Origin of the sequence: Demequina sp. NBRC 110055, from assembly GCF_002090135.1 — a bacterium.
Lineage (GTDB): Bacteria > Actinomycetota > Actinomycetes > Actinomycetales > Demequinaceae > Demequina.
Genome location: NZ_BBRL01000004.1, coordinates 1,196,782 through 1,282,242, shown reverse-complemented (window position 1 = coordinate 1,282,242; position 85,461 = coordinate 1,196,782). Strand labels below are relative to the sequence as shown.

General features: G+C 69.1%; 78 protein-coding genes and 1 riboswitch (1 of these 79 only partly in view). Of the genes, 23 read left to right on the top strand and 55 right to left on the bottom strand.

The genetic code is table 11. The features are described 5' to 3' along the window. Nucleotides 1-105: 105 nt before the first annotated feature. Nucleotides 106-930, bottom strand: a complete 825-nt coding sequence (locus B7K24_RS05935; protein WP_234986569.1) for an aldo/keto reductase — start codon at nucleotides 928-930, stop codon at nucleotides 106-108. A 111-nt stretch (nucleotides 931-1,041) separates the two neighbouring features. Here B7K24_RS05935 and B7K24_RS05930 point away from each other — a divergent pair, with 111 nt between their 5' ends. Beyond that, nucleotides 1,042-1,932 (top strand): ABC transporter ATP-binding protein, encoded by an 891-nt coding sequence (locus B7K24_RS05930; protein ID WP_084129173.1) that lies wholly within the window; start codon nucleotides 1,042-1,044, stop codon nucleotides 1,930-1,932. Further along, nucleotides 1,929-3,563 (top strand): ABC transporter permease, encoded by a 1,635-nt coding sequence (locus B7K24_RS05925; RefSeq protein WP_084129172.1) that lies wholly within the window; start codon nucleotides 1,929-1,931, stop codon nucleotides 3,561-3,563. The genes B7K24_RS05930 and B7K24_RS05925 overlap by 4 nt, the downstream gene beginning before the upstream one ends. Before the next feature lie 33 nt (nucleotides 3,564-3,596). On the opposite strand, the gene uraH is transcribed toward B7K24_RS05925, so the two are convergent. Together uraH and uraD are read right to left on the bottom strand one after the other, a co-directional pair. Next, a complete protein-coding gene (gene uraH / locus B7K24_RS05920; protein WP_200808281.1) occupies nucleotides 3,597-3,929 on the bottom strand; it encodes a hydroxyisourate hydrolase in 333 nt (110 codons plus the stop codon). Next, nucleotides 3,926-4,393 (bottom strand): 2-oxo-4-hydroxy-4-carboxy-5-ureidoimidazoline decarboxylase, encoded by a 468-nt coding sequence (gene uraD, locus B7K24_RS05915; RefSeq protein WP_084129171.1) that lies wholly within the window; start codon nucleotides 4,391-4,393, stop codon nucleotides 3,926-3,928. The genes uraH and uraD overlap by 4 nt, the downstream gene beginning before the upstream one ends. Nucleotides 4,394-4,407: 14 nt before the next feature. Here uraD and B7K24_RS05910 point away from each other — a divergent pair, with 14 nt between their 5' ends. Further along, the gene (locus B7K24_RS05910; protein ID WP_200808280.1) at nucleotides 4,408-4,974 is read left to right on the top strand and encodes an NTP transferase domain-containing protein; all 567 of its coding nucleotides are present in this window, start codon (nucleotides 4,408-4,410) and stop codon (nucleotides 4,972-4,974) included. Here the strand turns inward: B7K24_RS05910 and B7K24_RS05905 are convergent. Genes B7K24_RS05905 through B7K24_RS05895 form a run of 3 tightly spaced genes read right to left on the bottom strand, consistent with a single transcriptional unit; the run spans nucleotide 4,971 to nucleotide 7,634 of the window. After that, entirely contained in the window at nucleotides 4,971-6,392 is a 1,422-nt protein-coding gene (locus B7K24_RS05905; RefSeq protein WP_084129169.1) for a glycosyltransferase, read from the bottom strand. The two genes, B7K24_RS05910 and B7K24_RS05905, sit on opposite strands and share 4 nt — an antisense overlap. Next, nucleotides 6,389-7,276: a HEAT repeat domain-containing protein gene (locus B7K24_RS05900; protein ID WP_084129168.1), complete on the bottom strand. Its 888-nt coding sequence runs from the start codon at nucleotides 7,274-7,276 to the stop codon at nucleotides 6,389-6,391. The genes B7K24_RS05905 and B7K24_RS05900 overlap by 4 nt, the downstream gene beginning before the upstream one ends. Continuing rightward, a complete protein-coding gene (locus tag B7K24_RS05895; RefSeq protein ID WP_084129167.1) occupies nucleotides 7,269-7,634 on the bottom strand; it encodes a response regulator transcription factor in 366 nt (121 codons plus the stop codon). Before B7K24_RS05895 ends, B7K24_RS05900 begins: the two co-directional genes overlap by 8 nt. A gap of 94 nt (nucleotides 7,635-7,728) precedes the next feature. On the opposite strand from B7K24_RS05895, the gene B7K24_RS05890 reads away from it, so the two are divergent. Beyond that, nucleotides 7,729-9,732 carry an ATP-binding protein gene (locus tag B7K24_RS05890; RefSeq protein WP_084129166.1) on the top strand — a complete coding sequence of 668 codons (2,004 nt, stop codon included), beginning with the start codon at nucleotides 7,729-7,731 and terminating at the stop codon, nucleotides 9,730-9,732. A gap of 23 nt (nucleotides 9,733-9,755) precedes the next feature. Further along, nucleotides 9,756-10,214 (top strand): VOC family protein, encoded by a 459-nt coding sequence (locus tag B7K24_RS05885; RefSeq protein WP_084129165.1) that lies wholly within the window; start codon nucleotides 9,756-9,758, stop codon nucleotides 10,212-10,214. Here B7K24_RS05885 and B7K24_RS05880 read toward each other — a convergent pair. After that, complete coding sequence (locus B7K24_RS05880; RefSeq protein WP_084129164.1) at nucleotides 10,190-10,465, bottom strand: helix-turn-helix domain-containing protein; 276 nt, start codon at nucleotides 10,463-10,465, stop codon at nucleotides 10,190-10,192. The two genes, B7K24_RS05885 and B7K24_RS05880, sit on opposite strands and share 25 nt — an antisense overlap. A gap of 65 nt (nucleotides 10,466-10,530) precedes the next feature. On the opposite strand from B7K24_RS05880, the gene map reads away from it, so the two are divergent. Beyond that, nucleotides 10,531-11,310 (top strand): type I methionyl aminopeptidase, encoded by a 780-nt coding sequence (map, locus tag B7K24_RS05875; RefSeq protein ID WP_084129163.1) that lies wholly within the window; start codon nucleotides 10,531-10,533, stop codon nucleotides 11,308-11,310. Between the two features lie 13 nt (nucleotides 11,311-11,323). Here the strand turns inward: map and B7K24_RS05870 are convergent, their stop codons facing one another. The 4 genes from B7K24_RS05870 to B7K24_RS13265 form a co-directional block, all read right to left on the bottom strand. Beyond that, on the bottom strand, nucleotides 11,324-12,277 hold the full coding sequence (locus tag B7K24_RS05870) for a diacylglycerol kinase family protein (RefSeq protein WP_084129162.1): 954 nt from the start codon (nucleotides 12,275-12,277) through the stop codon (nucleotides 11,324-11,326). Nucleotides 12,278-12,350: 73 nt separating this feature from the next. Further along, nucleotides 12,351-13,214: a PhzF family phenazine biosynthesis protein gene (locus tag B7K24_RS05865; RefSeq protein WP_084129161.1), complete on the bottom strand. Its 864-nt coding sequence runs from the start codon at nucleotides 13,212-13,214 to the stop codon at nucleotides 12,351-12,353. An 84-nt stretch (nucleotides 13,215-13,298) separates the two neighbouring features. Then, nucleotides 13,299-14,972 (bottom strand): allantoate amidohydrolase, encoded by a 1,674-nt coding sequence (locus B7K24_RS05860; protein ID WP_144268144.1) that lies wholly within the window; start codon nucleotides 14,970-14,972, stop codon nucleotides 13,299-13,301. Beyond that, nucleotides 14,969-16,195, bottom strand: coding sequence for an alanine--glyoxylate aminotransferase family protein (locus B7K24_RS13265; RefSeq protein ID WP_307181973.1), 1,227 nt, complete (start codon nucleotides 16,193-16,195; stop codon nucleotides 14,969-14,971). Before B7K24_RS13265 ends, B7K24_RS05860 begins: the two co-directional genes overlap by 4 nt. A gap of 112 nt (nucleotides 16,196-16,307) precedes the next feature. Further along, nucleotides 16,308-16,420, top strand: a riboswitch (TPP riboswitch). 123 nt (nucleotides 16,421-16,543) lie between these two features. Here B7K24_RS13265 and B7K24_RS05850 point away from each other — a divergent pair. Genes B7K24_RS05850 through B7K24_RS05835 form a run of 4 tightly spaced genes read left to right on the top strand, consistent with a single transcriptional unit; the run spans nucleotide 16,544 to nucleotide 19,439 of the window. Continuing rightward, nucleotides 16,544-16,837: a thiamine-binding protein gene (locus B7K24_RS05850; RefSeq protein ID WP_084129158.1), complete on the top strand. Its 294-nt coding sequence runs from the start codon at nucleotides 16,544-16,546 to the stop codon at nucleotides 16,835-16,837. Beyond that, nucleotides 16,834-17,634, top strand: a complete 801-nt coding sequence (locus tag B7K24_RS05845; protein ID WP_234986568.1) for an ABC transporter permease — start codon at nucleotides 16,834-16,836, stop codon at nucleotides 17,632-17,634. The genes B7K24_RS05850 and B7K24_RS05845 overlap by 4 nt, the downstream gene beginning before the upstream one ends. 18 nt (nucleotides 17,635-17,652) lie before the next feature. After that, nucleotides 17,653-18,678, top strand: coding sequence for an ABC transporter substrate-binding protein (locus tag B7K24_RS05840; RefSeq protein WP_084129157.1), 1,026 nt, complete (start codon nucleotides 17,653-17,655; stop codon nucleotides 18,676-18,678). Between the two features lie 32 nt (nucleotides 18,679-18,710). After that, nucleotides 18,711-19,439, top strand: a complete 729-nt coding sequence (locus tag B7K24_RS05835) for an ATP-binding cassette domain-containing protein (RefSeq protein WP_234986567.1) — start codon at nucleotides 18,711-18,713, stop codon at nucleotides 19,437-19,439. 2 nt (nucleotides 19,440-19,441) lie between these two features. Here the strand turns inward: B7K24_RS05835 and B7K24_RS05830 are convergent, their stop codons facing one another. Together B7K24_RS05830 and B7K24_RS05825 are read right to left on the bottom strand one after the other, a co-directional pair. Further along, on the bottom strand, nucleotides 19,442-21,016 hold the full coding sequence (locus B7K24_RS05830; protein ID WP_084129155.1) for an AtzH-like domain-containing protein: 1,575 nt from the start codon (nucleotides 21,014-21,016) through the stop codon (nucleotides 19,442-19,444). Further along, nucleotides 21,013-22,113, bottom strand: a complete 1,101-nt coding sequence (locus B7K24_RS05825) for an acetamidase/formamidase family protein (protein WP_084129154.1) — start codon at nucleotides 22,111-22,113, stop codon at nucleotides 21,013-21,015. The genes B7K24_RS05830 and B7K24_RS05825 overlap by 4 nt, the downstream gene beginning before the upstream one ends. A 100-nt stretch (nucleotides 22,114-22,213) precedes the next feature. On the opposite strand from B7K24_RS05825, the gene B7K24_RS05820 reads away from it, so the two are divergent. Continuing rightward, the gene (locus B7K24_RS05820) at nucleotides 22,214-22,894 is read left to right on the top strand and encodes a YoaK family protein (protein ID WP_084129153.1); all 681 of its coding nucleotides are present in this window, start codon (nucleotides 22,214-22,216) and stop codon (nucleotides 22,892-22,894) included. A gap of 79 nt (nucleotides 22,895-22,973) precedes the next feature. Here B7K24_RS05820 and B7K24_RS05815 read toward each other — a convergent pair whose 3' ends face one another. Both B7K24_RS05815 and B7K24_RS05810 read right to left on the bottom strand, forming a co-directional pair. Next, a complete protein-coding gene (locus B7K24_RS05815) occupies nucleotides 22,974-24,098 on the bottom strand; it encodes an SDR family NAD(P)-dependent oxidoreductase (protein ID WP_084129152.1) in 1,125 nt (374 codons plus the stop codon). Between the two features lie 9 nt (nucleotides 24,099-24,107). Next, a complete protein-coding gene (locus B7K24_RS05810; RefSeq protein ID WP_084129151.1) occupies nucleotides 24,108-25,763 on the bottom strand; it encodes an FAD-binding protein in 1,656 nt (551 codons plus the stop codon). A 59-nt stretch (nucleotides 25,764-25,822) separates the two neighbouring features. Here B7K24_RS05810 and B7K24_RS05805 point away from each other — a divergent pair, with 59 nt between their 5' ends. Continuing rightward, the gene (locus B7K24_RS05805; protein WP_084129150.1) at nucleotides 25,823-26,398 is read left to right on the top strand and encodes a TetR/AcrR family transcriptional regulator; all 576 of its coding nucleotides are present in this window, start codon (nucleotides 25,823-25,825) and stop codon (nucleotides 26,396-26,398) included. Here the strand turns inward: B7K24_RS05805 and B7K24_RS05800 are convergent. The 4 genes from B7K24_RS05800 to B7K24_RS05785 all read right to left on the bottom strand — a co-directional run bounded on the left by B7K24_RS05800 (nucleotide 26,395) and on the right by B7K24_RS05785 (nucleotide 30,744). After that, complete coding sequence (locus B7K24_RS05800; protein WP_084129149.1) at nucleotides 26,395-27,486, bottom strand: LacI family DNA-binding transcriptional regulator; 1,092 nt, start codon at nucleotides 27,484-27,486, stop codon at nucleotides 26,395-26,397. The two genes, B7K24_RS05805 and B7K24_RS05800, sit on opposite strands and share 4 nt — an antisense overlap. A gap of 2 nt (nucleotides 27,487-27,488) precedes the next feature. Further along, on the bottom strand, nucleotides 27,489-28,340 hold the full coding sequence (locus B7K24_RS05795) for a carbohydrate ABC transporter permease (RefSeq protein WP_084129148.1): 852 nt from the start codon (nucleotides 28,338-28,340) through the stop codon (nucleotides 27,489-27,491). After that, nucleotides 28,340-29,293 carry a carbohydrate ABC transporter permease gene (locus B7K24_RS05790; protein WP_084129147.1) on the bottom strand — a complete coding sequence of 318 codons (954 nt, stop codon included), beginning with the start codon at nucleotides 29,291-29,293 and terminating at the stop codon, nucleotides 28,340-28,342. Before B7K24_RS05790 ends, B7K24_RS05795 begins: the two co-directional genes overlap by 1 nt. Nucleotides 29,294-29,388: 95 nt before the next feature. Continuing rightward, nucleotides 29,389-30,744: an ABC transporter substrate-binding protein gene (locus B7K24_RS05785; protein ID WP_234986565.1), complete on the bottom strand. Its 1,356-nt coding sequence runs from the start codon at nucleotides 30,742-30,744 to the stop codon at nucleotides 29,389-29,391. Between the two features lie 236 nt (nucleotides 30,745-30,980). Between B7K24_RS05785 and B7K24_RS05780 the strand changes: the two genes are divergently transcribed. Continuing rightward, nucleotides 30,981-31,907, top strand: coding sequence for an NADP-dependent oxidoreductase (locus tag B7K24_RS05780; protein ID WP_084129146.1), 927 nt, complete (start codon nucleotides 30,981-30,983; stop codon nucleotides 31,905-31,907). 18 nt (nucleotides 31,908-31,925) lie between these two features. On the opposite strand, the gene mnmA is transcribed toward B7K24_RS05780, so the two are convergent. Then, a complete protein-coding gene (mnmA, locus tag B7K24_RS05775) occupies nucleotides 31,926-33,011 on the bottom strand; it encodes a tRNA 2-thiouridine(34) synthase MnmA (RefSeq protein WP_084129145.1) in 1,086 nt (361 codons plus the stop codon). 63 nt (nucleotides 33,012-33,074) lie between these two features. After that, on the bottom strand, nucleotides 33,075-33,794 hold the full coding sequence (locus tag B7K24_RS05770; RefSeq protein WP_159449162.1) for a tyrosine-protein phosphatase: 720 nt from the start codon (nucleotides 33,792-33,794) through the stop codon (nucleotides 33,075-33,077). 94 nt (nucleotides 33,795-33,888) lie between these two features. Here B7K24_RS05770 and B7K24_RS05765 point away from each other — a divergent pair, with 94 nt between their 5' ends. Beyond that, nucleotides 33,889-34,869 (top strand): S8 family serine peptidase, encoded by a 981-nt coding sequence (locus B7K24_RS05765; RefSeq protein WP_144268143.1) that lies wholly within the window; start codon nucleotides 33,889-33,891, stop codon nucleotides 34,867-34,869. On the opposite strand, the gene B7K24_RS05760 is transcribed toward B7K24_RS05765, so the two are convergent. Together B7K24_RS05760 and B7K24_RS05755 are read right to left on the bottom strand one after the other, a co-directional pair. Next, nucleotides 34,853-35,449, bottom strand: coding sequence for an NAD-dependent epimerase/dehydratase family protein (locus tag B7K24_RS05760; RefSeq protein ID WP_084129143.1), 597 nt, complete (start codon nucleotides 35,447-35,449; stop codon nucleotides 34,853-34,855). The two genes, B7K24_RS05765 and B7K24_RS05760, sit on opposite strands and share 17 nt — an antisense overlap. Before the next feature lie 50 nt (nucleotides 35,450-35,499). Beyond that, nucleotides 35,500-36,669 (bottom strand): cysteine desulfurase family protein, encoded by a 1,170-nt coding sequence (locus tag B7K24_RS05755; RefSeq protein ID WP_084129142.1) that lies wholly within the window; start codon nucleotides 36,667-36,669, stop codon nucleotides 35,500-35,502. A gap of 38 nt (nucleotides 36,670-36,707) precedes the next feature. Here B7K24_RS05755 and B7K24_RS05750 point away from each other — a divergent pair, with 38 nt between their 5' ends. Next, entirely contained in the window at nucleotides 36,708-37,127 is a 420-nt protein-coding gene (locus B7K24_RS05750) for a hypothetical protein (protein ID WP_084129141.1), read from the top strand. A gap of 48 nt (nucleotides 37,128-37,175) precedes the next feature. Here B7K24_RS05750 and B7K24_RS13260 read toward each other — a convergent pair whose 3' ends face one another. After that, nucleotides 37,176-40,412: an ExeM/NucH family extracellular endonuclease gene (locus B7K24_RS13260; protein ID WP_159449161.1), complete on the bottom strand. Its 3,237-nt coding sequence runs from the start codon at nucleotides 40,410-40,412 to the stop codon at nucleotides 37,176-37,178. 173 nt (nucleotides 40,413-40,585) lie between these two features. Between B7K24_RS13260 and B7K24_RS05725 the strand changes: the two genes are divergently transcribed. After that, on the top strand, nucleotides 40,586-41,410 hold the full coding sequence (locus tag B7K24_RS05725; protein ID WP_084129140.1) for an oxidoreductase: 825 nt from the start codon (nucleotides 40,586-40,588) through the stop codon (nucleotides 41,408-41,410). Nucleotides 41,411-41,540: 130 nt separating this feature from the next. On the opposite strand, the gene B7K24_RS05720 is transcribed toward B7K24_RS05725, so the two are convergent. The 3 genes from B7K24_RS05720 to B7K24_RS05710 all read right to left on the bottom strand — a co-directional run bounded on the left by B7K24_RS05720 (nucleotide 41,541) and on the right by B7K24_RS05710 (nucleotide 44,045). Continuing rightward, nucleotides 41,541-42,488: an electron transfer flavoprotein subunit alpha/FixB family protein gene (locus B7K24_RS05720; protein ID WP_084129139.1), complete on the bottom strand. Its 948-nt coding sequence runs from the start codon at nucleotides 42,486-42,488 to the stop codon at nucleotides 41,541-41,543. After that, nucleotides 42,485-43,273 carry an electron transfer flavoprotein subunit beta/FixA family protein gene (locus B7K24_RS05715; RefSeq protein ID WP_084129138.1) on the bottom strand — a complete coding sequence of 263 codons (789 nt, stop codon included), beginning with the start codon at nucleotides 43,271-43,273 and terminating at the stop codon, nucleotides 42,485-42,487. The genes B7K24_RS05720 and B7K24_RS05715 overlap by 4 nt, the downstream gene beginning before the upstream one ends. Before the next feature lie 70 nt (nucleotides 43,274-43,343). Then, nucleotides 43,344-44,045 (bottom strand): hypothetical protein, encoded by a 702-nt coding sequence (locus B7K24_RS05710; protein WP_144268141.1) that lies wholly within the window; start codon nucleotides 44,043-44,045, stop codon nucleotides 43,344-43,346. 109 nt (nucleotides 44,046-44,154) lie between these two features. Here B7K24_RS05710 and glgX point away from each other — a divergent pair, with 109 nt between their 5' ends. Beyond that, complete coding sequence (gene glgX / locus B7K24_RS05705) at nucleotides 44,155-46,296, top strand: glycogen debranching protein GlgX (RefSeq protein ID WP_084129136.1); 2,142 nt, start codon at nucleotides 44,155-44,157, stop codon at nucleotides 46,294-46,296. Between the two features lie 65 nt (nucleotides 46,297-46,361). Here the strand turns inward: glgX and B7K24_RS05700 are convergent, their stop codons facing one another. The 5 genes from B7K24_RS05700 to B7K24_RS05680 form a co-directional block, all read right to left on the bottom strand. Next, nucleotides 46,362-49,754, bottom strand: a complete 3,393-nt coding sequence (locus tag B7K24_RS05700) for a glycosyl hydrolase 53 family protein (protein WP_144268140.1) — start codon at nucleotides 49,752-49,754, stop codon at nucleotides 46,362-46,364. A 209-nt stretch (nucleotides 49,755-49,963) separates the two neighbouring features. Further along, nucleotides 49,964-50,854, bottom strand: a complete 891-nt coding sequence (locus B7K24_RS05695) for a sugar ABC transporter permease (protein ID WP_084129134.1) — start codon at nucleotides 50,852-50,854, stop codon at nucleotides 49,964-49,966. 2 nt (nucleotides 50,855-50,856) lie between these two features. Next, the gene (locus B7K24_RS05690; RefSeq protein WP_084129133.1) at nucleotides 50,857-52,464 is read right to left on the bottom strand and encodes an ABC transporter permease subunit; all 1,608 of its coding nucleotides are present in this window, start codon (nucleotides 52,462-52,464) and stop codon (nucleotides 50,857-50,859) included. A 95-nt stretch (nucleotides 52,465-52,559) separates the two neighbouring features. Further along, nucleotides 52,560-53,834 carry an extracellular solute-binding protein gene (locus B7K24_RS05685; protein WP_084129132.1) on the bottom strand — a complete coding sequence of 425 codons (1,275 nt, stop codon included), beginning with the start codon at nucleotides 53,832-53,834 and terminating at the stop codon, nucleotides 52,560-52,562. Between the two features lie 159 nt (nucleotides 53,835-53,993). Next, nucleotides 53,994-56,015 (bottom strand): beta-galactosidase, encoded by a 2,022-nt coding sequence (locus B7K24_RS05680; protein WP_084129131.1) that lies wholly within the window; start codon nucleotides 56,013-56,015, stop codon nucleotides 53,994-53,996. A gap of 293 nt (nucleotides 56,016-56,308) precedes the next feature. Between B7K24_RS05680 and B7K24_RS05675 the strand changes: the two genes are divergently transcribed. From B7K24_RS05675 to glgB, 3 genes are all read left to right on the top strand, one after another. Further along, nucleotides 56,309-57,340, top strand: coding sequence for a LacI family DNA-binding transcriptional regulator (locus tag B7K24_RS05675; protein ID WP_084129130.1), 1,032 nt, complete (start codon nucleotides 56,309-56,311; stop codon nucleotides 57,338-57,340). Between the two features lie 132 nt (nucleotides 57,341-57,472). Next, the gene (locus B7K24_RS05670; protein ID WP_084129129.1) at nucleotides 57,473-59,473 is read left to right on the top strand and encodes an alpha-1,4-glucan--maltose-1-phosphate maltosyltransferase; all 2,001 of its coding nucleotides are present in this window, start codon (nucleotides 57,473-57,475) and stop codon (nucleotides 59,471-59,473) included. Between the two features lie 44 nt (nucleotides 59,474-59,517). Further along, on the top strand, nucleotides 59,518-61,689 hold the full coding sequence (gene glgB / locus B7K24_RS05665) for a 1,4-alpha-glucan branching protein GlgB (protein WP_084129128.1): 2,172 nt from the start codon (nucleotides 59,518-59,520) through the stop codon (nucleotides 61,687-61,689). Nucleotides 61,690-61,764: 75 nt separating this feature from the next. Here glgB and B7K24_RS05660 read toward each other — a convergent pair whose 3' ends face one another. The 3 genes from B7K24_RS05660 to B7K24_RS13535 are packed head-to-tail and all read right to left on the bottom strand — an operon-like array spanning nucleotide 61,765 to nucleotide 64,613. Further along, complete coding sequence (locus B7K24_RS05660; protein WP_084129127.1) at nucleotides 61,765-62,682, bottom strand: tetratricopeptide repeat protein; 918 nt, start codon at nucleotides 62,680-62,682, stop codon at nucleotides 61,765-61,767. 6 nt (nucleotides 62,683-62,688) lie between these two features. After that, complete coding sequence (locus B7K24_RS05655) at nucleotides 62,689-63,669, bottom strand: hypothetical protein (protein WP_084129126.1); 981 nt, start codon at nucleotides 63,667-63,669, stop codon at nucleotides 62,689-62,691. After that, nucleotides 63,666-64,613, bottom strand: a complete 948-nt coding sequence (locus tag B7K24_RS13535) for a hypothetical protein (RefSeq protein WP_084129125.1) — start codon at nucleotides 64,611-64,613, stop codon at nucleotides 63,666-63,668. Before B7K24_RS13535 ends, B7K24_RS05655 begins: the two co-directional genes overlap by 4 nt. 141 nt (nucleotides 64,614-64,754) lie before the next feature. Here B7K24_RS13535 and B7K24_RS13420 point away from each other — a divergent pair, with 141 nt between their 5' ends. Further along, the gene (locus tag B7K24_RS13420) at nucleotides 64,755-67,595 is read left to right on the top strand and encodes a hypothetical protein (protein WP_084129124.1); all 2,841 of its coding nucleotides are present in this window, start codon (nucleotides 64,755-64,757) and stop codon (nucleotides 67,593-67,595) included. A gap of 5 nt (nucleotides 67,596-67,600) precedes the next feature. Continuing rightward, on the top strand, nucleotides 67,601-68,020 hold the full coding sequence (locus B7K24_RS05640) for a hypothetical protein (protein ID WP_234986564.1): 420 nt from the start codon (nucleotides 67,601-67,603) through the stop codon (nucleotides 68,018-68,020). 6 nt (nucleotides 68,021-68,026) lie between these two features. Here B7K24_RS05640 and B7K24_RS05635 read toward each other — a convergent pair whose 3' ends face one another. The 4 genes from B7K24_RS05635 to B7K24_RS05620 all read right to left on the bottom strand — a co-directional run bounded on the left by B7K24_RS05635 (nucleotide 68,027) and on the right by B7K24_RS05620 (nucleotide 71,535). After that, nucleotides 68,027-68,767 (bottom strand): alpha/beta fold hydrolase, encoded by a 741-nt coding sequence (locus B7K24_RS05635; protein ID WP_084129123.1) that lies wholly within the window; start codon nucleotides 68,765-68,767, stop codon nucleotides 68,027-68,029. Further along, nucleotides 68,764-69,492 carry an alpha/beta hydrolase gene (locus B7K24_RS05630; RefSeq protein WP_084129274.1) on the bottom strand — a complete coding sequence of 243 codons (729 nt, stop codon included), beginning with the start codon at nucleotides 69,490-69,492 and terminating at the stop codon, nucleotides 68,764-68,766. The genes B7K24_RS05635 and B7K24_RS05630 overlap by 4 nt, the downstream gene beginning before the upstream one ends. Nucleotides 69,493-69,541: 49 nt before the next feature. Beyond that, nucleotides 69,542-69,853 (bottom strand): hypothetical protein, encoded by a 312-nt coding sequence (locus tag B7K24_RS05625; RefSeq protein ID WP_084129122.1) that lies wholly within the window; start codon nucleotides 69,851-69,853, stop codon nucleotides 69,542-69,544. Nucleotides 69,854-70,068: 215 nt separating this feature from the next. Further along, nucleotides 70,069-71,535, bottom strand: a complete 1,467-nt coding sequence (locus B7K24_RS05620) for a glycoside hydrolase family 1 protein (protein ID WP_084129121.1) — start codon at nucleotides 71,533-71,535, stop codon at nucleotides 70,069-70,071. Nucleotides 71,536-71,733: 198 nt separating this feature from the next. Here B7K24_RS05620 and B7K24_RS05615 point away from each other — a divergent pair, with 198 nt between their 5' ends. Then, complete coding sequence (locus B7K24_RS05615; RefSeq protein WP_084129120.1) at nucleotides 71,734-72,507, top strand: alpha/beta hydrolase family protein; 774 nt, start codon at nucleotides 71,734-71,736, stop codon at nucleotides 72,505-72,507. Here B7K24_RS05615 and nucS read toward each other — a convergent pair. From nucS to B7K24_RS05535, 16 genes are all read right to left on the bottom strand, one after another. Further along, nucleotides 72,504-73,199, bottom strand: coding sequence for an endonuclease NucS (nucS, locus tag B7K24_RS05610; protein WP_084129273.1), 696 nt, complete (start codon nucleotides 73,197-73,199; stop codon nucleotides 72,504-72,506). The two genes, B7K24_RS05615 and nucS, sit on opposite strands and share 4 nt — an antisense overlap. Nucleotides 73,200-73,310: 111 nt before the next feature. Then, a complete protein-coding gene (locus B7K24_RS05605; RefSeq protein ID WP_084129119.1) occupies nucleotides 73,311-73,577 on the bottom strand; it encodes a F0F1 ATP synthase subunit epsilon in 267 nt (88 codons plus the stop codon). Between the two features lie 2 nt (nucleotides 73,578-73,579). After that, on the bottom strand, nucleotides 73,580-75,067 hold the full coding sequence (atpD, locus tag B7K24_RS05600) for a F0F1 ATP synthase subunit beta (RefSeq protein ID WP_084129118.1): 1,488 nt from the start codon (nucleotides 75,065-75,067) through the stop codon (nucleotides 73,580-73,582). Nucleotides 75,068-75,082: 15 nt separating this feature from the next. After that, on the bottom strand, nucleotides 75,083-75,976 hold the full coding sequence (locus tag B7K24_RS05595) for a F0F1 ATP synthase subunit gamma (protein WP_084129117.1): 894 nt from the start codon (nucleotides 75,974-75,976) through the stop codon (nucleotides 75,083-75,085). A gap of 3 nt (nucleotides 75,977-75,979) precedes the next feature. Next, entirely contained in the window at nucleotides 75,980-77,614 is a 1,635-nt protein-coding gene (gene atpA, locus B7K24_RS05590; protein WP_084129116.1) for a F0F1 ATP synthase subunit alpha, read from the bottom strand. A gap of 46 nt (nucleotides 77,615-77,660) precedes the next feature. Then, nucleotides 77,661-78,473 carry a F0F1 ATP synthase subunit delta gene (locus B7K24_RS05585; RefSeq protein ID WP_084129115.1) on the bottom strand — a complete coding sequence of 271 codons (813 nt, stop codon included), beginning with the start codon at nucleotides 78,471-78,473 and terminating at the stop codon, nucleotides 77,661-77,663. 5 nt (nucleotides 78,474-78,478) lie between these two features. Beyond that, nucleotides 78,479-79,057, bottom strand: a complete 579-nt coding sequence (locus B7K24_RS05580) for a F0F1 ATP synthase subunit B (protein WP_084129114.1) — start codon at nucleotides 79,055-79,057, stop codon at nucleotides 78,479-78,481. 3 nt (nucleotides 79,058-79,060) lie between these two features. Then, nucleotides 79,061-79,291 carry an ATP synthase F0 subunit C gene (gene atpE / locus B7K24_RS05575; protein WP_084101823.1) on the bottom strand — a complete coding sequence of 77 codons (231 nt, stop codon included), beginning with the start codon at nucleotides 79,289-79,291 and terminating at the stop codon, nucleotides 79,061-79,063. Nucleotides 79,292-79,355: 64 nt separating this feature from the next. Beyond that, nucleotides 79,356-80,222, bottom strand: coding sequence for a F0F1 ATP synthase subunit A (gene atpB / locus B7K24_RS05570; protein WP_234986563.1), 867 nt, complete (start codon nucleotides 80,220-80,222; stop codon nucleotides 79,356-79,358). Between the two features lie 94 nt (nucleotides 80,223-80,316). Further along, nucleotides 80,317-80,727, bottom strand: a complete 411-nt coding sequence (locus tag B7K24_RS05565; protein ID WP_084129112.1) for a hypothetical protein — start codon at nucleotides 80,725-80,727, stop codon at nucleotides 80,317-80,319. Next, nucleotides 80,727-81,989 carry an MraY family glycosyltransferase gene (locus tag B7K24_RS05560; protein ID WP_084129111.1) on the bottom strand — a complete coding sequence of 421 codons (1,263 nt, stop codon included), beginning with the start codon at nucleotides 81,987-81,989 and terminating at the stop codon, nucleotides 80,727-80,729. Before B7K24_RS05560 ends, B7K24_RS05565 begins: the two co-directional genes overlap by 1 nt. Next, a complete protein-coding gene (locus B7K24_RS05555; protein ID WP_084129272.1) occupies nucleotides 81,986-82,663 on the bottom strand; it encodes an L-threonylcarbamoyladenylate synthase in 678 nt (225 codons plus the stop codon). Before B7K24_RS05555 ends, B7K24_RS05560 begins: the two co-directional genes overlap by 4 nt. A 16-nt stretch (nucleotides 82,664-82,679) precedes the next feature. Then, the gene (gene prmC / locus B7K24_RS05550; RefSeq protein WP_084129110.1) at nucleotides 82,680-83,576 is read right to left on the bottom strand and encodes a peptide chain release factor N(5)-glutamine methyltransferase; all 897 of its coding nucleotides are present in this window, start codon (nucleotides 83,574-83,576) and stop codon (nucleotides 82,680-82,682) included. Further along, entirely contained in the window at nucleotides 83,577-84,662 is a 1,086-nt protein-coding gene (gene prfA, locus B7K24_RS05545; protein ID WP_084129109.1) for a peptide chain release factor 1, read from the bottom strand. 24 nt (nucleotides 84,663-84,686) lie between these two features. Next, entirely contained in the window at nucleotides 84,687-84,896 is a 210-nt protein-coding gene (rpmE, locus tag B7K24_RS05540; protein WP_084077040.1) for a 50S ribosomal protein L31, read from the bottom strand. Nucleotides 84,897-85,131: 235 nt separating this feature from the next. Next, nucleotides 85,132-85,461, bottom strand: the final stretch of a protein-coding gene (locus B7K24_RS05535) for an immune inhibitor A domain-containing protein (RefSeq protein WP_144268138.1). Its footprint extends 1,968 nt past the window's final position; 330 of the gene's 2,298 nt are visible here — the last part of the coding sequence; the start codon falls outside the window, past its right edge; the stop codon is at nucleotides 85,132-85,134.

Below are 85,461 nucleotides of genomic sequence, written 5' to 3'. Positions count from 1 at the left end.
GTCGGACTCTGCGCGGACAACAACGCTCAGCGCCCCATAGGACGCACCGATCGGTTCAAAGCAACGGTGGTTGTCCCATGGGGCGCTGTGGCGTGCGAGTGAGGCTCAGACCATGTCGAAGGTGTCAGGGTTGGGGCCCTGACGGCCGGACTCCCCCTGGTCGAGCGCGTCGATGCGGGTCATCTGCTCGGGCGTGAGCGTGAAGTCGAAGATCGCGAAGTTCTCCTCCATGCGTTCGCGCTTCATCGACTTGGGGAAGATGATGTCGCCGCGTTGCAGGTGCCAGCGCAGGATCACCTGGGACGGGGCGCGTCCGGTCTCGGCGGCGATCTCGGCCACCGTCGCGTCGTCAAGCACCGCTCCCTGACCCAGCGGGCCCCACGCCTCGACAGCGATTGCGTGGTCGTGCGACGCCTGGCGAGCGGCCTCGTTGCGGAAGTAGGGGTGCACCTCGATCTGGTTGACCGCCGGCGCGAGCCCGGTCGCGTCGACAATCTGGTTGAGGTGATCGGGCTGGAAGTTGGACACGCCAACCGACGTGAGCCTGCCGTCTGCGGTGAGCTCCAGCATCGCCTTCCACGTCGACACGAAGTCGCCGTCGTAGCGCGTGGGCAGCGGCCAGTGAATAAGGAACAGGTCGAGCCTGTCGACGCGTAGCTTCTCCAGCGTCTCCTCGAACGTGCGGATCACGTCGTCGCGACGGTGGTTGCCGTTCTGGAGCTTGGAGGTGAGATAGATCTCGTCACGCGGGATGCCGGAGTCCGCGACGGCCTCGCCGACCTCGGCCTCGTTCTTGTAACCCTGCGCCGTGTCGATGTGGCGGTACCCGACCTCGAGTGCGGCACCGACGGTGGCCGCCGTCTCCTCGGGAGGCACCAGGTACGTGCCGAATCCCAGCTGGGGGATCGTCGTGGAATCGTTGAGCTTCACTGAATCAACCATGGTGAGGCCAACCACGTGGACGGCGCGGCGATTCCCGCACCGCGCGCCACGCCGGGTCTAGGGTCGCTCGTAGGAGCAAGTTACGCGAGGGAGCCGCCCATGCCTGACGCCGTCATCGAGGTCAGTGGCCTCACCAAGCACTTCGGCAAGTTTCGGGCGCTCGATGGGCTCGATCTCACGGTGACGAAGGGCGAGGTGCACGGATTCCTCGGCCCCAATGGCGCGGGCAAGTCCACCACCATCCGGGTGTTGCTGGGCCTGCTCAAGGCAGATGCCGGCAATGTCGCCTTGCTCGGTGGCGACCCGTGGAAGGACGTCGTCGCGCTCCACCGGCGCCTCGCCTACGTGCCCGGGGATGTCTCCCTGTGGCCTGGCATGACGGGCGGCGAGGCCATCGACCTGCTCGGGGCGCTGCGCGGCAGCCTCGACGAGGCCCGGCGCAAAGAACTAGTGGAGCGGTTCGAGCTCGACACCACCAAGCGTGGACGCCAGTACTCCAAGGGCAACAAGCAGAAGGTCGCCCTCGTCGCCGCCCTCGCCTCCGATGCCGAGCTGCTCATTCTGGACGAGCCCACCTCCGGCCTCGACCCCCTCATGGAACAGGTGTTTCAGGACACCATCCAGGAGGCCAAGGACCGCGGCGTCACGGTGCTGCTGTCGAGCCACATCATGTCCGAGGTCGAAACCCTGACGGACCGCATCAGCATCATCCGCGAGGGAGCCATCGTCCGCACCGGCACCCTGGACGACCTGCGCACCGACACCCGCTCCACCATCACCGCGAGCCTCGCGCGCACGCCCGACGCCGCCCTCCTCGCGGCGCTCGACGACGTCACCCTCAGCGGTCACGACCTCACCGCCACCGTCGAGCCCAGCCAGATAGGCGAGGCCATGGCCCTGCTCACCCAGTACGGGCTGAGCGACCTCACCGTCCAGCCCGCGAGCCTCGAGAAGCTCTTCCTCGAGCTGTACGACAAGGCGACGCGATGACCGCCCAGCCCGCCACGGCATCGGCCACACCCAAGGCCGCCCCCAAGGCCACCGGCACTCGGCTGCTGCTCACCACGTCACTTCACCACGACGGGCGGCGCATGGCGCCGTGGCTCGCGCTCGTGACGCTGCTGTCCGTGTCGTCGGTGCTGGTCTACCCCTGGGTGTTTCCCGACCGGTCCGACCGGGAGGCATTGCAGCAGGCGATCGACTCGAATCCAGCGGTGGGTCTCATCTTCGGCCCCGCGAACGACCTGCTCACCACCGACGGATTCAATGCGTGGCGCACGCTTGCGCTGGGCGGCTTCCTCGCGGCCATGGGGGCGATCTTCACCGTCGTTCGCGCCACCCGCGGCCAGGAGGACTCGGGGCAAGCGGAACTGCTCGCCTCGGGCGTGATGGGCCGCTCCACGCGGCTGCTGACGGGCGTCATCATGGCCCTCACCGGCGCGGTCGCGACCGGCGTCATCGCGGGCAGCCTGACCATCCTCTGCGGCGGTGGCACCGAGAACTCGCTGCTCCTCGCCAGCACCTGGACCGTGACCGGCTGGATGTTCGCGGGGGTCGCGGCGGTCGCAGCGCAGATCGGCGCCGACGCGCGCACCTCCACAGCCATCTCCGTGGGGACGCTCGGCACGCTGTTCATCCTGCGGGGCTTCGTCTACTCCGTCGAAGGCCCGGCGTGGGCCATCTGGATGAACCCCCTGGGCTGGATGCAGGAGACCGCGCCCGCCGGCGACAATCGGTGGTGGCCGCTGTCACTCGGCATCGGCCTGGCCGCGGTCCTGCTGGTGATCGCCTTCGCGCTCGAGGGCGGCCGCGACTTTGGCCAGGGCCTCATCAAGCCCGGACCCGGACCCGAGCGCGGGCGGGCGCGCGGGCCGTGGGGTCTCGCGTGGCGCCTCGCCAGGGGCTCGGTGATCACGTGGACCATCGCGTTTGTGCTGCTGGGATTCGTGTTCGGCTACTTCGCGATGTCCATCACGGACCTCATTAAGGAGGGCAGCCCCCTCGCCGCCGCGCTCGCCTCGGGCGCCGTGAACCCCGACGACCTGGTGGGCGAGTTCCTTGTCTCCGTGCTCTCCCTGGTGTCGATCTTCGCGGCCATCCCGAGCGTGCAGGTCCTACTGCGGGTCCGGGGCGAGGAGATGGAGGACCGAGTCGAGCCCATCATGGCGACGGCGACCGCACGGCCTCGGTACTACGCGGCGAATGTGGCGCTCGCGCTAGCGCTTCCCCTGGTCTACATGGGCATCGCAGGAGCCGTCATCGCGGCGCTCGCCTCGGGCGCGGACCTCGGCGTCGAGTTCGGCGAGGTGTGGCTCCAGGCCTTCATGATGGGGCCGGCCATCTGGACCATCATCGCGGTGTCCGTGGCGATCGTGGGCGCCCGGCCCAAGGTAGCCGTCGCGGCGTGGGCGGGCGTCGCTGCGACCTTCGTCATCACCCTGTTGGGGCCGTCGTTCAAGTTTCCCGACTGGGCGCTCGGGATCAGCCCCTTGTGGCACGCGCCCAACGTCGTCGTCACGGAGACCGATTGGACCGGGCTGGCGTGGGTCACGCTGGTCGCACTTGGCTTCACTCTCGTGGGGTTCGCCGGCTTCCGCCGTCGCGACCTGGCCGTCGAGTAGGGCCGATGCCGCGGCGGGCGGCCGTACTGGGGCTCAGCTCCCGCGATACGTCGAGTACGCGAACGGGCTGAGCAGGAGTGGCACGTGATAGTGATCGCCGTCGCCCACGGTGAACGTGATGATGACCTCGGGATAGAACGCGTCCACGCCCTGACGCTCGAAGTACATGCCGGTGTCGAAGCGCACCTGATAGTCCCCGGGCGCGAGGCGGTCGGGACCCAACTCGCCGATGCGGCCGTCGTCATTGGTGACACCCGAGGCGACCGGCTCCCAGCCGCCTTCCTCGCGCGCGGACAAGGTGACGGCGACACCCGCGGCGGGCGTCCCCGTGACGGCGTCGAGGACGTGCGTCGTCAGGTGGCTCATGCGTTCTCCCAGGTGGCCTTGAGGCGCAGCGCGGCGATCTGCCGCAACTGCTCAGACGTCTCGTTCAGTTCGGTGAGCGGATCGTTGGCGAGGCGGCGCTCGAGCTCGGCGAGGATCTCCTCGCGCGTGCGGCCGGCGGCGCGGATGAGGAACACGCGTCCAAAACGCTCCTCGTAGGCGCGGTTGCCCGCCTCGAGACGGTCGGCGAGGACCTCATCGGGGCTTTGGCTGGCCGACTGCTCTGCGGCCGAGAAGCGCGCCTCCGCGCCGTCGCCCTCGTGACTCTCCCCGATACGAGGGTGGGCGCCGAGCGCCTCGTCGACCTCGGCCTCACTGAGGTCGGCCGCGGCGCGTTCCGAAGCCTCCAGCAGCGCCTCAAGGGTGTCGAACTTCTGCTCGACAAGTTCGTCAGCCCACCGGCGAATCCGCAGGCACGACAACAGTTGGTCACGATCCACACTCATCACACCATCCTAGGATGGCAGGCATGGATGTCACGGGAGTGGTGCTAGCCGCGGGGGCGGGAACACGCGCCGGAGGCCCCAAGGCGCTGCGCAAGCGCGAGGACGGCACGCCGTGGCTCACCGTCGCCGTCGAGGCTCTGCGTGGCGCGGGATGCCGCGAGGTCATCGTGGTGCTCGGGCCTGAGGCCGATGCGGCGGCTGGGTTGGTGCCACGCGGCACCTTGCCCGTGGTCGCGTCCGATTGGGCCGAGGGCCAGTCGGCCTCCCTCAAGGTGGGGCTGGCAGCTGCATCCACGTCGAGCGCGGACGCCGTCCTGCTGACCCTCGTGGACCTGCCGCACCAGAGCGCGGCGGCGGCGCGACGTGTGGTCGCGGCCGGCGCGGACGACCCGCGTGGCAGCCTCGCGCGCGCTCAGTACTCGGGCGTCCCGGGGCACCCGGTGTATCTGGGCCGTGACCACTGGGGCGAGATTGGTGGGAGCGTCAGCGGAGACGTGGGGGCGCGCGAGTATCTCGACACGCACCTGACAATCGCGGTGGACTGCACCGATCTGGGCGGCGGCGAGGACGCCGACGCTTAAGGCGTCTCGGAGAAGCCGCGCCGGGTCATCACGCCCCAGGCGGCCTTCTCGCCACGCAGCGACGCGATGAGGCCACGCACTCGCCACCACAGGTGCAGTGGACGGAACCAGAACGGCTCAAGCACCGCGGCGAGGGAAAGCCCCGCCATGTCGGACAGGCGGCGGTAGCGTCCGAACGCGACGACCTCGACAAGAAGCGCCGCAAGCGATACCGCGATGGACAGCAGGAACGACACGGCGACGAACACCACGAACACCCAGGGCGCGATCCACCCGAACGCGATACCCACGATCGCGGCGGCGAAGCCCACCAGCTCGATGACCGGCCCCCACAGTTCGAAGAGCCAGAAGTACGGCATGGTGAGCATGCCGAGTCGCCCGTAGCGTGGCCTGCCGATCATGTCGCGGAACTTGCCGAGCAACTCCCCGAGCCCGTGGGACCATCGTCGGCGCTGACGCGAGATCACGGCGAGGGTCGAGGGGGTCTCGGACCAGCACACGGGCTCCGCGACGAACACCACGCGATAGTCCTGGCGGCGTTCCTTGAGGAGCCGATGCGTCGCGACCACGAGGTCCGCGTCCTCGGCCAGCGACGTCTCGTCAAGCCCGCCCACCTCCGCCATGACGTCGCGGCGGAAGACTCCGAAGGCTCCGGAGATGATCATGAGGCCGTTGGCGGCCGACCACCCGGCACGGCCCACCAGGAACGCACGCATGTATTCGAGTACCTGGGTGCGCTCCAGCATGGTGCCGGGAGCCTTGACATCGACCACGCGGCCGCGTTCCACGGTCGAGCCGTTCGACGGCAACACCACTCCCCCGGCGGCGACGACCGTCGGGTCGTCCACGAAGGGCTGGGCGACCCGCAACAGAGCATCGGGCTCGAGGATCGAGTCCCCATCGATCATGCACACGAGCGGCTTGGAGCAGAGGCGAAACGCGGCGTTGACGGCGTCGGATCGGCGCCCCACCGACGCCTTGCGCAGCAACACCAGGCCAGGGTGGCGGCGGGAGCGATACGTCGCGATGGTGCGCCCCACCTGCTGGACGCCGTCCTCGACCACCGGCACGTACCGCTCCTCAAGGTCGAACGTGTCGATCAGGCGCTGGGCGGTGGCGTCGGAGGAGCCGTCGTCGACCACGATGATCTCCAGGCTCGGGTAGCGCGCCTCGAGCAGCGACTGCACCGACTGCAGGATGCCCGCCTCCTCGTTGTGCGCGGGCACGATGACGGACACCCCTGGCGCGAGCGGGTTCGAGAACGTGAGCGCCTGCGTGTTCTCGTCCTCCCACCGTTGTTCGCGTGCCACGTGCACCGTGGCGCCGATGATGACCGAGCCGAAGATGACGTGGTGCACCAGGTAATACAGGGTGAGCGCGAGGGTGACGACCGTGAACACCCACTCCACCGGGCTCATGGCTCAAGCCTCACGTGGTGGAGTTCGGCGTATGCGCCATGAAGCGAGCGCTGCACCAATGGAGGCAGGTCGTGGCGACGCAGGCGCGCGTCGATGGGCGTCGCCGAGCGCGGGTCTCCCAGGCGCGCCAGGGACCAGGCCGCGGCATCGACAACGGCAGGATTGTCGTGGGCGACCGCATGCTCGAGCGCGACGCGGGCATCCGTAAGATGCAAAAAGCCCGCGACCTCGGCGGCCATCGCGGTGACCTCGGGGCGATCGGACTGCCACGCGAGGCCAAGGGAACGAGCCGAACGCGGCGCGGTGTGGACGATCGACATCGCGGCGACCGACACGGGCAGGGGCGTCGCATCTGACTGCGCGGCCCGCACCAGGAACGGCACTGCGGTGTCGATGCCGCACTCGCCGAGCGCGCGGGCGGCGGCCGAGCGCACCCTCACGTCGCGGTCGCTCAGCAGGTCCAGCAATGGACGGGTCTCGCGATCCGCGAGGCATGCCACGAACATGCGTGCGCCACGGGCACGTGTAAGAGAGACGGGGCTGTGCATCATCTCCACCGCATGCCGGCGAAAGCCCTCGGCGGTGAGCCAGGCCGCGAGCGTCGCGCGATCCGCTCCGCGCAGTTTGGTCGAGAGCCTCGCGGCTGTCTTCGCGAGCGCGCGCCTGCGTGCCGATCCCCACGGCGCCCGCACGTTCTCGGACTCAAGGACGCGGAACAGCACCTCGCGGGCCCACGTCGCGCGGCGCGCATCGGCGGCATCGGCCCCCCATCGCCACACCCGGATCACCAACACGGCGACGACGAGCACCGCCACGAGCGCTGCCGAGCCGAGCAGGAGCCACGCCGCGAGCGACTCCGCGCCCGCCGTGGAGAGGTCAGGCATGCAGCAGCCGGGCGACGCGAACCATGAGCTCTCGGGTGGAGAAGGGCTTCTGAATGTATTCGTCGACACCTACCGCGTAGGCCCTCTCGAGGTCCACCTCAAGCGCCTTCGCGGTCAGCATGAGTACCGGGATGGTCGCGAGCGCGAGGTCCGCACGCATGGCCTCACAGACCTCGATGCCGTTCATGCGCGGCATCATCCAGTCGAGGATCACCAGGTCGGGTGTCGACGCCACGACGGCAGCGAGTCCCGCCCGCCCGTCAGACTCGACCTCGACCTCGTGACCACCCGCGCGGAGCTTGTGCGCCACCAGCAAGGAGATGTCAGGGTCGTCCTCGATCACGACGACACGTGCCACGCGGTGCTCCCTTCGTTGCGGCGCGCCGATCTCACGCCAGGCTGCTTGGGGTCCACCCTAAACTGTCAGGCACGACACGCTCGGAGGTGACGTAGTGCACGTCTTGACGGCCGCACGGCCCGCGCGGTTGGCCCTCACCGTGGCCGGCCTCGTCGTTCTCACGTTCACACTCGGCGTGCTCGCCGTAGAGCTCGCTGCCTACGGGGAATCCACCTCGGCGTGGTGGCCGGCCGCGGGCACCGCCGTCATTGCGGTCATGGTGTCACCACGGCGATGGTGGCCGTGGGTGGCGCTCGCCCTCGTGGTTTTCACCGGGGCGTCTAACGTCGCTGCGGGGCGTGACCTCAATCTCTCCCTCGCCTACGGCTTGGTGAACGCTGCCGAAGCGACCGCAGTTGCTTGGCTCCTCACGCGCGGCGGAAGCCCCCCACGACTGGTGAACGTGAAGGAAGTCTCAACCCTCCTGGTTGCCGCCGCGGTCGGCTCCGCAGTTGCCGGCGTGGGTGCGGCCACTTCCGTCACGCTCATCCAGGGTGGGATGTGGTGGCCTACGGCGTTCTCCGTCTTTCCCAGCCATCTTTCCGCCATCCTCACGATCCTGCCGATCGCACTGGCGCGTCGGGGCGAGTCTCGTTCGGCGGGCTCGCCCCTGCGCTGGCTCCAACCATGGGCGCTGGCGGTGGCAATCATCATCGTGTTCAGCACTCGATCCCAGTTGCCCATCACCTTCATCATCTTCCCCCTGCTCATGTGGGGCGCCTTCGCACTGTCCATGCGGGCGCTCGCGGTGGAACTGGTCATCACCGCAACGGCGGTCACGACGTTCACGATGCTGGGCAATGGACCGTTCGCTATCTCGGACTGGAGCACCCTTGAGCAGCGGATCGTGGTGCAAGGGTTCCTGTGGACCTTTGTCGCTTCCACGCTGTACGTATCTGCAGCGCGCATCGAACAGCTCACCGCCGTGACGCGCGTGCGACGTCGAGAGGAACTCTTGCGGTCGGGCATCGTCGGAGCCCCCATCGGCATGCTGCTCCTACGCGAGGACAACGACGGCAGGCTTTGGACTATCGAGAGCAACGCGCGGGCCCGCAGATCACTGGGCCTGGGCAGCCTGAGTGATCACGACGGTGAGGAGCCGATTCCGGTCCAGGCAGAGGACGACGGTACCCGCGCCCTTGTGGAGGCCGCCCGTTCGTCCACAGGCACGGATGGCGACGACACGACCGCCGTTGACGTCACCGTCGCCGGACGATCACTCGAGCTCACGGCCACACGCATGGACCCGGAAGACGAGGACACCCTCGTCATCGTCCAGGTCGGCGATGTCACGGAACAGCGCCAGCATCTCCGGGCCGTGCGCCAGGCGCTGGCTGCGGAAAAGGAGGCAGTGGCGACGCTGCGCGCCGCGGACCGCGAGCGCGAAGAGTTCGTCGCATCGGTCAGTCACGAACTGCGGACACCCATCACGAGCATCGTCGGCTTCGTCGAGGTCCTCCTCGACGAGGAAGACGTGGACCCGGTGCAGCGCCGTCATCTCGAAATCATCGAACGCAACGCGCGGCGACTGGGCGGCCTCGTGGAAGACATCCTCGCGCTCACCGTTGCCACGACGGCCCGCCGCGCCGCCTGCGACGTCTCACGCCTCGCCGCCGACGCCGTGCAGGACGTGAGTACCGGCGCCGACCAGCGCCGCGTGTCGATCGTGATGCGCGACAGCCCCGCCACCTTCGTCGTCGGAGTGCGCGCGGACCTCGAGCGCATCCTCATCAATCTGCTCAGCAACGCGGCCAAATTCAGCCCACCGGGCTCGACGGTGCACGTCGCCATCGACCGCCAGGGCGACCCGGTGCGGCTGACGATCACGGACGAGGGGCCAGGCATACCGCCCGACCAGATCGAACAGGTCTTTGGCCGCTTTCAGCGCGGGACATTCGCCACCGAGAACCAGGTCCCTGGCGTGGGACTAGGACTCGCCATGGTGCGCGAACTCGCCCACCGCAACGACTTCACCGTGCGGCTCGTCTCCGACGGCGAGCACGGCACCACGGCCGTCGTCGAGATGCCCCGCTCGCCCTCGCCGGACTTCACGACGTAGCGCACCCGCAGTAGCGTCCTTCCATGGCGATCTCGCTCAACAACGTCGGCATCGCGGTGAGGGACCTCGACGCCGCCGTGGCGTTCTTCACCGACCTCGGGCTGACGGTCGAGGGCACCGACACCATCAGCGGCGAATGGGCCGACACGGCCGTCGGCCTCGACGGCAACCACGCACGCATTGCGCTGCTAGCCACCCCCGACGGCCACGGCCGCGTGGAGCTCTTCGAGTACCTGCACCCCGCAGCCATCGAGACCGGGCCGACCGAGCCGAACACCATCGGCATGCACCGGATCGCGTTCCAGGTCGACGACATCGACGTCTCGCTCGAGGTCGCGGCCCGTCACGGCTGTCACCCTCTGCGCGGCGTCGCGAACTACCGCGACGTGTACAAGCTCACCTATCTGCGCGGCCCCAGCGGCATCCTCGTCATGCTCGCCCAGGACCTCCGTGAGGCTCAGGACGCCGAGCCGACCGCCTGAGCGTCGCTCTCGTCACTCACCTGCGCCCACAACTCGTCGAGGGAAATGCCCAGGACGCACGCGATCGCGGCAATCGTGGGAAAGGACGGTGTCGCTACCCTGCCCGACTCGATCTTGCGCAGCGTCTCCGGCGAGATGCCTGCCGTCAGCGCGGTGGCGAGGAGGGGGCGCTCGCCGCGCGCACGGCGTAGCGCCACACCCAGGCGCTGCCCGCGCTGGAGCTCGTCGACGGTCAGGGGAAGGCGCACCATGAAGCCAATACTAATACCGGGATAGTATTCTGGGATAGTTATTCGCCTCACCGAAGGACGACCCAATGATCGAGCTGTTCACCACCGCCGAAATCGCCCGTGCCCGCCGCACCGGCGCCCTCGTCGGAGACATCCTTGCCTCTGCGCGTGAGCGCACGGTGGCGGGCACTAACCTGCTCGAGATCGACGCGTGGGCGCGGGAGATGATGACGGACGCGGGCGCTCAGTCCTGCTACGTCGACTATGCCCCGTCGTTCGGCGACGGACCCTTCGGCCACTACATCTGCACCTCGGTGAACGACGCCGTGCTGCACGGCCGCCCGCGCGATCAGGTGGTCCAGGCCGGCGACCTCGTCACGCTGGACCTCGCCGTATCGCTCGACGGGATCGTCGCGGACGCAGCGGCCAGCTTCGTGGTGGGGCCAACGGCCGATGCCGCAAGCACCGCGCTCATTGACGCCACCGAGCGTGCACTCGCCGCGGGCATCGAGGCCGCGGGGCCCGGCGCACGCATCGGCGACATCTCGCATGCCATCGGCGACGTCCTCACCGCAGCGGGCTACAGCGTTAACACCGAGTTCGGCGGCCACGGGGTGGGATCGACCATGCACCAGGACCCCCACATCCCGAACCTCGACCGGGCGGGCCGCGGCTACCGGCTGCGCGAGGGCCTGCTGCTCGCGATCGAGCCATGGGTCATGGAGGATACCGATGAGCTCGTCACGGATACCGATGGGTGGACGCTGCGCTCCGCGACGGGCTGCCGCACCGCGCACAGCGAGCACACGGTCGCCATCACCGAGGACGGGGCGGAGATCCTGACGCTCCCGAGCGCGACTCGGTAGCGGCGCCGGGGGGCTACGTCCGCGGCACGCGCACCGCGAGCGCTCCTGGCTGCACCGAGAACGTGATGCGGGCCGTCTCGCCGACCTCGTCCCCGTCCAGTTCCAGCATGCGGGGCTGCTCGAGGTCCACCACCAGGTCCTTCACGCGACGGTGATCCACCGACTCGGAGCTCTCGGCCCTGTCACTCGCGCCCACCAGGCGCTTGAGTCCGTTGTCCCACACCATGGAACGCAGCGTGTCGAGCCAGCCGGAGACGCCGTCGGCGCTGAGTACGAGCATGTCGAGCTCGCCATCGTCGGGCAGCGCATCGGGCAGGAGCGTCACTCCCCCGGTCAGGAGCCCGCAGTTGCCGACGATCAGGGTGTGCGCCTCGTACCGCTCGGTGTCGCCATCGTCCACACCCAGCCCCATCGCGATCACGTCGCTGGCCGAGACGGCCCGACCCAGCGACTCCACATAGGCGAGCCAGCCCACCTTGCCCTTGAGGTCCTCGTCGGTCTCGGTGATCATGTGCGCGTCGATGCCGATGCCCGCCATGACGGTGAAGGCCAGTCGCACGTCGCCATCGCCGCAGTCGGCCTCCGCCCAGGCGAGATCCACGGTACGGTCCTCGCCGCTGAGCGCGGCGGCGAAGGCATCCGGCAGCGAGTTCAGCGGGATATCGAGGTTACGCGACAGCAGATTGCCGGTGCCCATGGGGACGATGCCGAGGGCCGCATTCGTGTCCGCATCGGCAAGCGTCTGCGCCACCGCACGCACGGTGCCGTCGCCGCCCGCGGCCACCACGACATCGGCCCCCGCCTCCAGCGCCTCGCGGGCCTGCCCGAAACCGGGATCCTCGACCGTGGTCTCCCACCACGAGACCTCGGTATCGGCACCCTCGAGCGCCCTGTCGAGCGCCTCCTGGAGATCGTCCTTGCTGGTCTTGGCCGGGTTCCACACAATGCCAACGTGCGCTGCGTTCACGGCGTGCCTCCTCAGTTCGCTTCCGTGCCTGACGTGCGCGCGCCGCCCCCGCGCCGTCGGGGACAACGCCGCGTTACGCCTGGATAGTCCCGGCGACGGCCACGCGAGTGAAGCCCCCTACCCAGATCTCCTCGGCATCGGCCGTCACCGAGACGCGTCCGTCGCGTCCCATCGCCGTCCCCTGACGGGCGACGTACGGAGCCTCGATGCGCCCGGACTCCGTGAGCCACTGTGCGAGGGACGCGTTGAGCGAGCCGGTGACCGGGTCCTCCCACACGGGCGCGCCGGCGTCGTAGACGAACGCGCGCACCTCCAGGTCCACGCCCTCGGGATGGCCGATGCCGTGGCCGGCTCCGTACAGACCCACAAGCCCGTAGAACCCGCGTTCCGAGCGAGGGCTCGCATCGGGTTCGCATTCCAGGACGCGCGAGGCGTCGGCGAGCAGCAGACCCAGCCAGCCCGGGCCGTTGTCGACCCAGGCCGCGTCGACGACCTCGTCGCGCGCGATGCGTAGGCGGTCACAGGCGACCGCGAGGTCGGTCTCCTCGACCGCGCCTTGACGGATGCGCGGCGGCGCGGCGAAGGCGAGCGACTCGCCGTCGACCCGTACCGGCACGAGCCCGGCACCGCACTCTTGGACCACGTTGCCAGGCTGGTGCGGCGTGCGCCCCGCGTCGAGCCACGCCCGCGCCGTGCCGAGCGTGGGGTGCCCGGCGAAGGGGAGTTCCTCGGTGACAGTGAAGATGCGTACGCGGTAGTCCGCGTCGGGCGTCGTCGGCGACAGAACGAACGTGGTTTCGGACAGGTTCGTCCACGTCGCGATGCGCTGCATCTGGGCGTCACTCAGGCCGTCTGCGTCGAGGATCACCGCGACAGGGTTGCCTCGGTAGGGGCCGGAGCCGAAAACATCAACCTGACGGAAGGGGCGCGCACTCATGTCCGTCAGCGTAGGGCGCGCGACGGGTGCCGCGCGGGTGGCCGGTGGCACCCCGTTGTGCCCCGGCCCGTGCGGCAACGAGCCTTAGCGTGCCTCGAGGACGTCGACGGTGAACACCAGCGTCGAGCCGCCGGGGATGGGGCCCATGGTCTGGAATCCGTAGCCGGACTCCGGTGGGACGACCAGCAGCAGCTTGGAACCCACGGGCTGACCGACGATGCCGTCGACCCAGCCGTCGATGAGCGCGCCGTAGGCGATGGGGAAGGAGATGGCCTCGCCGCGGTCCCACGACGAGTCGAACTTGGCGCCGTCCCACAGCCAGCCGCTGTAGTGCACGGTGATGTGCTGGCCCTCCTTGACCGGCTCACCGGAGCCGGCCTCGTGGACCTCGACGACGAGTTCGTCGGGCTTCGCGGCCCCGGCGAAGTCGATGCTGGGCGCGCCGTTGGCGTCGCGGGTGATGGTGGGCAAAGTCATAGTCGCTCCTTGGGGTGGGGTGACGTCCACAGTAGCGGCCGCGGCCGGGTCCGCCTCCCTCGCGAGGGTGAGCACGGCGGCCTCGAAGGCATCGAGGGCCACGGCGACGTCGTCGGCGCGCACAGCCTCGTCCTTGTGGTGCGAGATGCCGTCCTTGCAGCGGATGAACAGCATCGCGTAGTCACACAGGTCCGCGATCGCCATGGCGTCGTGGCCGGCCTTCGACAGCAGCGTCATCGGGGCGCCGTCGCCCGTGGCACGAATGCCCTCCTCGATCGCGGCGGCGAGGCGCGCACCCACCACCGTGGCCTTCGCCTGGTGCTTCTCGTCGATGCGGAAGTCAAGGCGGCGAGCAGCCGCAGACTTGAGCGCCTTCTCCTCGATATCGAGCCACACCCGGTCGCGTAGCGCGTCGGTCTCGGCGCGCAGATCGAGGCTGAACTCCGCGCGGCCGGGGATGACGTTCTGCGCGCCGGGGAAGGCTTGCATACGGCCGACGGTACCGACGGCGCCGGCGTCGCGCGCCAGCTCCTCGACGGCGACGGCAACCTCGGCCGCGCCCAGCAGCGCGTCGCGACGACGCCCGTAGGGCACGCCGCCGGCATGCCCCGCCTCACCGATCATGGTGAGCTCGAAGCGCCTGGCACCCATGATGCCGGTGACGACACCCAGGGCCTTGTCGGCATCTTGCAGCAACGGGCCCTGCTCGATGTGGGCTTCGAGGTAGCCGATGACCCGGCGCGGATCCATGGCCGCTTCGCCGATGCGCTCGGGGTCGAGCCCGAACGCCACGAAGGCGTCCCGCAGGCTCGTGCCGTGCGGGTCGGTGAGGTCCCACCATGACTCGTCCCAAGTTCCCGCGACGGCGCAGGAGCCGAGCAGGGTGCGACCAAAGCGCGTGCCCTCCTCATCCGCGAAGCCCAGCACCTCGATGGCGAAGGGAAGGCGCTCGCCCCTGGCGGCCACGCGGCCCACCACGGCGATCGCCATCAGCGTGCCGAGGATGCCGTCGTAGCGCCCGGCGCCGGGCACGGTGTCGAGGTGGGAGCCCAGCAGGAGCACCGGGGCGTCCTCGGTCAACCCCGGGTAGGTGCCCCGCTGATTGCCGGCGGCGTCCTGCCAGGGGGTGAGGCCGGCATCGGCCATCCACTCCCCCACGGTCCAATTGGTGCGGGCGTGCTCGGGCGTGAGGTAGGCGCGGTCGATGCCGTCGTTGGCGGCCGTATGTGTCGCGAGGATGTCACAGCGGGCGAGGATCTCGGCGGCGTCGTGGGCGCTCACAGCGCCGCCTCGTACACGTCGTACGCGGCCTCGACGCCGGCACCCGATTCCATGCGGTGGCCCGCGCGGCGCAGCACCGCTTCGAGCGCCGCCACGGTCGTCAGCACGGCATCGGTCCTCGCGTTGAATCCCATGGTGCCGAGGCGCCAGATGCGGCCATGCAGGGGCCCGAAGCTGGTACCGATCTCGATGCCGAAGTCCGCGAGCATCGCCGCACGGGCCGCGTCGCCGTCGACACCCGCGGGGATCTCGACGCCCACCACGTTGGTCATCTTGTACGCGAGGTGGCCAAACGGGGTCAGCCCCAGGGCCGATGCTCCCGCAAGCATGGCGCGTCCGTGGAGGTCGTGCCGGCGCCACGAGGCGTCGAGCCCTTCCTCCAACAGGATCCTGGCGCACTCGCGGGCGCCGTAGAGCATGGTCGTCGCCTCGGTGTGGTGGTTGAGCCGGCGCTCGGACCAGTAGTCGAAGATCTGCGCCATGTCGAGGTAGTTGGAGCGGATGGGGGCGTCGAGGACGGGGTCGTCGGCGTCGCGGATGCCCTCCTCGACGCTCTTGCGCCCCTCGATCACCGCTGCCGCCTTGGCGGAGAACGTCACCGGGGCCGAGCCCGAGGGCCCGCCCAGGCACTTCTGCAACCCGGCGGTGACGACGTCGAGTCCCCATTCGTCGGTGCGCAGCTCGTTGCCGCCGATGGTCGCGGTCGCGTCGACGTACAGCAGCGCGCCGTGGCGCTCGCACAGCTCGCCCAGTCCCTCGAGGGGCTGCGCCATGGTCGTCGAGGTGTCCCCGTGCACCACCGCGAGCACCTTGGGCTGCACCTCGATGAGCGCCGCCTCGATGGCCTCGTCGGTGAAGACCTCTCCCCACTCGGCCTCGATGGTGTGCACCTCTGCGCCCACCCGGCGGGAGATCTCGGCGAGCAGGTGGCCGAAGCGGCCGAAGATCGGTACCAGCACTCGGTCGCCGGGCTCCAGGAGCGATACGAGCGCGGCCTCGATGCCCGCGCGGGACGTGCCGTCGACCAGCATCGTCTGGCGGTTTTCGGTGATGAAGACCTGGCGGTAGAGGTCCATGACCTCGTTCATCGCGCCGGTCATCGCGGGGTCATACTGGCCCACCAGCTGGGCGCTCATGGCGCGCAGGACGCGCGGGTCGGCGTTGATGGGGCCGGGGCCCATCAGCAGGCGGGGCGGCATGTTCACGGGACCGGGGATGCTCACGAGCCCATTCTGGCCTGCCGTGGTTACGCAGGCATTTCGTGGTCATGGCGCGTGTCGCCGGCAGCACGGGCTCGGGCCCTGGACCCCGGCGCCACGGTGTGGCTACGATGCAAGGGCCAACGCGGGGAGCTCGGGACAGCCGAGCTGAGAGGACGGCCACATGCGCCGTCGACCCGAGAACTTGACCTGGGTAATGCCAGCGTAAGGACGTGCCAGACGGCGCGGGCGTGGGCACGGCAGGTCAGGCGCGCTCCGGCGCGCCAGGGTCCCTGCCGTACGCACCCGCGTCTGTCGGCGACGGCGTGCTGCGTCGCGTGTTCCTTGGGTCATCAACCGCAGGAGACACGCATGATCGCTGAAATCCAAGTCCTCCCCCGCCCCGTGGGCACCCCCGAGGACCGCTACGCCCACGTCGACGCCGCCATCGCCGCCATCACCCGCTCCGGGCTCGCCTACGAGGTGGGCGCGATGGGCACGACCATCGAGGGCACGCCCGACGAGATCTGGCCGCTGCTGCGCACCATTCACGAGGCCACGCTCGCCGCGGGCGCGGAGGGCTGCATGTCGATGATCAAGGTCTCGGGCTCCGCGGCCGACGACGGCCCAAGCGTCCAGGACCTCGTGGGTAAGCACCGCGCGTGACGGCCGATGCCGTGGGCGCCGCGCGCCCGCGCGGCGGCTCGCGTGCGCGTGCGGTGGCCGTGGGCGGCGTCACCGTCGTCGTGCTCGTCGCGCTGTGGGAGGGCGCCGTGCGCCTGGGCGGCCTGCCGCCGTTCATCCTGCCCGCGCCCTCTCAGGTAGCCGCCGCGGCCGTCGATCAGGCGCCGCAGCTCGGCGAGCACGTCACGACGACGCTGACGGAGGCCGCGCTGGGGCTCGCCCTCGGCGCGACCATCGGGTGGCTGCTTGCGGTCGTGACCGCGACCGTACCGACCGCTGGGCATGTCGCCCAACCCCTCGTGTTGCTCAGCCAGACCATCCCCACGGTGGTCCTGGCCCCGCTGCTGATCCTGTGGGCGGGGTTCGGGCTGACCTCCAAGGTGATCGTCGTGGCGCTCACGGTGTTCTTCCCGGTACTGATCTCCGCGGCGGCCGCGATCCGTGACGTGGACGCGGAGCACGCCGACATGGTGGCAGGGCTCGGCGGCACCAGGCGCCACCAGTTGAGGCTGGTACGCCTGCCCGCCTCCGTTCCCGGCGCCCTGGCGGGACTGCGCATCGCCGCCACCTACGCCGTCGGCGCCGCCGTGGTGTCCGAATACCTCGCCGGCGAGTCCGGCATCGGCGTCTTTATTCAGCGCTCGCGCAAGGCCTACGCGGTCGACCAGATCTTCGTCGGGATCGCGCTCATCGCACTCCTGTCCGGCCTATTCGTCCTCGTGTTCCTTGGCCTCAGCCGCGCCCTCACTCCGTGGCAGCCCCCGGCTGCTCGCCTCTAACTCCTTAAGGACCCCCTCATGAACATCCTTCGCTTCGCTCCCCTCGCCGCCGCGGCGACCTTCCTCGCCGGCTGCTCCGGCGCATCGGCCGACGACACCACCTCGGCTGACGCTGAGGCCTCCGCGAGTGTCCTTACTGAGGTGTCGGTGGTGCTCGACTGGACACCCAACACCAACCACGCGGGCCTCTACCTCGCCCTCGCGAACGGCTGGTATGAGGACGCGGGGCTCGACGTCACCGTGATCGAGCCCGGCGAGACCTCCGGCACGCAGCTAGTGGCCACCGGCCAGGCGGACTTCGCCTACTCCGTCGCCGAGGGCCTCCTACCCGCCCGCGCCGCCGGGGCGGACGTGGTCTCGGTGGCCACGATCATCGAGCACAACACGTCCTCGTTGCTGTCGCTCGCCTCCGACGAGATCACTCGCCCGCGCGACCTCGAGGGCAAGCGCTACGGCAGCTATGGCTCGGACCTCGAGACGGCGATCATCTCCGCGCTCGTCGCGTGCGACGGCGGCGACCCCGACCTCGTGGAGCACACCCCGCTCGTGAGCGACGACTTCCGCATCGGCCTCACCGAGGACCAGTTCGACGCCGCGTGGGTGTTCGACGCCTGGGACACGGTGCGGCTCGGTGAGGTTGACGGGCTCGACGTCACCACGATGGCGTTCCGCGACTGGTTCGACTGTGTCCCCGACTGGTACACGCCACTGCTGGCGACGTCCGCTGACCTGATCGAGGCCGACCCGGCCACGGTGCGCTCTTTCGTCGAGACCACCGCACGGGGCTACGAGGCGGCCATGAAGGATCCGCAGGCCGCCGCTGACGCACTCATGGAGGCCGCACCCGAGTTGGACCGCGAGCTGGTCAATGCGAGCGCGCTGTGGCTCTCCGACCAGTACGCCTCCTCTCCCGACGCATGGGGCGTGCAGGAGGCCGACACCTGGGAGGAGTTCTCGACCTGGCTCACCGCCGGCGGCATGCTCGACGGCGACCCCCGCGTGGACGAGGCGTGGGCCAACGAGTTCCTGACCGGTGAGCAGTGACCGCTCCCGTGCTCGCGGCGAGGGGCCTTGCGGTGACCTTCGCCGGCGCGGGGCGCGCGGCCCGGGACATCGCCGTCCTCGATGACGTGACGCTCGAGGTCGCCGCCGGCGAGTTCGTGGCCGTGCTCGGACCGTCGGGGTGCGGCAAGTCCACGTTGTTGCGCGTACTCGGCGGGCTGCTGGGCCCCGACGCCGTGGTGCGCGGCGAGGTCGACGTTCCTCGCTTCGCCGACGGACGCGGTGCCACCGCGTGGATGCCGCAGCGCGACGGATTGCTGCCGTGGCGGCGGGCGTTGCCCAACGCAATGGTCGGGGCGGTGGCCGCGGGCGTGCCGCGCCAGAGGGCCGAGCCGCGAGCGCGGGCACTGTTCGAGGAGTTCGGACTCGCCGGCTTCGAGCGCGCCTGGCCACACGAGCTCTCGGGAGGCATGCGTCAGCGGCTCGCGCTGCTGCGCACGTGCCTCGCCGACAGGCCGGTGCTGCTCCTCGACGAGCCGTTCGGCGCGCTCGATCCAGTCACCAGGCGCCGCATGAACGCGTGGCTGGCAGGCATCGGCCTGGCCGACCGAGCGGGGTCCGCGGTGGTGCTCGTCACCCACGACATCGACGAGGCCGTCGCGCTGGCCGACCGGGTGGTCGTGATGTCGGAGCGTCCCGGCCGGGTCGTGCTGGAGGCCCGGGCCACCGACGGCTACGACCGGGACGCCCTGCTCGCGGCGCTGGACGCACCGTCGCCGACGACGAGAATCGCGGTCGAGTAGGCCTAGCCCTTGAGCGCCGCGAGCCACTCCATCGCGGTCTCGATCAGCGCGAGGTCCGAGCCACGGGGCCCCACCAGGCACAGTCCCACAGGGCCGCCGTCGGTCTCGAGCACCGGCACCGACAGCGCGGGGCGGCCCGTGATGCCGGCGACGGCGGTGAGGCCGAGCGTCGCCTCCCGTACCGCCTGCAGCCGCTCAGCACTCGCGTCGCGCGAGGGCGCCGTGGACGAGGCCGACGGCAGCAGCAGAATGTCGTCGCCTAGGGCGAGGTCGATCGCCTTGCGCGCCTCTCGCTTGGCCTCGAGCGCGGACGACTCCTCGTCCTTGGTCACCGACGCGGCCCACGCGAAGCGTGCGGTGACGTCCGGCGCGAGCGCGAGGGGATGGGCCGAGATCCACTCCTGCCAGTGGCGCGACGCCTCGGCGGACTGCGTGTAACGGAAGATGCGGAACAGGTCGACGGGATCGGGCAGATTGACGGGCTCGAGGCTCGCGAACACCCCGGCGCCAGAGAACGCGTCAATCACCTCGCCCAGCGACAGGGCGACGTCGTCGTCCGCGGCGAGAAATGTGGGCCCCGAGACCACGGCCGCGTCACGCGCCACGTCGCGCTGGCTCTCGGAAGGGAGCGAAGCGCGGGCCGCCGCCAAGAGCGTCTCTCCGTCCCGGGTCAACCACCCCGCCGTGTCGTACTGCGGAGCGAGAGGCAGTGCGCCGTTGAGGGACACCAGGCCGTGCGTGGGACGCAGGCCCCACAGCCCCTGGTACGACGCGGGCACGCGAATGGATCCGGCAGTGTCCGTGCCGAGGCCGATGCTCGCCTGGCCCTGGGCGACGGCGCTTGCGGGACCCGAGGACGATCCTCCGGGGATGCCCCCGGGGACCGCGGGATTCGGGGGCGTGCCGTAGGCCTCGTTCATCCCTGCGATCGAGTAGGCGAACTGGTCGGTCTGGGCGATTCCCACGACCGAGGCGCCGGCGCGGGTGAGGGCGGCCACGGCATCGGCCGACTCCTCCTCGACCTCGGACTCCGCGAGAAAGGCGGGCACTCCCGCCCCCAGGTGCTGGCCCACGACGGCGAAGACATCCTTCACGGCGACCGTGTGGCCCGCGAGCGGCCCGGTGGGTGCACCGGGGGCGAGCGGGTTACCGACGATGCGCCAGACGCGGGTGTCGATCGCGGGAGTCGGCGCGCTCACGTGTGCGGCCTCGATGACCCAGCCACCGGGGGTGGCGTCGGACTCGGTGCGCCGCCACAGCTGCGTCACCATGCCTCGCCCACCCTTCGCGGGGGCGTTCACCGACGTGAGGTACGCGTGCCTGTCGCTCAGCACGCTGATGTGGGTATCCGTCACCTCGCGGGTGGGGACGCCGCCGCGGGCGCCGCGGAAGCGGTCGATCTGCTCGCGCCCCACCAGGAGGCCGCCCGCATCACCGCGGAGGGCATCCGCGCCGTCGACGAAGTAGTGGCCGAGCGCGTCGATGTCGTTGTCCGCGAGCGCGACCTCATAGCCGATGAAGGCCTCCATCAGGCCGGCGGGGACCTCGACCCCCTCGGGGACGTGGACCCGGGTCATGCGCGCGTGGCCGTGAAGTCGGACTTGCGGATCATCGCGTGCACTCCTTGGACGAGATCGACCACCTGCGAGATGCGGAAGTCGGTGGCGGCAGAAAGATAGGCGTAGGCGAGGTGCGGCTCCATACCGTGGCGGGCGCCGAGGATGGCGACTGCCTGACGCACACATGCGCGCATTGCCTCGTCAAGGTCCGCGTCCATACCGGTAGGGATGAGGAAATCGGCGGTCTCTCCGAGCGGCCCGGCGAGCTCACCGAAGGCACGCAGCGCCTGGCGCTCGCCGATGAGCTCGAGCGTGACCGTCGCGCGCAGCGAGGCCTCAAGCGCGGTCAGCGCCACCTCGCCGTCGCCCTGCGCAAAGTGCGGATCGCCCGCGTAGAACAGGGCGTCGGCCACCTGCACAGGCAGGTACACCGTGGAGCCCACCGCCAGTTCCTTGACGTCGATGTTGCCGCCGTGCGGGCCGGGCGGGACCGAGTGGGCGCGCTCGTCGGTCGCGGTCGCGACGCCCATGATCCCTAGGAAGGGGGCGAGCGGGAAGCCTGCCACGGCAGGCCCGCCGTCACGGCCGGGGAGCCAGCCTCGCCAGGTGCCCGCGGCATCGGCCGCAATGGGGGTAAAGACCGAGACGTTGCCGTCCGAGGCCGGCATCTCCCCTGGCAGCGCGCCGCGTCCATGGCGGTTGGAGATCACGCCGTACGGCACGCGCGGCGTGAGGTCCTCGATGGTGACGGCGAGCAGGTCCCCGGGCCGGGCGCCGGAAACGGCGATGGGGCCCGTGACGACGTGCGGACCGTCGCGCTCGGGGTCGCGGGCGGCCGATGCCGTGGTTTCCCTGGCCTCGTCCAGCACCTCGTGTGCGGGGACGCCGTGGGCGCCAAAGAACGCCTCGGGGTCCGAGCCCTGGTCGGGCAGAAGGCCCTCGTGGGAGAGGGTGTCGATGACGATGGTCGCACCAGGTTCGACGGTGAGAACGGGGGCATCGGCCCGGCAGGGAAGGCGTCCCCAGGTGACCGTGTCAGTCGTGACGGGCACATAGGTGGCTCCGTCGACGCCCTCCCCGCGGCGCAGCACTCCCGCAAAGTCGCCCACGTGCATCCTCCCCGGTACCCCGCCCGGGGTGCCCTACTCTTGGTCGAGACTACCGGCGGTCTTCGACCTGCGAGGTCGACCACCACGGCCCTGCGAGAGGATCCCCATGAGCGAGCGCCTGCGCGCCAACCCCGCCGCCACCCACCTGGGATTGATGCTGGCACTCACGTTTTCGACCGGCGTCATCGACGCGGTCGGGTACCTGGGCCTCGACCGCGTGTTCACGGGCAACATGACCGGCAACGTCGTCATTCTCGGCATGGGTCTCACCGGCGTCGACGACCTGCCCGTCGTCGGCCCGATCATCGCGCTCGTCGCCTTCATGTGCGGCGCGGCGGTGGGCGGACGCACGCTGCGCACCTTCGATGCTGGCTGGTCCCACAAGACCACGGTGCTGTTCTCCGTCGTGGCCACCGTCCTCACCGCGGCAGCCATCGTGGTCATCGTGGATGAGGAGCCGGTCGAGTGGCTCGCGCTGACGGTGACGGGTGCCCTGGGAGCGGCGATGGGGCTCCAGGCCGCCGTCGCGCGTCACATCGCCGTGAAGGACGTGACCACTGTCGTGGTGACGTCGACCATCACCGGGCTGGCCGCGGATTCGGCCGCGGGCGGCGAGGGCCTGAACTTTTGGAAGCGACGCATGGGCGCGATCCTGCTCATCGGTGCCGGCGCGTGTGTGGGGGCGCTGCTGCTGCAGTGGCACCTGGGCGCCGGCATGCTGCTGAGCGCGCTCATCACGACGGTGGTGGTGCTCGTGGGGCACCGGTCGCGACCGGTCGCGGCGTAACCCACAACGGTCAGCGTCCCATGGGGCGCACCGATTCGCTCAGAGCGACGGTGGTGGTCCCATGGGACGCTGCCGTGGATCAGACCGCGGACCAGCCTCCGTCGGAGGGCAGGATGACGCCGTTGACGTTGTGACCGTCGTCCGACAGCAGGAACGAGATCGAGGCCGCGAGCGACTCGGGGCCCACGGGCGTGGGCAACACCGCCATGGCCGTCTGGATCCGCTTGGCCGCCATGGGCGAGTCGAACGATGCCTGGATGCCCGTGATCACCGGGCCGGGAGCGACGGCGTTGATGCGCAGGCCCTGCGGACCGTAGATGAAAGCGGCCGACTTGGTGATGCCCACCACCGCGTGCTTCGAGGCGGTGTAGGCCAGACCCGCGGCGGAGCCACGCAGGCCCGCCTCGGAGGTGATGTTCACGATCGAACCCGTGTGGCGCTCGAGCATGTTCGGGATCACCGCGCGCGAGAGCTTGAACAGGCCCGTGGCGTTGACCGCCATGACCCTGTCCCACATCTCATCGGTGACCTCGTGCAAAGGGGTCATGTTGTCCATGATTCCGGCGATGTTGGCCAGGCCATCGATGACGTCACCCGCGGCCGCGACGACGGCGTCGACATCCTCCTGCTTGGTGATGTTTGCCACGACCTTCACGAGGTCCAGCCCCGCGTGCTCACCGATGAAGTCATCGAGGCCCGCCTCGTTGAGGTCGACGGCGATGACACGGCCGCCTTCGCGCGCGACGCGGCTCGCGGTCGCACGGCCGATGCCGGAGCCGGCGCCCGTGACGATGATCGTCTTCCCAGTGAAGCGACCCTCGGTCACCTTTTCCTCGAAATCGGGCAGCTCGATGGCGTCGTCCTCATCCGCAGGAGCGGCCTGGGCCGCCTGCGCCGGCTCGGCGCCCTCGGCGGCGGGGTCGTAAGCCTCTGCCATGGCGACCAGTTCCGCGATCTTCTCCTCGGAGAACTGGCCCTTGCTCATGGGGATGAGTCGCTTCATGGCGAAGCCCTGCACGGGCTTCAGCTGCGACGCGTCCTGGCCCGCCTCGGCGAGCATCTTGCGCAGGATCGGCCCGCCCTGCGGGTGCGCCAGCCAGTCCTTGATCTTGGTGTCGCCACTGAGGCCCGTCGAGCCTGCGCCGGCGGCGGTCGCGCCTGCGGCGACCGGAGCATCGGCCGCCTTGTCCTTCTTGCCGAACATGTCTCTCCCCTACTTGGTGATGCTGGTGAGTCGCCCCGCCGCGTGCTTCGCGCCGAGGTAGCCGAAGACCGTCGCCGGTCCGATGGTGGAGCCGGCACCTGGGTAGGTGCGGCCCATGACCGATGCGGTCGTGTTGCCCGCCGCGTACAGCCCCTCGATGGGGGCGCCGTCGGTGTCGAGCACGCGGGCGTGCTCGTCGGTGAGCAGGCCGCCCTTGGTTCCCAGGTCACCCGGCACGATCTTGAAGGCCCGGAAGGGGCCCTTCTCGATGGGGCCCAGGTTGGGGTTCTTCAGGCTCGGGTCGCCGTAATAGTTGTCGTACGCCGTGCGGCCACGCTCAAAGTCCTCGTCGACGCCGGTGGCGCAGAAGCCGTTGAAGCGGGTCACCGTCGCCTGGAGGACATCCCAGTCCATCCCGAGCTTGGCCGCGAGCTCCTCGAGGGTGTCGGCCTCGACGACGGAGCCGGCCTTCTTGAGCTTGCCGAGGCCTTGCAGCGCGGCATTGTTGAGGAAGCGCTTGGCGTGACGGCGCTCGGTGATCATCCACGAGTGGATGGCGGGCACCGTCTTGTCGCGCTCGAGGATGGCGTGGCCCACGTCGATGTAGCTCGCGGACTCGTTGCAGAAGCGTTGGCCCGACTGGTCCACGATGATCGAGTACGGGTCGGAGCGTTCGTTGACGCTGAACTGCGCCTCACCGTTGGGCATGAGGATCGAGGCACCCCACCAGGCATCGTCCATGAGCGCCACGTCGGCGCCCGCGTCGATGCCCACCTGAATACCGGTGCCGAGGTCACCCTCGGGTGCCGACGAGTAGCCCTCGATGCCGTGATGCTCGCGACGCCATTCCTTGTTGCGTGCAAAACCACCGGTGCCGAGCATCACGCCTGCGCGAGTGCCGATGCGCTTGACACCACCGGGCGTCGTCACTTCGGCGCCGATCACCGCACCGGAGTCGTCCTTCACGACTGCCGTGATGGGTGTGCGGAGGCGTACTTCGACACCCAACTCCTTCGCGGTCGCCATGAGGTGCCCTGTGTAGGCGCCGCCGAGCCCGTAGAGCTTCTTGCCGGTCGCCACGCCCTTGAGCGTTCGGCCCACGAACTGGGCGCCGCGGGCGAAGCCGTCGCGGCTGGACCATGCGCGGGTCAGGAGCCACACGTCGTCGGTCTTGAGCGGCGCGGGCATCATGGCGCGCGAGGACGAGAACCACGAGCCTAGGCGCTTGGCGTCGAAAGGCTCGGTCTCGATCGCGCGACCACCATCCATGCCGCCGGGCTTGTCGGGGTAGTAATCCGGGTAGTCGGCGCTCAGCGCCCATCGGATACCCAATCGCTTCCAGTCGTCATAGACCTTCGGCACGGTGGCGATAAACGCGTCGCGGCGCTCGTCCGAGCTCGCCGGGCCAACATCGCCAATGGTGACGTCCATGTACTCGCGTGCCTTGTGCGGCGAGTCCTGCTTGCCGAGTTTTCCCATGTCGGGATGGTTAGGCATCCACAACCCGCCACCGGAGATAGCGGTGGTGCCACCCCACTTGTCCGTGCTTTCCACGACGAGGACGCTCAGCCCCTCGTCCGCTGCGGCGATCGCCGCGCTGAGCGCGGCTGCTCCGCTGCCCGCGACCAGCAGGTCGACCTCTTCGTCCCACGTCTGCCGTGCCATCTGTGCCTCTCTCTCGCGCGCACTACCGGACAACTATGTCCGGTCTCTAGTCTAGGCACATGACCAAGGGCCCACGCGCGAATCGCGGAGGTGTCGCGGCGGGGCGCGAAAACCGCGCCGCGCTCATCGCTGCCGCGCGCGTGGAGTTCGAGGCGAATGGCATCGACGCTCCCCTGTCAGCCATCGCGCGGCGCGCCGGCGTGGGCCAAGGAAGCCTCTACCGCCACTTCCCCGACCGAGTGTCGCTCGCCGTCGCGGTGTTCGAGGAGAACATCGAGGAGATCGAGGCCCTTGCCGCAGACGGCGCGCCGTCGCTGCGTGCCGTCACCGACCTCGTCACGCACCAAATCGAGGGCGCGAGCGCGCTCATTCAGCTGATTGCGACGGAACGGGCCGACGCCAGGGTCGATCACATTGCGGCACGCCTTCGCGCGGTGGTCGCCGCCGCGTGGGCCGAGCATGCCGCGGACACCCCCGCAGGCATCACCGACGAGGACATCATGCTGGCCATCAGCATGGTCGCCGCCGCCGTCAGCCTGGCGCCGGCCAGCGAACGTCACTACCTCGCGAGGCGGGCGTGGCGCCTGCTGGGCCCGGGCATCGGCCGCGCGGTCGCTCCGGGCGATGAACCCTAAGCCGACTCGCGCTCGACGAGTCGAGTCGTCAGGACGGTAGTCCGCTCACGGTCCGTATGGCCCGCGAGTACATCGAGGAGGATGTCCGCCATCTCGCGGCCCATCTCGACCGACGGCTGGCGCACGGTCGTCAGCGGGACCTCACAGGTCTGCGCCGCGGGACTGTCGTCGTAGCCGACGATCTTGAGGTCCTCGGGGATGCGCCGGCCGCGGTCGAGCAACACGGGCATGGCGCCGCTGGCCATGAGGTCGGACGCGATAAACACACCGTCGACCTCCGGGTAGCGATCGAGAAGTGTGCGCGCAGCTCGGGCGCCTCCCACGACGGAATAGTCCCCATCCACGACGGGTCCGGGGGTGAGGCCGGCGCTCTCCAGGGTCGAGCGCCAGCCCTCCACGCGGTCGAGCGCGCTCTGCATCGACAGCGAGCCCGAGATCGTCGCGATGTTCGTGCAGCCGCGGTCGACGAGGCGCTGCGTCGCGGTGACGGCGCCGCCCACGTTGTCGACGTCCACGACCCAGCAGTCCACACCGGCCAGGCCCGAGCGACCGCCAAAGACGACGGGAAGCATCTGGCCCACCTGGGTCAGCGAGGTGTCGGACGTGTGATGCGAGACCACCACCACCCCGTCGACGGCGCCGCCCGCGAGGTAGCGCAGCATCTTCCCCTGGGGCGCGTGGTCCGCGATCATCAGTGTCAGCACATAATCCGACTGCTCGAGCCGATCATTGATACCGGCAACGATCGACGCAAAGTAGACATCCCCGAAGAAGCGGGTGGTGTCCTCAGGCACCACGAGCGCGATCGCGTGACTTTGCTGGCTCACCAGCGAGCGCGCCGCCCTGTTGGGCACGTAGCCGAGCGCGGCGATCGCCTTGCGCACCGCATCGGCCGAGTCGGGGTGCACCTTGGGTGAACCGTTGACGACCCGTGAGACCGTGGCCCTGGACACACCCGCCAGGGCGGCGACCGCCTCAAGCGTGGGCGCGGTGTGGCGGGTGAAGGAGCGCTCGCCCGAGCGGGGGGCGGCAGTGGTGCCGCCCCCTCGCTCAGCGTCGAGCGCGGGTGCGTCGGGGGCCTGGGCCATGATCAGCCCTTAACGGCTCCCGCCATGATGCCCGAGACCAGCTGGCGACCCGTGAAGATGAACAGGATCAGCAGCGGCACGGTGGCGAGCAACACGCCCGCCAGCACCAGCGAGTAGTCCACGAAGTAGCTGGCCTGCAGGATCGACAGCGCGACCGGCAGGGTCGGGTTCGACTGGTCCAGCACGATGAAGGGCCAGAAGAAGTTGTTCCACGACTGCACGAACGTAAACAGGAACAGCATGGCCGCCGCGGGCCGCACTGCCGGCACGGCCACGTGCCAGAAGGTGCGGATCATGTTGCAGCCGTCGACGCGGGCGGCCTCGATGAGTTCCGTCGGCAGCGACTGCTGCATGTACTGGGTCATCCAGAACACGCCGAACGCGGTCACCAACGCAGGGATGATGACGGCCCACAGCGACCCCGTCCAGCCGTAGCGAGACATGATGATGTACAGCGGCACCACACCGAGCTGAACCGGAACGGCCATGGTCGCGATCACTGCCACAAACAGCCAGTTGCTGCCCTTGAAGCGCAGCTTCGCGAAGGCGTAGCCGGCGAGGGTGGACAGCACCACGGTGGTCACGGACACGGTCGTGGAGACGATCAGCGAGTTGCCCAACGCCTTCCAGAAGTTCACCGCATCCGCGTTGATCACCGTCGAGGCGTTGGCGAAGAAGTTGCCGCCGGGCAGCCAGGACATGTTGGGATCGCGGATGGTCGTGGCATCACCCGAACCGATCAGGAACGACCAGTAGAAGGGGAAGAGCGAGGCGATCATGACCGCCGCGAGCGAGCCGTAGACGAAGAATCCCGGTCGGTTGAGGTTGACCATTCCCTTGCGCTTGGTCGCCATCACTTGCTCCCGGACGTGTCAGAGGAGATGAGCCGTCGCGTCAGCCAGAAGTTGAGCAGGCCGAAGGCGAGGATGATCAGGAACAGGAGCCACGCAATCGCGGCGGCTCGACCGAAGTTCAACTGACCCCATCCCGTGTTGTACATGTACATCGTGATCGTGAGCCACTGCTTGTCCGCGCCTCCTGTACCGGTGGTGTCGAACATGCGCGGCTCGTCGAAGATCTGCAGGCCGCCGATGGTCGACGTGATGATCACGAAGATGGCGGTGGGGCGGATCTGGGGCAGCGTGACGGAGAAGAAGCGGCGAGTCTTGCCCGCGCCGTCGATGGCGGCGGCCTCGTACAGCTCGCGCGGGATGGCCTGCATGGCGGCCAACAGGATCAAGGCGTTGTAGCCGATCCAGCGGAAGTTCACCATCGAGGCGATCGCGAGATGGCTGGGGATGACGTCGACGTGCCACTGGATCGGATTGATGCCGATGAAGCCGAGCCAGTGGTTAATCAGGCCATACGTGTCCGCGAACAGCTGCGAGAAGATGAGCGCGACGGCGACAGGCATCATGACGTAAGGCACCAGGACGCCCATACGCCAGAACGTGCGCGCGCGCAGGTTGTGGTCCAGCATCGCCGCGATGAAGGTCGCGATGATGACCTGCGGTACCGACGACAGCAGGAAGATCGAGAAGGTGTTGCGCAGCGCGATCCAGAACTGGCGGTCGTTCAGGACGAACTGGAAGTTGTCCCACCCGAGGTACTCACCCGTGTTGCGGATGGTGTCCCAGTCCATGAACGAAATCACGGCGGTATAGATGATCGGGAACAGACCTGTCAGTCCGAACACGATGAAGAACGGTGCGATGTAGAGGTACGGGGATGCCTTGACATCCCAGTGCCCGAGCTTGTCGCGCCACGTGTACTGCGAGCGGCGCGGCTCGACTTCGGTGGTGGCCATGATTTTCCTTCGGACTGTCGCGGCGGATGGCTAACGGGAGCGGATCCGGGGCGCCCCGCGAACGGGACGCCCCGGACTTCAAGGAGTCGGCTGGCTTAGCCGAGCGCCTCGATCTCGCTCACTGCCTTGTCCCACGACGCGGTGGGGTCATCGGTACCACCGTCCACGCGGGTCAGGGCGTCCGTGATCGCCGTGTTGACCTGGAAGTAGAACTCGCCCTTGAACGGCGCCGACGGAACGGCCTGCGCGCGGTCAGCGAACAGGGTGCCGATGGGGGCGTCGTTGAAGAACGCGTTCGTGGCGTCGGCCACTGCCGGGTCCTCGTACGCAGCCGGCTGGCTGGGGTAGGTGCCCGCGTTCGCGAACGCCTTGGCCTGCTGCTCGGGGGCCGTCAGCCACAGGGCCAGCTTCTTGGCCTCGTCGACGTTGGCGCCGTTCGAGGGGACCGTGAGCCACGAGCCACCCCAGTTGCCGCCGCCGTTCGGGAACACGTTGGCGATGTTCCAGTCGTCGGCCGCGTCGCCCACGTTGCCCTCGATCACGCCGAGCATCCACGGCGGGCACAGCATGGTCGCGTAGTCGCCGTTCGACATACCGGCGTTCCAGTCCTCGGTCCACTGCTGGAATCCGGTCGACTGCGTCTCCGCAGCGGCCGTGAGCTGGTCATATGCAGCCTTCACGTCCGCGTTGTCGGTGGCGATGATCTCGCCCGTGTCCGCGTCCTCGTAGGCCGGGTTGATCTGGCCGATCATGCCCTGCCAGATGCCGGAGGTCGAGTCGAAGAACGCGTTACCGGTCGCGTCCGTGTACTCCTGGCCCACCTCGAAGAAGTTGGCCCAGTCACCGTCGAGGAGCGTCGCCACCTCGTCGGGGGTACTCGGCAGGCCGGCCTCCTCGAACAGCGAGGCGCGGTAGCAGATGGCCTCGGGGCCCACGTCGGTGCCGGCGCCGATGAGGCGGCCGTCGGCGTCGGTGGCGTCCGCGACCTTGGACTCGAGCCAGCGGCCCTCGGTGTCAGCGGAGGTGAGGTCCTCGAGGAGGTCCGAGTACTGCATCACCTCGGGCATCCAGTCGACCTCGATCATCTCGACGTCGGCCAGGCCGCCGGGGCCCAGCTTGGTGAAGAAGTTGGTGCGAGCGTCACCGGACTCGGCCTTGCGGTCGTAGGTGATCGTGACGTTCGGGTTGAGGTCCATGTACTCCTGGATCAGGTCGTACTCGTAGTCCGCGTTGGGCTGCTCGACACTGTTGTAGCCAGGGGTGTTGAAGGTCGCCAGCGTGAGGGTGACGGGCTCGCCACCGGTCTCCGCGGGGGTCTCTTCGGTCGTAGCCGAGTCGGTGGCCTCCGGCTCGGTGTCATCGCCGTCCGACGAACAGCCGGCGATGGTCATAGCGAAGATCGCGGCACCTGCGGTGAGGGCCAGCGTCTTCTTGCGTCGCGTGAAGCTCACGTTCACTCCTTTGTGAGTCCTAGTAGTAGTGACCTAACCCGGGAGAGCGCTCTCTCGTGCGTGAGAGCGCTCCCACGAATCGTTACGACCGTACCGCCGGTCGGAATGCTGTGTCCACGAAAACGGGCCTCTCAAAACGTTTCGATACCGATTTGTGACCTACCGAGATCGAAACGTTGCGATCACGCCGTCGTGGTCGTCCGGAATGTCCCGGCACGACACGCGGTTCCGCCTGTGTGAAAGCCATCGCATACTCGTCCTTCGGCGACACCGACGTCCTTAACCTCACCGAGCTTCCCGAGCCGCACCCCGGGCCGGATACGGTCGTCGTGGAGGTCCACGCGGCGGCCATCAACCCCGTCGACTCCTACATCCGGGGCGGCCACCTTGCCGGTGTACTCGACGCGCACTTTCCGGTGGTGCCCGGTTGGGACGTCGCCGGTGTCGTCGTGCAGGTCGGTCTCGACACGCCGGAGTTCTCCGTGGGCGACGAGGTCTATGCCTATGCCCGCAAGGACGTCGTGAGCGGCGGCACCCTCGCCGAGCGCGTCGCCGTGCCGGCCCGTACCGCGGCTCTCAAGCCGCGGTCGCTCTCCTTCACCCAGGCCGCCGCCGTACCCCTGACGGGACTCACCGCGCTCCAGACTCTGCGCCGGGCGGGCGTCGAGGCCGGAGACCAGGTGCTCATCCACGGCGCTGCGGGCGGCGTGGGAACCTTCGGCGTTCAAATCGCGACGCACCTGGGCGCGCACGTGGTGGGCACGGCATCGGCCGCCAATCATGACTACCTGTGCGATCTGGGAGCCGAACCGGTCGAGTACGGCGAGCACCTCGTCGAGCATGCATCGGTCTACGCCCCCGAAGGGTTTGACCGAATCATCGACTTCGCCGGTGGCGCCTCGCTCGACTCCGCGGCGGCGCTCCTGTCCCCCACCGGCACGGTCGCATCCATCGCCGACCCTCGCGCGGCGACCGAGTTGGGTGGCCATTACGTATGGGTGAGGCCCGACGCCGAAGACCTGAGGACGCTGGCGCAGTGGATCGACGACGGCCGTATCCATGTGGAGATCGCCGCGGAGTATCCGCTCGAGCGGACGGCCGAGGCGTACCGAACCCTCGCCGGCGGTCACACGCGCGGCAAGATTGTCGTGACGGTGCACTAAGCGGCGCCGTCCCGGCGGTCAGCCGCGCCGCGCGGTCAGGGTTGCCTGCCCCAGCACCCGTGTGCCCTGGTAGATCACCAGGGACTGGCCCGCGGCGACGCCACGCATGGGCTCGTCGAGCGTGACAGTCAGCGTGTCGCCCTCGCGCACTACGGTGCCAGCCGTAGGCGCGCCGTGAGCGCGCACCTGCGCCTCGCATCGCACGGGCGAGGCGGCGGTGACGTCGGGTGCGAGCCACACCGTCTGCTCGCCCTCGAGAGTCGTGACGGACAAGAGCGTCTCGGGGCCGACGGTGACGACGTTGCGCGCCGTGTCGACGCCCGTGACGTAGCGCGGGGCACCGTCCGCTGCGGGCCTGCCGATGCCGAGACCCTTGCGCTGACCCACGGTGAACGCGTACGCGCCCTCGTGCGCGCCCACCACGGCACCGTCCTGGTCCACGATCTCGCCGGGGCGCTCACCGAGGGAGCGCTGCAGGAAGCCCTTCGTGTCGCCGTCGGCGACAAAGCAGATGTCGTAGGAGTCGGGCTTGTTGCTGACCCCGAGGCCGCGCGCGGCGGCCTCCGCCCGCACCTCTGCCTTCGAGGCCATGTCGCCGAGCGGGAACATCGACCGTGCCACCTTTTCCGGCCCCATCACCGCCAACACATACGACTGATCCTTGGCGGCGTCGCGCGCGCGGTGAAGCTCGCGAGTGCCGTCGTCGCGGATCTCGATTCGCGCGTAGTGGCCGGTGGCCACCGCATCGAAGCCCAGCACCTCGGCGCGCTCCAGCAGGGTGTCGAACTTGATGTGCTCGTTGCAGCGCACGCAGGGGTTCGGCGTGCGACCGGCCGCGTACTCGTCGAGGAAGTCCTGCACCACCAGGTCGTGAAACTCGTCGGACAGGTCCCACACGTAGTACGGGATGCCCAGCTTGTCCGCCGCGCGGCGCGCGTCGTTGCTGTCCTCGATCGAGCAGCAGCCGCGCGAGCCCGAACGAAACTCGTCACGGTTGCGGCTGAGAGCCATGTGGACGCCGACGACGTCATGACCGGCATCGACCGCCCGCGCCGCGGCAACGGCAGAGTCGACTCCGCCGGACAGGGCGGCGAGCACGCGCATGGGGACCTCCAGGGAAGACTGCCCGTCCATGGTACGCGTGCTCTACGACCGCGCGAAGCGCGATCAGTCGGCGAGGAGCCGTCCGCGCAGCGCGGCCACGGTGTCCTCGTCGCCGCCGTGAGCGCGGTACCAGGCTGCGACGCCACCCTCGGCGTCCCACCTGTCGAGGACGGCCTCGATGGCATGGGCGGGAGCGTCGAAGACCTCGGCGGGCATCTGCGACAGTGCCGCCTCGCGGAACTCGTCGCTCACGCCGCGCATCATGCGCGCCATCACGCCGTGCATCTGCGCCGCGGTCGCGACGTAGTCACCGACGATGCGCTCGCGCGACACCCCCACGAGCGCCTCGATCACGGCGGCGAGCACGCCGGTGCGGTCCTTACCTGCGGAACAGTGGATCAACACCGGCGCGTCGGCCGTGGCCACCTCCGCGACGGCCCTCACCAGGGCTGCCGCCGCGGGACCCTCGGTTATGTGCGTGTACAGCGCACTCAGGGACGTCAGCGTCTCGCGCGCCTGCGCGCCGGTGAGGGCGGCGTCGTCGAGTACGGGAATGTTCACGACGCGAGCATGGGTCGCCAACGGATGGTCGTGACCCTTCTCTGCCACCCCGCGCATGTCGATGACGGTGCGCGGCGGCCAGGGTTCCAGGCCATCAGGGGCCTGGTCCCCCGGCGCCGGCGCGTCGGATCGGTAGAGCACGCCGGCGCGAAGGCCGGGCGCCGCCGTCGCGATATCGCGGGCATTGGCGAGACAGGAGTCGGCGGCGGGCGATGCGGACACGAGGCAACTCCTTGAGGGTCGTGAGGTGTGTTCAGCCTGGCAGAGATGTCTGGGGCAGGCGCCGTCCGGCACGCTACGTGGAAGAATGACGGCCATGCGCCTTGCCCTGCCCACCCTCGCCGCCGTCGCCGTCGTCACGCTGGCGGCGTGCTCGACTCATGTGGATCCCGTGAACGCCGCCGATCCCCGGGTCGACGAACAGTGGGGTCTGGATGCCGTGAACTCACGGTCGTCGTGGGAGTACGCGACGGGCAAAGACGTGGTGATCGCGATCGTCGACACAGGAGTCGACGACGGCCACCGCGACCTACGCGCGCAGATGGTCGGCGGCTACGACTTCGTCGACGACGACCGCAACCCCAAGGACGAGAACGGCCACGGCACGCACGTGGCCGGCATCGCGGCGGCGGCGGCCAACGACTACGGCATCATCGGCGCGGCTCCAGAAGCCAAGATCATGCCCGTTCGTGCTCTCGACGCCGAAGGGTCGGGCTCCAACGAGACCATTGCGGAGGCGATCGACTGGGCCGTCGACCACGGCGCCAATGTCATCAACCTCTCACTCGACGAGACAGGCCTGCTGGGCCGCATCGAGAAGGGCGGCCCTGTCAACGCCGCCATTACCCGCGCCGACGAGGCGGGCGTGGTCGTGGTCGCCGCCTCTGGCAACGCCGGCGAGGTGGGCCAGCAGTACCAGTTCGGCGTTCACGTCCTCGTGGTCAACGCGTCGAACAAGGTGGGCACCGCAACCTACTTCTCGAACGTAGGGGACGCGCGCGCCGTCGCCGCACCCGGTATGGACATCCTTTCCACGGTGCCCACGTACTCCACGACCCTCTTCCCCGACGGCTCGGACGGCTACGCGACGCTCGCCGGCACGTCGATGGCGGCTCCGCTCGTGGCGGGCGTCGCCGCTCAGTTGATCTCGGCCGGCGTACCAAGCGAGGAGGTCATCGACCTGCTCACGGAGACGGCGTCGAACCCCGACGACCGTCCGGGTCTGGGCAACGGCATCATCGACGCGCGCGCGGCGCTGGTCGAGGCCGTCGACCGCGGTTTCATCGCAGTCGACTGACCCCGGAGTCGCGCACCTCCACCACGCCGGCGGGCTCGCCCAGCAGGTCCATCGTGGCCCTCGCTGCCGTGTCGATGTGAACACGGTCCTCGGACCTGGGCGCCTGCTCGTCCCACGTGCCAGGGCCATAGAAGAGCCCATAGCGGATCGACAACCCCCCGACCGAGTCGACGGCGTCCTCGAGATATGCGACGGCCCGCTGCGCGGCGCCCGGCAGAGAGAAGGCGACCGATTGGGCGATCAGGTGGGCATCGACGGCCGATGCGGCCGCGACCAGAGCGTCGGTTCCGACCGTCCGGATACGGCCCAGACCGCGCACCTTGAACAACAGCGCCGAGCGACGGTCGGGAAGGTCCGTCGCCTGATGCATGACGAGGTCGGGCCGGTGCTCGTGCGCGACCGTGAGCATCGCGGCGGCGTCCATCACGTCGGCGACCACGGGAGTCGCCCCCGCCGCGGTCAGCAGCGCCGCCTTCGACGGCGTGCGCGTGATGCCGACCACGTCGTGTCCGGCCTCGAGCATCAGCGGCACCAGCCGGGCGCCGATCACGCCCGTCGCGCCCGCCAGCAGGATCCTCATGGGCCCACGATAGGGCGGGAGCGCGCCGACCGCGCGAGAAAGCAGGGGTGTCAGCGCTGGCGTACCCGCAGGGCGCGCTGGACCGCATCGGGCAGGACTGCCATCAGGGCGTCGAGGTCGTCCGTGGTCGTGGTGTGGCCCATCGAGATACGTAACGTGGCGGAGGCGTCCTCGTGCGAACGCCCCATCGCCTCCAGCACGTGACTCGCCTGCACGACGCCCGCCACGCACGCGGAGCCGTTCGAGACCTCGATGCCGTGGCTGTCGAGCACATACAGCAGGGCCTCCCCCGGCGCTCCGGGCACGACGAGGTGCACGATGCCCGGCAAGGCTCGGGTACCGTCCTCGGGCCCTGAGACGACGGCCATGGGCACCTCGGTGCGCAGCCGCGCGATCAGACCGTCTCTGAGCGCCGTCAGTCGCGCGTGTTCCGTGTCGAGGTCCGCGACGGCGGCCTCGACGGCCACTGCAGCCGCGATCGCGCCCGCGGGGTCGAGAGTGCCCGAACGCACCGAGCGTTCCTGTCCCCCGCCATGGGTGAGGGGCGTGAGGCGTGCGCCGCGCGCGAGGAGGAGCGCACCGATGCCCACTGGTCCGCCCACCTTGTGCGCGCTCAGGGCGAGCGACGTCAGCCCCGAGGCGGCGAAGTCGACGGGCACATGCCCCACTGCCTGGACCGCGTCCGAATGCACAGGCACCCCGGCATCGGCCACGAGCGCGACCACGTCGGCGAGGGGCTGGAGCGTGCCTACCTCGTTATTGGCCCACATCGCCGAGATCACCGCGACGTCGTCTCGGTGGGCAGCGAGCTCGTCGCGCAACGCCGCGATGTCCAAGGTGCCGACCGCGTCGACGGGAAGTTCGACGGCGGTGGCGCCCTCATGCGAGGCGAGCCAGCGCACGGGGTCGAGCCCGGCGTGGTGCTCGATGGCGGTCGTCACGATCCTGGTGCGGGCGGCATCGTCCCCCCGCCGCTGCCAGTAGTGGCCCTTGATCGCGAGGTTGTCGGCCTCCGTGCCGCCGGAGGTCCAGATCACCTCTGTCGGGTGCGCGCCGAGCGCCGCGGCGAGGCGTTCGCGCGCCTCCTCGACGATGGCGCGCGCGCGCCGCCCCGCGCCGTGCAAGGCCGAGGCGTTGCCGACCTCCACGCTGGCCTTGAGCCACGCCTCGCGCGCCTCGGCCCGCAGGGGCGTCGTGGCGGCATGGTCGAGGTAGGTCACGGCGTCCAGTCTAGAAAGCGACGCGCTACGGTGGCGCCATGACGGAGATTCCCGGCAGCCAGCGCCTGCACCAGCTCGCCCTCCTCACGCTCGACCATGGCGTCGCCTCGGCCGCCGACGGCCCCGTGATCGCCTTCACCGTCGAGGAGGACGCCGAGGGGAAACGGTCGCTGCACCGCTTCGCGTCGGAGACCCTCGAGGAGGGCCTCATTCATGCCCGTGCGAGCCTGCGCGAGTCGCCCGCGGACCTCATCGCGGTGTGCTTCGACGGCTTCGTGACGCTCGAGGAGGGCAAATTCGATGCCGTCTGGGTGATGGCCCAGGAGCGCGGCGACCTGCGCTCTCAGTCGTTCTTCCAGCGCTACCAGCCGGCCGATGCCGAGGGCGGCTTCTCCCCCATCGGCAACGCCGGGTGGGGAGGCTCGGCCGATCCGCTGTACCGGCCCGAGAACGACTGATAGCCGATGCGGTGGTTGCCCACCGCATCGGCCATCCGTTGTCGCGCGCTACGCGACGCGCACGCGGCTGCGGCGACCGGCAACGGCCGCGAAGCCGGCACCGACCGTCAGGAGCAGGAGCGCTGCGGTGATCGAGGCAACCACCTCGGGACCGGTGCCCGACAAGGAGCCGGAGCCTGCGTCGGTCGCGGCTGCGGTCACCGTGATCTCGTAGCGGGCGAGCTCGTTGCCTGCCTGGTCGAGCGCGACCAGGTGATGCGTGCCGGGCTCGAGATCGACGGGAATCGTCACGGTCGCCGTCGCGGTGCCGTCCTGCACCATGACGACCGCGAGGCGCTGGTAGACGCTCTCGACCCCGAACTCGACGCCCAGGACCTCCTCGGGCAGATCGTTCAACGCGATCGTCACGCTAGCGCCTGGCGTGAACGTGCCCGACGGCACCGTCCAGCGCGGACCGTTGCCTTGGCCGTTGCCGCCGGCGTTGCCGTTGCCGTTGCCTCCGGCGTTGCCGTTCTGGCCGGCGTTGCCGCCCGCGCTCCCGTTGCCGTTGCCCCCGGCATTGCCGTTGCCGTTGCCGCCGGTGTCGCCGTCACCATCTCCATCACCGCCGCCATCGCCATCGCCATCGCCCGGCTCGACCGGAGCGTCGCCGAGGCTCAGGCCAATGAGCACGGGGTCGTGGTCGGACGTGCGGTACATGTCGGGCGCATAGAGCGACTCGATCTGCTCATTAGTTTGGAACTCGGTGTTGTAGTCCAGCACACCGGGCTCATCGGCATTGATGTGGAGGTGGGCCGAGTCGGTCACCTGCTCTACCAGCGACGACGAGCCAAACGCGTAGTCGAGCGATCCCCACTGTCCGTCGTAGACGTACGAGTAGTCGTCGGCCAGGTCCACGTAGCCGGCGTCACGGAGGACGTCGATGGGGTCCTCCTGGGCGTACGAATTGAGGTCACCCATGATGATGACGTCGTCGTCCTCGACGCCCGTGGGGTAGGTGGCGATCCAGTCGACGAGCGCCTCGGCGCCCAAGCGACGGGTCTCGTTCCAGCAGCTCGCGCCGTCGCCCTGGTCGGCGTCGAGCCCGCTGTCCGCGCAGCTGCCCTTCGACTTCCAGTGGTTCGTGACGACCGTGAAGGTCTCGCCGGACGCCGTCTCCTCGAAGGTCTGGGCGAGCGACGGACGATTACGGTCGTCGTCGAATCGATCGTCGACGCTGGAGTCGAGTACCGCGAAGGTACCGGCCTCGGTGACGACATCGGCGTTGTAGAGCACACCCACACGGATAGTGTCGGTGCCGATGACGCCGGTGTCGACGTAGGTCCACGCGTCGCCGCCGGTCGCGGTGTTCAGCGCGTCGGCGAGCACCGCGAGCGGTTCGGCGCCGGGGGTGTTCTCCATCTCCATGATGCCGATCACGTCGGCGTCAAGCTCGGTGAGTGCGGCGACCAGCTTGTCGGTCTGTCGCTCGAGCTCCTCAACGCTGTCGGCTCCGCGGCAGTACTGCTTGAAGCCCTCGGGTCCACAGATCATGCCCGAACCATCGATGGTCGTGAAGAAGTTCAGCACGTTAAAACTCGCGACCTGGAGCGTGCCACCCACCTCGGGAGCCTCGGTGGGACGCGGGTTAGCTGGCTGGAAGTCGGGGGTCGGAGCGTCGGCCGAGACCGGGCGCACACGCCACGCATTCCCGGAGGCGGAGTTGCCCGCCCACGTGTACGTCATCACGCCAGTCAGGCCGGTCACGGTGTCGCCGCCGCGAAGCGTGTTGGCCGCGCTGAGCGGCTGTCCCCCGCGACCCATCGGGTCGACGTTCTGCAGGTTGATCGCGTCATCGATCTTGATAGTGGCGAGATCGTTCGATGCCTGGAGAGCGTTGGCGGCCTCGCCGGGCTCGACGATGGCGGTCGGCTGGTCGAGCTTGCCGATGCCCGACACGGTCACCTCATTGAAGCGACCCAGCTGGTAGATCTCCGTCACAGTCAACTCGCCTGGGAAGGTGACGAGCATTCCCTCGTAGCGCTCGGCCTGCGCGGCGTCGGCAAACGGAAGCGTCACCTCGGCGGGGGTCACGGACTCACCCTCACCGAGCAGCGTCACCTCCGCGTAGCTCATCTGCGTCTGTCCCTGGTATTCCGACACCGCGCCGGTCACGGTAACCAGATCGCCCAGATCAACGTCGTCCGCTCCCGCGTTGAAGACGAAAATTCCGTCCGACGTTGCAGCGTCTCCATCGGTCTCACCGTCGGGCGACTGCAGGTAGTAGCCGCGTAGCGAGCCCTCGGCGGACGTGCCTGGGTAGTTCGCCACGACCACGCCGGTCGTGGTCACGGTGGTGCCCGCGTAAGGCGACGTGTCGGTGCTGCCCTGGATCTCACCGATGGTGATGGGGCCCGGCGTCACCGTGAAGGTGGTGGCGAGGTCCTCGACCATCGGGTCTGCGGTCTCGCCATCGCGATCGGTGACGGCCGATGCGTCGACGGTCAGGTAGCACTCCTCACCGTTCGCGAGGGTCGCCTGAGGGGTAAAGGTGTAGGACGCGGCGCCGCCAGCTTGTTCAAGGGCGACGTCTCCCGTCTCCACACAGGTGAGGGTGACTGCGCCCTCGGCGAGGTCCACGTCCTCGGAGAATGCCACCTCGATGATGGGGTCGGTGCTCACGCCCATCGCGCCGTCCGCCGGCGTGATCGACGAGACCGTGGGGGCCACGTCCACCACCTCGCCGCTGCAGTTCATGGTGTGGGTGCCGAGGCCGTCAAGGACATCCTTGCCAGCGTCGGCCCACTGGCCGGCGTCGTAGGTCGTCGCCCCCTCACACACGGTGGCGTTGCGTTGAAGCGAGACATCGGCGCCCCAACTGGGTCGTTCGCCGATGACACCGAGCACGTCAAGGATCGTCTCGCCCTTCACCAGCGCGACGGCATCGTCGCCATTCCACTGAATGGAGCCCGTGGTGAGGTCCGCGAGTGCGGCGACGTCGTTAGTGCCGCTGGTGTTGTTGCTCGCCACCACATACACGTCGCCCTGCGCGAGGAAGCCGTCGAGTTCTATCACCGATGACGCCGTAGTGGCGCCGTTCTGATAGGGCTGAATCGAGTAGCCCGCGAGATTCACCGCGGCTCCCGTGCCGTTGTATACCTCGATAGCTTTGTTGTAGCCCGATCCCTCGACGTACTCACTGATGATGAGGTCGCTGGCGTAGACGGTCTCCTCGGCGGCAGTCGCGGGGAGGGCTGCTGCGCCCACCCCCAATGCTGTCACGGCCGCGACCGTTGTGGCGCGCATGCGCATGGATTCTCCCTGCTAGTAGGTGCCCCGCCACGCTAACTGGACACAGCAAAGGGGCCGTTGCGAGCCGGAAAACACTACGTAAACACTGCGTGACATGCGGGACTACGGGGTCCGACTCCTGAGTCGCGCGCCACCTAGGCTGAGGTGAGGACAGCGAAAGGATTCCCATGGCCACCTGGTTTATCTCCGGCTGCTCGACGGGCATTGGTCACGCGCTCGCCGCCGCGGCCGCCGACGCGGGCCATACCGTGATCGCGACCGCACGCCGGCCCGAGACGCTCGATGAGCTGGTCGCCGCACACCCGGACACGGTGACGGCGCTCGCGCTCGACGTCACGGATCCCGACAGCATCGCCGCCGCCGTCGCGCAGGCCACTGAGGCCGGGCCCATCGACGTGCTCGTCAACAACGCGGGCATCGGCTACTTCTCCACCATCGAAGAGTCCGACCCCGTCGAGGCACGCCGGGTCCTCGACACCAACTTCTGGGGCGCCGCGGACCTCACCACGGCACTGTTGCCGCACCTGCGCGAGCAGCGCTCCGGCCACGTCATCACCATCTCCTCGATCGCCGGCGTCCGCGGATCGGCAGGCATGGGCTACTACTGCGCGTCCAAGTGGGCCGTGTCGGGCTTCATGGAGTCGCTCGCCAAGGAGGTCGCGCACCTGGGGATCAAGGTGTCGATCATCGAGCCCGGCCCCATCGTGTCCCAGTGGATCCCTTCGGGCGCGAAGGTGCGAGACATTCACCCCGACTACGCCGAGGTCATGGAACCCTATTGGGAGCGCATCGACCGCCTTCCGGGCAACCAGCCCGGCGACCCGCACGCGCTGGCTCGCGTCATGCTCCAGATCGCCACCATGGACGCTCCCCCACTGCACCTGCTCGCCGGCCGCCACGCCCTCACACAGGGTGCGGCCAAGGCGCAGGCACTCGCCGATGAGGCCGCGCGCTGGGAGGACCTGGGCCTCTCCGTCGACACGCGCGGCTGACCGCACACAGCGGGCGCTCCCGCCCGTCGTCTCGCCGATCGACGGGTCGGTGCGGAGAGTTCCGCGGTGCAGCCCGTCATATCGCACATTGACGGGCGTCAGTGCAGGCGCGGGCGAGCGCCGCGAGCGATCAGCCGGCGCGGTGCTCCCTGATCCGCGCGATGGCCTGCGGGATGACGTCGAAAAGCGAGCCCACCACTCCGAAGTCGGAGATCTCGAAGATGGGCGCATCGGGATCCAGGTTGATGCACACAATGGTGCCGGACGCCTGCATCCCTCCGCGATGGTGCACGGCGCCGGAGATGCCCGCCGCCACGTACAGCGCTGGGGTCACCGTCGTGCCGGTCTGACCCACCATGTGCTCGTGGCTGATCCAGCCTTCGTCGGTCGCGTCACGCGAGGCACCTACCGCGCCGCCCAGCAGCTCGGCGAGCTCGGTCACGAGCGCATAGTCTCCGCCGGTGCCTCGCCCGCCGGAGACCACGACGGGCGCCTCCGCGAGCGGCACGCCCGCGCCCCGCTCGACCGGCTCGACCGCCACTACGCGCTCGCGTGTGGCGGGACGATCCACCGTGACGGGAACGATCACCGCGTCGCCGGGAGTGTCGGCAGGCACCGCCTGCGTGGTGTTGGGCCGGATGCCCACGATGGCGCGTTCCGTGTGGATGCGCGTGCGCACGTTCCACGTCGCCGCAAACACGGTCTGCACCGTCTCGACCCGACCGTCGACGATCTCGGCGCCCGCCGCGTCGACGACGACGCCAGCGCCCGTGGCCATCGCCAGGCGCGTGACGATCTCCTTGGTGACGAATGTCGAGATGACGACCACCACGTCCGCGTCCTCCAACGCGGCCCCCAACGCGGCCGCCGCATGGCCCGCGAGCCGCATCTCCGCGTCGACGACCCGCACCTCGGTGGCGCCGTAGTCCCCTACGAGGGCCACGGCATCGGCCGACGGCACGCTCCCGAGCCACACCGCCACGGGAGTGCCGAGCGAGCGGGCGAGTGTGAGCGCCTCAAGGGCCGGGCGCGTCACCTCACCGTCGCGGTGATCGATGAGGACGGCGACGGTGGTCATGCGAGCCCCTTTTCGATGAGGAAGTCGGCCAGCTGTGTGCCGCCGTCCCCCGTGTCCGTGACGGTCACGCGGTTCTCGCGCGGCGGCGCAGGCGACGCGTCCACGACGACGGTGCGCGCACCCTCCCTGCCCACGCTCGCGGGATCCACGCCCAGATCCGCGAGTGACCACAGGGCCACCGGCGCCTTGCGCGCCGCCATGATGAGCTTGAAGTTGGGATAGCGCGGCTTGTTCGCCTCATCGGTCACCGAGACGACCGCGGGTAGCGGCGCGACAACGGTCTCGTGCGCGTCGGCGAGGTGGCGCTCGACAGTCACCTCGCCGCCAGCCACGGAGACGGCCGATGCCAGGGTCGCCTGGGACCAGTCGAGCTCGGCCGCGAGCGCCGTGGGCAGCATCGACGTGAGACCGTCGAGGGCCGCCATGCCCGTGATCACGAGGTCGAGGGGCGCCTCGTCCTGCACCTTGCGAACAGCAGCAGCCATCACCTTCGCGGTGCCGAAGACGTCCGAGTCCGCGATGGCGTCGTCCGAGACGTGGATCGCGTGTTGCACTCCCAACTGAAGGGCCTTACGGACGGCGACCACCGCATCGGCCCCACCCACGGTGAGGGCGTAGACCTCACCCTCGCCCGCGGCCTCCACGAGCTGGAGGGCGGCCTCAACGGCATGCTCGTCGAGCTCGTTCATGGTGCCGTCGTCCGCCGTGCGCGTCACACGGCCGCCGGTGAAGGACCGCTGCGACTGCAGGTCGGGGACGTGCTTGACCGTGACCAGAATGCGCATGCCACGAGCCTAACCAACGTCCCTCGCGGCGTCAGCGGGACGGGTGTCCCGGTCTTGGCGGCGGGACGGTTCACCCCGAACTGAGCCTGCCGTCGTGGGGGCCGTCGGCCGCCTTTCGCTTCTGCTCCGGCCTTTCGTCGCGCCGTTGAGCGGCCTCGGAGGCGTGCGAGGCGAGGGTGGCGGCGATAAACGCCACCGCACCAGTCATCGTGGCCGCGGCGATCCCGCCCGCGAGGGGCCGCTGCTCGCCCGGCGGTAGCGCGTAGTCGATCACCGAGGCCGCTGCGAACGAGAGCGACCCGAGCATGGTCAGCCACGTGGTCGCCGGCGTGCGGGCGCGCGGGTCCCACAGCTGTTCGCGCTTGGACACGGCGACGAGGGCGAGGGTAGCGGCGGCGACGTAGGCGGCCGAGCCCCAGGGCGCGCTGGTCCACACCACATCCCCGGCGTCGATGTCGGTCAGGGACGCGATCAGCGAACCCAGGATCGACACATTGAAGAGCACCCCACCGAGCAGCCGTGTCGCCGCCGCCCACCAATCCGCAAGATTGCCTGGGGTCGACCCACGGTGGGGGACGCGGCGCCCGTCGAGCCGCAACTGTTCGATGGCGGCCCAGGTAAATAGCGCAGAGCCGCACAGGTAGACGAGGTTGGTCGCGACGGTGCCGATGACCGCCATGGTGTGCGTGTACGCGGCGACGATGAACAGCACCGATCCGGCCGCGAAGCCCCACGCCTCGCGCCGCATCCACAGCAGACTCCTTGCGCGCATCGGTCCACCGTAGGCACAGGTGCTTCCTCAGACGCAAGCGATGGTGTGGTGACGGATCCGACACGCGGGCATAGGTGGCGCTGTCACACCTTCCAGGCACAATGAGGGCATGAGCATCGAGGGAGTCACCCCGTCCCCCACCCCACACCGCCTGGGCGTCCACCTCGTGGACGACGGCGCAGTCGTCGGCGTCTACGCCGGACACGCCACGGCCGTGGAGCTGTGCCTGTTCGATGCGAGCGGCGCCGAGACCCGCGTGGAGTTGTTCGGCCCTAAGGCCGGCGTGTGGCACGCCTTCGTCCCCGGCATGGCCGAGGGGCAGCACTACGGCTTCCGCGCTCACGGACCGTGGGCGCCTAAGAAGGGCCACCGCTACAACCCCGCGAAACTCCTGCTGGATCCCTACGCGCGAGGCATCGAGGGCCACCTCACGCCGATGAATGACCCGCGTGCGCAGGCCCTGCTGTCGAACAAGGACGACACGGATACCGCACCGCTGGTGCCGCGCTCGGTGGTGACGGCGGAGCCCGGCGGCTCCTGGCAGACCCCCCGCCCCCAGATCCCCTGGGAAGACACCGTGGTCTACGAGCTGCACGTCAAGGGTTTCACCCAGCAGATGTCGGATGTGCCCGAGCACCTGCGCGGCACGTACGCGGGCCTCGCCCACCCGGCATCGATCGAGTACCTCGTGTCGCTGGGGATCACCACTGTCGAACTCCTGCCCGTGCACGCATTCGCGTCCGAGCCGCATCTCGAGAACATGGACCTCACCAACTACTGGGGCTACTCGACCATGGGCTTCTTCGCCCCGCACGCCGCCTACGCGACCGAGGATGCACGCGCGAAGGGCGCCCAGGGGGTGCTCGACGAGTTCGTGGGCATGGTGGACCTACTCCACCAGGCCGGGCTCGAGGTCATCCTCGACGTCGTCTACAACCACACCGCCGAAGCCGGCTGGGGTGACCGAACGCTGTCATGGCGCGGGCTCGACAACCACGCCTACTACCGTCATCAGCCACACTCCCCCGGCCACTACGACGACACCACGGGGACCGGCAACACCCTGGATTTCTCGCACTCGCGCGTGGTGCAGATGACGCTGGACTCCTTGCGCTACTGGGTCGAGGAGGTGGGTGTCGACGGCTTCCGCTTCGATCTCGCGGCGACGCTGGGGCGCACCGGGCACGGCTTTTCTACTCGCCACCCCTTCCTGGTGGCCCTCACCATGGACCCGCTGCTGGGCGGTTCGAAGCTCATCGCGGAGCCCTGGGACACCGGCATGGGCGGCTGGCAGGTGGGCAACTTCCCCGCGCCCATGGCCGAATGGAACGACCGCTTCCGCGACAAGGTGCGCTCGTTCTGGCTGGGAGACATGGCCAAGGGCGCCCGCAGCCACCCCACGGCTCCCGAGCTCGCGACACGGCTCGCGGGCTCGTCGGACCTGTTCGGCCACTCCGAGCCGCCCCTCATGCGCGGGCCCATGGCCTCGGTGAACTTCGTCGCCTGCCACGACGGCTTCACGACGTACGACCTCACCACCTACAACGGCAAGCACAACGAGGCCAATGGCGAGGACAACCGGGACGGTACGGACAATAACCGCTCGTGGAACCACGGATTCGAGGGTGAGACCAGCGACGCGGACATCAACGCGATGCGTCGGCGCGCCATGCGTAACCTCCTGGGCACCACGCTCCTGAGCGCGGGGACGCCGATGCTGCTGGCCGGCGACGAAATCGGCAACACCCAGGGCGGCAACAACAACGCGTACTGCCAGGACAATGAAATCTCGTGGCTTGATTGGGGACTCCACCCGTGGCAGGCGGACCTGCGCGCCACCGTGCAGCACGTGGTCGCCCTACGTCGCGAGAACCGCGTGCTGCGCCCCGCCGAGTTCTATGAAGGGCGCGATCCTCACCCCGACGACGACAACCCGCGTGCCGACTCCGCGTGGTTTGCCGCGAGCGGCGAACCCGAAAGCGAGGACTGGTGGGAGGACCCGGCCACGCGCGTCCTGCAGTTCATGCGCTCCCTGTCCGACCGCGACGAGCCCGATGCCCTGCTCATCGTCAACGGCTCCAACGATGCCGCGACGGTGGTGACTCCGCCCGACGACGGCCCCGACTGGGAGATTGTGTGGGACTCGGCGTGGGAGTCCCCTGTTGGCGTTCCCAGCGAGATTGTCAAGCCCGGCGAGGAGCAGGTGCTTGAGCCCCGCACGCTGCGCGTGCTGCTCTCGCGGCGGTCCTAAGCCACGCATGGCCGATGCCGTGGCGAGGCCCGTACGGGGCTCGCCACGGCATCGGCCGAGTGGGGTTACGGGGTCGCAGCGCAGGCCGAGTGGTTCAGGACGAACTCCTCGATGCTCCGCGCATCATCGGCGGCTCCGATGAACCCGAAGGTCAGCTTCTTGCCGGGTCGTATCACCGAGTTCCACGGCATCGCTTCCACGGTGACGTCGCCGCCACTTTGCTGCTCGGTTCCGCTCCACAGGTTCGTGATCGTCTCGCCGCCCGCGAAGCTCCACGAGAGGTCCCAGCCGTCGATATTCTCGTCCGAGACGTTGGCGATCCATACCTGAGCGTTGAAGCCGCCGGGCCAGCGTCCATTGACCTTGTACGAGATCTCACAGATCGGCTCGGCGTCATACGCGAGCGTGGTGGTCGCGAAGGCGAGATCGTGCACCGCAGACTCGACCTGGTCCTGGGTGGAGCGCTGCGACACCATCAGGAGGGCTCCACGCTCGGCTGCCAGGTCGAGGCGCGCGAGGCTGTCCTCGGTGTAGGCCGCGCGGTCCACGTCGGCCGCCGCCGCCAGCGCCTCGGCGAGCACGCCGGTGTCGCCAACCGACTGCTCGACGCGCACCAGCCTCACGTCGTCGACGTACGACCAGTCACCGGGGACGAGGTCCGCCGAGACCCACACGTCGGCCGTGGACGGCTCGGCGAGGGTGAACGTCACGCTCGCCTCGTCGTGGTCGGGCCAGCCCGGCAGCGCGAGGGTGTCGGTGTGCGTGGAGGTGCCATCCCAGGCACCCAGTTCGTAGGTCGTGTCCGAGGCGCCGTCGGCGCCGCCGCCCGCCGAGCGCGCGCTGAGCGCATAGGTACCCGCGGGAAGCGTCGCGGTGCTCTGCTTCGCTGAGATCCAGAAGCCGGAGGCGGCGGCACCGTTGGACCAGCCGTTGAGGGCGTAGGAGCCTTCGAGGTCGCCATAGGCCGCGACCCACGCGGTACCGTCGTCGGCGCTAGGCCAGGTGTCACCGGCCTCGATGACCCACGGCGACGGGTCGTCGACGCCTGCCTCGAAGCCGCCGTTGACGATCCAGTTGCGGGCCGTCACCGTGACGGTCGCGGTGGCGGGCCAACCGTTCTCACTCTCGCCGTACACGGTGTACTCGCCGGGTCCGTCGATGAGGTCCAGCACGTCGTGCCATGTCACCGCTTCGATGCTCGTCGAGTCGTCGTACGCCACCACCGTGACGGTCGCGGGCAGGCCGATCTCGTCGCCGTCGACGACGCTCACGGTGACGGGCCGCACGGAAGGATCGGGAATGGAGCTGTCACCCTCGGTGAGGCCGTCGACCGCGTCGGCGAGCGCCGCCGTGGCGGCGTCCGCCGAGGCCTGGCTGGGCTCGGGTGAGCCCAGAATGAGGTCCGCACGGTCGAGCCCGCGGCGCACGGCGAGGGCCGAGACGGCGGTGTAACCGTCGAGATCGATCGCGGCCGCCTGCTCGGCGGCCTCGGAAAGCGCGGCGGTGTCGACCGGCTCGCTGTCGACCACCTCGGCGAGAATCACCTCGTCCACGGTGCCCCACGCGCCCGCGGCGGCGTCAACGGCGATGGAAACCACCGCGGTGCCGTCGGCGGCGACGCTCAGCGGCGCCGTGGTGGGGTTCTGCCAGTTCGTCCAGGCGTCGAGCGTGGCCGTCGCGGACACGGTTGAGATCCCCGATGAGGCGGAGATGACGACCTGGTCGCCGGCGCGTCCCTGCGCCTGCGCGGACATCCGGTATTGGCCCGGCGCGAGGCCGGAGACGGTCTGCTGGACCGTGAACTTCACCGGGTTGGCGCTGTAGAAGTGGAGCGAGCGCTTCGAGTTGTCGTAGGGATCGTCGGCGGCGGAGATGGTGTAGCCGTTGCCGCTTCCGGTCCACGGCGCGACCCCGTCCTCAAAGCCACCGTTAACCACCACGTTGGTGCCGGCGCCGCCCTCGGGAAGCACCGTGACCGTGGCGGTGGCATCGACACCCGCTGAGGTGACGCCGCGCACGGTGTAGGTGCCGGGACCTTGGATCCAGCCGTCGCGGTAGGTCCAGGTCACGTCCTGGGTCTCGGTGACGCCATCGGTGTAGCGCACCTTGACGGACGAGGGAAGGGTGATGGTGTCGCCGTCCGCGACGGAGAGTTCGGGCGCGATGACGCCGTCGAGCTCGCGCGGACCCACGGTGCCGTTGACGGCGTACTGGTAGACGTTGAGCGACTCGAGGGGCGTACCGTCGAACGCGAACATGGCCTGGTTGTCCCAGGCCGAGCCGCCGTAGTACTCGTCGTGGATGTACTCGTAGGAGGCTGAGGTCGCCCAGCCGGAACCGTACTGCTCCCACAGCACGGCGTTGGCGTCAACCTGGTCGGCCGGACCCACGGGCAGCCATGCGGGCTCCCAGTAGAACGTGCCGATGCCTCGACCCTCGTCGACGTTCGCGACTGCCTGCATCACATCACGGACCGCGAGCGCCTGCCCCTGCACGGACGTGGAGTACTGGTCATAGTCGCTATAGATCACGTTCGTGTGACCGTCGCCGTCCTCGAGCGTGTGCGCCCACGAGACCTCGGCGACGGCGACCTCCTTGTCGAAGGTGGTCGCCACCTCCGACAGAGTGCTCGTCAGGTTCTCGAGCGTGCCGTGCCAGTACGGGTAGTACGAGCTGAGGAACACGTCGTAGTCGACGCCGTTGTCCGCGAGCCGCTGCGCATAGCCGGGGTAGGCGCCGCGCTCGGGGTTCGTGAAGTGCACCGCAACCTTCGCGTCCGGGTACACCTCACGCACTGCGGTCGAACCGGCCTGGAAGATCTGCGACGTGTCGGACCAGGAAGAGTTCGAGGTGGTGCCGGCGATCTGGCCACCGGTGGTCTCGTTTCCCACCTGCACCATGCCGACGTCGACTCCCGCGTCCGCCATCTGCGTGAGGGTCGCGGCGGTGTAGTCGTGGACGTCGGTCACGATCTCGTCGAGCGTGTCCCCCGACCACGCCTTGGGAAGGATCTGCTGGCCCGGGTGGGCCCAGAAGTCCGAGTAATGGAAGTTCACGAGCACCTGCATGCCCGCATCGGTGGCGCGCTCGGCGATCTCGGTGGCCCGGTCGGCGTCGACGTTTCCGGCGCCATAGCCCTGGCCCTCGGCGTTGTAGGGGTCGTTCCACACGCGCACGCGCACCCAGTTCACGCCGTGGTCGGCGAGAATCTCGAAGAGGTCTCCTGGGTCACCGGCGTCGTCGCGGAACACCACGCCGGACTCCTCGAGCGACAGCACCGAGGAGACGTCGACGCCGTTGATCCAGTCCTCCCCCATCCCTTCGACCTTGGGGACGGTGATGCCCGCCTCGGCGGGTTGGTCGGCGGCCAGCGCCGCGCTGGACGTTCCCGCGGCGGTGAGGGCGCCCATCACGGCTACCGCCGTGACCGCTCCCAGTCGTGATCGCAACTGTGCCATCGCGTTGTCCTTTCGATCCACATTGACCTGAGGTACTGCCATGGTGCGCCGGGCGGCGCGGAGGCGCCTACGGCGCCGAGGGGTACTCGGCGGCGTCGCGTGACGCCGCCGTCCCGCCTGGGGCGCACACATACCTTCTCACCGGTGGGACCGGTCCCAACGGTGAGAAGGCTGCGAAACGCTCGTGCGGAAGGAGCATCGGCCCGGGGTTATCCCTTGACCGAGCCCGCGGTGAGGCCGCCCACGATGTACTTCTGGAGCGACAAGAAGATGATGAGCACCGGGATCGACGCGATCACCGCGCCGGCGGAGAACAGTCCCCAGTTGGCGCTGAGCTGGTTCGACACCCACTGGTACATGCCGACCGCGAGGGTCCATTGATCCTGAGAGACCAGCACGATCTTGGCGAGGATGAAGTCGCCGAAGGCCGAGATGAAGGCCAGCAAGCCCACCACGGCGAGGATGGGGGTCACGAGCGGCATGATGAGCTTCCAGAAGATCTGCGCATGGGTGGCGCCGTCGACCTTCGCGGACTCGTCGATGTCCTGCGGGATGGTGTTGAAGAAGCCGTACATGAGGAACGTGTTGGCCCCCAGCGCCCCGCCCAGGTACACGCAGATCAGGGCGATCTTCGAGTTGATGCCGAGGGCGGGGATCACGTTTCCCAGCGCCGTCAGCAGGAGGAAGACGGACACGAAGGCGACCGTCTGCGGGAACATCTGCACGATCAGCAGGGTGGTCAGTCCCCCGCGGCGGCCCTTGAAGCGGAAGCGCGAGAAGGCGTAGGCCGCGCAGGCGCCCATGAGGACGGCGCCCAGGGCCGAGGCCCCGCCGACGATCAGCGTGTTCCACACCCACGTCCAGTACGAGGTGTCGGACAGTGCTGCGTAGTTGCTGAACGACAGGTCGGAAAACAGTGCGCTCGTGGAGGACAGGGTGCCCGACGACGACAGCGATGCCGACAAGACGTAGACCAGCGGGAAGGCCGCGTAGAAGATGATGATCGCGGCGACGGGATACTTCCAGCCGACCTCTGCCCACCACCGCGAGCGGCGGCTGGGGTTGCGGCGGGCGGGTGCCTGGGCGGTGATCTCACTCATGGCTAGATCTCCTCGAGCTTGCGGGTCTGGCGGAAGGCGATCGCCGAGATAATGCCGACGACGATGAACACGATGATGGACAGCGCGGAGGCGAGACCGTAGTCAGCGGATCCGCCGGAGACGCCCGAGATGTTGTAGATCGCGGAGATGAGGATGTCCGTCGAGCCCAACCCGGAGGTGCCGGGGAAGGGTGGCCCACCCTCGGTCAGCATGTAGATGATCGTGAAGTTGTTGAAGTTGAACGCGAATGAGGAGATCGCGAGAGGCGCGGTCGACACCATCAGCAGCGGCAGCGTGATGGAGCGGAACTGGCGCCACCGGCCCGCGCCGTCCATGCGCGAGGCCTCCATGGTCTCGCTAGGAAGCGCCTGCAGCGCGCCGGTGCAGACCAGGAACCAATAGGGGTAGCTGAGCCAGAGGTTGACCCACAGGATCGCGAGCTTGGCCAGCAGGGGGTCGCCGAGCCAGTTGATGTCGGCGCCGAAGAAGAACCAGTCGTTGATGATGCCGAACTCGCGGTTGAGCATGCCTCGCCACAGCAGGGCCGACATGAACGCGGGGAAGGCGTAGGGGAGGATGAACACGGTGCGCATCCACTTGCGGCCACGGATGCGGTCGTCGTTGTAGATGAGGGCGAAGAGCAGGCCGAGGCCGAAGCTCGTGAGCACCGTCAGGACCGCGAAGGCGAAGGTCCACAGGGTGACCTTCAGGAGCGGGCCCGCGAGGTTCTGGTCGGTGACGGCGCGCACGAAGTTGTCGAAGCCGACGGTCACGGACCAGCCGGTGGGAAGGCGCGAACCGTCATCGGCGACGAAGTTGCCGGTCTCCTGGTCCGCGTAGTAGACGGTGCCCGTTTCCTTGTCGGTGAAGGTCTGAGCCTCGTCATCCCATTCGATGGACGACTGGTAGACGGCGCCGGACGAGCCATCGCGGGTGCGCATCGACCCGTCTTCCGCCTCGTCGGAGACCGGGACGCGCAGGTCGATGACCGCCTGCTGCAGGTCCTGGTCGGAGAACAGTTCGTTTTGGGAGACGACCTCCCAGCCGGGCACCTCGGTGGCGCGTCCGTTGGCGTCCACGACGGCGCCGCCGACGGGCTCGAGAACGTCATCCTCGGTGCCGACCGAGACGATGCCGTCCTGGGTGACGGCGAAGCCGAGCGTGTCGCCGTCGCGGACGATGCTGAGCGGCACGGTGGGCGTGCCGTCGACGCGGCGCTCGTTTTGGATCAGCGTGGCCTCGACGGCCTGCTGCTGCGACCCGGCGTGCCCGGTGCCGTAGTTCGTGAACGCGACGTAGCCGGTGTAGGCCAGCGTAAACAGTTGGAAGATGGCCAGGAAGACCAGGCCGGGATACAGGTACTTCAGCGGCAGGGTGCGCTTGGCGAAGTAGATGATGTCGGCGGCGACGATGAGGACGATCGACAGCGTCAGGATCGCCCAGGCCTCGGCGTTCCATGCCGACATGATGATGGTGAGCGCCAGCGCGTTCACCAACGCCATCAGCAGCAGCTTGGCGATGAACCCTCCGCCGAGTCCGCTCCAGCGCCGGGCGTGCGACTCCTTCGGAGCCTGAGGCTCCTTCACCGCGACCGCGTCATCGTGGGCCATTGTCTCTCCTGCTGTGTCGTCGTTGTCAGTGCCGGGCGCGCCCGGCGGGGAGAGGGAGGACGAGCCGGCGAGCCGACCCGTCCTCCCTTCGGACCTTAGCCGATGGCGGCCTCGAGCTCCGAGACCATCGAGTCCCAGGTACCGGCGGGGTCATCCGCGGTGCCCGTGATGAGCTGGATCTCGGCGGCGTTCCAGAAGTCCCACACGTCACCCATCTGCGGGATCGACGGCATCGGCACGCCCTGCGACGCAGAGGCGACGAAGCCGGCGGTGATGGGGTCGGACGAGAACTCCTCGGCCAGCGCGGTCAGCGCAGGCAGGCGAGGGTCGGCCTCGTACAGGGCGCGCTGGGCGTCCTCAGTGGCCATGTAGTTGGTGAGGAACTGGTTGGCCAGCAGCGTGTTCTCCGACTGCGAGGACACGTAGAAGCCCTGCACACCCACGAACGGGGCGGCGGTCTCGCCACCGGCGGAGACCATGGGCGAGACGACCAGGTTCATCGAGTCGTCGTCGAAGAACGGCATCCAGGGACCCTGGAGGATGAACGGCGACTCACCATCGGCGAACAGCTGGTTCGAGGTGTCGTAGTCGATGGTGTCCGAGAAGTAACCGGTACCGGCCGAGCCGTTGTCGTACAGGAACTGCGCGAAGGCCTGGCCGGCCTCGCCGCCCATGCCGACCTCGGCGGTGTACGAGCCCGACTCGTCCTGGACGAACACGGGGGCGCCGAACGAGGTCTGCAGCGGGTACGCACTGTAGCCGTCACCGGAGGTGCCGTTCGTGAACAGGATGAACGGGCGGTCCTCGAAGCCGGCCTCCTCGGACATCGCGATCATCTCGTCCCACGTGGTGGGGGCGGTGTCACCGACGAGGTCGGCGTTCTGGATGAGCGCGATGGCCTCGGTCGCGTAGGGCAGGCCGTACAGCTGGCCGTCGTACGTGAAGGCGTCGATGGCGACCTGCTCGAAGTCGTCCGCGGTCTCGCCGAGGTCGACCGTGTTGACCACACCGGCCTCCACGAGCGCGCCGGCCCAGTCGTGAGCGCCGACGGTGATGTCGGGGCCCTCGCCGGTGGGGACCTGGGCGATGAAGTCGTTGCGCAGGTCCTCGAAGTTCTTCTGGACGATCTCGACGGTCGCGCCGGTCTCGGCCTCGAACGTGTCGGCGACGGTCTGGATGGCGCCCTCACGCTCGGCGTCGGTCCAGATGGTCAGGGTCTGACCCGAGGCGTCGATCGCCTCCGAGGTCTCCGAGGCCGTGGCGGTCGGCTCGGTGCTGGCGGTCTCCGCGGGCTCGGGGTCCGAGCTGCACGCGGCCAGGAGCGCAGCGGTCGCGACGAACGCGGCTCCCATTCCGATCTGCTTGCGCATGATGTTTCCTTCCGAAGTGGGGGTCGTCATCCGCCTCTGCTTCGAGGCGCCTGAGGTGACGACCGTTGTGCTCACGAGCGGCACCGTGCCGCTCGCTGATGGTGCTGGTCCGGGGTGTCGTGCCGTGACGACTGCGTCACGGCACGGTGGAGGTGGCGATCAGGCACCACCCCCCGGGTTCTCCCTCGCGACGCGGACGACGGCGACGTCGCCGGCCGGGAGGTGGAGGTGTCCCTCGATCTCGGCACCGTCCAGCAGGTTGGTGCCCGTGATCGACAGGCTGGTGTCCGTCTCGCGGTGGTTGACCGCGATGACGAAGTCGTGGGTGGCGCCGCGGCGGGTCATGGTCTCGAGCCCCTCGGGGCCGCCGGAGAGCACGACGCCCGCGTCGGCGTAGACCTGGTCCGTCACGGCCTTGAGCGCCTCGACGCCGAAGCGCGTGCCGACGTACCAGGCGACTCCGTTGCCGTGGGTGTGGCGAGTGACGGCGGCAAGGCCAGCGCCGGGGCCGCCCGCAAAGGTGCCGCGCACCTCGGCGCCCGCGAGCGCGATGTCCTCGGCCCAGGCATCCGTGGGTAGCTGCGTGCCGTCGAACTCGACCGCGCAGGTCTCGCCCTCACGCAGTGGCAGGAACTCCTCGACCGTGAGGCCCAGGGCGTCCTTGAGGGGCGCGCCGAAACCGCCCTCATGCACGGCGTCGTTCTCGTTCACGATGGCGGAGAAGGCGCCGACCAGCAGCGTGCCGCCCTGGGCCACGTAGGCGGTGAGGTTCTCGCCGGCCCGTGCCGTGAGGAGGTACGAGGTGGGTGCCACCACGAGTCGGTACGCGGAGAGGTCCGCCTCTGGGTGCACAAAGTCGACAGCGACGTTATCGCGCCACAGGCGCTCGTAGTAGGCGCGCATGCGCTCGCGGAACTGCATGTCGTCGCTGGGGCGCCACTCGAGGTCGTGCGCCCACAGCGACTCCCAGTCGTACAGGACAGCGACGTCGGCCACGACGCGCGAGCCGCGCAGCTCCGCGATGTCTTTGAGGTCCTGACCCAGCTGCGTCACCTCGCGGAAGACCCGCGAGTCCTTGCCCGCGTGGGGAAGCATGGCCGAGTGGAACTTCTCGGCTCCCGAGCGCGAAGCCCGCCACTGGAAGAACAGGATGCCGTCCGCGCCGCGGCCCACGTGGGTCAACGCGTTGCGACGCTCCTCGCCGGGGCGTTTGGCGATGTTGCGGCCCTGCCAGTTCACGGCTGAGCTCGAGTGCTCCATGAGGATCCAGGGGTTGCCGCCGCCCACCGAGCGGGTGAGGTCGGCGGACAGCGCCAGCCCCACGTGAGCGTCGGGGTCGGGCGACCACAGGTAGTGGTCATCGGAGACGACGTCGACCTCCCGGGCCCACTTCCACAGGTCCGTGTTCCACGACTGGTGAGCCATGAAGTTGGTGGTCACCGGCTTGTCGGAGTACTGGCGGATCGCGTCGCGCTCGATGCGGAAGCACTCGCGCAGCTGGTCGTCCGTGAAGCGGGCCCAGTCGAGCTTCATCGCAGGGTTCGCGATCGTGGGAGTCGCCGCGGGGGCCACCACGTGCTCCCAGTCGCCGTAACGCTGACCCCAGAACGCGGTACCCCAGGCGGCGTTGAGAGCCTCGAGGGTCCCGTACCTGCCCTGCAGCCACAGGCGCCAGGCAGCCACCGAGCGGGGGCCGAAGTCCTCGCCCACCGGCACGCCGTACTCGTTGTGGACGTGCCACATGACCACGGCGGGGTGATCCGCGTAGTGGCGCGCAAGCTCGGCCGCCATCCGGGCGATGGCCTCGCGGTACTCGGTCGACGCGTGGGAGGCCATGCCCCGCGAACCGAAGCCCATCACGGTGCCGTCCCTCGTCACGACCCGCGACTCGGGGTACATGTGGAAGAACCACGCCGGCGGAGACACCGACGGGGTGCCAAGGTCGACCGCGATGCCATTGGCGTGCAACAGGTCGAGCAGGTCATCCATCCAGGAGAAGTCGTACAGCCCCTCCTTGGGCTCAAGCATCGCCCACGAGAAGATGCCAACGGAGACCAGGTTGACGCCCGCCTCGCGCATCAACGCGACGTCCTCGTTCCACACCTCGCGCGACCACTGCTCGGGGTTGTAATCCCCGCCGTAGGCCAGGCCTTCGAGAGCGGGCCAGGAAGACTGCGTCATGACACTCCATTGGATCGAGCGGCGCGCGGCCGCAATACGTGCTGGTCACTCTTGGTCGGGGACTGTGACCGGTCCCAGTCTGACTCCTTGCCGACGGTTTGGCAATCTGGCGGTGCGATCGTGATGAAACCGTGACGCATCTGTGATGCGCGCGCTCATCGCGATGGAACCGTTTACATTTTTACCCGGCCGCCACCGGCCTTGCGACCGCTCGTCAGGTTTGTAATCCAACTGTAACCGCTTGCATATGGTGCTGGCGCACAGGCGTCTCACGCGCGCTAGGCTCATGAATCGTGGAACAGACCGAGGGAGCTGCTGCACGCCTGGCGCGCCGCAAACCGACCATCCGCGACGTCGCGGCGCAGGCCGGCGTGTCACGCGGCACAGTGTCGCGCGTGATCAACGGCGGGCACTGGGTGTCGCCCGAGGCTCGCGCGAAGGTCGAACAGGCCATCGAGGCCACCGGCTACTACGCCAACACTCACGCCCGCTCGCTCGCGACGGGGCGTTCGGATTCCGTCGCCTTCCTGTTGACCGAGCCCCAGCACCTGCTGTTCGCCGACCCCACGTTCGCCCTGCTACTGCGGGGAGCAGCCGAGGCACTCGCGGCGCGCCACAAGACGCTCGTGCTCCTCGTCGCCGGCACGGCCGAGGAGCGCGAGAACGTCGCGCACTTCGTCGGCGCCGGGCACGTCGATGGGGTCCTCTTGATCTCCTCGCACGCGCAGGACCCCCTGTTGGAGACGCTCATCGCGACCGGGATCCCCACCGTCGCGTGTGGCATTCCCCTGGGGCACCAAGGGCAGATTCCGACCGTCTCGGTCGACGAAGCCGGCTCGGCTCGCACGGCCACGGAGCACCTCATCGCCGCCGGCCATCGCCGCATTGCCATGATTGCGGGCCCCGAAGACACTCCTGGTGGACGCTTCCGCGTGGACGGATATCGCGATGCCATGAGCGACCGGTTCGACGCGGCGCTAGTCGAGCGCGGCGATTTCTCCCTGGAGTCCGGGGCCGAGGCCATGGAACGACTGCTCGCCACCGATCCCTCGATCGATGCCGTGTTTGCCGCCTCCGACCGCATGGCGGCCGGCGCGATCGCCACGCTGCGCAAGGCGGGCCGGCGGGTTCCTCAGGACGTGGCTGTGGTCGGCTTCGACGACTCGGGATTCGCCGAGTCCTTCGACCCCCCGCTCACCACCATGCACCAGCCCTTCGACGAGATTTCCGCGCATATGGTGCGACTCCTGCTCGACACCGTGGCCGGGCGCGAGCCGGATTCCGTGACGCTCCCCGCCACCCTGGTGCGCCGCGCCAGCGCCTAGGTGACGTCCCTGACCACCCCGCGCCGGCATCGGCCGACTTCCATCGTTGGAAGCGTCCACCAGGGCGCAACCCTGGGACGACCCACCCCGTGGCGGGTATCCCCGGCGCCCGAACACCGGTAGGTTCGCTCTATGGCCTTCCCAGGTGAATTGTCAGTTGGACGGATCCCGGTCGTGGGCGTGAGCCCCGCCCTCGAAGAAGGCCGATGGCCCGCGAAGGCGGTCGTCGGCGAGGCCGTCCCCATCACCGCCACCATCTTTCGTGAGGGTCACGACGCCGAGGGCGCGACCATCGTCGTCACCCGGCCTGACGGCAAGCGTGACGTCCGGCCGATGCCCCTGAAGGACTTCGGCAACTCGCTGTACGAGGGCGTGTACATCCCGTATCTGGAGGGCATGCACACCTTCCGAGTCGAGGCGTGGTCGAGCCCGTACACGACCTGGGCTCACGCTGCCGAGGTCAAGGTGGCGGCCGGCGTCGATGTGCAACTGATGCTGGACGAGGGCGTCGAGGTGCTCACCCGAGCGCTGACGGAGGTCCGCCGCAAGGCAGCCCGTAAGGACCTCCTCGCCGCGGCCATCGCCGCGCTCCAGAACCGCGAGCTGACGCCCGCACAGCGACTCGCGCCCGCTCTCGACGATGCGGTACGGGACGAGCTCACGGAACGCCCGCTGCGCGACTGGGTCAGCCCGTCGCGGGAGTACCCCCTGCTGGTGCAGCGCGAGAAGGCGCTGGTCTCGGCGTGGTACGAGATCTTCCCGCGTTCCGAGGGGGCGCGCTACAACGCCAAGACGGACGTGTGGAAGTCGGGAACCTTCACGACCGCCGCCAAGCGTCTGCCGGATATCGCGGCGATGGGTTTCGACGTGGTCTACCTCACCCCCATCCACCCCATCGGACTGACGCACCGCAAGGGGCGCAACAACTCGCTGACCGCGGAGCCGACCGACCCAGGTAGCCCCTACGCGATCGGCGCCGCCGAGGGTGGCCACGACGCGATCCACCCCGACCTGGGCACCATGCGTCAGTTCAAGAACTTCGTGAAGGCGGCGGCCGACAACGGGCTCGAGGTCGCGCTCGACCTCGCCCTGCAGTGCTCCCCCGACCACCCGTGGGTCACCGAACACCCCGAGTGGTTCACCACCCGGCTCGACGGCACCATCGCCTACGCGGAGAACCCTCCCAAGAAGTATCAGGACATCTACCCCCTGAACTTCGACAATGACCCCGAGGGCATCTACCAGGCCGTTCGCGACGTCCTCCAGGTATGGATCGACGCCGGCGTCACGCTCTTCAGGGTCGACAACCCCCACACCAAGCCGCTGACGTTTTGGGAACGACTGCTCGCCGACGTCGCTCGTCGCCACCCCGACGTCATCTTCCTCGCCGAGGCGTTCACGCGGCCCGCAATGATGCATACGCTGGCGAAGATCGGGTTCCACCAGTCCTATACGTACTTCACGTGGCGACCCACCGCGGAGGAGATGGCCGAGTACCTCGAGGAGGTCTCTGGCGAGGGCTCGTTCTATATGCGCCCCAACTTCTGGCCCACCACGCACGACATCCTGACGCCTGACATGCAGGCCGGCGGCGCGCCGCTGTATCAGGCACGCGCCGTGCTCGCCGGCACCGGATCGCCCTCCTATGGCATCTACACCGGCTACGAGTTGGTCGAGAACGTGCCGCGACCCGGCGTCGAGGAACAGATCGACAACGAGAAGTACGAGTTCAAGCACCGCGACTGGTCCCAGGCGGACGCGTACGGCGTCCGCGAGGTCATCACGCGCGTCAATGCCGCGCGCAACAGGCACGTCGCGCTGCGACGCCTACGCGGGCTGACGGTGCATGAAAGCTCCAACCCGTTCATCCTGTGCTACTCGCGGCATGTGCCGGCCAACCAGTCGCCGACGGGCAAGCCCGACACGGTCATCGTCGCCGTCAGCTTCGAGCCGCACGTCGCGCACGACGCGATCATCCGGCTGGATATGGAGGCCATCGGCCTGACCGACGACGCCCGCATCGTCGTCGACGACGCGCTGACGGACGAGACCTTCACCTGGGGCCGCGAGTTCTACGTCAGACTCGACCCGGCCGTGACGATGGCGCATGTGGCGGAAGTGAGGACCCCATGAGCGTTGTTGTCCCTCACCACACGACGAACGGAAGGCGGTGAACCGTGGCTGACCGAGGAATCGACACGGTCGTGCTCAAGGAGATCGCGGCGGGAACGCATCACGAACCCCACGCGGTGCTGGGCCCCCACGTGCACGACGCGGGGGTTTCGATCCGCGTGCTGCGCCCGCTGGCGCGCGCGGTGAGCATCGAGACTCTCGAGGGCACCTTCGACGCCATCCACGAGGCCGATGGCGTATGGCGCACCGAAGTTCCCGGCGAGGAGACTCCCGACTACCGGGTGCACGTCACCTACGACGACACGACACTGACGCAGGACGACCCCTACCGCTTCCTGCCCACGCTCGGCGAGCTCGACCTCCACCTGATCCGCGAGGGACGCCACGAGCGCCTATGGGACGTCCTGGGCGCCAACGTGCGCCGCTACCCATCCGTGCTCGGGGATGTCGAGGGAGTGTCCTTTGCCGTGTGGGCACCGAATGCTCGCGCGGTGCGCGTCGTCGGCGATTTCAACTACTGGAACGGCACGGCGCACGCGATGCGCTCGCTCGGCTCCTCGGGCGTCTGGGAGCTCTTCGTGCCGGGCACCTCCGCCGGCACCATTTACAAGTTCGAGATCCTCGGCAAGGACGGCACGTGGCGCCAGAAGGCCGACCCGATGGCGCGCGCCACCGAGGTGCCGCCGCAGACCGCATCCATCGTCGCCGAGTCGTCCTACTCATGGAGCGATGACGACTGGATGATCCGACGCGCCCAGTCCGAGGCGCACCGCGCGCCCATGAGCGTCTATGAGGTCCACCTGGGCTCGTGGCGCCAGGGCTTGGGCTACCGCGAGATGGCCGACCAGCTCGTCGAGTACGTGACGCGCATGGGCTTCACCCACGTGGAGTTCATGCCCGTCATGGAGCACCCCTTCGGCGGGTCGTGGGGCTACCAGGTGACGTCCTACTACGCCCCCACCTCTCGCTTCGGTTCGCCCGACGAGCTGCGCCACCTCGTGGACACGCTCCACCGCCACGGCATCGGCGTCCTGCTCGACTGGGTCCCGGGCCACTTCCCCAAGGACGAATGGGCGCTGGGCCGCTTTGACGGCACCCCGCTGTACGAGCACCCGGACCCGCTGCGCGGCGAACAGCCCGACTGGGGTACCTTCATCTTCGACTTCGGACGCCCCGAGGTGCGCAACTTCCTGGTCGCCAACGCGGTGTACTGGCTCGAGGAGTTTCACGCCGACGGCCTGCGCGTCGACGCCGTTGCGTCGATGCTCTACCTCGACTACTCGCGCCGTGCCGGTCAGTGGCGCCCCAACATCCACGGCGGCCGCGAGAACCTCGACGCCATCGCGTTCTTGCAAGAGGCCAACGCCACCGCCTACCGCACCAATCCCGGCATCGTCATGATCGCCGAGGAGTCCACCGCGTGGCCGGGCGTCACCGCGCCCACGACAGGCGGCGGCCTAGGCTTCGGCCTGAAGTGGAACATGGGCTGGATGAACGACACCCTGCGCTACCTCGGCGAGGAGCCGATCAACCGCCACTACCACCACCACACGCTGACGTTCTCGCTCATGTACGCCTTCTCGGAGCAGTTCATGCTGCCCCTCAGCCACGACGAGGTAGTGCACGGCAAGGGCTCGCTGGTGCAGCGTATGCCGGGCGATCACTGGCAGAAGCTCGCCGGGGTCAGGGCGCTCCTGGCCTACCAGTGGGCTCATCCCGGTAAGCAGCTCATCTTCATGGGCGCGGAGATCGGCCAAGAGGCCGAATGGTCCGAGGGTCGTTCCCTCGACTGGTGGCACCTCGACGACCCGCTCAACCAGGGTGTGCAGGACCTCGTGCGCGACCTCAACGGGCTCTACAAGGTGACGCCCGCGCTGTGGGAACGTGACACGGACCCCCAGGGCTTCACATGGATCGACGCGGACGACTCCGGTCGCAACACCATCTCGTTCCTGCGGTGGGACTCCCGCGGGGAGCCCGTGGCCGTGGTCGTGAACTTCTCGGGCAGCGCCCACGAGGGCTACCGCCTGGGCCTGCCCGCCGGCGGCGCGTGGGACGAGGTGCTCAACACGGACTCGGAGCTCTATGGCGGCTCCGGCGTGGGCAACCTTGGCCGCGTTCAGGCCGAACCGATTGCCGCCGGATCGCAGGACCACAGCGCCATCGTGCGCCTGCCGGCGCTCGGCGCCGTGTTCCTGCGCCCGCATCGCGACTAGACGCGACAACGCCCCCGCGCCGGGCGGCCCCGGGGTATCGGGACTGCCTGGCAGCGGGGGCGCGGACGCGGACCGCTAGAAGAGCGCCGCCGACAGCGCACGCCTGGCGTCGGCCACGCGCGGGTCGGCCGTGCCGAGCACGTCGAAGAGCTCGACCAGGCGCAGACGCACCTTCTCGCGCTCGTCCCCGGCTGAGCCGCGCACGGCGTCGATGAGGCGGGCGAACGCGTCCTCCACCTGGCCGCCGACCACGTCCAGGTCGGCGACGGCCATTTGCGCGTCGACATCCGTGGGCGCATCGGCCGCAGCCTTGCGCGCCGCCGCGAGGTCGAGGGTGCGGGTGCGCTGCATCAGCGCCACCTGGGCACGTCCGGCCTTGGCGTCGTGGTCCTTGGGGTTCTCGCGCAGCGCCTGGTCGTACGCGGCGATGGCCGCGTCGTAGTCCTCGCGCTCGATCGCGTCGTAGGCCTCCTGATGCAGCGGCGGCAGCGGCTCCGGCTCGGACTCGGCGGCCGGGGCCGCAGCGGCCACGGTGCCGGTCACGCCGTGCTGCTGGGCGACCTCGAGCACCTGGTTCAGCACGTCGCGAATCTGCGCCTCCTCGGCATTGCCCTGGAACAGCGGCGCGGGCCGGCCGGCGATGAGCGCGACGGCCGTCGGCACCGCGGTGATCTGCAACGCCTGAGCGATGCCGCCCTGCACGTCGATGTCGCAGCGCCCGACGACGAATCGACCCTCGTAGGAGCCCGCCACCGTCCGGATGCGCTCCACGAGTTCGCGCGACGCCGGCGAGGCCGACGACAGGAACACGATGACGACCGGCACCTCGGTCGACTGCTGGGCGAGGTCGTTGAGGTTCGCCTCGGTGACGTCGATGGGCGCGGGCAACTCCGCGGCACCGGCCGCGCCCGGCGCGGAAGCGGCCGGGGCGGGCTGGGCGAACTGGGACAGGTCGGGGGCGCCGCGCAGCGGCACCTCGGGCTTTTCAGTCATCACTTCCTAGCTGTCGGAGACCTGGATCAGGTTGTGGTCGGCCGCGACGACGGTGGGAAGCCCCTCCGCATCGGGCCCGGGGATGGCGAGCACGATCATGTCGAGATAGTGATGCGTCACCGTGTCGTCGAGCTCGCCGTCCAGCAGCGGCTCATCGGCCTCGGAGATCGACACCGTCGCATCCTCGACCGTAAACGACGAGGTGATCTCGAGCGGCGCAAACACCAGCGCGCCGCCGTCGGCCGTGCCCATCACATAGGTGTCGTCCGTGACCGTCTGGATGGTGTCGACGTACTCGCCGTCCTGTTCCTCGGCGGCCTCGGTGAGGGTGTCGCGCGCGGCAAACAACTGCGCCCGGTAGGAGTCCTCGCCGAAGTTCTCGTCGAGGTCGGAGTCCGCCCCCTCGCGTAGCAGCGTGAGGTAGTCGGTCAGCACGGCATCGGCCGTCGGGTCGAGCGCGTCGTCCTCGAGCGTCAACTGCTCGGCTCCCGTGGTGCTCCCTGGCATGGCGGGCACGGTGGCGCCGGGGATCATATGCGCCCAGCCTCGCAGTTGGTAGTCGTCGTCGATGGACTCCTGCACCCACAGGTACATCACCGGGGTCTCGTCCTCGGACGCCTGCTCCGAGACCGTCGCGAGGGTGCGTGGCCAGGTGTCCGCGGCGGACACATAGACCGCCTGCTGGTCGCTCGGTAGCGCCACCGGGGTCTCGTCGTCATCGTCGGCGCGCGTGTATTGCGCCTCGCGGATGGTGACGGCGTCGCCGCCCACCCGGTCGGTCAGCAGGTCGGCGTCCTTCTCCTCGTCGGCCTTTGCCAGCTCGTCCATGGTGTCCGCGATCACGCGCGAGGACTGGGCGTCGAGCAGCGTGGCGGCCTCGGCCAGCGGCGGCGCGGACGTCACGGGCGCCGGCACCTCGGCGACGCAGCCCGTCAGTACCAGGGCGGACGCGGCGGCGAGCCCGGTCGCCTTCACGATGCGGTTCATGCGCGGTCCTCCTTGTCCGTGGTCGGGTCGTCGGGCGTGGGCTCGGTGGGTGGGGAGGCGGCCGATGCCGTGGCCGGCTCGTCGTCGAGGCTCGCCTCGGGCAGGTGCTCACCGGCCGCACGGCGCGCACGTCGCGAGCCGGGACGGGCGTCGTCCTCGTCGTCGCCGGTGCGCTGGCGGGAGGCCACCCACTCCTCGTAACGAGCCTGGACGGGACGCAGGTCGAGGAAGCGCAGGATGAGAGCGATGACGCCGACGACCGTGAGGACGATGCCCCACCAGATCAGCGGGGTGATCCAGCCGTCGTTGACCTCGCGCTCGAAGCCGACGTCGGTGCTCGACAGCGCGGACCCGTCGCGGGCCATCACCACCAACACCTCACCGTCGGGGACGTCCGACGCGACGATCTCGAGCCGGTCGGTGCCGTCCCACTGTTCGCGCCAGTGATCCGTCGACGTCTCGGTGAGCAGGTCCACCTCGGGCTCGGCGCTCGGCGAGGCCGATGCGGAGGGGCTTGCCTCGGCATCGGCAGATTCCTCCGCGGAGGCGGAGGCGCTCGGCTCGGCGGAGGCGCTCGCGGAGGCGCTCGCGGAGGCCGACGGCGACGGGCTGGGGGAGGTCGCGGCGCCGGCCGCATATGCCTCAGTCGACAGCACCTCCCACTCCGGTAGGCCGGTGACGGCGGTCGCCTCGCGCTCGGCGAGCCAGGCATCGGCATCGACGGGCCGGGCCGTGACGGCGACGAGGTCGCCGTCACCCTCAATCCCGATGGTGCTGTCCGCGGCAAAGGCGATCATCTCGGGGCTGTACACCACCACCGCGGTGCTGAGCTCTGCTTCGGCGCTGACTTCGCGCGGCGGCCGCTGCGCATCGGCGATCAGACCCGCTGCTAACAGCAGCACTCCGATCACGCCCGCGATCAGCGCGGTCGTCCTCACACTCACGTCGGTCCTCCTTATGTTCTTGTCCACTCTAGGAGACACAGGCCCCAACGTCCCAGTTCGCGGCTTTGTGCCTCGGGCCGCGCCCATTACCCTGGAGCGGACTGCGCACGCCATTCAGACGGCCGCGCCCAAGGAGTGACAATGCCAGAGGACAACCTTCCGTTCCCCGTTGCCATGCGCGGCTACGACCGCGAGGCGGTCGCCGCCCACGTGGCGCGACTTGAGGATGCGGTCAAGGAGGCTCGCGAGGCGGCCGAGCAGGCACGCAAGGACGCCGACACGACCCGTACGTCGCTCGACGAGGCACAAAAGAGCCTGCGCGAGTCGGAGCAGCCCACCTACAAGGGTCTGGGCGCCCGCGTCGAGCAGCTGCTGCGCTCGGCCGAGGAGCAGTCTTCCGACGTCGTCGCGCGTGCCAACACCCACGCCCAGGACACCGTCGCCCGCGCCCAGGTCGCCGCGCAGCAGCTGCGCGCCCGCGCCGACAACGAGGTCGCCGAGATCCTCGCGCAGAGCCGCCGCGAGGCCGAGGAGATTCGCACCGCCTCCGAGCACGAGGCCACCGGGGTCAAGGAGGCGGCCCAGCGCGCGGCCGCCGAGACGGTCGAGAAGGCCCGCCGCGACGCCGAGCGCGTCAAGGCCGGAATCGACGCCGAGGTCGCCGAGCTGAAGGCCGGCGCCGACCGTGAGGCTCACGCCCTGCGTGCCACGGCGGAACGCGAAGCCACCGAGACCCGCGTCGCCGCCCAGCGTGAGGCGCAGGAGCTGCTCGAGGCCGCGCGCGCCGAGGCGGACACGACCGCCGCCGACGCGGCCGCGGAGGCCGACCGCGTGCTGGCCGAGGCGGAGCGGGAGCTCGCCGAGGCCCGCGCGGAGGCCAAGCGCCTCGAGGGCGAGGCACGCGATGCCAAGTCCGCGGCCGACGCGGAGGCGTCCGACATTCGTACGACGGCAGAGGCCGACGCCGCCAACCTGCGTAACGAGGCCCACGCCTTCCTCACCCAGGCGAACCGGGAGGCCGACGCGACCCGGGCATCGGCCGAGACCGATGCGCGCGACCTGCGAGCGGCGGTCGCCGCCGAGGTGGCGTCGCTGCGCGCTGACACCGACGAATACGACGAGGCCATGCGGGCCGATGCGGAGGACTACGCGACCGGGACTCGCGGCGAGGCCGACGCCTACGACCGCGCCACCCGCGAGGAGGCGGAACGCTACTCGGCCGGCACGCGCGCCGATGCCGATGCCTACGACGCCGCGACCCGTGAGAGCGCCGAGTCCGACGCCGCCGACGTGCGCGCCGCCGCGCAGACGCACCTGGACGAGGTCACCGCGGCCGCCGCCGCCCACCGCGCCGAGGTCGAGGCTGCGGCCGACGACTACGACCGCGCCACCCGCGCCGGTGCCGACGAGTACGCGGCCACCGCAAGGACCGAGGCGGATGAGGACGCCCGCGACGCGCGCGAGGCTGCCGACGCGTACGACGAGGCCACGCGGGCCGATGCCGAGGCTCACCTCGAGGCCGTACGGTCCGAGGCCGATGAGTACCGTCACGTCACGCGTGCAGAGGCCGACGACTATCGCTCGCTCACCACGGCAGAGGCCGACGCCTACGCGCTCGACGCCCGCGTGGGGGCTGACACGTACTCCGAGGCGACCCGCGCCGACGCGGACGCGTACCGCGAGGCCACCCAGTCCGACGCGGACCGCTACGGGCGGCGCACGCGCGCCGAAGCGGACACGTACTCGGAGGACACGCGCGCGGCGGCCGATGAGTACGACGCCGCCACCCGCGCCGAGGCCGACGACTACCGCGCCGCCACCAGCACTGAGGCCGACACCTACCGCGAGCGGGTGCAGGGCGAGGCGGACGAGTACGCGGGCGTCACGCGCCGCGACGCCGACGACTACCGTGACGCCACCCACGGCGCCGCGGACGAGTACAGCGCCGAGACCCGCACCGCCGCCGACGACTACAGCGCCCTTACCCGCGCCGAAGCCGACACCTACGGAGCCGACACCCGCGCGGCGGCCGACGAGTACGACGCCGCCACCCGCAAGGGGGCCGAGGACTACGCGGATGCGACCCGCTCGGCCGCCGAAACCGCGAGCCGGCAGCTGCGCAAGGACGCGGACCTGTACGACCAGGCCACGCGTCGCGCCGCCGATGAGTACGACGCTGCAACGCGCACCGCGGCCGACGATGACGCCGCCGCCGCTCGCCGCGAAGCGGACGACTACGCGGCGACGACCCGCACCGAGGTCGACGCTTACGACGAGACCACCCGCCGGGAGGCCGACGCGTACGCCCTGTCGACACGCGAGGGCGCCGACCGCGACGCCGCCCGCACCGTGCAGGCGGCACACGACGAGGCCGAGGAGCGCCTCACCGCCGCGCAGCAGGAGGCCAAGCACGTCATGGGCATCGCCCAGCGTGACGCCGACCAGGCGCGCGCCGACGGTAACGCCGATGCCGACGCCGCCCGCGAGGAGGCCCGCCGCGCCCGCGAGGACCTGCAGATCGAGATCGCGCAGCGCCGCGAAGCGGCCGAGAAGGACCTCACGGCGCGTCACGAGGAGGCGAAGGCCGAGACCGCCGCCATGGTCGAGGACGCGCGTGTGCGCGCCGACGAGGCCGAGGAGCGGCTGTCGAGCGCGCTGGAGCGCGCCGAGGTCACGCGCCGCGACGCCGAGGTCCACGCCCAGACGCTGCTCACCAACGCGCGCAACAACGCCGACGAGATCGTCTCCGAGGCCCGCGAACACGCCGAGGCGATCATCTCGGAGGCCGTCTCCGACGCCGAGCGTGAGCGCACGATGGCCGCGCGCGAGGTCGACGAGCTCAACCGTCAGCGCGAGTCCATCACCGGCTACCTCGACGAGTTGCGCAACCTCCTGGGTGCCGACCCGATCGCTGGCCTCGCCAAGGCATCGGCCCTGCGCCAGGAGCACGAGGCCGCCGAGGCTGCGGCAACCGCGGACTGACCCCTGTGGACGCCTCTCGCGACGACGCCACCTACCGCCGCCTCGCGCAGGCCGACGCCATGGAGCGGCGTCGGCTAGCCGAGGTGGCGCAGGCGGCGGCGCTCGTGCGCGAGTTCGTGGCCGATGCCGTCGCGGCGGGCGTCGAGCCCGAGCGGCTCACGGCGCGCACGTATGACGGGAAGGCCCGCTACCGCACGGATCTCACCGGCTGGTACCTCAAGCACGATCGCTCGGTCGCGGTCGGCGTCGACGGCGAGTTCTACGTGCTCTCGGTGCCGTCGAGCCTGCGCGGGCGCCTGAGCGGCGCTCAGGTGCCGCCGGCCGAGCCGCCGCTCGAATTGGGCAAGGGCGGGCGAGACGGCGAGTCCATGCCCATGCGCCAGGCCCTGCAGCAGCGCCTCGAGGCGGGAAACTCCTGGAGTTAGCGGCGCCTACACGAGCAGCGGGGCGAGGGCCCTGGCCACCGCGGCCGGGTCCTCGAACGCGGCCAGGTGCCCCACACCCTCGATGACGACGGGCTCCACGCCGAGCGCCTCGGCCATCGCGTCAATAGCCTCGCGCGGCACCACGGCGTCCTTCTCCCCCGCGATCACCACGGCCGGGCCATCCACGGAACGCAACACCTCGGTGCGGTCGGGCCGCTCCGCCATCGCCCTCTGACCCCACGCGACCCCCTCGCCGTGGTGGCGGGCGATGTTGCGGGCCACCCATTCGACGAGCTCCTCGCGGCGCGCTCCCTCGGTGCCGATGAGACCCTCGGCCATCGTGGCGGCGTCCTCGACGCTGTCGCGATGCTCGACGGCGTCCGCGAGCGCGCGGCGCTTAGCGGCCGCCTCCTCGGTGTCCGCGAGCGCCTTGGTGGCGATGAGGCCAAGGCCGGCCACGGCATCGGGATGCCTCTCGACGACCGCCATGGCGACGTAGCCGCCCATGGAACAGCCGATCCAGTGCGCCTTGTCCTCGCCGGTCGCCTCGCGCATGGCCAGCACGGCGGCGTCGGCGATCAGCTCGAGGCTCGGCTCGTCGTCCGGGAGTGGCATCTCGCCGATGCCGGGCATGTCGAAGGTGATCACGTCGCCGCGGACGTCGGAGCCGAGGACGGACAGCAGCCCCTCCCACTGTGCGCGGTCGACGGGGAAGGCGTTGAGGAAGACGATGGGGGTTCCGGTCATGCGAGCACCTCGCTTGGGACGGCGGTGGGCAGCGGCGCGACACCAGGGGCGACTCGGTCGACGATGGCGTCGAGCACCAGTCTGACGTACTTCTCCCCGACCCACAGGTGTTTCGCGCCCTCGACCGCGATGAGGTCGAGCTGGGCTAGCGGCGCAAACCGCTCGCGTGCCTCGTCGGGTTGCAGGAAGTCGTCGAGCTCCGGCACGAGCGCCGTGACGGGGCGGCCGGTCGCGGCCCAGCGCTCGAGGTCGTCGGGCTGGGCGCGGTGCAGGGGCGGACTGAGCAGAATCGCGCCCTCGACGTCCTGGTCGGCGCCGTGCATGAGGGCGAGCTCCGTGCCGAACGACCAGCCCACGAGCCACCGGCGCGGCAGCCCGCGCTCGACGGCAAAGGCGACGGCCGCGCGCAGGTCGGCGGCCTCGGTGACGCCCTCGCCGAACTCTCCCTCCGAGGTTCCTCGGGGCGAGTGGGTGCCGCGGGTGTTGAAGCGCAGCACGGCGATGTCCGCGAGGTACGGCAGGCGCCAGGCGGCCTTGCGGTACACGTGGGAGTCCATGAAGCCGCCGTGCGTGGGCAGCGGGTGCAGGGTGACGAGGGTGGCGACGGGTGGGCGACCGTCCGGCGGCAACGCCAGTTCACCCACCAGCGTGAGGCCGTCTTCCGTGGTCAGCGTGATGTGCTCGCGCGTGGCGGGCAGCACGGTCATGGCACGGATCTCCTCCATGCCAGCGGCCGGGGCCTCGCTCGCGTGGTCGCTGGTCTGGGCGGCGTCGTCAGCCACGTGTCCTCCCGAACGTGTTCCAACAGTGCGTGTGCCAGTGGCGGCGCTGGGCCGCGGCGGCGTCTGGTCCGAAGAGTCCGTCCGCGGGCCACGCGACCACGTGCACGCTCTGGCCGTCGATCTCCTGCGAGCAGCCGGGGCACGTGTAGGTCTTCTCGCTGGGCCGCGGGGTCGCGACGAGGTACTCCTCGCCGCCGGGGCCCCTTTCGCGCCGGCCGCCCATGCTCCCCGAGAGCCGCTCGACGTCCAACTCCTCGTGCGGCTGCCCGTACGGACGCTTGCGCGAGCGGCGGGACTTGGGCATGCGGCCCAGTCTACGGGCGGCTCGGAAGGCGCCTCGCGTTGATGCCCACGCGTCCGTCGGGCCCGTCAGATGACAGCACGACGGGCCTGAGTGCAGATTTCTGCAGTCAGGCCCGTCGATGCGTCACTCATGCGCGCGGAGCGCTGGCCACCGGCGGGGCTGCCGGTGTGGCTACCCGCGCGGCTGCCGGTGTGGCGGCCGGCCCACTCGCCTGCCTAGAAGTGGCGCGGCGGGGTGTCGGCGAGCGCGTCCGCCTCCGCGGCGGGGACCACCTCGCGGCGGCGCAGCACCTCGCGGTAGTAGTACGCCGAGTCCTTCCAGCGACGCTCGAGGGTGTTGTAGTCGACCCGCACGATGCCGAAGCGCTTGGCGTAGCCCTGCGCCCACTCGAAGTTATCCATGAGCGACCAGGCCATGTAGCCGCGGACGTCCGCGCCCTCGGCGACGGCCTTCAGCACGGCGTCCAGGTGGCCCTCGAAGTACTCGATGCGGTCGGTGTCGCGCACGCGGCCGTCGGCGTCCACCACGTCGTCCCACGCCGAGCCGTTCTCGGTGACGTACAGCGGCTTGCCCGTCTCGCGGTAGGTCTTCAGCAGGTGGGCGTGCAGCGCGGAGGGGTCGACGTTCCAGCCCATCGCGGTGTGCTTGCCCGTGAGCGGCATGAACTCGATCTCCTCGTCGCCGGGCCACGGCGAGTTGGCGCCGGCCTTGTGCCCGTCCGCGAGGGTCGCGAGCTCGGACTGAGCCGCGGCCTTGTGGGCGTTGTGGCGCACCAGGTGCGACGCGTAGTAGTTGACGCCGAACCAGTCGATGCGGCCCTTCATCTCCTCCAGGTCACCGTCGTGTACGAACCCCCAGTCGGTGAGGTGGGCCGTGTTGGGCTTCAGCACCGCGGGGTAGGTGCCCTGGATGAAGGGCTCGTGGAAGAAGGTGTTGGCCAGCGCGTCGATGTGCGCGGCGGCAGCGAGATCCTTGGGGTTGGACGGGTCCCAGGGGCGCGGCGTGTGGCAGTTGTTGACCAGACCGATCTGGATGTCGGCGTTGACGGCCTTCATCGCGTCGTACGCGCGAGCGTGCGCGAGGTTCAGGTGGTGCGCCGCCGTGAGTGCCTCGACGTCGTCGGCGTGGCCCGGGGCGTGCGCGCCGGCGCCGTAGCCCACGAACGAGCTGACCCACGGCTCGTTGAAGGTGGTCCACATCTCGACGTCCGCGCCGAACTCCTCGACCATCCGGACGGCGTAGGGCACGAAGGCGTCGACGGTGTCACGGCTGAGCCAGCCGCCGTTGTCCTCGAGCTCCTGGGGAAGGTCCCAGTGGTACAGCGTGATGAGGGGCGTGATGCCCTTGTCCTTCAGGCGATCGACGATGCCGCGGTAGAACGCGATGCCCTCCGCGTTGAACTCGCCGGTGCCGCCCGGCTGCACGCGCGGCCAGGCGATCGAGAAGCGGTACGCCTCCAGACCCAGCTCGGCCATCATGTCGATGTCCTCTTCCCAGCGGTGGAAGTGATCACAAGCCACGTCACCGTTGTCACCGCCCACGACCTTGTCGGGGGTGGCGCAGAAGGTGTCCCAGATCGACAGGCCGCGGCCGCCCTCGTGGGCACCGCCCTCGATCTGATAGGAGGCGGTCGCGGCTCCAAGGAGGAAGCCGTCGGGGAACTTCGCAGGCGTCGTTGTCATGCGATCCAGTCTAACGAAACGTTTCGCGATTTTCTACCAGTCGGTAGGGCTGATGCGGTAGTCGCCCGTCCGCGCGGCTTCCGCCTCGCGGGGCGCACCTGCCGCGCGGTCAATCTATCGATCGCCCGCACCACGCGCGGCGGCCCGGCCCTTCCCGACGGCCGATGCTCCTGGCAGACTGCCGTCAGGAGGTCACCTATGGCGCTGCTTACCTGCCGGTTCTTTTCCGACACGCTTGGCTTGTCGACGACCGCCACGGTGCTGTTGCCCGAGCCCGCGACGGAGGCAGGCGTCCCGGCCGCGCCCGGCCCGCCCGGCGCCACGCTCCCCGTGTTGTACCTGTTGCACGGGCTCTCTCAGGACGATTCGTCGTGGACCCGATACACCGCGCTCGAACGGTATGTGGCGCATAGACGCCTCGCGGTCGTGATGCCCGCGGTCCACCGGTCGTATTACGCCAACCAGGCCGACGGCTACCGCTATCGCGACTTCCTGGTCGACGAGCTCCCGCGGGCGATGCAGGCCTTCTTCCCCCTGTCGACTCGGCGCGAGGACACGTTCATCGCGGGACTGTCGATGGGCGGCTACGGAGCCATGAAGGCCGCGCTTTCCTACCCCGACCGCTACGCGGCCGCCGCAAGCCTCTCCGGCGGCCTCGACGTCACGGCCAAGCCGAACCTGGCGCCCGAGGAATGGCGCCGCACCTTCGGCTCCCCTCAGGCGGCACGAGAGGCGGGCGAGGACGTCGTCGCACTGGCACGCGCGTCCTCCCCCGCCGCGGTGCCGCGTCTGTGGGCCTGGTGCGGCACGGAGGACTTCCTGCTTGAAGAGAGCCGCACGTTCGCGCGGGCCTGCGACGAGGCCGGGCTGGGGCTGGAGTACTCGGAGTCCCCCGGCGCCCACGACTGGCCCGCATGGGACGAGCAGATCCCGCGGGTCTTGGACTGGCTCGACCCTCTGTTGGCGACCTAGAACAGGCGCGTGGTGGGGTCCTCGGCGCCGCGCATCGCGTCGTAGTCGAGAATCAGGCAGCGAATCCCCCGATCCTGGGCCAGCACGCGCGCCTGGGGCTTAATCTCCTGCGCGGCGAACACGCCCTCGACGGGGCTCAGCAACGGGTCGCGGTTCATCAGTTCGAGGTAGCGCGTGAGCTGCTCCACGCCGTCGATCTCGCCGCGGCGCTTGATTTCGACCGCGACGGAGCCGCCCGAGGGCGACTTCGCGAGGATGTCGACAGGGCCGATCGCCGTCATGTACTCGCGCCTGACCAGCGTGTGACCGTCACCGAGCAGGGCGATCTGCTCCGCGAGCAGCTCCTGAAGGTGTGCCTCGACGCCGTCCTTGATGAGCCCGGGGTCGACGCCTAGGTCATGTTGGGTGTCGGCGAGCACCTCGTAAATCTCGATCTCGAGGCGGTCGTCGGTCTTGTCGTGCTGAACCGTCCAGACGGCCTCGACGCCGGCCTCCGTCTGCGCCTCGGACGGCGCGACCTCGCGCGTGGTGCACGGCGGGCCCATCCAGTTCAGCGGCTTGTAGGACCCGCCGTCCGAGTGCAGCAGCACCGAGCCATCGGCCTTGAGCATGATTGCCCTCGTTGCCAACGGCAGGTGCGCGCTGAGCCTTCCGGAGTAGCGGGCGGCGCAGCGGGCGATCACAACTCTCACGCCCACCAGGATAGGGGCTTCAGACCCGGGGCCAGCCCTCTCACGAGGCAGCGCAGAGGGCATGCAAAGGGCCGCCCGGCATCGCCGGGCGGCCCCTCACAAAAAACCGGATCAGTCCTCGTCGGGCACCACGGGGTCGGCGACGATGGTGATCGTGTTGTGGTCGAACGACACGAAACCACCCGTGACGGGGAACTCGTGCTTCTCGTTGTCGCTGGTCACGCGGATCGTGCCGGCCTTGAGGATCGAGAGGATCGGCTCGTGGTTGGCGAGCAGACCGATCTCACCCTCGACGGACGGCGCGATAACGCGGCTCGCCGAGCCGGACCACATCACGTGGTCCGGCGCGACGATGTCGACGGTCAGGGCATCGGCCATGATCAGCCGATCTCCTTCTGGATGCGGTTCCAGGCCTTGTCGAGGTCCTCGAGACCACCGATGTTGAAGAACGCCTGCTCAGCGATGTGGTCGTACTTACCGGCCACGATGCCACCGAAGGCCTCGATGGTCTCCGACAGCGGCACGGTCGAACCGGCCACACCGGTGAACTGGGTCGCCATGTAGGTGTTCTGCGACAGGAACTGCTGGATCTTGCGCGCACGGGCGACGATGATCTTGTCCTCTTCGGACAGCTCGTCGACACCGAGGATCGCGATGATGTCCTGGAGCTCCTTGTTACGCTGCAGGATCGCCTTGACGTCCGACGCCACCGAGTAGTGCTCGGCACCCACGTAGCGGGGGTCGAGGATACGCGAGGACGAGGTCAGCGGGTCGATCGCCGGGTACAGACCGCGCGACGCGATCTCACGCGACAGCTCGGTCGTGGCGTCAAGGTGCGCGAACGTCGTCGCGGGCGCCGGGTCGGTGTAGTCGTCCGCGGGAACGTAGATCGCCTGCAACGACGTGATCGAGTGACCACGCGTCGAGGTGATGCGCTCCTGCAGCTGACCCATCTCGTCCGCCAGGTTGGGCTGGTAGCCCACGGCCGAAGGCATGCGGCCCAGCAGGGTCGACACCTCGGAACCGGCCTGGGTGAAGCGGAAGATGTTGTCGATGAACAGCAGCACGTCCTGCGACTGCACGTCGCGGAAGTACTCGGCCATGGTGAGGGCCGACAGGGCGACGCGCAGACGCGTGCCCGGCGGCTCGTCCATCTGGCCGAAGACCAGGGCGGTCTGGTTGATGACGCCCGACTCGGTCATCTCGTCGATGAGGTCGTTGCCCTCACGGGTGCGCTCGCCGACACCGGCGAACACCGACACACCGTCGTGGTTGTTCGCCACGCGGTAAATCATCTCCTGGATGAGGACGGTCTTGCCGACACCTGCGCCACCGAACAGGCCGATCTTTCCACCCTGCACGTACGGCGTGAGGAGGTCGATCGACTTGATGCCGGTCTCGAACATCTGAGTCTTGGACTCGAGCTGGTCGAAGGCCGGGGGCTTGCGGTGGATGGGCCAGCGCTCGGTGATCTCAACCGTCTCGCCCTCCTTCGCGTTGAGGACCTCACCGGTCACGTTGAACACGTGGCCCTTGGTGACGTCACCCACGGGGACGGAGATCGGGGCGCCGGTGTCGGTCACCTCGGCGCCGCGGACCAGGCCGTCGGTGGGCTTCAGTGCGATGGCGCGGATCATGTTGTCGCCCAGGTGCTGGGCAACCTCGAGGGTCATGTGCAGGACGCCCTCGTCCTCACCCTGGGCCGACAGGTCGATGTCGACGGTGAGGGCGTTGTAGACGTCGGGGATCGCGTCCGCGGGGAACTCGATGTCGACGACGGGGCCGATGACGCGCGCGACGCGACCGATCACCGGCGTGTTCGCGGCCTCCTGCGACGCCGGGGCGTCGGTCTTAGCGGTGGGGGTCATGGATGTGCCTTCCGGTCACGAGGCCGCGAGCGCATCGGCGCCCGAGACGATCTCGCTGATTTCCTGGGTGATCTCGGCCTGGCGCGCCGAGTTGGCGAGCCTGGTGTACTGGCGAATGATGTCCTCCGCGTTCTCCACGGCGGTGTGCATCGCGCGCTGGCGGTTGGCCAGCTCGGATGCGGCGCCCTGAAGCATGCACGCGTGGATGCGGGACTCGATGTAGCGCGGGAGCAGAGAGTCCAGTACCTGCTCGGCGCTGGGCTCGAACTCGTACAGGGGCTCGACGTCCTCGCCCGGCTCAGCGACACCCGAGACAAGCTCGATCGGGAGCAGCCGGATGACGCGCGGCTCCTGCGACACCATCGACGAGAAGTGCGTGTAGACGATGTGAAGCTCGCTCACACCACCCTCGTCGGCCGACGCCGTGAAGGCGCCGTACAGGGCCCGCGCGATCTCCTGGGCGGTGGCGAGAGTCGGGGCGTCCGACTCTCCCTGCCACTCGCCCGCCAGTTCGCGCTTGCGGAACTTGAAGTAGCCCACGCCACGGCGGCCGAACGCGAACGGGACGATCTCCTTGCCCTCGCCGCGCAGACGCTCGGCAAGGCGCTCACCCTCACGCAGGACGTTCGCGGAGTACGCGCCCGCCATACCGCGGTCAGCGGTAATGACGAGCACGGCCACGCGGTTGGTGTCCGTGCGCTCGGTGGTGAGCGGGTGATCGATGCTCGAGTGGGTCGCCACGGCGCTGATGGCCCGTGTGATGGCGCGCGAGTACGGGGCGGCGGCGGTGACACGGTCGCGAGCCTTGCCGATGCGTGAAGCCGCAATGAGCTCCATCGCACGGAAGATCTTCTTCAACGACTGTGTCGACCGGATCCGCTGCCGGTAGACGCGCTGCTGTCCACCCATCGGCTACTTCTTCTTCTTTGCGACGATCTGCTCCTGCTCGACCTGAGCCTCGCCGCCGCCCTCGATCGAGGCGGAGGTGGTGAGCTCAGTGCCCTCGGACTCGAGGAACGTCGAGACGAACGAGTCGACCTCGGTGTGCAGCGTCTGCTCGTTGTCGTCCGACAGCTGACCCGTCGAGGCGATGTCCGACAGCACCGAGGTGCCGCGACGCAGGTGGTCGATCATCTCGCGCTCGAAGCGCAGCACGTCGGCCACAGGGATCTTGTCGAGCTTGCCCTTGGTGCCTGCCCAGATCGAGACGACCTGCTCCTCCACCGGGTACGGGGTGTACTGGGCCTGCTTGAGCAGCTCCATGAGGCGAGCACCACGCGTCAGCTGCTGGCGCGACGCCGCGTCGAGGTCGGATGCAAACATCGCGAAGGCCTCGAGCGAGCGGTACTGGGCGAGATCGATCTTGAGCGTTCCCGAGACCTTCTTCATCGCCTTGACCTGCGCCGAACCACCCACGCGGGACACGGAGATACCGACGTCGATTGCGGGGCGCTGGTTGGCGTTGAACAGGTCGGACTGCAGGAAGATCTGGCCGTCCGTGATGGAGATGACGTTGGTCGGAATGTACGCCGAGACGTCGTTGGCCTTCGTCTCGATGACAGGCAGACCCGTCATCGAGCCAGCGCCCATGTCGTCCGACAGCTTCGCGCAACGCTCGAGCAGGCGGGAGTGCAGGTAGAACACGTCGCCGGGGTAAGCCTCGCGGCCCGGCGGGCGGCGCAGCAGCAGCGACACGGCACGGTACGCCTCGGCCTGCTTGGACAGGTCATCGAAGACGATGAGGACGTGCTTGCCGTCGTACATCCAGTGCTGGCCGATGGCCGAGCCGGTGTACGGGGCGAGGTACTTGAAGCCCGCGGGGTCCGAGGCGGGGGCGGCGACGATCGTCGTGTACTCGAGCGCGCCGGCCTCCTCGAGGGCGCCACGCACGGAGGCGATGGTCGAGCCCTTCTGACCGATGGCCACGTAGATGCAACGCACCTGCTTGGTCGGGTCGCCCGAGTCCCAGTTGGCCTTCTGGTTGATGATCGTGTCGATCGCGATCGCGGTCTTACCGGTCTGGCGGTCACCGATGATCAGCTGGCGCTGGCCGCGACCGATCGGGATCATCGCGTCGATGGACTTGAGGCCGGTCTGCAGCGGCTCGTGGACCGACTTGCGGTCCATGACGCCGGGCGCCTGGAGCTCGAGGGCACGACGGCCCACGGTCTCGATCTCACCCAGGCCGTCGATGGGGTTACCCAGCGGGTCAACCACGCGACCGAGGTAGCCGTCACCCACGGCGACGGAGAGGACCTCTCCGGTGCGGTGGACCTCCTGGCCCTCTTCGATGCCGGTGAACTCACCGAGCACCACGACACCGATCTCGCGCACGTCGAGGTTCAGGGCGAGGCCCAGGGTGCCGTCTTCGAAGCGCAGCAGCTCGTTCGCCATGCAGCCGGGAAGGCCCTCGACGTTCGCGATGCCGTCGGCGGCCAGCGTGACGCGGCCCACCTCTTCGCGCACGACGCCGGACGGCTCGTACGACTTCACGTAGCTGTCGAGCGCACTCCGGATCTCCTCCGGACTGATCGTCAACTCAGCCATGTCTTTTCTCCTGTCACTACCGCCGGATAGGCGGTGGTCGTCTGTGCTAGCCGACGAGTCGTCGTCGTGCGTCGTCGAGCTTGCTGAGGATGGTGCCGTCGACCACCTCTGACCCGACCTGAACTCGGATGCCGCCCAGGACCTCGGGGTCCACGGCGACGTTGATCTTGATCTCGCGACCGTACGCCTTGGCGAGGATGCCCGCCAGCCGCTCACGCTGCGCGGCGGACAGCTCGACCGAGGCCGTCACGGACGCGACGACGCGTCCACGGCGCTCGGCCGCCTGCTCGAGCAGCGCGTTGATCGCGGGGATCAGGCGCCGTCCGCGCGGCACGCCGACCGCACGCGCGAGCAGCGCGTGCGTCGTCGGTAGCAGCTTGCCGCCCAGCGTGTCCTCGAGCAGCTGCAGTCGCTGCTCCTTGGTCGCCGAGCGGTTCGAGCCCGCGATGAGCAGTTCGCGGTTCGCGACCAGCAGTCGCTCGACCCGGAACAGCTCCTCCTCGACCGAGGACAGCGTGCCCTGGGACTCGGAGTAGGCGAACAGCGCCATCTCGCCGGCGTCCTCGATGGACTCGGCGAGGTCGGCCTCGCCGGACCAGCGGGACTCGGCGAAGGCCGCCACGATGTCGACCGCACGGGGCTCGAGAGACCCGAACAGCTGCTTCACCAGCGAGGCCTTGTCCTTGCCGGGGCGGGCAGGGTCGGTGAGCGCACGGCGCAGCGAGCCCGACGAGTCGAGCGCGTCGACCACGACGAACAGGTGCTCAGCAATCGTGAGCCCATCCTCACCCGCCGCGGTGACGATCGGGTCAAACTCCCGGATCACCGCGTCGTGCGAGGCCTGACTGGTTCCACGCATCGGGCTTATCCCTCCGCCTTCTGCTTGCTGTCCACCTGGGACTCGAGGTCGTCCAGGAAGCTGTCGATGATGCGCTGCTGACGAGCGTCGTCGGCGAGCGATTCGCCCACGATGCGCGAGGCGAGCTCGGTGGCGAGCGCGCCGACCTCGGTACGCAGCGACACGATCGCCTGCTGGCGCTCGGCCTCGATCTGCTTGTGGGCGGTCTCGACGATGCGCTGGGCATCGCCGGAGGCCGCCGTGCGGCTGTCGGAGACGATCGCAGTGGCCTCGGCGCGGGCGTCCTCGCGGATGCGCGCGGCCTCGGCGCGAGCCTCGGTCAGCTGAGCGGTGTACTCCTCGAGCGCCGCTGCCGCCTCAGACTGCGCCTCTTCGGCCTTCTTCAGGCCGCCCTCGATCAGCTCGGCGCGCTCATCCAGCACTGCCTGCATCTTGGGCAGCAGCACCTTCATGAACACGACGACGATGATCACGAAGATGACCGCCGACCACAGGATGTCGTACGGGGCCGGGATCAGCGGGTTAGCAGAGCTCTCCCCGTGAGTCTCCTCGGCCGCGACGACCAACTGGTTGAGAAGCGTCATGGCTTAGGTGAAGAGGAAGCCGGTGACCAGGCCCAGGAGCGCGAGCACCTCGACGAACGCGACACCGATGAACATGGTGGCGCGCAGCTGGCCCGCAACCTCGGGCTGGCGGGACATGCCCTCGATGGTCTTGCCGATCAGGATGCCCAGACCGATACCAGGACCGGTCGCAGCGAGGCCGTAACCGATGGTCGCGACGTTGCCCGAGACCTCGGCGAGAGTGGTGGTGTCCACTGTGTTTCCTTCCGTTGGATGCGAGCCCCGTCCGAGGCCCGCACGTCTTGTGGGGGTGAAGTTCTTAGTGCTCTTCCTCGATCGCCATGTTGATGTACACGGACGACAGCATCACGAACACGTAGGCCTGCAGCGCCGCGACGAAGATCTCGAACAGCGTGAAGGCGAAGCCTGCGGCGAAGGTGACGGCGCCCATGGACTTCATGAATCCGGCGGCCTCGAAGAAGAAGTACTGCGTGGCGGCGAAGCACAGCACCAGCAGCAGGTGGCCGGCCATCATGTTCGCGGCGAGTCGCAGCGCGAGAGTGGCGGGCCGCAGGATGAACACCTGCAGGAATTCGATGGGGGTGAGCAGGACGTAGATGCCCTTCGGAACCCCCGCGGGGAACAGCGACAGCTTGAGGTAGCCGCCCAGGCCGTGCTGCTTGACGCCCACGCCCAGATAGAGCACGTAGACCCAGATCGCCATGATGATCGGCAGGCCGATGAGGGACGTACCAGCGATGTTGATCAGCGGGATCACACCGGTGAGGTTGAACGCGAGAATCGCGAAGAACAGCGTCGTCAGGAACGGCAGGAAGCGCTTGGCGTTCTCCTTGCTCATCACCTGCTCGACGATCTGCGTGCGCACGAAGTCGAGCATGAACTCGAAGGCACCCTGGCCACGACCGGGAACAAGCTTGGCGTTGCGCACGACGAGCCACACCAGCAGGATGAGCACGGCGGCCGCGATGACGCGGGCGAGCTCGATGCGGTTGAACTCGAAGAGCGTGCCCTCGAACAGGAGGGCCGGCGGGTAGAACTCGTCCACCGTCGGGGCATGAAAGCCGTCGGAACCGAAAAGCCATCCGAAGAAGCCGGTCGACGACTCAGCATCGGACGAGGTCTCGGTAACGGCACTCATTGCCGTAACCAGGGCCAGATTCGCCACAGAAATTTCTCCTGGTGTTGTGGAGCACGCGCGGGCGGGGCTGCCGAGCACGCCGGGGACCGTGATGCGTAGGAATCCTAACGCATGAAACGTCCTACTTCGACCCTCCGTCGACGTACGGGATGCGTGCGGAACGGATTACCGAGAAGTCAACCACAAGCGTCGCGATGACGCCGGTGACGGCGAAGGCGGCGAACAGCTCCCGATGAAAGCCGTCGATACCCGCAAGCACGACAAGCGCGATGACAATGATGAGCATCTTGGCCAGCCACGAGCCACCCACGTAACCCGCCATGACGTGCGCGGGCTTGTCATGCGCGATCACCATCGCGACCTGCGTCGTGAGGCCCGCGAGGGCCGCGACGAGCACGCCGGTCTCCGCGGCGATGAGCCCGGCGGTGCCCGCGACCAGCAGCCCGACGGGCACGGCGATGACGGCGAGCGCGACGATGACGATGACGGTGACGCGCAGCGCGCGACGGTAGGTGCGCGATTCCTCGTTCACTACTTCTCCTCGGGGGACGGGGTGCGGATGGCCGATGCCGTGGCCGGGTCATCACGATCACTGACCTCGCGCTCGGGCGAGGCGGGCTCGTCGTCTGCATCGGCCCGTCGCCCCTCCGGCGTCAGCCGCTGCAAAGGCTTCACTCCCCTGCCGGCGGCGCGCCAGCCTCGCGACAGGCGCCGCCTGAGCGGCGGGGAGAAGGTGACGAGGCCCACGATCGCAAGCGCCACGCCCGCGAGGACGAGCGCCACTCCCAGAGGCAAGAACACGAGCGAGACGGTGCCGAACGACAGCACGAACGTCCACAGGTACAGGACGGAGACCGCCCACCGGTGAGAGTGGCCCGCGCGCAGCAGCACGTGGTGGAGGTGGTGGGCGTCGGGCATGAAGGGACTGTGCCCCTTGAGCGTGCGCCTGATCACGGCAGCGGTCATGTCGATCAGCGGTACGGCCACGACCATGAGGGGCAACACGATGGGGATAAAGGCGGGAATGCGCTCGCGCTGCGAGACCACCTCGGGGTCGATCTGGCCGGTGACGATGATCGCGGCGCCGGCGATGACGAGTCCCAGCACCATCGAGCCCGAGTCGCCCATGAAGATCCGGGCGGGGTGCAGGTTGTGGGGCAGAAAGCCGAGGCATGCGCCGACCAGCACCGCCAGCACGAGCGAGGCGAGCGACGAATAGTCGCCCGGTGACGCCGAGCGGGCGAGCACGTAGGTGTACGTGAGGAAGGCCGCGCCGCCGATCGCGATGACCCCTGCCGCGAGACCGTCGAGGCCATCGACAAAGTTCACGGCGTTCATCGCCACGACCACCACGATCACGGTCGCGGCGAGCGACAGGTACGAGCTGCCGATGGTGAGGCCGAAGATGGGCACCGAGACCAGCTGAACTCCGCCCCACGCCATGATCAGCGCGGCGAGCACCTGGCCCGCGAGCTTGGCCATCCAGTCGAGGTCCCAGATGTCGTCGGCGAGGCCAAGCAGACACACGAGCCCCGCTCCCGCGAGCACGCTCCACGCGGCCGACGAGGTTTCGAAGACGGGTGTGAGGAACGGGATATTGCTCGAGACCGCGATACCTCCAGCGAGCCCGAGGAAGATCGCCACACCCCCCAGTCGCGCGGTGGGCAGCTTGTGGACGTCACGGTCTCGCACGGCCGTCACGGCCCCCACACGGAACGCGAGGTGCCTCATCGCCGGTGTCGTGGCGTACGCAACGAGCGCCGCGATCACCAAGAGCGTGAGGTAAACCTTCACCCGTCGGCCTCCGGGGCATCGGCCGCCGCGGGCTCGGGCGCGAACGCCGCGGCGCCCGCGATCTCGACGAGCCGATCGCGGCTGATGCCGCCGTCGCGCACGACCTTCAGACCCGCGGGGTCGGTCGCGTCGACGATGGTCGACGCTGTGCCCAGCGGGGCGTCGCCGCCGTCGAGGTAGACGGCGACCGCGTCGCCCAATTGCTCGAGCGCGTCCGATGCCGTGGTCGCCGCAGGCTGTCCGGTCTTGTTGGCACTGGTCACCGCGAGCGGGCCGGTGCGCTTCAGCAGCGCGAGGGCAGCCGGGTGATCCGGCATCCGCAGCGCCACGGTTCCGTGGGTGTCGCCGAGGTCCCAGGCCAGCGACGGCTGGGCTTGCACGATGACCGTGAGGGCGCCGGGCCAACAGGCCTCCATGAGGGCACGGGCGGCATCCGGCACGTCGTAGCCCAGTCCGTCGACGGTGCGAGCGTCCGGGATCAGGACGGGCGGCGGCATCTGGCGTCCGCGGCCCTTTGCGGCCAGGACAGCAGCGACGGCCTGCGGATTGAAGGCGTCGGCGCCGACGCCGTAGACGGTGTCAGTGGGCAGCACGATGACGGCGCCCCGGCTGACCGCGTCGACGGCGGCGTCGAGGCTGGGACCCCAGGTGGCAGGGTCAGAGCACGGGTAGATCACGAGAGGTAGTGTCTCAGACACCCACGCGAGTCACGATGAGCATGCGGTCGCGTCCCGTCAGGTCCTGCTCGGTACGGGCTCCATCCCAGAACTCGGAGCGCTCGCAGTGTTCCCTGAGCGCCGCTCCCTGGTTCTCGGCGTGCTCCATGATGAGCGTGCCGCCCACGCGCAGCAGGCGCGCGGCCTCGTCGATGATCGCGCGGGGCAGATCAAGGCCGTCCTCGCCCATGCCGTACAGCGCCTCCGGCGGGTCGTACTCGCGCACCTCGACGTCGCGAGGCACGCCGTCCGGCGGGATGTACGGCGGGTTGCTGACGATGACGTCCGCGCAGCCCTCGAACAGGTGCAGGCAACGCTTCGCGTCGCCCAGCAGCGTTCGCGTGCGCTCGCGCACCTCGGCGCGCATGCCGCGCGCGTTGATGCGCAGGTAGACGAGGGCGCCCTCGGAGGCCTCGACCATCGACACCTCGGCGTTCGGGACCTCATCCGCGATCGACAGGCCGATGGCGCCCGACCCGGCGCATAGGTCGGTGACGCGGACCTTGCCGTCCTTGCCAGGGGTTGCCGCGCGGGCCGCGTCGATGGCGGCCTGGGCGACCACCTCGGTCTCGGGACGCGGCACGAAGACGCCCGCCCCGACCTGGAGGTCCAGATTGCGGAAGTACGCCTTGCCCGTGATGTGTTGCAGCGGCTCACGGCCGACACGACGGGCCACGCGGGCCTCGAGGAGGTCGTGATCAAGCGGGTCGAGGGGCCAGTGGTCGTCACGCGCGGCGGCGGTACGGACCTCTCCCGGCTCCCACTTGAAGGTGTGCGCCATGAGGACCACGGCATCGGCCTCAGGCGAGGGAACCCCCGCATCGGCCAAACGGCGCGTGATCTCCTTGAGTCGTGCTCCGACGGTAGGCAATTACGCCTCGTGAGCGGCGAGGCGAGCGGCCTCGTCGGCATCGATGGCTGACTGGATCACGGGCTGCAGGTCTCCTGCCAGGACGTGGTCAAGGTTGTACGCCTTGTACCCGGTGCGATGGTCGGCGATGCGGTTTTCGGGGAAATTGTAGGTGCGAATACGCTCCGAACGGTCGACGGTGCGCACCTGCGACTTGCGCATGTCCTGGGCCTCGGCCTCCGCCGCTTCCTTCTGGGCGGCGAGCAGGCGGGCACGCAGGATGCGCATGGCCGACTCCTTGTTCTGAAGCTGGCTCTTCTCGTTCTGGCAGCTGACCACGATGCCCGTGGGCAGGTGCGTGAGGCGCACGGCGGAGTCGGTGGTGTTCACCGACTGGCCGCCCGGTCCCGAGGAGCGGTAGACGTCGACGCGCACGTCGTTCATGTCGAGCTCGACGTCCTCAACCTCTTCCGCCTCGGGGTACACGAGCACACCGGCGGCGGAGGTGTGGATGCGGCCCTGCGACTCGGTCGCGGGCACACGCTGCACGCGGTGCACACCGCCCTCGTACTTGAGGTGGGCCCACACGCCGTCCTCGGGCTCGACGGAGCCTTTGGCCTTCACGGCGACCGAGAGGTCCTTGTAGCCGCCCATGTCGGTCTCGGTGGCCTCGAGGATCTCGGCCTTCCAGCCCTTCGACTCCGCGTACTTGAGGTACATCTTGAGCAGGTCGCCCGCGAACAGCGCAGACTCCTCGCCACCCTCGCCGGACTTGATCTCGAGGATCACGTCGCGGGCGTCGTCGGGGTCGCGAGGGATAAGAATGCGGCGCAGGGTCTCGGTGGCCTGCTCGGCCGCCTGCTCCAGCGCCGGGACCTCGGCGGCGAACTCGGGGTCGGCACCGGCCATCTCCCGTGCTGCCTCAAGGTCGTCCTGGGCGGTCTCCCAGGCCCGATGCGCGGCGACGACGCGGCCGAGCTCCGCGAACCGACGGCCCAGCGTGCGCGACTTCCCGGCATCCGCGTGGATGGAGGGGTCGGCGAGCTGACGCTCGATATCGGTGTACTCGTCCAGCAGAGGCTGGACTGCTGCGAAGGCTTCGGCCACGTCGTCGTCGGGTAAGGCTTCGGGTTACTTCTGGTTGCCGTAGCGCTTCTGGAAGCGCGCGACGCGGCCACCGGTGTCCATGATCTTCTGCTTGCCGGTGTAGAACGGGTGGCAAGCCGAGCAGACCTCAACCGAGATCTCGCCGCTCTTGACGGTCGAGTTGGTCTCAAAGGTGTTGCCGCAGGTGCACGTGACAGTGGTGGCCACGTACTCGGGGTGGATGTCCTTCTTCATGATCTCCCTTAAGAGTGCCTCCGGGTCCTTGCGCGTACTTCGCGGTCGGTGAACCGGACGGCCAGCGTTCTATTGTGCCACGGTCGTCAAGGGGTGGCGAGCCGCGTGTGACGTCGGGCACGTCGGGCGACCAGGCTGGCCACGGCATCGGCCGCCCCCCGCGCGCGCGAACCGAGCCACGGGGTGCCCGAAAATCAAGCAATCCGGGCGCCCCGCGGCTCGTAGGAAGGGGTCGCTAGGAGACCGCCACCGTCATCGAGGTGCCCTTCTGCTTGAGCACCTTGATCTGGGTACCTGTCGCGGGGAGCTTCACGCCGTGGTTGGGCAGCTCCTCGAACCAGTACTGGTCGGTGTCATCGAACACCCGGTTGCCGGCCTGGCCCTTGATCTTGCTCCTCACGCCATCGACATGGAGGGTCATGCCGTCCGTGCGAGTCAGCCCGAACGGGGCGTCATAGACCTGCACGCGAGCCCGCCACAGGTCGCCGTTGACGTCCTTGAGCGGAGTGGGGTGCGCATCGATGTAGAGGTTGCGACCACTGCCCGGGTGGGCGAAGGTGTCGTT

Coding starts and splice junctions, on each gene's coding strand:
- rpmE (WP_084077040.1), bottom strand. CDS start 84,896: ATGAAGAAGGACATCCACCCCGAGTACGTGGCCACCACTGTCACGTGC.
- atpD (WP_084129118.1), bottom strand. CDS start 75,067: ATGACCCCCACCGCTAAGACCGACGCCCCGGCGTCGCAGGAGGCCGCG.
- B7K24_RS05685 (WP_084129132.1), bottom strand. CDS start 53,834: ATGCGCAAGCAGATCGGAATGGGAGCCGCGTTCGTCGCGACCGCTGCG.
- B7K24_RS13260 (WP_159449161.1), bottom strand. CDS start 40,412: ATGCGCGCCACAACGGTCGCGGCCGTGACAGCATTGGGGGTGGGCGCA.
- B7K24_RS05620 (WP_084129121.1), bottom strand. CDS start 71,535: ATGACAACGACGCCTGCGAAGTTCCCCGACGGCTTCCTCCTTGGAGCC.
- B7K24_RS05790 (WP_084129147.1), bottom strand. CDS start 29,293: ATGGCCACCACCGAAGTCGAGCCGCGCCGCTCGCAGTACACGTGGCGC.
- B7K24_RS13420 (WP_084129124.1), top strand. CDS start 64,755: ATGCCAGAGGACAACCTTCCGTTCCCCGTTGCCATGCGCGGCTACGAC.
- B7K24_RS05725 (WP_084129140.1), top strand. CDS start 40,586: ATGGCCACCTGGTTTATCTCCGGCTGCTCGACGGGCATTGGTCACGCG.
- B7K24_RS05795 (WP_084129148.1), bottom strand. CDS start 28,340: ATGGCGACCAAGCGCAAGGGAATGGTCAACCTCAACCGACCGGGATTC.
- map (WP_084129163.1), top strand. CDS start 10,531: ATGATCGAGCTGTTCACCACCGCCGAAATCGCCCGTGCCCGCCGCACC.
- glgX (WP_084129136.1), top strand. CDS start 44,155: ATGAGCATCGAGGGAGTCACCCCGTCCCCCACCCCACACCGCCTGGGC.
- B7K24_RS05865 (WP_084129161.1), bottom strand. CDS start 13,214: ATGAGTGCGCGCCCCTTCCGTCAGGTTGATGTTTTCGGCTCCGGCCCC.
- atpA (WP_084129116.1), bottom strand. CDS start 77,614: ATGGCTGAGTTGACGATCAGTCCGGAGGAGATCCGGAGTGCGCTCGAC.
- uraH (WP_200808281.1), bottom strand. CDS start 3,929: ATGAGCCACCTGACGACGCACGTCCTCGACGCCGTCACGGGGACGCCC.
- B7K24_RS05750 (WP_084129141.1), top strand. CDS start 36,708: ATGACGGAGATTCCCGGCAGCCAGCGCCTGCACCAGCTCGCCCTCCTC.
- B7K24_RS05695 (WP_084129134.1), bottom strand. CDS start 50,854: ATGAGTGAGATCACCGCCCAGGCACCCGCCCGCCGCAACCCCAGCCGC.
- B7K24_RS05690 (WP_084129133.1), bottom strand. CDS start 52,464: ATGGCCCACGATGACGCGGTCGCGGTGAAGGAGCCTCAGGCTCCGAAG.
- B7K24_RS05800 (WP_084129149.1), bottom strand. CDS start 27,486: ATGGCCCAGGCCCCCGACGCACCCGCGCTCGACGCTGAGCGAGGGGGC.
- B7K24_RS05885 (WP_084129165.1), top strand. CDS start 9,756: ATGGCGATCTCGCTCAACAACGTCGGCATCGCGGTGAGGGACCTCGAC.
- B7K24_RS05930 (WP_084129173.1), top strand. CDS start 1,042: ATGCCTGACGCCGTCATCGAGGTCAGTGGCCTCACCAAGCACTTCGGC.
- B7K24_RS05820 (WP_084129153.1), top strand. CDS start 22,214: ATGAGCGAGCGCCTGCGCGCCAACCCCGCCGCCACCCACCTGGGATTG.
- B7K24_RS05910 (WP_200808280.1), top strand. CDS start 4,408: ATGGCAGGCATGGATGTCACGGGAGTGGTGCTAGCCGCGGGGGCGGGA.
- B7K24_RS05615 (WP_084129120.1), top strand. CDS start 71,734: ATGGCGCTGCTTACCTGCCGGTTCTTTTCCGACACGCTTGGCTTGTCG.
- B7K24_RS05715 (WP_084129138.1), bottom strand. CDS start 43,273: ATGCGCATTCTGGTCACGGTCAAGCACGTCCCCGACCTGCAGTCGCAG.
- B7K24_RS05905 (WP_084129169.1), bottom strand. CDS start 6,392: ATGAGCCCGGTGGAGTGGGTGTTCACGGTCGTCACCCTCGCGCTCACC.
- B7K24_RS05660 (WP_084129127.1), bottom strand. CDS start 62,682: ATGACTGAAAAGCCCGAGGTGCCGCTGCGCGGCGCCCCCGACCTGTCC.
- B7K24_RS05635 (WP_084129123.1), bottom strand. CDS start 68,767: ATGACCGGAACCCCCATCGTCTTCCTCAACGCCTTCCCCGTCGACCGC.
- B7K24_RS05810 (WP_084129151.1), bottom strand. CDS start 25,763: ATGGCACGGCAGACGTGGGACGAAGAGGTCGACCTGCTGGTCGCGGGC.
- B7K24_RS05840 (WP_084129157.1), top strand. CDS start 17,653: ATGAACATCCTTCGCTTCGCTCCCCTCGCCGCCGCGGCGACCTTCCTC.
- B7K24_RS05630 (WP_084129274.1), bottom strand. CDS start 69,492: ATGGAGGAGATCCGTGCCATGACCGTGCTGCCCGCCACGCGCGAGCAC.
- B7K24_RS05580 (WP_084129114.1), bottom strand. CDS start 79,057: ATGACGCTTCTCAACCAGTTGGTCGTCGCGGCCGAGGAGACTCACGGG.
- B7K24_RS05720 (WP_084129139.1), bottom strand. CDS start 42,488: ATGACCACCGTCGCCGTCCTCATCGATCACCGCGACGGTGAGGTGACG.
- B7K24_RS05595 (WP_084129117.1), bottom strand. CDS start 75,976: ATGGGTGGACAGCAGCGCGTCTACCGGCAGCGGATCCGGTCGACACAG.
- B7K24_RS05850 (WP_084129158.1), top strand. CDS start 16,544: ATGATCGCTGAAATCCAAGTCCTCCCCCGCCCCGTGGGCACCCCCGAG.
- B7K24_RS05680 (WP_084129131.1), bottom strand. CDS start 56,015: ATGACGCAGTCTTCCTGGCCCGCTCTCGAAGGCCTGGCCTACGGCGGG.
- B7K24_RS05605 (WP_084129119.1), bottom strand. CDS start 73,577: ATGGCCGATGCCCTGACCGTCGACATCGTCGCGCCGGACCACGTGATG.
- B7K24_RS05805 (WP_084129150.1), top strand. CDS start 25,823: ATGACCAAGGGCCCACGCGCGAATCGCGGAGGTGTCGCGGCGGGGCGC.
- B7K24_RS05670 (WP_084129129.1), top strand. CDS start 57,473: ATGGCCTTCCCAGGTGAATTGTCAGTTGGACGGATCCCGGTCGTGGGC.
- uraD (WP_084129171.1), bottom strand. CDS start 4,393: ATGAGTGTGGATCGTGACCAACTGTTGTCGTGCCTGCGGATTCGCCGG.
- B7K24_RS05700 (WP_144268140.1), bottom strand. CDS start 49,754: ATGGCACAGTTGCGATCACGACTGGGAGCGGTCACGGCGGTAGCCGTG.
- B7K24_RS05765 (WP_144268143.1), top strand. CDS start 33,889: ATGCGCCTTGCCCTGCCCACCCTCGCCGCCGTCGCCGTCGTCACGCTG.
- B7K24_RS05900 (WP_084129168.1), bottom strand. CDS start 7,276: ATGCCTGACCTCTCCACGGCGGGCGCGGAGTCGCTCGCGGCGTGGCTC.
- B7K24_RS05625 (WP_084129122.1), bottom strand. CDS start 69,853: ATGCCCAAGTCCCGCCGCTCGCGCAAGCGTCCGTACGGGCAGCCGCAC.
- B7K24_RS05585 (WP_084129115.1), bottom strand. CDS start 78,473: ATGCGTGGAACCAGTCAGGCCTCGCACGACGCGGTGATCCGGGAGTTT.
- B7K24_RS05760 (WP_084129143.1), bottom strand. CDS start 35,449: ATGAGGATCCTGCTGGCGGGCGCGACGGGCGTGATCGGCGCCCGGCTG.
- B7K24_RS05815 (WP_084129152.1), bottom strand. CDS start 24,098: ATGTTCGGCAAGAAGGACAAGGCGGCCGATGCTCCGGTCGCCGCAGGC.
- B7K24_RS05830 (WP_084129155.1), bottom strand. CDS start 21,016: ATGACCCGGGTCCACGTCCCCGAGGGGGTCGAGGTCCCCGCCGGCCTG.
- B7K24_RS05880 (WP_084129164.1), bottom strand. CDS start 10,465: ATGGTGCGCCTTCCCCTGACCGTCGACGAGCTCCAGCGCGGGCAGCGC.
- B7K24_RS05655 (WP_084129126.1), bottom strand. CDS start 63,669: ATGAACCGCATCGTGAAGGCGACCGGGCTCGCCGCCGCGTCCGCCCTG.
- B7K24_RS05925 (WP_084129172.1), top strand. CDS start 1,929: ATGACCGCCCAGCCCGCCACGGCATCGGCCACACCCAAGGCCGCCCCC.
- B7K24_RS05710 (WP_144268141.1), bottom strand. CDS start 44,045: ATGCGCGCAAGGAGTCTGCTGTGGATGCGGCGCGAGGCGTGGGGCTTC.
- B7K24_RS05825 (WP_084129154.1), bottom strand. CDS start 22,113: ATGCACGTGGGCGACTTTGCGGGAGTGCTGCGCCGCGGGGAGGGCGTC.
- mnmA (WP_084129145.1), bottom strand. CDS start 33,011: ATGCGCGTGCTCGCCGCCCTGTCCGGCGGAGTCGACTCTGCCGTTGCC.